The organism is Streptomyces vulcanius, assembly GCF_042653945.1.
In the GTDB taxonomy this organism is placed as follows: Bacteria; Actinomycetota; Actinomycetes; order Streptomycetales; family Streptomycetaceae; genus Streptomyces; species Streptomyces mangrovi.
In genome coordinates, this window is the sequence record NZ_JBHSFK010000005.1 from 1 (window position 1) to 112,303 (window position 112,303).

107 protein-coding genes, 2 pseudogenes and 1 riboswitch (1 of these 110 cut by a window edge) are annotated in these 112,303 nt (G+C 70.9%); of the genes and pseudogenes, 59 read left to right on the forward strand and 50 right to left on the reverse strand.

Going from position 1 to position 112,303, the window contains the following annotated elements; all coding sequences use genetic code 11:
• Positions 1-278, forward strand: a pseudogene (locus ACFPIH_RS08930) (hypothetical protein); the annotation flags it as partial.
• 73 nt (positions 279-351) lie between these two features.
• Here ACFPIH_RS08930 and ACFPIH_RS08935 read toward each other — a convergent pair.
• On the reverse strand, positions 352-1,167 hold the full coding sequence (locus ACFPIH_RS08935; protein ID WP_381165753.1) for a hypothetical protein: 816 nt from the start codon (positions 1,165-1,167) through the stop codon (positions 352-354).
• A gap of 524 nt (positions 1,168-1,691) precedes the next feature.
• Here ACFPIH_RS08935 and purN point away from each other — a divergent pair.
• Entirely contained in the window at positions 1,692-2,309 is a 618-nt protein-coding gene (gene purN / locus ACFPIH_RS08940) for a phosphoribosylglycinamide formyltransferase (RefSeq protein WP_381165751.1), read from the forward strand.
• The gene (gene purH / locus ACFPIH_RS08945; RefSeq protein WP_381165749.1) at positions 2,306-3,877 is read left to right on the forward strand and encodes a bifunctional phosphoribosylaminoimidazolecarboxamide formyltransferase/IMP cyclohydrolase; all 1,572 of its coding nucleotides are present in this window, start codon (positions 2,306-2,308) and stop codon (positions 3,875-3,877) included. Before purN ends, purH begins: the two co-directional genes overlap by 4 nt.
• 59 nt (positions 3,878-3,936) lie before the next feature.
• On the opposite strand, the gene ACFPIH_RS08950 is transcribed toward purH, so the two are convergent.
• The 5 genes from ACFPIH_RS08950 to ACFPIH_RS08970 all read right to left on the reverse strand — a co-directional run bounded on the left by ACFPIH_RS08950 (position 3,937) and on the right by ACFPIH_RS08970 (position 8,644).
• Positions 3,937-4,431, reverse strand: coding sequence for a hypothetical protein (locus tag ACFPIH_RS08950; protein WP_381165747.1), 495 nt, complete (start codon positions 4,429-4,431; stop codon positions 3,937-3,939).
• Between the two features lie 56 nt (positions 4,432-4,487).
• Complete coding sequence (locus ACFPIH_RS08955) at positions 4,488-5,396, reverse strand: hypothetical protein (RefSeq protein WP_381165745.1); 909 nt, start codon at positions 5,394-5,396, stop codon at positions 4,488-4,490.
• Between the two features lie 80 nt (positions 5,397-5,476).
• The gene (locus ACFPIH_RS08960) at positions 5,477-7,150 is read right to left on the reverse strand and encodes a serine/threonine protein kinase (protein ID WP_381165743.1); all 1,674 of its coding nucleotides are present in this window, start codon (positions 7,148-7,150) and stop codon (positions 5,477-5,479) included.
• Positions 7,147-7,920, reverse strand: a complete 774-nt coding sequence (locus tag ACFPIH_RS08965) for an FHA domain-containing protein (RefSeq protein ID WP_381165741.1) — start codon at positions 7,918-7,920, stop codon at positions 7,147-7,149. The genes ACFPIH_RS08960 and ACFPIH_RS08965 overlap by 4 nt, the downstream gene beginning before the upstream one ends.
• 127 nt (positions 7,921-8,047) lie before the next feature.
• Positions 8,048-8,644, reverse strand: a complete 597-nt coding sequence (locus tag ACFPIH_RS08970) for a hypothetical protein (RefSeq protein WP_381165739.1) — start codon at positions 8,642-8,644, stop codon at positions 8,048-8,050.
• A 210-nt stretch (positions 8,645-8,854) separates the two neighbouring features.
• Between ACFPIH_RS08970 and ACFPIH_RS08975 the strand changes: the two genes are divergently transcribed.
• The 11 genes from ACFPIH_RS08975 (at position 8,855) to ACFPIH_RS09025 (ending at position 21,713) form a co-directional block, all read left to right on the forward strand.
• A complete protein-coding gene (locus tag ACFPIH_RS08975) occupies positions 8,855-9,709 on the forward strand; it encodes a bifunctional methylenetetrahydrofolate dehydrogenase/methenyltetrahydrofolate cyclohydrolase (RefSeq protein WP_381165737.1) in 855 nt (284 codons plus the stop codon).
• Positions 9,699-10,982 (forward strand): DUF3017 domain-containing protein, encoded by a 1,284-nt coding sequence (locus ACFPIH_RS08980; RefSeq protein ID WP_381165735.1) that lies wholly within the window; start codon positions 9,699-9,701, stop codon positions 10,980-10,982. The genes ACFPIH_RS08975 and ACFPIH_RS08980 overlap by 11 nt, the downstream gene beginning before the upstream one ends.
• Positions 10,983-11,205: 223 nt before the next feature.
• Positions 11,206-11,658 (forward strand): helix-turn-helix domain-containing protein, encoded by a 453-nt coding sequence (locus ACFPIH_RS08985; protein ID WP_381165818.1) that lies wholly within the window; start codon positions 11,206-11,208, stop codon positions 11,656-11,658.
• A gap of 46 nt (positions 11,659-11,704) precedes the next feature.
• A complete protein-coding gene (locus tag ACFPIH_RS08990) occupies positions 11,705-12,523 on the forward strand; it encodes a helix-turn-helix domain-containing protein (RefSeq protein WP_381165733.1) in 819 nt (272 codons plus the stop codon).
• 335 nt (positions 12,524-12,858) lie between these two features.
• Entirely contained in the window at positions 12,859-13,848 is a 990-nt protein-coding gene (locus tag ACFPIH_RS08995) for a malate dehydrogenase (RefSeq protein ID WP_381165731.1), read from the forward strand.
• 255 nt (positions 13,849-14,103) lie between these two features.
• Entirely contained in the window at positions 14,104-15,624 is a 1,521-nt protein-coding gene (locus ACFPIH_RS09000; protein ID WP_381165729.1) for an aldehyde dehydrogenase family protein, read from the forward strand.
• Between the two features lie 56 nt (positions 15,625-15,680).
• The gene (locus ACFPIH_RS09005) at positions 15,681-17,204 is read left to right on the forward strand and encodes a GMC family oxidoreductase (RefSeq protein ID WP_381165727.1); all 1,524 of its coding nucleotides are present in this window, start codon (positions 15,681-15,683) and stop codon (positions 17,202-17,204) included.
• Complete coding sequence (locus ACFPIH_RS09010; RefSeq protein ID WP_381165725.1) at positions 17,201-18,328, forward strand: quaternary amine ABC transporter ATP-binding protein; 1,128 nt, start codon at positions 17,201-17,203, stop codon at positions 18,326-18,328. The genes ACFPIH_RS09005 and ACFPIH_RS09010 overlap by 4 nt, the downstream gene beginning before the upstream one ends.
• Positions 18,328-20,268, forward strand: coding sequence for an ABC transporter permease (locus tag ACFPIH_RS09015; RefSeq protein WP_381165723.1), 1,941 nt, complete (start codon positions 18,328-18,330; stop codon positions 20,266-20,268). Before ACFPIH_RS09010 ends, ACFPIH_RS09015 begins: the two co-directional genes overlap by 1 nt.
• A 1-nt stretch (position 20,269) precedes the next feature.
• Positions 20,270-21,220, forward strand: a complete 951-nt coding sequence (locus tag ACFPIH_RS09020) for an ABC transporter substrate-binding protein (protein ID WP_381165721.1) — start codon at positions 20,270-20,272, stop codon at positions 21,218-21,220.
• 7 nt (positions 21,221-21,227) lie between these two features.
• Positions 21,228-21,713: a carboxymuconolactone decarboxylase family protein gene (locus tag ACFPIH_RS09025; protein ID WP_381165719.1), complete on the forward strand. Its 486-nt coding sequence runs from the start codon at positions 21,228-21,230 to the stop codon at positions 21,711-21,713.
• A 76-nt stretch (positions 21,714-21,789) separates the two neighbouring features.
• On the opposite strand, the gene ACFPIH_RS09030 is transcribed toward ACFPIH_RS09025, so the two are convergent.
• The 6 genes from ACFPIH_RS09030 to ACFPIH_RS09055 are packed head-to-tail and all read right to left on the reverse strand — an operon-like array spanning position 21,790 to position 29,717.
• Positions 21,790-22,560 (reverse strand): aminotransferase class IV, encoded by a 771-nt coding sequence (locus ACFPIH_RS09030; RefSeq protein WP_381165717.1) that lies wholly within the window; start codon positions 22,558-22,560, stop codon positions 21,790-21,792.
• A gap of 43 nt (positions 22,561-22,603) precedes the next feature.
• Positions 22,604-23,782 (reverse strand): FAD-dependent monooxygenase, encoded by a 1,179-nt coding sequence (locus ACFPIH_RS09035; protein ID WP_381165715.1) that lies wholly within the window; start codon positions 23,780-23,782, stop codon positions 22,604-22,606.
• Positions 23,779-25,353: a class I adenylate-forming enzyme family protein gene (locus ACFPIH_RS09040; RefSeq protein ID WP_381165713.1), complete on the reverse strand. Its 1,575-nt coding sequence runs from the start codon at positions 25,351-25,353 to the stop codon at positions 23,779-23,781. Before ACFPIH_RS09040 ends, ACFPIH_RS09035 begins: the two co-directional genes overlap by 4 nt.
• 59 nt (positions 25,354-25,412) lie before the next feature.
• Positions 25,413-26,945 carry a benzoate-CoA ligase family protein gene (locus tag ACFPIH_RS09045; RefSeq protein WP_381165711.1) on the reverse strand — a complete coding sequence of 511 codons (1,533 nt, stop codon included), beginning with the start codon at positions 26,943-26,945 and terminating at the stop codon, positions 25,413-25,415.
• On the reverse strand, positions 26,942-29,101 hold the full coding sequence (gene pabB, locus ACFPIH_RS09050; RefSeq protein ID WP_381165708.1) for an aminodeoxychorismate synthase component I: 2,160 nt from the start codon (positions 29,099-29,101) through the stop codon (positions 26,942-26,944). Before pabB ends, ACFPIH_RS09045 begins: the two co-directional genes overlap by 4 nt.
• A gap of 19 nt (positions 29,102-29,120) precedes the next feature.
• The gene (locus tag ACFPIH_RS09055) at positions 29,121-29,717 is read right to left on the reverse strand and encodes a putative antibiotic biosynthesis monooxygenase (RefSeq protein WP_381165706.1); all 597 of its coding nucleotides are present in this window, start codon (positions 29,715-29,717) and stop codon (positions 29,121-29,123) included.
• 276 nt (positions 29,718-29,993) lie between these two features.
• On the opposite strand from ACFPIH_RS09055, the gene ACFPIH_RS09060 reads away from it, so the two are divergent.
• A complete protein-coding gene (locus ACFPIH_RS09060; protein ID WP_385876535.1) occupies positions 29,994-30,716 on the forward strand; it encodes a DUF3050 domain-containing protein in 723 nt (240 codons plus the stop codon).
• Positions 30,717-30,815: 99 nt separating this feature from the next.
• Here ACFPIH_RS09060 and ACFPIH_RS09065 read toward each other — a convergent pair whose 3' ends face one another.
• Positions 30,816-31,679: a hypothetical protein gene (locus tag ACFPIH_RS09065; protein WP_381165816.1), complete on the reverse strand. Its 864-nt coding sequence runs from the start codon at positions 31,677-31,679 to the stop codon at positions 30,816-30,818.
• 136 nt (positions 31,680-31,815) lie between these two features.
• On the opposite strand from ACFPIH_RS09065, the gene ACFPIH_RS09070 reads away from it, so the two are divergent.
• From ACFPIH_RS09070 to ACFPIH_RS09090, 5 genes are all read left to right on the forward strand, one after another.
• A complete protein-coding gene (locus ACFPIH_RS09070) occupies positions 31,816-32,169 on the forward strand; it encodes a hypothetical protein (protein ID WP_381165702.1) in 354 nt (117 codons plus the stop codon).
• Positions 32,170-32,174: 5 nt separating this feature from the next.
• Entirely contained in the window at positions 32,175-33,362 is a 1,188-nt protein-coding gene (locus ACFPIH_RS09075) for a glutathionylspermidine synthase family protein (protein WP_381165700.1), read from the forward strand.
• 20 nt (positions 33,363-33,382) lie between these two features.
• A riboswitch (ZMP/ZTP riboswitch) is annotated at positions 33,383-33,473 on the forward strand.
• A 44-nt stretch (positions 33,474-33,517) separates the two neighbouring features.
• Positions 33,518-34,969 (forward strand): glycine hydroxymethyltransferase, encoded by a 1,452-nt coding sequence (locus ACFPIH_RS09080; protein ID WP_381165814.1) that lies wholly within the window; start codon positions 33,518-33,520, stop codon positions 34,967-34,969.
• Between the two features lie 125 nt (positions 34,970-35,094).
• Positions 35,095-36,108, forward strand: coding sequence for a tryptophan--tRNA ligase (gene trpS, locus ACFPIH_RS09085; RefSeq protein ID WP_381165698.1), 1,014 nt, complete (start codon positions 35,095-35,097; stop codon positions 36,106-36,108).
• A gap of 157 nt (positions 36,109-36,265) precedes the next feature.
• Complete coding sequence (locus tag ACFPIH_RS09090) at positions 36,266-36,844, forward strand: 2'-5' RNA ligase family protein (protein WP_381165696.1); 579 nt, start codon at positions 36,266-36,268, stop codon at positions 36,842-36,844.
• Between the two features lie 19 nt (positions 36,845-36,863).
• On the opposite strand, the gene ACFPIH_RS09095 is transcribed toward ACFPIH_RS09090, so the two are convergent.
• Entirely contained in the window at positions 36,864-37,610 is a 747-nt protein-coding gene (locus ACFPIH_RS09095) for a decaprenylphospho-beta-D-erythro-pentofuranosid-2-ulose 2-reductase (protein WP_381165694.1), read from the reverse strand.
• 135 nt (positions 37,611-37,745) lie between these two features.
• Between ACFPIH_RS09095 and ACFPIH_RS09100 the strand changes: the two genes are divergently transcribed.
• The gene (locus ACFPIH_RS09100; protein ID WP_381165692.1) at positions 37,746-38,663 is read left to right on the forward strand and encodes a YihY/virulence factor BrkB family protein; all 918 of its coding nucleotides are present in this window, start codon (positions 37,746-37,748) and stop codon (positions 38,661-38,663) included.
• On the opposite strand, the gene ACFPIH_RS09105 is transcribed toward ACFPIH_RS09100, so the two are convergent.
• On the reverse strand, positions 38,617-39,900 hold the full coding sequence (locus ACFPIH_RS09105) for a D-alanyl-D-alanine carboxypeptidase family protein (protein ID WP_381165690.1): 1,284 nt from the start codon (positions 39,898-39,900) through the stop codon (positions 38,617-38,619). The two genes, ACFPIH_RS09100 and ACFPIH_RS09105, sit on opposite strands and share 47 nt — an antisense overlap.
• Positions 39,901-39,991: 91 nt before the next feature.
• Between ACFPIH_RS09105 and ACFPIH_RS09110 the strand changes: the two genes are divergently transcribed.
• The 3 genes from ACFPIH_RS09110 to ACFPIH_RS09120 all read left to right on the forward strand — a co-directional run bounded on the left by ACFPIH_RS09110 (position 39,992) and on the right by ACFPIH_RS09120 (position 43,239).
• Positions 39,992-40,231: an SCO4848 family membrane protein gene (locus tag ACFPIH_RS09110; RefSeq protein WP_381165688.1), complete on the forward strand. Its 240-nt coding sequence runs from the start codon at positions 39,992-39,994 to the stop codon at positions 40,229-40,231.
• Between the two features lie 2 nt (positions 40,232-40,233).
• Positions 40,234-41,490 carry a metallophosphoesterase gene (locus ACFPIH_RS09115; RefSeq protein WP_381165686.1) on the forward strand — a complete coding sequence of 419 codons (1,257 nt, stop codon included), beginning with the start codon at positions 40,234-40,236 and terminating at the stop codon, positions 41,488-41,490.
• Positions 41,491-41,685: 195 nt separating this feature from the next.
• Positions 41,686-43,239 (forward strand): ABC transporter substrate-binding protein, encoded by a 1,554-nt coding sequence (locus ACFPIH_RS09120; protein ID WP_381165684.1) that lies wholly within the window; start codon positions 41,686-41,688, stop codon positions 43,237-43,239.
• A gap of 14 nt (positions 43,240-43,253) precedes the next feature.
• Here the strand turns inward: ACFPIH_RS09120 and ACFPIH_RS09125 are convergent, their stop codons facing one another.
• Positions 43,254-44,714 carry a sensor histidine kinase gene (locus tag ACFPIH_RS09125; RefSeq protein ID WP_381165682.1) on the reverse strand — a complete coding sequence of 487 codons (1,461 nt, stop codon included), beginning with the start codon at positions 44,712-44,714 and terminating at the stop codon, positions 43,254-43,256.
• Complete coding sequence (locus ACFPIH_RS09130; protein ID WP_381165680.1) at positions 44,711-45,400, reverse strand: response regulator transcription factor; 690 nt, start codon at positions 45,398-45,400, stop codon at positions 44,711-44,713. The genes ACFPIH_RS09125 and ACFPIH_RS09130 overlap by 4 nt, the downstream gene beginning before the upstream one ends.
• 165 nt (positions 45,401-45,565) lie before the next feature.
• Between ACFPIH_RS09130 and ACFPIH_RS09135 the strand changes: the two genes are divergently transcribed.
• Complete coding sequence (locus tag ACFPIH_RS09135; RefSeq protein ID WP_381165812.1) at positions 45,566-47,965, forward strand: MMPL family transporter; 2,400 nt, start codon at positions 45,566-45,568, stop codon at positions 47,963-47,965.
• Positions 47,966-47,968: 3 nt separating this feature from the next.
• Here ACFPIH_RS09135 and ACFPIH_RS09140 read toward each other — a convergent pair whose 3' ends face one another.
• From ACFPIH_RS09140 to ACFPIH_RS09155, 4 genes are all read right to left on the reverse strand, one after another.
• A complete protein-coding gene (locus ACFPIH_RS09140; protein ID WP_381165678.1) occupies positions 47,969-48,712 on the reverse strand; it encodes a TetR/AcrR family transcriptional regulator in 744 nt (247 codons plus the stop codon).
• Between the two features lie 10 nt (positions 48,713-48,722).
• Entirely contained in the window at positions 48,723-49,190 is a 468-nt protein-coding gene (locus ACFPIH_RS09145; RefSeq protein WP_381165676.1) for a thiol-disulfide oxidoreductase DCC family protein, read from the reverse strand.
• Positions 49,191-49,194: 4 nt separating this feature from the next.
• On the reverse strand, positions 49,195-49,602 hold the full coding sequence (locus ACFPIH_RS09150) for a hypothetical protein (protein ID WP_381165674.1): 408 nt from the start codon (positions 49,600-49,602) through the stop codon (positions 49,195-49,197).
• Positions 49,603-49,704: 102 nt separating this feature from the next.
• Positions 49,705-50,115 (reverse strand): VOC family protein, encoded by a 411-nt coding sequence (locus tag ACFPIH_RS09155; protein ID WP_381165672.1) that lies wholly within the window; start codon positions 50,113-50,115, stop codon positions 49,705-49,707.
• 155 nt (positions 50,116-50,270) lie between these two features.
• Here ACFPIH_RS09155 and ACFPIH_RS09160 point away from each other — a divergent pair, with 155 nt between their 5' ends.
• From ACFPIH_RS09160 to ACFPIH_RS09175, 4 genes are all read left to right on the forward strand, one after another.
• The gene (locus ACFPIH_RS09160) at positions 50,271-50,732 is read left to right on the forward strand and encodes a TM2 domain-containing protein (protein ID WP_381165670.1); all 462 of its coding nucleotides are present in this window, start codon (positions 50,271-50,273) and stop codon (positions 50,730-50,732) included.
• The gene (locus ACFPIH_RS09165; RefSeq protein ID WP_381165668.1) at positions 50,725-51,126 is read left to right on the forward strand and encodes a DUF2752 domain-containing protein; all 402 of its coding nucleotides are present in this window, start codon (positions 50,725-50,727) and stop codon (positions 51,124-51,126) included. Before ACFPIH_RS09160 ends, ACFPIH_RS09165 begins: the two co-directional genes overlap by 8 nt.
• Before the next feature lie 299 nt (positions 51,127-51,425).
• The gene (locus ACFPIH_RS09170; RefSeq protein WP_381165666.1) at positions 51,426-51,689 is read left to right on the forward strand and encodes a TM2 domain-containing protein; all 264 of its coding nucleotides are present in this window, start codon (positions 51,426-51,428) and stop codon (positions 51,687-51,689) included.
• Between the two features lie 787 nt (positions 51,690-52,476).
• The gene (locus ACFPIH_RS09175; protein WP_381165664.1) at positions 52,477-52,746 is read left to right on the forward strand and encodes a hypothetical protein; all 270 of its coding nucleotides are present in this window, start codon (positions 52,477-52,479) and stop codon (positions 52,744-52,746) included.
• 28 nt (positions 52,747-52,774) lie between these two features.
• Here the strand turns inward: ACFPIH_RS09175 and ACFPIH_RS09180 are convergent, their stop codons facing one another.
• Positions 52,775-53,137 (reverse strand): hypothetical protein, encoded by a 363-nt coding sequence (locus ACFPIH_RS09180; protein WP_381165662.1) that lies wholly within the window; start codon positions 53,135-53,137, stop codon positions 52,775-52,777.
• Positions 53,138-53,323: 186 nt separating this feature from the next.
• Positions 53,324-54,175 (reverse strand): SDR family oxidoreductase, encoded by an 852-nt coding sequence (locus ACFPIH_RS09185; RefSeq protein WP_381165660.1) that lies wholly within the window; start codon positions 54,173-54,175, stop codon positions 53,324-53,326.
• A gap of 101 nt (positions 54,176-54,276) precedes the next feature.
• On the opposite strand from ACFPIH_RS09185, the gene ACFPIH_RS09190 reads away from it, so the two are divergent.
• Positions 54,277-54,852, forward strand: coding sequence for a TetR/AcrR family transcriptional regulator (locus ACFPIH_RS09190; protein WP_381165658.1), 576 nt, complete (start codon positions 54,277-54,279; stop codon positions 54,850-54,852).
• 142 nt (positions 54,853-54,994) lie between these two features.
• Here the strand turns inward: ACFPIH_RS09190 and ACFPIH_RS09195 are convergent, their stop codons facing one another.
• The 3 genes from ACFPIH_RS09195 to ACFPIH_RS09205 all read right to left on the reverse strand — a co-directional run bounded on the left by ACFPIH_RS09195 (position 54,995) and on the right by ACFPIH_RS09205 (position 57,680).
• On the reverse strand, positions 54,995-55,591 hold the full coding sequence (locus tag ACFPIH_RS09195) for a hypothetical protein (RefSeq protein WP_381165656.1): 597 nt from the start codon (positions 55,589-55,591) through the stop codon (positions 54,995-54,997).
• Between the two features lie 1,014 nt (positions 55,592-56,605).
• Entirely contained in the window at positions 56,606-56,818 is a 213-nt protein-coding gene (locus ACFPIH_RS09200) for a DUF397 domain-containing protein (RefSeq protein ID WP_381165654.1), read from the reverse strand.
• A gap of 10 nt (positions 56,819-56,828) precedes the next feature.
• Positions 56,829-57,680, reverse strand: coding sequence for a helix-turn-helix domain-containing protein (locus ACFPIH_RS09205; RefSeq protein ID WP_381165652.1), 852 nt, complete (start codon positions 57,678-57,680; stop codon positions 56,829-56,831).
• Positions 57,681-57,908: 228 nt separating this feature from the next.
• Between ACFPIH_RS09205 and ACFPIH_RS09210 the strand changes: the two genes are divergently transcribed.
• The 3 genes and pseudogenes from ACFPIH_RS09210 (at position 57,909) to ACFPIH_RS09220 (ending at position 59,467) form a co-directional block, all read left to right on the forward strand.
• Positions 57,909-58,370: an ATP-binding protein gene (locus tag ACFPIH_RS09210; RefSeq protein ID WP_381165650.1), complete on the forward strand. Its 462-nt coding sequence runs from the start codon at positions 57,909-57,911 to the stop codon at positions 58,368-58,370.
• A 54-nt stretch (positions 58,371-58,424) separates the two neighbouring features.
• Positions 58,425-59,012 (forward strand): annotated as a pseudogene (locus ACFPIH_RS09215) (Uma2 family endonuclease).
• 11 nt (positions 59,013-59,023) lie between these two features.
• A complete protein-coding gene (locus ACFPIH_RS09220) occupies positions 59,024-59,467 on the forward strand; it encodes an SMI1/KNR4 family protein (protein WP_381165648.1) in 444 nt (147 codons plus the stop codon).
• An 18-nt stretch (positions 59,468-59,485) separates the two neighbouring features.
• On the opposite strand, the gene ACFPIH_RS09225 is transcribed toward ACFPIH_RS09220, so the two are convergent.
• The 6 genes from ACFPIH_RS09225 to ACFPIH_RS09250 all read right to left on the reverse strand — a co-directional run bounded on the left by ACFPIH_RS09225 (position 59,486) and on the right by ACFPIH_RS09250 (position 64,443).
• Positions 59,486-60,085, reverse strand: coding sequence for a Uma2 family endonuclease (locus ACFPIH_RS09225; RefSeq protein ID WP_381165646.1), 600 nt, complete (start codon positions 60,083-60,085; stop codon positions 59,486-59,488).
• A 157-nt stretch (positions 60,086-60,242) separates the two neighbouring features.
• Positions 60,243-61,004 carry a succinate dehydrogenase iron-sulfur subunit gene (locus ACFPIH_RS09230; RefSeq protein WP_381165644.1) on the reverse strand — a complete coding sequence of 254 codons (762 nt, stop codon included), beginning with the start codon at positions 61,002-61,004 and terminating at the stop codon, positions 60,243-60,245.
• Positions 61,004-62,758 carry a succinate dehydrogenase flavoprotein subunit gene (gene sdhA, locus ACFPIH_RS09235; protein WP_381165642.1) on the reverse strand — a complete coding sequence of 585 codons (1,755 nt, stop codon included), beginning with the start codon at positions 62,756-62,758 and terminating at the stop codon, positions 61,004-61,006. Before sdhA ends, ACFPIH_RS09230 begins: the two co-directional genes overlap by 1 nt.
• A gap of 30 nt (positions 62,759-62,788) precedes the next feature.
• The gene (locus ACFPIH_RS09240; protein WP_381165640.1) at positions 62,789-63,271 is read right to left on the reverse strand and encodes a succinate dehydrogenase hydrophobic membrane anchor subunit; all 483 of its coding nucleotides are present in this window, start codon (positions 63,269-63,271) and stop codon (positions 62,789-62,791) included.
• Between the two features lie 5 nt (positions 63,272-63,276).
• Positions 63,277-63,657: a succinate dehydrogenase, cytochrome b556 subunit gene (gene sdhC / locus ACFPIH_RS09245; RefSeq protein ID WP_381165638.1), complete on the reverse strand. Its 381-nt coding sequence runs from the start codon at positions 63,655-63,657 to the stop codon at positions 63,277-63,279.
• Between the two features lie 249 nt (positions 63,658-63,906).
• Entirely contained in the window at positions 63,907-64,443 is a 537-nt protein-coding gene (locus ACFPIH_RS09250; protein WP_381165810.1) for a 2-oxo-4-hydroxy-4-carboxy-5-ureidoimidazoline decarboxylase, read from the reverse strand.
• Between the two features lie 278 nt (positions 64,444-64,721).
• Between ACFPIH_RS09250 and ACFPIH_RS09255 the strand changes: the two genes are divergently transcribed.
• From ACFPIH_RS09255 to ACFPIH_RS09275, 5 genes are all read left to right on the forward strand, one after another.
• The gene (locus ACFPIH_RS09255; protein WP_381165636.1) at positions 64,722-66,356 is read left to right on the forward strand and encodes a beta-N-acetylhexosaminidase; all 1,635 of its coding nucleotides are present in this window, start codon (positions 64,722-64,724) and stop codon (positions 66,354-66,356) included.
• 123 nt (positions 66,357-66,479) lie between these two features.
• Positions 66,480-67,034 carry a hypothetical protein gene (locus ACFPIH_RS09260; protein WP_381165634.1) on the forward strand — a complete coding sequence of 185 codons (555 nt, stop codon included), beginning with the start codon at positions 66,480-66,482 and terminating at the stop codon, positions 67,032-67,034.
• 54 nt (positions 67,035-67,088) lie between these two features.
• The gene (locus ACFPIH_RS09265) at positions 67,089-67,691 is read left to right on the forward strand and encodes a DinB family protein (RefSeq protein WP_381165632.1); all 603 of its coding nucleotides are present in this window, start codon (positions 67,089-67,091) and stop codon (positions 67,689-67,691) included.
• A 318-nt stretch (positions 67,692-68,009) separates the two neighbouring features.
• Positions 68,010-68,669: an RNA polymerase sigma factor gene (locus tag ACFPIH_RS09270; protein WP_381165630.1), complete on the forward strand. Its 660-nt coding sequence runs from the start codon at positions 68,010-68,012 to the stop codon at positions 68,667-68,669.
• On the forward strand, positions 68,669-70,090 hold the full coding sequence (locus ACFPIH_RS09275) for a hypothetical protein (protein ID WP_381165628.1): 1,422 nt from the start codon (positions 68,669-68,671) through the stop codon (positions 70,088-70,090). Before ACFPIH_RS09270 ends, ACFPIH_RS09275 begins: the two co-directional genes overlap by 1 nt.
• Positions 70,091-70,359: 269 nt before the next feature.
• Here ACFPIH_RS09275 and ACFPIH_RS09280 read toward each other — a convergent pair whose 3' ends face one another.
• Positions 70,360-71,226 (reverse strand): L,D-transpeptidase family protein, encoded by an 867-nt coding sequence (locus ACFPIH_RS09280; protein WP_381165626.1) that lies wholly within the window; start codon positions 71,224-71,226, stop codon positions 70,360-70,362.
• Between the two features lie 64 nt (positions 71,227-71,290).
• Between ACFPIH_RS09280 and ACFPIH_RS09285 the strand changes: the two genes are divergently transcribed.
• Positions 71,291-72,871: an acyl-CoA mutase large subunit family protein gene (locus ACFPIH_RS09285; RefSeq protein WP_381165808.1), complete on the forward strand. Its 1,581-nt coding sequence runs from the start codon at positions 71,291-71,293 to the stop codon at positions 72,869-72,871.
• Positions 72,872-72,914: 43 nt separating this feature from the next.
• On the opposite strand, the gene ACFPIH_RS09290 is transcribed toward ACFPIH_RS09285, so the two are convergent.
• On the reverse strand, positions 72,915-74,252 hold the full coding sequence (locus tag ACFPIH_RS09290) for an FAD-dependent monooxygenase (RefSeq protein ID WP_381165624.1): 1,338 nt from the start codon (positions 74,250-74,252) through the stop codon (positions 72,915-72,917).
• Positions 74,253-74,322: 70 nt separating this feature from the next.
• Here ACFPIH_RS09290 and ACFPIH_RS09295 point away from each other — a divergent pair, with 70 nt between their 5' ends.
• Positions 74,323-74,973 carry a TetR/AcrR family transcriptional regulator C-terminal domain-containing protein gene (locus tag ACFPIH_RS09295; RefSeq protein ID WP_381165622.1) on the forward strand — a complete coding sequence of 217 codons (651 nt, stop codon included), beginning with the start codon at positions 74,323-74,325 and terminating at the stop codon, positions 74,971-74,973.
• A gap of 26 nt (positions 74,974-74,999) precedes the next feature.
• Here the strand turns inward: ACFPIH_RS09295 and ACFPIH_RS09300 are convergent, their stop codons facing one another.
• A complete protein-coding gene (locus ACFPIH_RS09300; RefSeq protein WP_381165620.1) occupies positions 75,000-76,130 on the reverse strand; it encodes an acyltransferase family protein in 1,131 nt (376 codons plus the stop codon).
• Positions 76,131-76,330: 200 nt separating this feature from the next.
• Between ACFPIH_RS09300 and ACFPIH_RS09305 the strand changes: the two genes are divergently transcribed.
• Genes ACFPIH_RS09305 through ACFPIH_RS09315 form a run of 3 tightly spaced genes read left to right on the forward strand, consistent with a single transcriptional unit; the run spans position 76,331 to position 81,838 of the window.
• Entirely contained in the window at positions 76,331-77,827 is a 1,497-nt protein-coding gene (locus ACFPIH_RS09305) for a glycosyltransferase family 29 protein (RefSeq protein ID WP_381165618.1), read from the forward strand.
• Positions 77,824-80,157, forward strand: coding sequence for a glycosyltransferase (locus ACFPIH_RS09310; RefSeq protein WP_381165616.1), 2,334 nt, complete (start codon positions 77,824-77,826; stop codon positions 80,155-80,157). Before ACFPIH_RS09305 ends, ACFPIH_RS09310 begins: the two co-directional genes overlap by 4 nt.
• A gap of 4 nt (positions 80,158-80,161) precedes the next feature.
• Complete coding sequence (locus ACFPIH_RS09315) at positions 80,162-81,838, forward strand: hypothetical protein (RefSeq protein ID WP_381165614.1); 1,677 nt, start codon at positions 80,162-80,164, stop codon at positions 81,836-81,838.
• 66 nt (positions 81,839-81,904) lie between these two features.
• Here the strand turns inward: ACFPIH_RS09315 and ACFPIH_RS09320 are convergent, their stop codons facing one another.
• From ACFPIH_RS09320 to ACFPIH_RS09340, 5 genes are all read right to left on the reverse strand, one after another.
• A complete protein-coding gene (locus ACFPIH_RS09320) occupies positions 81,905-83,167 on the reverse strand; it encodes an NAD(P)/FAD-dependent oxidoreductase (RefSeq protein ID WP_381165612.1) in 1,263 nt (420 codons plus the stop codon).
• On the reverse strand, positions 83,164-83,577 hold the full coding sequence (locus ACFPIH_RS09325) for a GtrA family protein (RefSeq protein ID WP_381165610.1): 414 nt from the start codon (positions 83,575-83,577) through the stop codon (positions 83,164-83,166). The genes ACFPIH_RS09320 and ACFPIH_RS09325 overlap by 4 nt, the downstream gene beginning before the upstream one ends.
• A complete protein-coding gene (locus ACFPIH_RS09330) occupies positions 83,570-84,583 on the reverse strand; it encodes a glycosyltransferase family 2 protein (RefSeq protein ID WP_381165608.1) in 1,014 nt (337 codons plus the stop codon). The genes ACFPIH_RS09325 and ACFPIH_RS09330 overlap by 8 nt, the downstream gene beginning before the upstream one ends.
• Positions 84,584-84,747: 164 nt before the next feature.
• On the reverse strand, positions 84,748-86,112 hold the full coding sequence (locus ACFPIH_RS09335) for an alpha-2,8-polysialyltransferase family protein (protein ID WP_381165606.1): 1,365 nt from the start codon (positions 86,110-86,112) through the stop codon (positions 84,748-84,750).
• Positions 86,112-87,098, reverse strand: coding sequence for a glycosyltransferase family 2 protein (locus tag ACFPIH_RS09340; protein WP_381165604.1), 987 nt, complete (start codon positions 87,096-87,098; stop codon positions 86,112-86,114). The genes ACFPIH_RS09335 and ACFPIH_RS09340 overlap by 1 nt, the downstream gene beginning before the upstream one ends.
• A gap of 197 nt (positions 87,099-87,295) precedes the next feature.
• On the opposite strand from ACFPIH_RS09340, the gene ACFPIH_RS09345 reads away from it, so the two are divergent.
• The 4 genes from ACFPIH_RS09345 to ACFPIH_RS09360 are packed head-to-tail and all read left to right on the forward strand — an operon-like array spanning position 87,296 to position 91,984.
• Positions 87,296-88,642 (forward strand): DUF6716 putative glycosyltransferase, encoded by a 1,347-nt coding sequence (locus ACFPIH_RS09345; protein ID WP_381165602.1) that lies wholly within the window; start codon positions 87,296-87,298, stop codon positions 88,640-88,642.
• 26 nt (positions 88,643-88,668) lie between these two features.
• Positions 88,669-89,907 carry a cytidylyltransferase domain-containing protein gene (locus tag ACFPIH_RS09350; protein WP_381165600.1) on the forward strand — a complete coding sequence of 413 codons (1,239 nt, stop codon included), beginning with the start codon at positions 88,669-88,671 and terminating at the stop codon, positions 89,905-89,907.
• A 10-nt stretch (positions 89,908-89,917) separates the two neighbouring features.
• Positions 89,918-90,856 carry an N-acetylneuraminate synthase family protein gene (locus ACFPIH_RS09355; RefSeq protein ID WP_381165598.1) on the forward strand — a complete coding sequence of 313 codons (939 nt, stop codon included), beginning with the start codon at positions 89,918-89,920 and terminating at the stop codon, positions 90,854-90,856.
• Between the two features lie 42 nt (positions 90,857-90,898).
• Complete coding sequence (locus tag ACFPIH_RS09360) at positions 90,899-91,984, forward strand: hypothetical protein (RefSeq protein WP_381165596.1); 1,086 nt, start codon at positions 90,899-90,901, stop codon at positions 91,982-91,984.
• A 4-nt stretch (positions 91,985-91,988) separates the two neighbouring features.
• Here ACFPIH_RS09360 and ACFPIH_RS09365 read toward each other — a convergent pair whose 3' ends face one another.
• A complete protein-coding gene (locus ACFPIH_RS09365; protein WP_381165594.1) occupies positions 91,989-92,654 on the reverse strand; it encodes a class I SAM-dependent DNA methyltransferase in 666 nt (221 codons plus the stop codon).
• Between the two features lie 103 nt (positions 92,655-92,757).
• Positions 92,758-92,988, reverse strand: coding sequence for a hypothetical protein (locus ACFPIH_RS09370; protein WP_381165592.1), 231 nt, complete (start codon positions 92,986-92,988; stop codon positions 92,758-92,760).
• Positions 92,989-93,292: 304 nt separating this feature from the next.
• On the opposite strand from ACFPIH_RS09370, the gene ACFPIH_RS09375 reads away from it, so the two are divergent.
• The 8 genes from ACFPIH_RS09375 (at position 93,293) to ACFPIH_RS09410 (ending at position 102,186) form a co-directional block, all read left to right on the forward strand.
• Positions 93,293-94,543, forward strand: coding sequence for an amidohydrolase (locus ACFPIH_RS09375; protein WP_381165590.1), 1,251 nt, complete (start codon positions 93,293-93,295; stop codon positions 94,541-94,543).
• Positions 94,544-94,823: 280 nt separating this feature from the next.
• A complete protein-coding gene (locus tag ACFPIH_RS09380; RefSeq protein ID WP_381165588.1) occupies positions 94,824-95,888 on the forward strand; it encodes a BMP family lipoprotein in 1,065 nt (354 codons plus the stop codon).
• A 201-nt stretch (positions 95,889-96,089) separates the two neighbouring features.
• Complete coding sequence (locus ACFPIH_RS09385; protein WP_381165806.1) at positions 96,090-97,640, forward strand: ABC transporter ATP-binding protein; 1,551 nt, start codon at positions 96,090-96,092, stop codon at positions 97,638-97,640.
• Positions 97,637-98,761: an ABC transporter permease gene (locus ACFPIH_RS09390; RefSeq protein WP_381165586.1), complete on the forward strand. Its 1,125-nt coding sequence runs from the start codon at positions 97,637-97,639 to the stop codon at positions 98,759-98,761. Before ACFPIH_RS09385 ends, ACFPIH_RS09390 begins: the two co-directional genes overlap by 4 nt.
• On the forward strand, positions 98,761-100,047 hold the full coding sequence (locus ACFPIH_RS09395; protein WP_381165584.1) for an ABC transporter permease: 1,287 nt from the start codon (positions 98,761-98,763) through the stop codon (positions 100,045-100,047). The genes ACFPIH_RS09390 and ACFPIH_RS09395 overlap by 1 nt, the downstream gene beginning before the upstream one ends.
• Positions 100,044-100,457 (forward strand): cytidine deaminase, encoded by a 414-nt coding sequence (locus ACFPIH_RS09400; protein WP_381165583.1) that lies wholly within the window; start codon positions 100,044-100,046, stop codon positions 100,455-100,457. Before ACFPIH_RS09395 ends, ACFPIH_RS09400 begins: the two co-directional genes overlap by 4 nt.
• A gap of 39 nt (positions 100,458-100,496) precedes the next feature.
• Positions 100,497-101,780 (forward strand): thymidine phosphorylase, encoded by a 1,284-nt coding sequence (locus ACFPIH_RS09405; RefSeq protein WP_381165581.1) that lies wholly within the window; start codon positions 100,497-100,499, stop codon positions 101,778-101,780.
• A 19-nt stretch (positions 101,781-101,799) separates the two neighbouring features.
• Positions 101,800-102,186 carry an STAS domain-containing protein gene (locus ACFPIH_RS09410; protein WP_381165579.1) on the forward strand — a complete coding sequence of 129 codons (387 nt, stop codon included), beginning with the start codon at positions 101,800-101,802 and terminating at the stop codon, positions 102,184-102,186.
• Here ACFPIH_RS09410 and ACFPIH_RS09415 read toward each other — a convergent pair.
• The 3 genes from ACFPIH_RS09415 to ACFPIH_RS09425 all read right to left on the reverse strand — a co-directional run bounded on the left by ACFPIH_RS09415 (position 102,070) and on the right by ACFPIH_RS09425 (position 105,757).
• A complete protein-coding gene (locus tag ACFPIH_RS09415) occupies positions 102,070-103,095 on the reverse strand; it encodes a sigma-70 family RNA polymerase sigma factor (RefSeq protein WP_381165577.1) in 1,026 nt (341 codons plus the stop codon). The genes ACFPIH_RS09410 and ACFPIH_RS09415 overlap by 117 nt on opposite strands.
• A gap of 110 nt (positions 103,096-103,205) precedes the next feature.
• Positions 103,206-104,405, reverse strand: a complete 1,200-nt coding sequence (gene dnaN, locus ACFPIH_RS09420) for a DNA polymerase III subunit beta (RefSeq protein ID WP_381165575.1) — start codon at positions 104,403-104,405, stop codon at positions 103,206-103,208.
• A gap of 80 nt (positions 104,406-104,485) precedes the next feature.
• Positions 104,486-105,757 carry an MFS transporter gene (locus ACFPIH_RS09425; protein WP_381165573.1) on the reverse strand — a complete coding sequence of 424 codons (1,272 nt, stop codon included), beginning with the start codon at positions 105,755-105,757 and terminating at the stop codon, positions 104,486-104,488.
• Positions 105,758-105,820: 63 nt separating this feature from the next.
• Between ACFPIH_RS09425 and ACFPIH_RS09430 the strand changes: the two genes are divergently transcribed.
• Positions 105,821-106,774, forward strand: a complete 954-nt coding sequence (locus ACFPIH_RS09430; protein WP_381165571.1) for a LysR family transcriptional regulator — start codon at positions 105,821-105,823, stop codon at positions 106,772-106,774.
• On the opposite strand, the gene ACFPIH_RS09435 is transcribed toward ACFPIH_RS09430, so the two are convergent.
• Complete coding sequence (locus tag ACFPIH_RS09435) at positions 106,771-107,463, reverse strand: class I SAM-dependent methyltransferase (protein WP_381165569.1); 693 nt, start codon at positions 107,461-107,463, stop codon at positions 106,771-106,773. The genes ACFPIH_RS09430 and ACFPIH_RS09435 overlap by 4 nt on opposite strands.
• Before the next feature lie 88 nt (positions 107,464-107,551).
• Between ACFPIH_RS09435 and ACFPIH_RS09440 the strand changes: the two genes are divergently transcribed.
• Entirely contained in the window at positions 107,552-107,938 is a 387-nt protein-coding gene (locus ACFPIH_RS09440; RefSeq protein WP_381165567.1) for a DUF6234 family protein, read from the forward strand.
• A gap of 11 nt (positions 107,939-107,949) precedes the next feature.
• Here ACFPIH_RS09440 and ACFPIH_RS09445 read toward each other — a convergent pair whose 3' ends face one another.
• Complete coding sequence (locus ACFPIH_RS09445; RefSeq protein WP_381165566.1) at positions 107,950-108,711, reverse strand: alpha/beta hydrolase; 762 nt, start codon at positions 108,709-108,711, stop codon at positions 107,950-107,952.
• Between the two features lie 113 nt (positions 108,712-108,824).
• Here ACFPIH_RS09445 and ACFPIH_RS09450 point away from each other — a divergent pair, with 113 nt between their 5' ends.
• Together ACFPIH_RS09450 and ACFPIH_RS09455 are read left to right on the forward strand one after the other, a co-directional pair.
• A complete protein-coding gene (locus tag ACFPIH_RS09450; RefSeq protein ID WP_381165564.1) occupies positions 108,825-109,988 on the forward strand; it encodes an adenosine deaminase in 1,164 nt (387 codons plus the stop codon).
• A gap of 138 nt (positions 109,989-110,126) precedes the next feature.
• Complete coding sequence (locus tag ACFPIH_RS09455) at positions 110,127-110,480, forward strand: ATP-binding protein (protein WP_381165562.1); 354 nt, start codon at positions 110,127-110,129, stop codon at positions 110,478-110,480.
• A gap of 99 nt (positions 110,481-110,579) precedes the next feature.
• Here ACFPIH_RS09455 and ACFPIH_RS09460 read toward each other — a convergent pair whose 3' ends face one another.
• The 3 genes from ACFPIH_RS09460 to ACFPIH_RS09470 all read right to left on the reverse strand — a co-directional run.
• Entirely contained in the window at positions 110,580-110,834 is a 255-nt protein-coding gene (locus ACFPIH_RS09460) for a PspC domain-containing protein (protein WP_381165560.1), read from the reverse strand.
• A 98-nt stretch (positions 110,835-110,932) separates the two neighbouring features.
• A complete protein-coding gene (locus ACFPIH_RS09465) occupies positions 110,933-111,484 on the reverse strand; it encodes a VanZ family protein (RefSeq protein WP_381165558.1) in 552 nt (183 codons plus the stop codon).
• Between the two features lie 438 nt (positions 111,485-111,922).
• Positions 111,923-112,303, reverse strand: partial view of a hypothetical protein gene (locus ACFPIH_RS09470; RefSeq protein ID WP_381165556.1) — the 3' portion only. The gene runs 228 nt beyond the window's last position; the window shows 381 of its 609 coding nt (coding positions 229-609); its start codon lies off the right edge, out of view; it ends in the stop codon at positions 111,923-111,925.

Below are 112,303 nucleotides of genomic sequence, written 5' to 3' on the forward strand. Positions count from 1 at the left end.
TGGCCTCCGTCTTGGCGCGGAGGCGGGGGGGCGGTGGGGGGCGGGAGTTCTCCTGGAAGACGCGGGGGGCGGTGGTGCCCGCGCAGTCGGAGGCGGTGGGGGAGGCGCCGTATGACTTCGTGGCCGAGGGGGAGGAGGGGGCTGGCGGTGCGGAGGGCTCCGGTGACGGTGACGGTGACGGCGAGGGGGAAGGGGAGCCGGTGTGGCACGGGGATGCGGCTCGGGAGGCTCGGTGGGCGGCGTTGCGGGAGGTGGGGGAGGTCGGGGAAGGGGAGTGAGTTTTCGCCCCCGCCGCCCCTACCCGAACCCGTCCCCCGGGGGCTGCTGCCCCCGGACCCCCCCGAAGCTCGCTCAGGTGTTCGCGCCCAGGATGCTCTTCAGTTCCTTCGGCAGCAGGTCGTTGCACGACTGCTTCGCCTCGTTGGTCAGCGCGTCCTTCGTGCAGGTGTAGTAGTCGCGGTAGACCAGCTGCGCGGTGAAGGTGACCGCCACCAGGACCAGGGCCAGGGACGCCGTGACGATGCCGCTGATCGCCGCGGTCGTCTGGGGGCGGCCGGTGGGCTCGGCGGGGGGCGGGCTGTCGGGGTCGGGGGTGCGGGGCTTTGCGCGCAGGGCGCCGATACCCCAGTTCAGGGCGAGAGCGCCGAGGAGCAGGGCGACGTACGGCCAGCCGAAGAGGGCGAAGAAGAAGGCCCACATGCCGCACAGCAGGGCGTAGCGCGCCCGGCGCTGGGCCGGGTCGGTGGGGTCCCAGCGGGGGCTGCCGCCCTGACCCTGGCCCTGGCCGGGGCCCTCGGGGTGGTGACCGGGGCGCTCGCCGAAGCCGCCGCCGGAGGAACGGCCCGGCTGCTGGTCGCTCCACTGGTTGCCCCAAGCGGGACGACCCTCCTCGGGGGCGTCCCCACCGGCCGGCCGCCGAGGCTGCCAGGGCCGGTCCGGAGCCCCCTCGGGCGGCGGGGCGAAGGGATTGTCATCCGGGGCCGCGCTACCGCCACCGGTGCCATCGCTGCCGTTGCCGCTGCCGTTGCCGCTGCCGTTGCCGCTGCCGTTGCTACCGCTGCCGGCGCCACCGCCACCGCCACCGCTGCCGGCGCCACCGCCACCGCTGCCGGGGGCATCGCCACCGCGGCCACCTCCAGCAGGGCTACCGCCACCGGGGCCACCCACAGCAGGGCTACCGCCACCACGGCCACCCTCACCGGGGTGACCCTGAGCAGCGTCACCTCCCGCCGGGGCGCCTCCCGCCGGGGTGCCTCCCGCCGGGGTGCCTCCAGAGGTGCTCGAAGGGGTGTTCGAAGAATCGTCGGGATTCGTGCGGGCGTCCGTCGGTGATGTCGGGTGTTCGCGCCGCAGCAGGGTGTCGCGTACCCCTCCCGGCACCGGCTGTGCGGGGGGCAAGTGGAGTCGCAGGCTGCGGTCCGGCATCAAGTGAGCGTCTTCCCCTAGGCGAATCGGGCGTCTGGCATGAGCTGTCATTCCGGGAACGCACCGCACTACCACCGCGTTCCCGATCCCGCTCTCCGCAGACGCTACCTTCCGGCCACGCCCCCGTCCCGTGGGGGCCGTCCGGTGTGCCGGTATCGTTGCTGACGGTCGGCCGCTTCGTAGAGTTCCCCGTATCCAAGGGCGCGAAGCATTCGTACGACTGTACAAAAACTCTCCGAGAACTCCCCGAGAAAGGGCCCCCACCCGTGGCTGCCAAGCGCCTCGTCGTGCTGGTCTCCGGATCCGGCACCAATCTCCAGGCGCTCCTCGACGGGATCGCCGCCACCGGCACCGAGGAGTACGGCGCCGAGATCGTCGCCGTAGGAGCCGACCGCGGCGGCATCGAGGGGCTCGCGCGGGCCGAGCGGGCCGGGATCCCCACGTTCGTCCGGAAGGTCAAGGACTACGGGACCCGGGAGGAGTGGGACGCCGCGCTCGCCGATGCCGTCGCCGTCCATGAGCCGGATCTCGTCGTGTCCGCCGGCTTCATGAAGATCGTGGGCAAGGAGTTCCTCGCGCGGTTCGGCGGGCGGTTCGTGAACACCCACCCCGCGCTGCTGCCCAGTTTCCCCGGCGCCCACGGCGTCCGCGACGCGCTCGCGTACGGCGCCCGGGTCACCGGCTGCACCGTCCACTTCGTCGACGACGGTGTCGACACCGGACCGATCATCGCCCAGGGCGTGGTCGAGGTCCGTGACGAGGACGACGAGAGCGCGCTGCACGAGCGCATCAAGGAAGTCGAGCGAAGGCTGCTCGTCGAGGTCGTGGGGCGGCTCGCCCGCAACGGCTATCGCATTGAGGGACGAAAGGTAGTAATCCAGTGACCGCCACCGCCGAGAGCACCAAGCGGCCGATCCGACGGGCGCTCGTCAGCGTCTACGACAAGACCGGGCTGGAGGAGCTCGCGCGCGGGCTCCACGAAAGCGGCGTCGAGCTGGTGTCGACCGGCTCCACGGCCTCCCGGATCGCCGCCGCCGGCGTCCCCGTCACCAAGGTCGAGGAGCTGACCGGCTTCCCCGAGTGCCTGGACGGCCGGGTCAAGACCCTGCACCCCAAGGTGCACGCCGGCATCCTCGCCGACCTGCGTCTCGACAGCCACCGCGAGCAGCTGGCCGAGCTGGGCGTCGAGCCGTTCGACCTCGTGGTCGTCAACCTCTACCCGTTCCGGGAGACCGTCGCCTCCGGGGCCTCGCCCGACGAGTGCGTCGAGCAGATCGACATCGGCGGTCCTTCCATGGTGCGGGCCGCCGCCAAGAACCACCCGTCGGTCGCCGTGGTCACCAGCCCCGCGCGGTACGCCGACGTCCTCGCCGCCGCGCAGCACGGCGGGTTCGACCTCGGCACCCGGGGGCGGCTCGCCGCCGAGGCCTTCCAGCACACGGCCGCCTACGACGTCGCCGTCGCCTCCTGGTTCGCGTCCTCGTACGCGCCCGTGGACGAGTCGCGGTTCCCCGACTTCCTCGGCGCCACCTGGGAGCGCGAGAACACCCTGCGCTACGGCGAGAACCCGCACCAGCCCGCCGCGCTCTACGTCGACGGCAGCGGCGCCGGTCTGGCCCGTGCCGAGCAGCTGCACGGCAAGGAGATGTCGTACAACAACTACACGGACACGGACGCCGCCCGCCGTGCCGCGTACGACCACACCGAGCCCTGTGTCGCGATCATCAAGCACGCCAACCCGTGCGGTATCGCCGTCGGCGCGGACGTGGCCGAGGCGCACCGCAAGGCGCACGCCTGCGACCCGCTGTCGGCCTTCGGCGGGGTCATCGCCGTCAACCGGCCGGTCAGCAAGGAGATGGCCGAGCAGGTCGCGGAGATCTTCACCGAGGTCATCGTCGCGCCCGACTACGAGGAGGGGGCTCTCGAGGCCCTCGCCAAGAAGAAGAACATCCGGGTGCTGAAGGCACCGGGCGCCCCCGCCAACCCGGTCGAGGTCAAGCCCGTCGACGGCGGTGTCCTGCTCCAGGTCACCGACCGTCTCCAGGCCGACGGCGACGACCCGGCCAACTGGACCCTCGCCACCGGCGAGGCGCTGTCCCAGAGCGAGCTGGCCGAGCTCGCCTTCGCCTGGAAGGCCTGCCGGGCCGTCAAGTCCAACGCCATCCTGCTCGCCAAGGACGGCGCCTCGGTCGGCGTCGGCATGGGGCAGGTCAACCGGGTCGACTCCGCGAAGCTCGCCGTCGAGCGGGCGGGCGAGGAGCGGGCGCGCGGCGCCTACGCGGCCTCCGACGCGTTCTTCCCGTTCCCCGACGGGCTGGAGATCCTGACCGCCGCCGGCGTCAAGGCCGTCGTCCAGCCGGGCGGTTCGGTCCGCGACGAACTGGTCGTCGAGGCCGCGCAGAAGGCGGGCGTGACGATGTACTTCACGGGGACGCGGCACTTCTTCCACTGACCGGACGTCCGTATCCGGCGGGGTGGGCGGTGGCACCGCCCACCCCGCCGTGCGGTGTGTCAGGTGAGCCAGGAGCCGGCGGCACAGGAGCCGGCTGTCACCCAGCGGTGCGCCCGGATGTTGTTGTCCGCGCTCGCGCCGTTGGTGAGGTGGTTGTCGGACAGGCTGTCCGCGAAGTACTCGTTCGGGGACAGGCAGCCGTAGCCGTTGCCGTTCTCGGCGGTGACGTCGTACGAGGCGAAGAAGAAGAACTGGACGACGTCCCGGCCACCGGTGTAGCCGGCGTTCATGACGGACGACGCCCTGTCCCAGGCGCCCGCGAAACCGCCGCCCGCGGCGTTCCAGTCGACGTCGTTGCCCGGGGTGGAGCCCAGCAGCGACCCCTGGCAGTCGTAGCCGTCCCAGGCGTAGACGTTGCCGTTACGGCCCGGCCAGGCGTTGTTGCAGCCGATGACCTGCACGCTCGTGTCGGCCGCCTGGGCGGTCGTGGCCGGTACCCCCAGCCCGAGCGCGGTGAGGCCGATGACGGCCGCCGTGATGGCGAACTTGCGCATGATGGTTCCCCTCGTTCGGTGGTGATGTGCGGTGGTGATGTGTGGTGCGGTGTTGGTCAGGCGCGCTGCGGCACGGTCCGTACCGCGCGGTCGTACGCCTGCCGTTGGAGGCGCCGACAGGTGTCGAGCGCCTCGCCGTACCGGTCGGTCAGCCGGTCGACGTAGTGGGCCTCGCGGGCCGTGGCCACGGACTTCAGGGAGGTCGCGCGGGCGCACCCGGCGTCGGCGACGGCGGTCTTCCGCTCGGTCGCGAACGCCTTGTCGGCGCGGGCCGGGCCCAGCCGGGCGGTGTTCTCCCGCACCGCGTCCCGGGCCGCCTGCGGGTCCGCGTAGGACAGGCCGGCCTTCTTCATGCACCGCGACCACGCGGCCACGGCAGTGGTCAGCTGCCGGTCGCGCATCAGGTCGTCGGCGTACAGGGCGTTCAGGCCGCCTGCGGTCTTGGACGCGCGGAACCACTCGGCGGGGTCGCCGTAGAGGGCCCGCTCCGCCTCCGCCGTGCAGCCGCCGAGGCGTTTGCGGACCTCACGGGTGCTGCCGGGCAGCCGGGCCGAGAGCACCTGGAAGCTGCCGCCGTCGAGTGCCTTGTCGAAGGCGGCGCGGCGCGCGGCGGACAGCGTTTCCCGGTACACGCGGACGGGGTGGTGCAGGCGCAGCCGCTCCTGCTCGGCCTCGATCCGTCCGCCGTACCCGTACGTCCGTGCCCAGGCGACGTCGTCCTGTACGTACCGCACCGGCATGCTCTCGCGCAGGGTCAGGGTGCGGTCCTCCCCGTACGTGAAGCCGTGGCGCTTCATGCACCGGCTGGTCAGCCGCTGCTGGGCGTCGCTGACGCGGAGCTCCTGCTGCCAGGTCAGCGGCTCGGGCAGGCCCTGCCGGGCGGTTTCCGAGCCGTGGCCGCATCCGGTCGCGACGACCCCCGTAACCGCCGCGACCGCACACAGCGAAGCGAGTGCTCGCTTCATGGGAAGCCCCCCGTTTCCCCCGTGCCGCCCGTTCCCGGTGCGGCACTCTCACCTTGGGGCACGCGGGCAGCGACGGGTACCTAGGACTTCTCAGGGTCACCGGCGGCCGGGGGCGTGGACTGGGGCGTGTACTCCTTCAGGTAGTGGGCGACCTGCGCGGCGTACGCGCGGTACTCCTCGGGGACCCCGCCGGCCTTGTTCACCACGTCCCAGGACGTCCGGTAGGCCGCCGCGACCAGGACACCCCGGTCGCCGGTGAGGTCGGTGTCCAGCCGCGGGGCGATCCAGCAGAGGTAGCGGCCCATCGCCGGGATGGACTCGGCGGGCGGGAACGGCGGAGACGGGACGGCCTCCCCGGGCGTGCCGTCGGGGTTCATCCACCAGCGCAGCACCCGGGGCGTCCAGCGGGCGATGCCGTACTCGTCCTTGCCGGGGTCGGAGAGGGCCGGGTCGAAGTCGCTCTCCACCTTCAGCATGGCCGCGATCAGGGCGGGGGTGACGGGCCGCTGGTCGCAGTCGTGCGCGGTCTCGACGATCAGCAGCCGGTAGGCGGCCGGCACACCCTTGTCGGTACGGAGGTGCTCGGCGCCGTACAGGGAGGCCGTGTTCGCCGACACCCCGCCGCCCTTGGCGCCGCCGACGGGGCCGTCGCCCGCCCGGCTGGCGATCCCGTAGCCGAGGGCCGCGACGAGGACCGCGCCGAGCGCCGCGCCCACCACAGTCGTACGACGTCCAGGACGGCGTCGGGAGAACAGCCGGAGCCCCCCGCCGGAGACGCCCGCCGCCCCCGTTGCCCCCGCCGTCTCCACCCGGCGCAGCAGGGCCCGGGTGGAGACGCGCTCGGCGTGGGTGCGGGTCAGACAGGCCCGCACGATGTCTTCCCAGGCGTCCGGGAGTCCGGGGGACAGCCGTAGTTCGGCGGTGCCGCGGGCGTAGGCGACGGCCGCGTCGCGGCGGGTCGCCGGTGTGCCCCCGGGCAGCGGGAAGGAGCCCGTGAGGACGAGGTGGGAGAGGACGCCGAAGGCCCAGACGTCGGCGGACGGGCGGATCCGGCGCCCGCGTTCGCCGATCTCGGCCCACAGCAGTTCGGGCGGGGTGTAGTCGGGGGTGGAGAAGGCGGGCGTGTAGGCGTGTGTGCCCTCCAGCTCGGCGGCCATGTTGAAGTCGGCGAGGCGGACCGAACCGTCCGCCATCAGCAGCACGTTGGCTGGTTTCAGATCGCCGTGCACCCAGCCCGCGCGGTGCAGCTGGGCCAGGCCCGCGCAGATCTGGGCGAGCAGGACCGGGCCGCCCTCGGGAGCGGGCGTACGGCCCAGCAGCGACGCCAGCGAGCCCTCGGCCCGCTCCAGCACCAGCACGGTCGCGCCGTCCAGGTCGGGGTGGGCGGGGTCGTCCACGGTGAGGGTCTCGTACAGGCGGATCAGCCGCGGGCTCCTGAGCCGGCGCAGCAACTCCGTCTCGCGCTCGGCCAGTTCCCGCAGATGGGTGAGGTGGCGGGGGGTGTGGGTGCCGGTCGGCAGGAACTTGAGGGCGACGCTCTCCGGGAGGGCGACGCTTTCCGGGAGGGCGGTGGTATCGGGGAGGGCGGTGGTGCCGTGGCGGGGCGAGTTGTCGTGGTGGGGCGAGTTGCCGTCGTCCGGGCGGCGCCGGGCCGCGTACACGCTGCCGAAGGCGCCCGTCGCGATCGGCTCCCGCACCTCCCACCGCCCGACCCGGTAGCCACTGGGGACCCGGACGGCGTACGGCTCGGTCACCGCACCGCCGCCCGGCCGGCCGGCGGGGTCCCGGGCCCGGCCAGGACGGCCAGGTCGTCCTCGCGCACCAGGTCGAAGCGGAGCGCCAGGGAGACCAGGGTCTCCTTCTTGCCGTTGAGGCGCGGGCCCGGCTCCGCGGTGTCCGGGCCGGGCTTGATGCGCAGCTTCACGGCCAGGTAGTCGATGTTCCACTGCACCGAGGTGCGCGAGGAGGCCGGCCAGCCGGGCCGCAGCCGGGTGACGACCTGCTCGACGGTGGGCAGCGGGGCATGCGGCTCTCCGCGCAGCCGGGGCTCGCACAGGGCGGCGAGCACCGCGAAGTAGCGCTTGCTGCGGTCCAGGGAGAACGCGGGCGCGGTGGTCGCGCCGTCGAGCCCGGACGACGGGCACAGATAGTCGTGGCGCGGCGCCCACACCTCGACCGGCAGCAGATCGCCCGCCGCGGGCAGCACGAGACGCCCGAACTCGAAGGGGACCGGCGCGTCCAGCCGCCCCGGCGCCACCTTTATGTGCTCGCCCGCCCCTTCCGGGTTCTCCACGACGTACGTCTGTTCGCGGCTGAAGTTGCTCAGCGTCCAGAACGTGCCCTGCGCGGTGATCTCGCCCGCCCGGCGCGAGACCCCCTCGTGCGGGAGTTCCAGCCCGTTCTCGCCCGCCGACCGCCCGAAGGCCAGCCGCTCACCGGGGGCCAGCCGGAACCGGGGCCGGGGCTCGTGGCCCGCGCACCCCTCCTCCGGGTCCACCGGAGGTACCACGATGATGCTGTACACGGTGTGTCTCCTGGTCCCACCCGCGCCTACCGCCCCAGGGTGGGCGACGGGACGGCGCCGTGTCACGACGTGACACGGCCGCACGGAGGAATGGCGAGAAGACGCCGCTGCGTTCGCTTGCGTTTGTTCAGTACCGGGGCCGGTTGAACCAGGCCCCGCCGTTGATCATCGCGGCGAGGATGATGCCGCCGATCGCGAGGGAGAGCACCCCGCCGAAGGTGCCCGCCCCGCCGCCCTGCACGATGTTGCCGATGCTGCCCAGGAGCATGAACGCGGCGTAGACCATCGTGGTGATGCGGATTCCGGCCCGGCCGGTTCTGAACTTGAGGCCCAGGAAGAGCGACAGGCTGCCCAGCGCCAGCATCACCAGCGCGATCAGGACGACCACACCGGTCGCCAGGTTGATGTCGTCGCTGGAACTCCGCGAGCCGGAGGTCTGTACGAACGCGGCGATGACGCCGAAGATCACGCCGAACAGGAGTTGCAGGCCCGCGAGGATGAACAGCAGCACGCGGGCGGTGACGACCAGGCCGGGCATCTGCTCGGGGACGCCGTAGCCGTACGGCTGGGAGACGGGCGGGGCCTGCGGATAGCCGTAACCCGGCTGGCCGTACCCGGGCTGGCCGTAGCCGTATCCCGGCTGGGGCGGTGGCTGCTGCTGCGGGTAGCCCGGAGGGGGGTTCTGGGGCGGGCCGTAGGGGTTGTTCGGGTCGCCGAAACTCATGGCGGTCCTTCCTCCGTCTGCTGTCGAGTGCGGGGAACGAGGGCGGCCTGCTGCGGAGGAAGGTCACAGATGCGGTTGCGTCCCCCCGGTGCTGCCCGCGGCACTGTGGCGTCAATCGTTCTGCAATGGCCTGTTTCTTGTCCAGCCGCATTCCGTCCCGGTTCCGTCCCTGATTGGAACCGGGAGCCGGTCATCCGGGAGGATGGGCTCATGACCGCCCAGATTCTCGATGGCAAGGCCACCGCAGCCGAGATCAAGTCGGATCTGACCGCCCGTGTGGCGGCGCTGAAGGAGAAGGGCGTGACGCCCGGCCTCGGCACGATCCTCGTCGGGGAAGACCCCGGCAGCCAGAAGTACGTCGCGGGCAAGCACCGCGACTGCGCCGAGGTCGGTATCGCCTCCATCCAGCGCGAACTGCCCGCCACGGCCACGCAGGAGGAGATCGAGGCGGTCGTACGGGAACTCAACGACGACCCCGGTTGCACCGGCTACATCGTCCAGCTGCCGCTGCCCAAGGGCATCGACGAGAACCGGGTCCTGGAGCTGATGGACCCGGCCAAGGACGCCGACGGGCTGCACCCGATGAACCTGGGCCGGCTCGTCCTCAACGAGCCCGCGCCGCTGCCCTGCACCCCCAACGGCGTGCTCACCCTGCTCCGTCGCCACGGCGTCGAGATCAAGGGTGCCGAGGTCGTGGTCGTCGGGCGCGGGGTCACCATCGGCCGTTCGATGCCGCTGCTGCTGACCCGCCGCAGCGAGAACGCGACCGTGACGCAGTGCCACACCGGCACCCGTGACCTCTCCGCGCATCTGAAGCGTGCGGACATCATCGTCGCCGCCGCGGGCTCCGCCCATCTGGTCCGCGCCGAGGACGTCAAGCCGGGCGCCGCCGTGCTCGACGTGGGCGTCTCGCGCAACGCCGAGGGGAAGATCGTCGGCGATGTCCACCCGGACGTCCGTGAGGTGGCCGGCTGGATCTCCCCGAACCCGGGTGGCGTCGGCCCGATGACCCGTGCCCAGCTGCTCGTCAACGTGGTCGAGGCGGCGGAGCGCAGTGCGCGCTGACGACACCCGCGGCAACGCCCGCGGCGGCACCCCCGGCGAGACCGGGACCGAGACCGAGACCGAGCGCCGGACGGAGACGGGGACGGGGATCGAGCCCGGAGCCAAGGCCCGGCCCGAGCCCGAGACCAAGGCCCGAGCCGGGGCCGGGGCCGGGGCCGAGAACGGGGCCCGAGCCGACACCGGCGGCGGGGCCCGAGCCGGGGCCGCAGCCGATACCGGGGCCGGGGCTGAGACCCAGGCCGGGGCTGAGGCCGACACCGGCGCCAAGACCCGCGCCGACGGCGGGGCCCGAGCCGAGACCCGAGCCGGGGCCCCAGCCGATACCGGGGCCGAGACCCAGGCCGGGACTGAGGCCGACACCGGCGCCAAGACCCGCGCTGGCGCCGGAGCCCGAGCCGAGACCGGCGCCGGAGCCCGAGCCGAGACCGGCGCCGGAGCCCGAGCCGAGACCGGCGCCGGAGCCCGAGCCGAGACCGGCGCCGGGGCCCCAGCCGATACCGGGGCCGAGACCCAGGCCGGGGCTGAGGCCGACACCGGCGCCAAGACCCGCGCTGGCGCCGGAGCCCGAGCCGAGACCGGCGCCGGAGCCCGAGCCGAGACCGGCGCCGGGGCCCGAGCCGAGACCGGCGCCGGGGCCCGAGCCGAGACCGGCGCCGGGGCCCGAGCCGAGACCGGCGCCCCAGCCGATACCGGGGCCGGGGCCCAGGCCGACACCGGCGCTAAGACCCGAGTCGGGGCCGGGAGCGGCATCGGAGCCGAGGCCGGGAGTGGCGCCGAGGCCGGGACCGGGAGTGGCGCCGAGGCCGGGGCCGGGAGTGGCGGTGAGGGGGAGGAGATCGAGGTGCGGGATGCCATCAGTGCGCCGGATGCCGAGGGCGTGCCGCGTCGCGCCACTCGGCGCTTCCCCAAGTTCACCCGGGACACCGCGCGGCCCGAGGGCGGCGGGAGGGCCGCAGCCGGCGACGCGCTGGCCGCCCGGCAGTGGCCGATCATCGCCGTGCTCGGGCTGATCGCGCTCGGTCTGCTCGTGACCGCGCTCGACCAGTTCCGGATCGGCTCGATACTGATCGGTGTCGGCCTGCTGACCGGCGCCGCGCTGCGCTGGATACTGCCCGGCGTCGGCATGCTCGCCGTCCGTTCCCGCTTCACGGACATCGCGACGTACGCCGTGCTGGGCACCGCGATCGTGCTGCTGGCGCTGATGGCCCAGCCCGACCCGTGGCTGCAGATCCCGTTCCTCAAGGACACCCTGCACTTCACGGTCAGCAGCTGACGCACGCCTGTTGCCGACGGCCCGTCCCCTCCCCCGAGTAGGACGGGCCGTCCGCGTTCCACGCTGCCCCAGGCACACCTCGTCTTCAACAGCCGGCCGTGCGCTGTGGCACGGAGGTGACGGTTCCGTGCCCCACTCGCGCCCGGCGCCGCCCGCCGCCGCGGGAACCGTCCGGCCGTCGCACGTCGTCCCGTCCCACGGAAACGACGAGGAGGTGGGCGGGATGGGTGCCTGGCAGTCGCTGCCGGACGGGCTGCCGCCGGAGGTACGGCACTTCGTGGAACGACTGCGGCAGCTCAAGGACGGCACGGGCCTCAGCCTCGCCGCACTCGGCGCCCGCACCGCGTACAGCAAGTCCTCCTGGCAGCGTTACCTCAACGCCGTCCAGCCGCCGCCCCGGCAGGCCGTCGCCGCGCTCTGCCGGGTCGCGGGGCTGACCGGCGCCGACGCCGAACGGCACGTCGTGCGCTGGGAGGTGGCCGTCGAGGCGTGGCCGAAGCCGGTCACGGCGACGGAGACGGGCGGCGGGGAGTACGAGGACGACCCCACGGTCCCCTGGTGGGACCGCCCGGAGGAGCCCGCGCCCGCGCCGCACGGACGACTCCTCCTCTACGCCGTCCTGCTGCTGCTCACGTTGCTGCTCGCGGCGGTCGGAGGTGCGGTCGCCCTGGGGTGATACCGGTGGCTTGTACCGGTACGTTGTCAGAGAGGGTGGTGGTCCGATGGCGCGCCGACGGGAACTGCCGGACGAACTCGATCCGCGGGTGCGGGAGTTCGTCGTGCAGCTGCGTGAGGTCGTGGACCGCGACGGGCTGGGCGTCACGGAGCTGGCCGAACGGACCGGCTACGGCAGGACGTCCTGGGAGCGCTATCTCGACGGCCGGATGCTCGCCCCCAAGGGCGCGGTGGTCGCCCTCGCCGAGATCACCGGGACGCCCGTCCTCCAGCTGACCACGATGTGGGAGCTGGCCGAGCGGGCCTGGAGCCGCTCGACGGGGGTCACGCCGACACCGCCCCGCCCGGACTCCGCCGCCGGTCGCGGCTCCCGCCGCTGGGCGCTGTTCCTCGGCGGGGTCATGGCCGTCGTGATGGTCGTCGTAGGGGCGTTCCTGCTGACGGACGGCGGGGACGCCGGGCAGGCCGGGCGGGCGGCGACCGCCGTGACGCCGTCGTCGCCGTCGGCCGGCCCGAGGAGCGCGCCGCCCTCCGGGGTCGGGTGCGAGGGCGTCACCTGCACCGGCAAGGACGCGGAGGCGATGGGGTGCAGCGGCGATCTCGTCACCACCACGGACAGCGCGACGGTCGGCACGGTCTTGGTCGAGGTCCGCTACAGCCGGACCTGCGGCGCGGCCTGGGGCCGCATCACGCGGGCCGCGTCCGGCGACGAGGTCCGGGTGACCGTCGGCCGGGCGCAGCGCACCGGCACGGTCACGGTTCCCGGCGACACGATCGCGTACACCCCGATGATCGCGGTGACCGACGCCCGCCGGGCGACGGCGTGCGTGGTGCTGGCGTCGGGGGAGCGGGGCTGCACGGGCTGAGGGAGGCCGAGGAAAGCCGAGGAAATCGGCGAAGGGCAGGAATACCTCCCTCCGCCCCGGGAACGCGGAACAGTGACCCCCACGGGAGTCCGGCACGACCCGGCCCCCACTGGCGGCGGTCGCCCGCTTTCACCTCTCCCGAACGGGCGACCGCCGCCCTTGCGCGCGCGTGGTGTCCACTCTGTGGGACGGGCCACACAACCCCGGCCGTCCGCGATCCCGGATGCGCGATAGCCTGACCGCTGGATGGATCTCTTGATGCCGAGAGATCGATCATTTGTACGTCCCACCAGGGGCAGGGACGCCCCACCGACAGCTGTCATACGGAGAACGCCATGACCCGCACTCCCGTGAACGTCACCGTCACCGGCGCGGCCGGCCAGATCGGTTACGCCCTGCTCTTCCGCATCGCCTCCGGCCAGCTGCTCGGCGCGGACGTGCCGGTCAAGCTGCGCCTGCTGGAGATCACCCCCGCGCTGAAGGCCGCCGAGGGCACCGCCATGGAGCTCGACGACTGCGCGTTCCCGCTCCTCCAGGGCATCGACATCAGCGACGACCCGAACGTCGCCTTCGACGGCGCGAACGTCGCCCTTCTCGTCGGCGCCCGCCCCCGCACCAAGGGCATGGAGCGCGGCGACCTGCTCTCCGCCAACGGCGGCATCTTCAAGCCGCAGGGCAAGGCCATCAACGACAACGCCGCGGACGACATCAAGGTCCTGGTCGTCGGCAACCCGGCCAACACCAACGCGCTCATCGCGCAGGCCGCGGCGCCGGACGTACCGGCCGAGCGCTTCACCGCGATGACCCGCCTCGACCACAACCGCGCGCTGACGCAGCTCGCGAAGAAGACGGGCTCGACGGTCGCCGACATCAAGCGCCTGACCATCTGGGGCAACCACTCCGCCACCCAGTACCCCGACATCTTCCACGCGACGGTCTCCGGCAAGAACGCGGCCGAGGTCGTGGGCGACGAGAAGTGGCTGGCCGAGGACTTCATCCCGACCGTCGCCAAGCGCGGCGCGGCCATCATCGAGGCCCGTGGCGCGTCCTCGGCCGCCTCCGCCGCGAACGCCGCCATCGACCACGTCCACACCTGGGTCAACGGCACGGCGGACGGCGACTGGACCTCCATGGGCATCCCGTCGGACGGCTCCTACGGCGTCCCGGAGGGCCTGATCTCGTCCTTCCCGGTCACCGCGAAGGACGGCGTGTACGAGATCGTCCAGGGCTTGGACATCAACGAGTTCTCCCGCGCCCGCATCGACGCGTCGGTGAAGGAGCTGGAGGAGGAGCGCGAGGCGGTCCGCGCCCTCGGCCTCATCTGAGTCCCGCACATACGACGATCCCCGGACGGCATCGGCCGCCCGGGGATCGTCGTATGTTGAGCTGCGTTACAGGGTGAGGATGAACTCCGTCCAGGGACGTTTGTCCAGAAATGCCCTCCCGTTCAGTGACTCGGCGCACTTTCCGCCCTCGATTGCGCATGCAATCCGGAAGGGGAGGGCAGGCGACGGCGGTCCCCGAGGAAGGTTCTTCGGTGGCGCAGGGGGACCGCACAGGAACGGAAGGCAACACCGACCATGGCCGACAGAACGACAGCGCAGGCACCCGAGACCGTCCACGCGGGAGGCGAGTGGAGCGCGGCCGGCTCCGGAGCGACCCGCGAGATCATCGACCCCGCCGACGGACGCCCCTTCGCCGTGGTCGCCGAGGGCGACGACAAGGACACCGACCTGGCGGTCGCCGCCGCCCGGCACGCCTTCGACACGGGCGACTGGCCGCGCACCCCGGCCGCCGAACGCGCCGCCCTGCTGCGCCGCGTCGCTGATCTTCTCGTACGCGACCGCGAACGGCTCGGCCTGCTGGAGAGCCGTGACGCCGGCAAGACCCTCGAAGAGGGCCGGGTCGACATCGACTGCGTCGCTGACGCCTTCCGCTACTTCGCCGACCTGGTGGCGGGGGAGGCCCCGGGGCGGGTCGTCGACGCGGGCACGGCCGACGTGCACAGCGTCGTCGTACACGAGCCGGTCGGTGTGTGCGCGCTGATCACGCCGTGGAACTACCCCCTCCTCCAGGCCAGTTGGAAGATCGCCCCGGCCCTCGCGGCCGGCAACACCTTCGTCGTCAAGCCGAGCGAGATCACGCCGCTGACGACGGTCGCGCTGATCGCGCTGCTGGCCGAGGCCGGGCTGCCCGCAGGGGTCGCCAACATCGTCACCGGACCCGGGCACACCGTCGGCGCCCGCCTCGCCGAACACCCCGACGTCGACCTCGTCTCCTTCACCGGCGGCCTGGTCAGCGGCGTCAAGGTCGCCCAGGCCGCCGCCCCCACGGTGAAGAAGGTCGCCCTCGAACTCGGCGGCAAGAACCCCAACGTCGTCTTCGCCGACGCCTGCGCCACCGCGGACGGCTTCGACACCGCCGTCGACCAGGCCCTCAACGCGGCCTTCATCCACAGCGGCCAGGTCTGCTCGGCGGGCTCCCGCCTCATCGTCGAGGAGTCGGTCCGGGACCGCTTCGTCGCCGAACTCGCCCGCCGGGCCGAGAGGATCCGCCTCGGACGCGGCACGGAGGACGGCGTCGAGTGCGGACCGCTCGTCTCCGAGCAGCAGCGCGCCAAGGTCGAGGTGTACGTCGAGTCCGCGCTCGCGGAGGGCGCGGTGCTGCGCAGTGGCGGCAAGCGGCCCCAGCCGACCGACACCCGCCCCGCCACCGGCTACTTCTACGAGCCGACGGTCCTCGACTGCTGCCACCGCGAGATGAAGGTCGTACGGGAGGAGGTCTTCGGGCCGGTCCTCACCGTCGAGACCTTCCGCACCGAGGACGAGGCGGTCGCGCTCGCCAACGACACCGAGTACGGCCTGGCCGGCGCCGTCTGGACCGCCGACGCGGGCCGGGCGCGGCGCGTCGCCGGCCGGCTGCGGCACGGCACCGTCTGGATCAACGACTTCCACCCCTATCTCCCGCAGGCGGAGTGGGGCGGCTTCGGCAAGAGCGGCGTGGGCCGCGAACTCGGGCCCGCCGGGCTCGCCGAGTACCGCGAGACCAAGCACGTCTACCAGAACCTCGCGCCGAAGCCGGTGCGCTGGTTCGCCGGCTGAGCCACCCCAGCCCCCCCGCACCCCCTGCACCCCTCAGACTTCTCTGGAGCACCCTTATGCCCCCGCATGAGTACGACTATGTGGTGATCGGAGGCGGAACCGCCGGTTCCGTCATCGCCTCCCGTCTCACCGAGAACCCGGACGTCACCGTCGCCGTCATCGAGGGCGGCCCCACTGACGTGGACCGGGACGACGTCCTGACCCTGCGCCGCTGGACGGGCCTGCTCGGCGGCGAACTCGACTACGACTACCCCACCACCGAGCAGCCCCGCGGCAACTCCCACATCCGGCACAGCCGCGCCCGCGTCCTCGGCGGCTGCTCCTCCCACAACACCCTCATCGCCTTCAAGCCGCTGCCGTCCGACTGGGACGAGTGGGAGGCGGCCGGTGCCAAGGGCTGGGGCGCGGTGCCGATGGAGGCGTACTACGCGCGTCTGCTCAACAACATCGTCCCGGTCGACGAGAAGGACCGGAACGCCGTCGCCCGCGACTTCGTCGACTCGGCGGGCGCGGCCCTCGGCGTGCCACATGTCGACGGCTTCAACCGCAAGCCCTTCACCGAGGGCGTCGGCTTCTTCGACCTCGCCTACCACCCCGAGAACAACAAGCGGTCGAGCGCGTCCGTCGCCTACCTCCACCCCGTGATGGACGAGCGCCCCAACCTGAGGATCTTCCTGGAGACCTGGGCGTACCGCCTGGAGCTGAACGGCACCCGGGCCGAGGGCGTCCACGTCCGCACGAAGGACGGCGAGGAGATCCTCGTACGGGCCCGCCACGAGGTCGTGCTGTGCGCCGGCGCCGTGGACTCGCCCCGCCTGCTGCTCCATTCCGGCATCGGCCCGCGCGCGGACCTGGACGCCCTCGGCATCCCGGTCGCCCACGACCTGCCGGGCGTCGGCGAGAACCTCCTCGACCACCCCGAGTCGGTGATCGTCTGGGAGACCCACGGCCCGATCCCGGAGAACTCCGCGATGGACTCCGACGCCGGCCTGTTCGTCCGCCGCGACCCCGCGTCCCCCGGACCCGACCTGATGTTCCACTTCTACCAGGTCCCCTTCACCGACAACCCCGAGCGACTGGGCTACGAGCGCCCCGAGTTCGGCGTGTCGATGACCCCCAACATCCCCAAGCCCCGCAGCCGGGGCCGCCTTTACCTGACGAGCGCCGACCCGTCCGTCAAACCCGCCCTGGACTTCCGGTACTTCACCGACGAGGACGACTACGACGGCCGCACCCTCGTCGACGGCATCCGCCTCGCCCGGCAGATAGCCCGCACCGAACCGCTCGCCGGCTGGCTCAAGCGCGAGGTCTGCCCCGGCCCGCAGGTGACCGGCGACGAGGAACTGAGCGCGTACGCCCGCAAGGCCGCCCACACCGTGTACCACCCCGCCGGCACCTGCCGCATGGGAGCCGACGAGGACGAACTCGCCGTCGTGGATCCCCAGTTGAAGGTGCGGGGCCTCGACGGACTGCGCGTCGCCGACGCCTCCGTCTTCCCGACCATCCCCGCCGTCAACCCGATGCTCGGCGTCCTCATGGTCGGGGAACGAGCCGCCGACCTGATCGGAGGTGCCGCATGAGCACGCCCGTCTTCTCCGTCAACGGCCTGTGGAAGGTCTTCGGCCCCAGGGCCGACCGCGTCCCCGCCGACCCCGAGCTGACCGCCCTGCCGCCCGCCGAACTGCGCTCCCGCACCGGCTGCACGGCCGCCGTCCGGGATGTCTCCTTCGACGTCCGCAAGGGCGAGGTCTTCGTCGTCATGGGCCTCTCCGGCTCCGGCAAGTCCACCCTCGTCCGCTGTCTCACCCGGCTGATCGAGCCGACGGCCGGCTCCATCGCCATCGACGGCGAGGACGTCGGCGCCATGGACCGCACCCGGCTGCGCGCACTGCGCCGCCACCGAGCCGCGATGGTCTTCCAGCACTTCGGCCTCCTCCCGCACCGCACGGTCCTCGACAACGTGGCCTACGGCCTGGAGATCCAGGGCATGGGCCGCTCCGAGCGCAGGGCGCGGGCCGCCGACGTCGTCGCCAAGGTCGGCCTGGACGGCATGGAGCGGCGCAGGCCCGGCCAGCTCTCCGGTGGCCAGCGCCAACGCGTCGGCCTGGCGCGGGCGTTGGCCGTCGACCCCGAGGTCCTCCTCTTCGACGAGCCCTTCAGCGCCCTCGACCCCCTCATCCGGCGGGACATGCAGGAGGAGGTCATCCGGCTGCACCGCGAGGAGGGCCGCACGATGGTCTTCATCACCCATGACCTCAGCGAGGCCCTGAGGCTGGGTGACCGCATCGCCCTCATGCGCGACGGCCGCGTCGTCCAGCTCGGCACCCCGGAGGAGATCGTCGGCTCCCCGGCCGACGACTACGTCCGCGAGTTCGTCAGGGACGTACCGCGCGAACAGGTCCTGACGGTCCGCACGGCGATGCGCCCGCAGGCCGCAGGCGAGACATCGGGCCCGGCCGTCCCCCCGACGGCAACGGTGTCGGAGGCGATAGAGGCAGTGGCCCGAGCGGGCGAACCGGCGCGGGTGATGGAAGGTGGCCGGTGCGTAGGAGTCGTGGACCACGAGGTACTCCTAGACGTCGTAGCGGGCGTAGCCCCCACTGCGGGCAATCGTGCCGCTGGGGCGGCACGGGTGGGCGCAGCGGCACCCCGCAAACGCGGGCCAGTGTCCCCGCCCCCCGCCCCCACCCCGGAGGCGATCTGATGGCAACGATCACGACACCGGTCGCCCGCCTAGCCATCCCTCCTACCGCCCGCAAACTAATCCTCCTCGCCCTGGCCGCAGCGATCCTCGTGCCCTTGGCCAACGCCCACTGGGACAGCGGCAGTTGGCCTGAAAAACTGACCATCGACCTCACCAAACCCCTCACCACGGCCAGCGACTGGATCATCGACAACCGCGACACCCACCCCCTGTTCCTCTACTTCCTCGGCTACCTCAGCAACGGCGTGGTGATCGCCGTACGCGCCGTCTACCTGATCCTCCTGGCCGCAGGCTGGGCAGGCGTCACGGCCATCGCGGCCCTCGCCGCCTGGCGGGCCGCCGGCACCCGCCTGGCCCTGGGCACGGCCGCCGCGTTTCTCGCCTGCGGCGCACTGGGCATGTGGGTCCCGACGATGCAGACGCTCGCCCTGATGGTCGTAGCCGTCCTCGCATCGGTCGTCGTCGGCGCGGTCCTCGGCCTCGCCGCCGGTCTCTCCCCCCGCCTGGACCGCGCCCTGCGCCCGGTCCTGGACACCATGCAGGTGCTCCCCGCCTTCGCCTACCTCCTCCCCGTCGTCCTGATCTTCGGCATCGGCGTCCCGGCGGCCGTCCTGGCCACCGTCGTCTACGCGGCCCCGCCCATGGCCCGGCTCACCGCGCTCGGGCTGCACAACGCGGACAAGGAGGTCCTGGAGGCGGTGGACTCCCTCGGCGCGACCGCCCGCCAGCGGCTGCTGACCGCCCGCATCCCCCTCGCCCGCAAGGAACTCCTCCTCGGCCTCAACCAGACGATCATGATGGCGCTGTCCATGGCCGTCATCGCGTCCGTCATCGGCGCGGGCGGCCTCGGTGACCGCGTCTACCAGGCGCTGGCCTCGGTCGACGTGGGCGCGGCCCTGGCCGCCGGTATCCCGATCGTGCTGCTCGCGGTCGTCCTGGACCGTGTGACAGCCGCGGCCGGCACGGCAGACGACGAGGGGCCCCGCTTCTCGACCCGCGCCTACCTCGGCGCCGCCGCAGCCGCCGTACTCGTCGCCCTCGTCGGCCGGGCCGCCGGACGGCTCGACTGGCCCGAGTCCTGGACGGTGGCCATCGCCGCCCCCGTCAACGACGCCGTCGGCTGGATGACCGACCACCTCTACACCGGCGTACCGGTCGTCGGCGGCACCGCCGACTGGGCCGGGCGCTTCACCACCTGGGTCCTCGACCCGCTCCGGGACGGTCTGCAGGGCCTGCCCTGGTGGGCCGTACTGCTGCTGATCGCCGCCGTGGCCTGGCCGATCGGCACCTGGCGCACCGCGCTGACCGCCGTCCTGGCGATGTCCGCGATCGGCGTCCTCGGCGTGTGGGCGCCGGCCCTGGACACCCTCTCCCAGGTGCTCGCCGCCGTCGCCGTCACCCTCGTCCTCGGCTTCGCGACCGGTATCGCCGCCGCCCGCAGCGAACGCTTCGAACGCCTGCTGCGGCCCGTCCTCGACGTCTTCCAGACGATGCCGCAGTTCGTGTATCTCATCCCCGTCGTCGCGCTGTTCGGCGTAGGGCGCGCGCCCGCCGTGGCCGCCGCCGTCGTCTACGCGCTGCCGGCCGTCGTACGGATCACCGCGCAGGGCCTGCGCCAGGTCGACCCGGCCGCCCTGGAGTCCGCGCGGTCCCTCGGCGCGACCCCCGCGCAGCAGCTGCGCCAGATCCAGCTCCCGCTCGCCCGGCCCGCGTTGCTGCTCGCCGTCAACCAGGGCGTGGTGCTCGTCCTCGCCGTCGTCGTCATCGGCGGCCTGGTCGGCGGTGGCGCGCTCGGCTACGACGCCGTCTTCGGCCTCGCCCAGGGCGATCTGGCCACCGGTCTGGTCGCGGGCGCGGCCATCGTCTGCCTCGGCCTGATGCTCGACCGGGTCACCCAGCCCACGGAACGCCGCGCGCACGACTCGCGGAAGGGAGCCTGACATGCGTATCCGCACAAGTGCGACAGCCCTCGCGGGCACGCTGGTGCTGCTCACCGGCTGCGGTGCCGCCGACATGACCAAGCAGGCGTCCCCGTTCGCCGACGCCCAGGGCTCCAACACGGTGACCCTCTCCGTGCAGTCCTGGGTCGGCGCCCAGTCGAACGTGGCCGTCGCCCAGTACATCCTGGAGCACAAGCTGCACTACCGCGTCGACACCGTCCAGGTCGACGAGGTCCCCGCCTGGGACGCCCTCAGCCAGGGCCGGGTCGACGCCCTCCTGGAGGACTGGGGCCACCCCGACCAGGAGAAGCGGTATGTCGACGACAAGAAGACGATCACGCGCGGCGGTGGCCTCGGCGTCACCGGGCACATCGGCTGGTACGTGCCGACCTACTTCGCCAAGCAGCACCCGGACATCACGAACTGGAAGAACCTGGACAAGTACGCCTCCCTCTTCCGAACCGCCGAGAGCGGCGCCAAGGGCCAGTTGCTGGACGGCTCCCCGTCCTACGTCACCAACGACAAGGCCCTGGTGAAGAACCTGAACCTGGACTACCAGGTGGTGTTCGCCGGTTCGGAGGCCGCCCAGATCACCCAGATCAGGCAGTTCGCCAAGGAGAAGAAGCCCTTCCTCACCTACTGGTACGCCCCGCAGTGGCTGTTCGAGAAGGTCCCCATGACGGAGGTGAAGCTCCCGGCCTACAAGGAGGGCTGCGACACCGACCCCGCGAAGGTCGCCTGCGGCTACCCGCACACCCCGCTCCAGAAGTACCTCAACACGGACTTCGCGAAGGACGGCGGCAAGGCGGCGGCCTTCCTGAAGAAGTTCCAGTGGACCACCGCCGACCAGAACGCGGTCTCCCTGATGATCGCCGACCAGAAACTGACGCCGGAGGAGGCGGCGGAAAAGTGGGTGGACTCGCACGCGTCCACATGGAAGAAGTGGCTATAGTCAGCTCATGAGCAACAGCGATCAGATATCCCGTGTGGCCCTGAAGAAAATCACCCCCGACGTTTCCAAGGCGATGGGTTCCCTGCATGCCGCCGCTGTTTCCGCCGCGGCCGATGCCAAGGTCGAGCCGGAGCTCCTCGAACTGGTCAGGATCCGTGCCTCGCAGCTCAACGGCTGCGCGTTCTGCCTCGACATGCACACCAAGGACGCCCGCGCCGAGGGCGAGACCGAGCAGCGCATCTACGCGCTGAACGCCTGGCGGGAGACCCCGTTCTTCACCGAACGGGAGCGCGCCGCACTGGCGTTGACCGAGGCCGTGACCTTCGTCGCCGACGGGCACGTCCCGGACGACGTCTACGCGGAGGCGGCCGAGGTGTTCGACGAGGCGCAGATCGCGGCACTCATCTGGGCGGTCACCGTCATCAACGCGTACAACCGGATCGCCATCGCGACCCGGATGGCGCCGGGGGCATATCAGCCCGCCAAGAAGTAATACCCGTAATACCCGTAGAAAGAAACGCGAAATTCGGGCATCGGCGTTGTTCGCCGATGCCCGCCTTTCATGCTTTTTATTTCTCCGGAAGCGGCTCGGACAATCCCTCCAGCCATTCCCGCCATTCCCCCGCCCGCGTCGCGGGACCGGCTGCCATCGATTCCCCGATCCAGCCCGTCACCGGCCGGAGTCCGTGCAGCGCATTCACCGTCCACACCTCCCGCCCGTCCAGCTCGGCCAGGGTCCGCTCGCGGTGGGCGATGGTGGTCCCGGACCGTACGGCCCGCTCCTGGACGAGTCCGGCCGTCACGCCGGGCAGCAGGGGCAGCCGGGGCGGGGGCAGGCACAGGGTGTCGTCCTCCCACCACAGCACACTCGCCGTCGGCGACTCCAGCACCACCCCGGACGGCGTCACCAGCACCGCCTCCTGGGCGCCCGCGCCGGACGCCCGTCCGCGCACCCGGGCCAGCGCGTCCAGGTCCGGCCCCTTGCGGCGGGGTACGGTCCGCAGGTCCGGCTGGCCGACGGCCCACAGGCGTATCTCCGTGCCGAGCGGCGGGGCGTGCCGCAGCCGCAGTCTCAACTCCAGGGAACCGGCGGCGAGCTCCACCCGGGGAAACCACTCGCCGGTGCGGGGCAGCGCGTCGGTCACGTCCTGCCAGAACTCGACCAGCCGGCGCGGCCCCGGCCCGCCGCACTCCGCGCAGGCCCGCAGAAACCGCTCCCGGTGCCTGGTGTACCCGCGCACCCGGCCCTCGCGCACCAGCCACGAGTCCGCGACCAGCAGCCGTCCGTCGGGCACGGGGTCCGTCTCCGAGGTCAGTCCGCGGCTGGGGGACCAGCTCAACAAGCCTTCCCCGAGCGTCAGTTGTGCACCCAATCGGTCCTCCTCAGTACTTGCCGCCCGCGACCGCCGGCGCCCCGCCCCGGGGTCCGTACGGCGCGTGCTCCAGCCACGACCCGCACGACGGCAGCACCGGCGAGAGTGCCGCCGCCGCGCGCTGCCGCAGCCGTACGATCCGGCGGTGCGGACGCAGATGGTCCAGGGCGATCCCGGCGGCGTCGCTGTTGAACAGCCCCGCCGCACGCCGTACGTCGGCGAAACCGTCCACCGCCTCCGCCGTCCCGGCCGCGACGGCCTCCGCGGCCGCAGCCGCGTCGGCGATCCCGCTGTTCATGCCCCGCGCGCCGAACGGCGGGAAGAGATGCGCCGCCTCCCCGACCAGCAGCACCCTGCGGTGCGGGTCGGTGAAGGAGGCCGCGACCTTGCGCAGGAAGCGGTACGTCGACACCCACAGGATCCGGTCGGCGTACCCGTCGCCCACGACCCCGGGCAGCCATCGGCGTACGGCGTCCTCGGTGCCGTACGCCTCCTCCGCGTCGTCGTCGCGGCACTGCAGGTCGACCTGGAAGCCCCCGGTGAACGGCACCCGCATCACACTGCGGCCCCCGACGCCCGGATGCTCGTAGTGGAACACCCGCTCCAGCGGGAGTTCGGCGCCCGGCACGTCCGCGATGTCGACGACGACGTGGAAGCCCTCGCCGCGGGTGCCCTCCATGGCGATGCCCAGCTCGTGCCGGACCGCCGAACGGGCGCCGTCCGCCGCGACGACGTACCCGGCGCGCCACTCCCGCCCGTCCTCGCCGGTCAGCGTGACGCCGTCCGCGTTCGTGCGCACCCCCGCGATCCGGGCGTCCCAGACGAACTCCACCCCGGCCCGCTCGCACGCGGCGCGCAGGAAGCGCTCGGTGTCCACCTGGCGCAGGCTGGTGAACGGCGGCAGCCCGGACGGGGGCGGGAAGGTACGGGAGTACACCTCGCGGCCCCGGTAGAGGGTGCGCCGGGTGTGCCAGGTCCGGCCGTACGCGGTGATCTCGGCGGCCAGGCCCGGGGACATCCCGTCCAGCAGCCGCAGGGTCTCCCGGTGGACGAACAGGGCCCGGCTGCCCGGCCGTTGACGGTCCTCGGGGTCCGCCTCCAGGAGCGTGACCGCCAGCCCGTGCGAGCGCAGGCCCAGCGCGGCCGACAGACCGACCGGGCCCGCACCCACCACGATCACAGGGTTCACGCGCGCACCGGCTCTCGCGCCTCCGCCAGCATGCGGGTGATCTCCAGACGCTTCACCTTCCAGGTGGCCGTCATCGGCAGCTCCTCGAACCTCCACTGCCTCGGCTCGGCCATCGCCGGCAGATCTGCCGTGGCCTCCCGCCAGCGGTCCGGGTCCAGGGGCCGTTCGCCGCGCACGCACACCACCGGCACCGGCTCGCGGTCCGCGCCGGGCACGATGACCACCTCGCGCAGCTCCTCCAGGCGGTCCATCAGGGTGTCCTCGACCTCGAGGTTGCTGTGCACGGAGTCGATCTGGTCGACCTCACGGTCCATCAGGTACAGCCCGCCCAGCCGGCTGCGGTACCCCATGTCGCCCATCTGCCACCAGCCGCCGGTGAGCTGACGGTCGTACTGGTCCTGCGCGCCCAGGTAGGTGAGGATGCGGCCCCGGGTGCGGGCCTCGATCCGGCCGGGCGTGCCGGGTGCGACCCGCCGCCCGTCCTCTCCGGTCACCCGGACCCGGGTGAAGCCGGGGATGCCGGTGCCGACCCGGCGGCCGTCCGCCCGGGACACGGAACGCCGGGTGAACCACTGGAACGCCACCGGTCCGCTCTCGCTCTGCCCGTACAGCTGGATGAGCCAGGGCGTACGGCGCTTCGAGGCGTCCAGCAACCGCCGTACGGTACGCGGGTGGATCGCGTCGAACGTCGAGCCGTACGACTTCACGCGCGACAGCGGCGCGCCCGGCGCGTCGGCCAACTCCTCCCACAGCACGAAGGTGTTGGGGTGGGTCTCGACGATGCCCGGCCGGTGCCGGACCAGAAGCGGGCCGACGGACGCCGGGTCCGGGTCGGTGATCAGCAGCAGCGGGCTGCCGAAGTGCAGGAGCACGCCGAGCAGATGGTAGAAGCGCGAGTGCACGAACGACATGTGCAGCGCCGCGACCTCGCCGCGGGTGGGCCAGCCCATCGCCTTCTGCGGCACGAGCCGGTTCCACATGGTGTTCGCGCAGTGCACGGCGAGCTTGGGCACCCCGGTGGTGCCCGAGCTGTGGGTGATCAGGGCGGGTTCGCGGGGGTGGAGGCGTACGGGACGCGGGGTCTCGGCTCCGGCGTGCTTCTGCAGCGACTCGGCGCCCGGCGCGTCGGCCACGGTGAGGGTGCGCCGTACGAGACCGTCCAGGTCCTCCGTCTTGAGGGGCCCGGCCAGCTTCGCGGCGTCCGTGACCAGCCACGGCTGCTGGAGCCGGGCGAGCAGCTTGCCCACCACCGGTCCGGCCAGCGCGGGCGACAGCAGTACCGGCACCGCGCCGATCCGGGAGATCGCGCAGGTCAGCAGCACGATGTCGACGTTGTCCGTCTTGTGGACGACGACCTGCTCCGAGGGCCGCACCCCGGCCGCCCACAGGCGTCCCGACAGGTCGTCCACCACATCGGCCAGGACCGTGTAGCTGAGCGCCGTCCCGAGATCGGGGTGGGTGTCCAGCGGACGGTCCAGGGTGACGAACACGGCTCCGTGCCGGTCGGCTGCCTGGCGGAACATCGGGCCCAGGTAGAACCCGCGGTCGGCGAGGAGGGGCTGCTGGGACATGAGACTGTTCCTCTCGGACGTGACTCTGGGCATGGCTCTGGGCATGGCTCTGGGTGTGGTCACCAGGCCCCCTGGCGGACCAGATGGCGGCGAAGCTTTCCGGTGGGGGTCCGGGGCAGGGACGCGACGACGCTGACGCTGCGGGGGACCTTGAACGCGGCGAGGCGCTCCCGGGCCAGCCGCAGAAGGTCCTCCTGGAGACCGTCCGGCGCGTGGGTGACGGGGATGACGAAGGCGCGCAGCCGGCCGGCGCCGCTCGTGTCGGTGACGGCGGCGACCGCGACCTCCCGTACCGCCGGGTGGGTGCGCAGGACCGCCTCCACCTCCAGCGGGGAGACGGTGATGCCGCCGACCATCTCCATGTCGTCGGCGCGGCCCAGGTGCCGGAACGCGCCGTCGGGTTCGCGGCGCGCCCGGTCGTGGGTGGCGAGCCAGCCGCCGACCAGGGTGCGGGCGGTCTCCTCGGGGCGGTTGAGATAGCCGGGCGTCACCGTCGGCCCGCGCACCCACAGTTCGCCCTCGGTGCCGTCCGGCACCGGGCGTCCCGCGCGGTCGCGCAGTTCCACCTCGAAGCCGGGCACGGGACGGCCGACGGTGCCCGGGTGGTTGTGGCCGAAGCTGTTGGCGCAGAAGGCGTGACCGGCCTCCGTGGAGCCGATCTGCTCCAGGACGGGCGCGCCCAGCAGCTCGGTGACCCGCTCCCCGAGCCCGTCCGGCATGCCCTCGCCGGCCGAGACGGCGGCCCGTACGGAGGCGAAGCAGGCCTCGTGGCCGCTGCCCCGGTCGGCCACCAGCGCGGCGTACGCGGACGGCACGGAGTAGAGCAGCGTGACCCGGTGCCGGGCGACGAGCTCGTCCACGGCGGCGGGCGCGGGCCTGCGGTCCACCAGCACGGCGGACGACCCGGAGAAGAGCGGGAACACGAAGGCGTTGCCGAAGCCGTAGGCGAAGTACAGCTTGGACACCGACAGGGTGACGTCGTCCGGGGTGATCCCGAGCAGCGGCCGTCCGATGAGTTCGTGGTACGCCGCCGGGTCGGAGTGCGTGTGCACGACACCCTTGGGCGGGCCGGTCGTCCCGGAGGTGTACTGGATGTAGAGCGGGCTGTCCGCGTCCACGGGGTGCGGTTCGGCCGCGCCGGACGTCGCGGCGAGCGCGAGCAGCTGGTCGGCGCCGATCCGGGCCGCGCCGCCGAACCGGTCGTCCTCGAGGCCGGGCCCGGTCACACACAGCACGGCGGCCGTGTCGGCGGCGACGAACGCGTGGTCGGTGGCGGGCAGTTCGGGGTTCACCAGCACGGCCACGGCGCCCAGCCGCGCGACCCCCAGAAACGCCGCCACCCAGGCGATCGAGTCCGGCAGCGCGAGCACCACCCGGTCCCCGGCCCGTACTCCCTCGTCGGCCAGCACTCCGGAGACCCGCGCCGCGAGGTCGTGCACCTCGCCGTGTGTCCAGGTCCGATGCCCCTGATGAAACGCGGCCCGAGCCTCCCAGCCCCGCTGCCCGGAGAGCCGGGCGAGGTGGGCGGCGAGGTTGGCCCCGGTCGTGGCGGGGACGGTGGCTGACAGGGGAGGGGGCTGGTGGATCGTCATCGGGCCGCCTCCTCGGGGGCCGTGCCCGCGGGGGCCGTGGTGTGCTCCCGCAGGGCCCGCATCTGGGCCGCCGTCTTCAGGAGCATCTCGTCGTACTCGGCGACCGGGTCGGAGTCGAGGACGATCGCGCCGCCCGCGCCCAGATGCAGCCGGCCGTCGGCCAGTACGGCCGTACGGATCACGATGTTGAGGTCGGCGCCGCCGCTGCACCCCAGGTAGCCCAGGGCGCCGGAGTACACGCCCCGCGCCTCGGTCTCCAGCTCGTCGATGATCTCCATCGTGCGCAGCTTCGGCGCGCCGGTCATCGAGCCGCCGGGGAAGCAGGCGCGGACGCAGTCCACCGCGTCCGTGTCGGCGCGTAACCGGCCCTCGACGGTGGAGACCAGCTGATGCACGGTCGCGTACGTCTCGGTCGCCATCAGCCGGGACACCCGCACGGTGCCGGTCCGGCAGACCCGGCCGAGGTCGTTGCGGAGCAGGTCGACGATCATCAGGTTCTCGGCGCGGGTCTTGGCGTCCGCCGCGAGCGCGTCCCGCAGCCGGGCGTCCTCCACCGGGTCCGCGCCGCGCGGCGCGGTGCCCTTGATGGGCTTGGCCTCGGCGACGCCGTCCCGGGTGATCCGCAGGAAACGCTCGGGCGAGGCGCCCGCCACATCGAGGTCGCCGAACCGCAGGAAGGCCGCGTACGGCGCCGGGTTGACGCGGCGCAGCTCCCGGTAGAAGGCGTACGAGTCCGCAGGCGCCGGCATCCGGACGGCGTCGGTGAGACAGATCTCGTAGCTGGTGCCGGCGCGCAGTTCCCGTTTGCAGGCCTCGATGTCGGCGAGGTAGGTGTCCCGGTCGCGCACGAGCCACGGTTCGGCGGCGCCGAGGTCGGGCTCCGGTGCGGGCGGCGGGGGCGCCTGCCGCCCGTCCGGGGCGACGACGCACGTCAGCTCGGCCAGCGTGCTCTCCAGCCAGTCGGTGGCCTCCCGCGCGGCCTGCGGGGTGTCCTCCGCGAGGCAGACGGCGTAGGTGAGGTCCTCCTGGTGGTCCACCGCGATCAGCCGGTCGGCGAACAGCCAGGAGGCGTCCGGGGTTTCGGCGCGGTGCCGGTTCGGGGAGCCGCAGTCGGCCTTGGTCTCGTAGCCGAAGTAGCCGACGTAGCCGCAGGTGAAGTCGAAGGGCAGCCCGGTGGCGTCCACCTGACGGTTGGTCAACTGCCGCTTGAGGTAGTCGAAGACGGACGCCGTGACCTTCCGCGGGGGCTTCCCCGCCCGCTCGATCTCACAGCGGCCGGCCTGGACGTCGTACCGGACGAACTCGGCGAGCGGCCCGCTGTCGTCCCCCAGGAAGGAGAAGCGCGACTGTCCCTGTTCGACCCGGGAGCTGTCCAGCCAGAACGAGCGCGGCGAGGCCGCGAACAGCCGCCCGAAGGCGGCCTCGGTGTCGACCGCGCCGGCGATCCGGCGGGTGTGCAGCCGGTAGGCGGTCCGGTTGGCCTGCCGCTGGTGCGGGATGGACACCCCGCGGATCGAGACGGGTGCCGGGGCCGCCGGCGGCACGGAGGTGTTCTTGCTCCGCGGTCTGCGTGCCAGATCGGCCGTGAGGTTGCGGAAGTTCATGAGCATGCGGTGGCCGTACTCGGTGAGCACCGACTCCGGGTGGAACTGCACGCCCCACAGGGGCCGTTCGCGGTGCCGGATGCCCATCAGGACGCCGTCCTCGGCCCATGCCGTGGCCTCCAGGGTCGACGGGAGCGGCTCGTGCACGGCCAGGGAGTGGTAGCGGACCGCGGTGAACTGCTGCGGCAGCCCCTGGAACAGATCCCGCCCGTCGTGCCGGACCGACGTCAGATGCCCGTGCCGGGGCTCGGGGGCCGGCACCACCCGGCCGCCCCGCTCCCCGAGGGCGATGCCCTGGTGGCCGAGGCACACGCCGAGCACCGGCACGGTGGCCTCGGCGATCGCGCGGGCGCTGATGCCGAAGTCACGGGCGTTGCCCGGATGCCCGGGTCCCGGGGACACCACCACATTGTCGAACCCGGCCAGATCCGGCAGCCGATCTGCGGAAACGTCGTTCGTGATCACTACCGGTTCCTCGCCGTTGACCTCGGCGATCAACTGGAACAGGTTGTACGTGTACGAGTCATAATTGTCGATGAGCAGGGTCTTCACCCGCCCACCTCCTTTGTCGTTAACGAACCTGAGCGGTCCGCCGTTTGTGCCGCCCGCGCAGCGCCTGGAGCGGGGGATACAGCCATTTCTTGAAGAAACGCTGAAGGCGCGGCATGAGAATCCAGGTGACGATGGCCGTCACGCACAGGCAGAGGAACAGCGTGCGAAGCAACGGATTGAGGCCGCCGAGATAGGGCAGCACGATCAGATTGAACAGGAGCACCGGTGGGAAAACGGCGCTCATATTCACGAACCAAAGTTTCCATTTCGCCGGCGGGGAAGGTGGGGGCGGCGGCGGGGGTACGGGGGCCTGGGAGTCGAACCACTCCTTGGAGCCGTGCACGCTCTGACGCCCGGTCCGCTGGGCGACCCCCTCCGTCCGGGCCTCCCACTGCACCCGGTCGATGGAGTTCTCCCAGGCAGTAGCCGCGCTGTCGCTGGCGAAGCGATAGACGACATGCCACTCCGCCTCTCGGTCTACTAGGACGCCACCCCCGAGGAAGCCCTGCTGCCTGGAGCTCGCGCCCAGCATCGCCCACCCCCAGGTATGGAAGTCGGCCTCACGGCCCGGCACCACGTGATAGGCCACGGTGACGGTGACGGGATTACTGGTCACAGGGTGCAGTACGCGAAGAAGCGCGGCCCCGTTCAAAGATTCAACGAGTTTTTTCGGCTGTCCGTATCGTGACTCTTTGTTCGCCTATCGGCACCCTTGCCGCCTTCTGTCTTTACATACTGTGGGTAACTTTCCCGGAATTCGGAGAAGCGGTTGCGGTGGTGTTCTGATTCGTTGCACGATCGAAATTCGAGAGCGAAGGAGTTCTTCATGTCCAGGTACGTATGGAATCTGACCCAAGAGGGACACGAAGGAATCGCCCGGGCTCGTTCCGTGATGGAATCAGCACGGAAAGAAGTGACCGCGCACCCGATTTACCAGCGCATTTCAGAGCGGGAACACCTGGCGACGTTCATGGCGCACCACGCGTTCGCGGTGTGGGACTTCATGTCCCTGCTCAAGTCGCTCCAGCGGGAGCTGACATGCGTGGACGTCCCCTGGGTCCCGCGCGGCTCCACGGTCGCCCGGCGCCTCATCAACGACATCGTCCTGGTCGAGGAGAGCGACGAGCTGAACGGCGGCTTCACCAGCCACTTCGAGCTGTACCGCGCCGCCATGACCGAGGCCGGCGCCGACACCACCCGGCTCGACGCCTTCATCGGACTCATCAGCGAGGGCCACGACCTCCCGGCCGCCCTGAAGGTCGCCCAAGTCCCGGACCCGGCAGCCGAGTTCGTCACCACGACCTTCGAGATCATCGCCGACAGCCCGCTGCACTCCCGGGCCGCCGTCTTCGCCTTCTCCCGCGAGGACCTCATCCCCGACATGTTCGACCAGGTCATCAAGGAGGAGGGCACCGACAGCTTCCCCCTCTTCCGCGACTACCTCGCCCGCCACATCGAGGTCGACGGCGAGGAACACACCCCCATGGCCCTCCAGATGGTCGCCGACCTCTGCGCCAACAACGAAACCCGCTGGCAGGAGGCGGTGGACACGGTCCTCCTCGCCCTGGAGGCAAGGTCCCGCCTGTGGGACGGCATCACAGAGGCGATGTCCTGACGGAGGGCTGAGGCGGTGGAGATGACGGCGACGCGTACGCCCCGTGTGCGCAGCGGCGCGGCGCTCAGGGGGTAGGCCGGAGGGGGGAGACGCGGGGCTTCAGGTGCGTCGCACGGGCTGGTCCGGTGCCGCCACGTCGGCGCTGCTGCCCTCCTCCGGGGCCTCGCCGAAGCGGGCCAGGGTCAGCGCGCCCGCCACCGCGAGGGCGAAGCCGCACACCGCCAGCCAGGTCAGGCCCTCGCGGGTGCGGTCGCCGAGCCAGACGACGCCCACCGTCGCCGGGCCGATGGTCTCGCCGATCACCATCCCGGCCGTCGCCGCCGTCACCGACCCCCGCTGCAAGGCGGACGTCAGCAGCAGAAAGGCGGCCCCGCCGCCGACCAGCAGCGCGTACGTTGCCGGGTTGGTGAGGAGCGCGCCGGGGGAGAGGCCGTCGATCAGCCGTACCGCCACCTCCACCACCCCGAACCCGAAGCCCGCGCCCAGGCCCAGCAGCAGGGGCCGCCCGCGCTCGGGCAGCCGTCCGCCCGCGAGGCCGAGCAGCAGCACCGCCACCCCGGCCGCGAGCACCGCGTACCGCAGCGCGTCCGAGCCCGCCCGGTCACCCTCCGGCCCCGAAGCCAGCCCCAGCAGGGCCAGCCCCGCGCACACCACCCCCACCGCACCCCACTCCGGCCGGCTCAGCCGCACCCGCAGCAGCCGCGCCGCGACCACCGCCGTCACCGCGAGGCTGGCGGCGAGGGCCGCCGACACGGCGTAGATCGGGATCGAGCGCAGGGCGAGCACCTGTCCGACGAACCCCAGCCCGTCCAGGCCGAGCCCCGCCAGATACCGCCACTGCCGCAGCGCCCGCAGCAACAGCGCCGCGTCCCCGCCAGCCCCGCCGGACGCGGCCCGCGCGGCCATCGCCTGCAACACCGTCGCCGTACCGAAGCACACCGCCGCACCCAACGCGCACACCATTCCGAACAGCACAGACGGACTGTAGGGGAGCGGGCGGGACGGGGGGCCGGTGCACGTGCCTTCTCACCCATCTCTAGGCTGATGGCCGAAAACCAACGCTAGGCCACCACAGCAAGCCACCAGGGGGACGGACAGCATGGCGGACGCACGCAGGCAACTTCGCTCGGGCACGGTCGTACTCGGCGGCATGGGGCTGCTCGCCGTGGCCCTCACCTCCTGCTCCTCCGACCCCGACAAGCGCTGCGTCGACCGCGACAGCTACCAGCTCGCCAAGGGCTACAAGGTCGTCGCCGACAAGAACTGCAAGTCCACCAAGACCTCGTCGGCCGGCGCCTGGTACTACGGCGGCAACAAGAAGGGCTCCTGGGTCGCGGGCGGCTCCTTCACCAAGCCCGCCAAGAGTTCCGGCTCCGGCTCCGGCGGCTCGAAGGTGGACCGCGGCGGCTTCGGGGGCGACGGCGGCGACGGCCACGGCAGCTCCGGCAGCTGACCGCGGTGCGACGCCACACCCTCACCCCCCGCCCCGACTGGCAGCGGACCGTCGAGGAACAGGGCCTCATCTACCCGCTCACCCGCCACCCCGACGGCACCCTGCGCCCCTACTGGGACGAGAGCGCCTACTACTCCTTCACGCTCGACGAGGTCGAGGCCCTGGAGGAGACCGTCGAGGAACTCCACCGCATGTGCCTCGCCGCGGCCGCGCACATCGTCGACACCGACCGCCTCGCCGACCTCGGCATCACCGACCCCCGCGTCGCCGCCGCCGTCACCGAGGCCTGGCACCGCCGTGCCGAACTCCCCTCCCTCTACGGCCGTTTCGACCTGCGTTACGACGGCACGGGCCCGGCGAAACTGCTGGAGTACAACGCCGACACCCCCACCTCCCTGGTGGAGGCGGCCTCCCCGCAGTGGTTCTGGATGGAGGACCGTTTCCCCGGCGCCGACCAGTGGAACTCCCTCCACGAACGCCTGGTCGCCGCCTGGCGGAAACAGGCCCCCCTCCTCCCGCCCGGCGGCCCGCTGTACTTCGCGCACTCCTCCGCCGACGAGCTCGGCGAGGACCTGATGACGGTCGCCTATCTGAAGGAGACCGCCGAGCAGGCCGGCCTCGACACCGACTGGATCTCCATGGAGGAGATCGGCTGGGACCCGCTGTCCGGCCGCTTCGTCGACAACCGGCTCCGCTTCATCCGCGGCTGCTTCAAGCTCTACCCGTGGGAGTGGCTCACCACCGACCGCTTCGCCGACCACGTCCTCGGCACCCTCGACAACGGCGGCGGCACGGGCAGCACGATGTGGATCGAGCCCGCCTGGAAGATGCTGCTCAGCAACAAGGCCCTCCTGGCCGTCCTCTGGGAGCTGTACCCCGGCCACCCCCACCTCCTCCCCGCCCACCTCGACGGCCCCCGTGACCTCGCCACCACCACGGGTTACGTCGCCAAGCCCCTCCTCGGCCGCGAGGGCGCCGGCGTCACGATCCACGAGAAGGGCGCGGAACCCGTCGTACGGGACGACGAACCCTGCTGCTACCAGCAGCTCGCCCCCCTCCCCGCCTTCGACGGCAACCACGTCGTCCTCGGCGCATGGGTGGTGGGCGACGAGTCCGCGGGGCTCGGCATCCGCGAGTCCTCGGGCCTGATCACGGACGAGTACGCCCGCTTCGTACCGCATGTGATCCTCTGACGCGGCAGCCGGTAGGCTGCTGAGCGGGTCGTGACTGGCGCGCTGGGATGGGACGGACCATCGGGGAGCGGCCCGTGAGCAGCAAGAGTGCCGTGCGCCTGGGCCAGACCGAGAACCGTGACCGCTCGTACGCCACGCCACCGGAGGCCGAAGACATGCCAGAGCAGCAGCCCCTCTCCACCGAGTCCACCGCCTTCCGCGCCGCCCTCGACGTGATCCGCGCCGTCGAGCCGCGGGTCGCCGACGCCATCGGGCAGGAGGTCGCCGACCAGCGCGAGATGCTCAAGCTGATCGCCTCCGAGAACTACGCCTCCCCGGCCACCCTCCTCGCGATGGGCAACTGGTTCAGCGACAAGTACGCCGAGGGCACGGTCGGCCGCCGCTTCTACGCCGGCTGCCGCAACGTCGACACCGTCGAGTCCCTCGCCGCCGAGCACGCGCGCGAGCTCTTCGGCGCCCGGCACGCCTACGTCCAGCCGCACTCCGGCATCGACGCCAACCTGGTCGCCTTCTGGGCCGTCCTCGCCGACCGCGTCGAGGCGCCGTTCCTGGAGAAGACCGGCGTCCGCCAGGTCAACGACCTCTCCGAGGCCGACTGGGCCGAGCTGCGCCAGGCCTTCGGCAACCAGCGCATGCTCGGTATGTCCCTGGACGCCGGCGGTCACCTCACCCACGGCTTCCGCCCGAACATCTCCGGAAAGATGTTCGACCAGCGGTCGTACGGGACCGACCCCGCCACCGGCCTCATCGACTACGACGCCCTGCGCGCCTCCGCCCGCGACTTCAAGCCGCTGATCATCGTCGCCGGCTACTCCGCGTACCCCCGTCTGGTGAACTTCCGGATCATGCGCGAGATCGCCGACGAGGTCGGCGCGACGCTCATGGTCGACATGGCGCACTTCGCCGGTCTGGTCGCCGGCAAGGTCCTGACCGGCGACTTCGACCCGGTCCCGCACGCCCAGATCGTCACCACGACCACCCACAAGTCCCTGCGCGGCCCGCGCGGCGGCATGGTCCTGTGCGACGACTCCCTCAAGGACCAGGTCGACCGCGGCTGCCCGATGGTCCTCGGCGGTCCCCTCCCGCACGTCATGGCCGCAAAGGCCGTCGCCCTGGCCGAGGCCCGGCAGCCCGCCTTCCAGGACTACGCCCAGCGCATCGTCGACAACTCCCGCGCCCTGGCCGAGGGCCTGACCAGCCGCGGCGCGACCCTCGTCACCGGCGGCACCGACAACCACCTCAACCTCATCGACGTCGCCGGCTCCTACGGCCTCACCGGTCGCCAGGCCGAGGCCGCGCTCCTCGACTCCGGCATCGTCACCAACCGCAACGCCATCCCCGCCGACCCGAACGGCGCCTGGTACACCTCGGGCATCCGCATCGGCACCCCCGCCCTGACCACCCGCGGCCTCGGCACGGCGGAGATGGACGAGGTGGCGTCCCTGATCGACCGAGTCCTGACCACCACCGAGCCCGGCACGACGAAGTCGGGCGCCCCGAGCAAGGCCGCCCACGTCCTGGACGCGAAGATCGCCGACGAGATCGCGACCAGGGCGACCGACCTGGTGGCGGGCTTCCCCCTGTACCCGGAAATCGACCTCGGCTGAGCCTTCTTTCAGGGGCGCGGGGCCGCATCCATGTGCGGCTCCGCCGCGGGGCGCGAACGCCCCCACCCATCCGCCGGTTCCCCACGCACCGAAACCACCCCCACACCTCTGAGACAATAAGACGCATGGCCTCAGATCGACCCCGCGTGCTCTCCGGAATCCAGCCCACCGCAGGCTCGTTCCACCTCGGCAACTACCTCGGCGCCGTGCGCCAGTGGGTCGCCCTGCAGGAGTCCCACGACGCGTTCTACATGGTCGTCGACCTGCACGCGATCACGATCCCGCAGGACCCGAAGGAGCTCACGGCCAACACCCGGCTGGCCGCAGCCCAGCTCCTCGCGGCCGGCCTGGACCCGGAGCGCTGCACGCTCTTCGTACAGAGCCACGTCCCCGAGCACGCCCAGCTCGCCTGGGTCATGAACTGCCTCACCGGCTTCGGCGAAGCCAGCCGCATGACGCAGTTCAAGGACAAGTCCGCCAAGCAGGGCGCGGACCGCGCGTCCGTCGGCCTGTTCACGTACCCGATCCTCCAGGTCGCCGACATCCTGCTCTACCAGGCAGACGAGGTCCCGGTCGGCGAGGACCAGCGCCAGCACATCGAGCTGACCCGCGACCTCGCCGAGCGCTTCAATGGCCGTTTCGGCGAGACCTTCACGATCCCGAAGCCCCACATCCTCAGGGAGACGGGCAAGATCTACGACCTCCAGGACCCGTCGATCAAGATGAGCAAGTCGGCGTCCACGCCGAAGGGCCTCATCAACCTGCTCGACGACCCGAAGGCCACCGCGAAGAAGGTCAGAAGCGCGGTCACCGACACCGACACCGTCGTCCGCTACGACCCTCAGGAGAAGCCGGGCGTCAGCAACCTGCTCGGCATCTACTCCACGCTGACCGGCAAGAGCGTCCCCGAGCTGGAGCAGGCCTACGAGGGCAAGCTCTACGGCGCGCTCAAGACGGACCTCGCGGAGGTCGTCGTCGACTTCGTCACGCCGTTCCGGGACCGCACCCAGCAGTACCTGGACGACCCGGAGACGCTGGACTCGATCCTGGCCAAGGGCGCCGAGAAGGCACGCGCCGTCGCCGCGGAGACCCTGTCGCAGGCGTACCAGCAGGTCGGCTTCCTGCCCGCGAAGCACTGACAGCGCTCAGGAGCACCGAGGGCGCACCGCACACCTGTTCCACCGGGCAGAGCGCTGCACATCACTTCCCCTGCGCCTGCCCAGAGCACAGCCGTGCCCGTACAGTCGATAGCCGCACGACTGAGTACGAACCCGGCATGACAACAGAGGAGAAGACGTGGGGACCGTAACGATCGGCGTGTCGATCGCGGTCCCGGAGCCTCACGGCAGCCTGCTCCAGGAGCGGCGCGCGGGCTTCGGCGACGCCGCGGCTCACGGCATCCCCAGCCATGTCACCCTGCTGCCGCCGACCGAGGTCGAGGCGAGCGCGCTGCCCGCCGTCGAGGCGCATCTCACCGAGGTCGCCGCGGCCGGCAGACCCTTCCCGATGCGGCTGTCCGGCACGGGCACCTTCCGGCCGCTGTCCCCGGTCGTCTACGTCAGGGTCGTCGAGGGCGTCGAGGCCTGCGGCCGGCTCCAGCAGCGGGTCCGCGACGCCTCCGGGCCGCTCGCGCGGGAGCTGCAGTTCCCGTACCACCCACATGTCACCGTCGCGCACGGCATCGACGACGAGGCGATGGACCGCGCCTTCGAGGAACTCGCCGGCTATGAGGCCGAGTGGTCCTGCACCGGCTTCGCCCTCGCCGAGCAGGGCCCCGACGGCGTGTGGCGCAAACTGCGCGGCTACGCCTTCGGCAGCCCGGTGGTCCCCTCGCAGGCGGCCCGCATAGACCGCGGCTCGCTGCCCGCCCGCTAGGACGGGTCCTGGAGCAGTCCTAGAGCGGCAGTCTCCGGAACACCCCCCGGGGAAGGTGCCGCAGCGCCGCCATCACCACCCGCAGCAGGCCCGGCACCCACACGATCTCCGAGCGCCGTCGCAGACCAAGCTCGATCGCCGTCGCGACCGCCTCCGGAGTGGTCGTCAAAGGCTCCCCACGTCCGGCCGTGCCGATGTCTCCGGGGCGTACGACCATGACGTGCACGCCGGTGCCGTGCAGCGCGTCGCCCAGGCCCTGTGTGAACGTGTCGAGGCCGGCCTTGCTGGAGCCGTAGATGAAGTCCGCGCGGCGGGCGCGCTCCCCGGCGACCGAGGAGAGCACGACCAGCGAGCCGTGGCCCTGGGTCTGGAGCGCGCGGGCGCTCACCAGGCCCGCCGACACCGCGCCCGTGTAGTTGGTCTGCGCGACGCGCACCGCGGCGGCCGGGTCGCGCTCGTCGTGCGCCTGGTCGCCGAGGACACCGAAGGCGAGCAGCACGAGATCGATGTCGCCCTCGGTGAAGACCTTGCCGAGGACCGTCTCGTGGGAGTCGGGGTCGAGCGCGTCGAAGGCGACCGTGCGGACGTCGGCGCCGAGGGCGCGCAGCTCCTCGGCGGCCGTCTCCAGGGCGGGGGAGGGGCGGCCGGCCAGCCACACCACGCGCGTGCGGCGGGCGATCAGCCGACGGACGGTGGCCAGCGCGATCTCGGACGTACCGCCGAGGACGAGCAGGGACTGCGGGAGACGTTCAGAGGATCGGGGCATGAAGACGACCGTATCGCCCGGATAAATCCCCTTGGTTCTCCTGGTTCACCAACATTCGTCCGCTACCCGAAATGGGTGATTGGTTTTCGGGGTACTCGCACATCGGTTGCGGACACCTGGGGCAGAGTTCGGATCATGGACTGGCTGAAAAAGCTTCCCGGAATCGGGCCGTGGGTCGCGCGGCTCATGGCCACGCACGCGTGGCGGTCGTACGAACGCCTGGACCGGGTCAAGTGGACGCGGCTCGCGGCGGCGATGACGTTCGTCAGTTTCGTCGCGCTGTTCCCGCTGCTCACGCTGGCCGCAGCGATCGCCGCCGCCACCCTCAGCGACTCCCAGCAGAACAAGCTCCAGGACAAGATCGCCGACCAGGTCCCCGGTATCTCCGACCAGTTGGACATCCACGGCCTGGTCCAGAACGCCGGCACCGTCGGGCTCATCGCCGGCGCCGTCCTGCTGTTCACCGGCATCGGCTGGGTCGGCCAGATGCGGGAATGCCTGCGCGCGGTGTGGGAACTGCCCGACAAGGACGACAACCCGGTGCTGGCCAAGGCCAAGGACACCGGCATCCTGGTCGGCTTCGGCGGCGCCGTGCTGACCACGATCGCCATCTCCACCGTCGCCTCCGCCCTGATCGACCGGATCACCGACGAACTCGGCATCGACAAGGCGGGCTTGGGCGGCTTCCTGCTGCGCGCCGCCGCCTTCGCGATCGCCGTGCTCGCCGACTTCCTGCTCCTGCTGTACGTCCTCACCCTGCTGCCCGGCGTCGAACCGGCCCGCCGCCGGCTGGTCGTCGCCGCGCTGATCGGCGCGATCGGCTTCGAACTGCTGAAGCTGCTGCTGAGCGGCTATATGCAGGGCGTGGCCGCGAAGAACATGTACGGCGCGTTCGGGGTGCCCATCGCCCTGCTGCTGTGGATCAACTTCACCGCGAAACTGGTCCTTTACAGCGCCTCGTGGACGGCGACGGGCAGCGCTTCCGACAGCGAGTTCGACGAGGACGTCACCGACGACGTCGTACCAGGTCCGGCAGCGGCCAGCGACGGTTGACCAGGAACACGCCCACGGCCAGCAGCACCACCACCCCGCCCGTGACGCCCAGCGCGGTCCACATGCCGCGCGAGCCCTCGTCGGTCACCGCGCTCGCCACCGGCCGTCCGGAGGCGTCCTCGGCGCCGCCCGCCTGACCCGACGCCGGGGCCGCCGAGGGGCTCGCGGACCGCTCGGCGGACTTCGGCGGGACCAGCTCGCCCACCGGGGTCACCTTGCCGGCCGCCGCGAAGCCCCAGTCGAACAGCTTCGCCGTCTCCTTGTAGACCTCGTTGTGGTCGCTCTTCGCCGGGTTCATCACCGTGACCAGCAGCACCCGGCCGCCCCGCTCGGCGACTCCGGTGAACGTCGCGCCCGCGTTGGTGGTGTTGCCGTTCTTGACGCCCGCGATGCCCGGGTACTGCGAGATGTCGTAGTCCCCGCTCAGCAGCCGGTTGGTGTTCTGGATCTCGAAGGTGCCGCGGACCTTCTTGCCCTTCTTGTTCTTCTTCGTCTCGCCGGGGAACTTCGCCGTCACCGTCGAGCAGTACTCCCGGAAGTCCTTCTTCTGCAGCCCCGAGCGCGCGAACAGCGTCAGGTCGTACGCGGAGGACACCTGGCCGGGGGCGTCGTAGCCGTCGGGGGAGACCGCGTGCGTGTCGAGGGCCTGGAGCTCCTCGGCGTGCTCGTTCATCTCCTTCACGGTCTCCGCGACACCGCCGTTCATCGCCGACAGCACGTGCACGGCGTCGTTGCCGGAGCGCAGGAACACACCGAGCCACAGATCGTGGACGGTGTACGTCTCGTTCTCCTTTATCCCGACGAGGCTGGAACCCGACCCCATGCCCGCCAGGTCCTTCGCCGCCACCTTGTGCGTGGTGGTCTTCGGGAACTTCGGCAGCACGGTGTCGGCGAACAGCATCTTCATCGTGCTCGCCGGGGGCAGCCGCCAGTGCGCGTTGTGCGCGGCGAGCACCTCGCCCGACTCCGCGTCCGCGACGATCCACGACCGCGCGGTCAGATCCTTCGGCACCACCGGCGCGCCCCCGGCGAGCGCCACCTGAGTCCCGGCCTGCCCCAGGCGGGTACCGCCGACGGAGGACATGTTCGCCGGCGGAGTGGCCGACGGGCTCGCGGACGGACTCGTGGACGGTTTCGGCGCCGCGAGGGACACCGGCGCGGTCAGCGCGAGAGACACGGACGTGGCTGCGGTGACCAGCAGGGATCGCCTGACGGTCTGCTTCATGGGTGCGGGCACGACGGAGAACGTACCTGGCGGCCGACGGGAAGTCCCGCCCCCCTCCCCACCCCGTTCATCGAACCGGACACCCGGCGGCGATACTGAAGTCATGAAGCTCAGCCGCCCGCTCTCCTGGTTCCTGCTCGCCTTCGGGGTGTGGAGCTGGATCATCTGGGTCACTTTCGTCAAAAACCTGGTCAAGGACAGCAGCGGGCAGGCGTTCGACGACGGCCATCCGACCGCGTTCTTCTGGGTCCACCTGACGCTGGCCGTCGTCTCCTTCGTATGGGGGACGGCCGTCGGGGCCATCGGGTTGCGCGGACTGCGCGCACTGCGGGGGACGTCATAGCGATGGCGTTCCTCCTCGTCCCGCTGGTGCTCGCCGTCCTGGTCACGGCCAACTGGTACCTGTGGCGCCGCCTGTTCCGCGACACCACCGCCGGGCCCGGACTGCCGCGCCGCGCGGGCGCCGTACTGATCGCGGGCGGCTGGATCCTCGCCGTCGCCGCCCTGGTCACCGAGCGCGCCGGCGCCCCCTTCTGGCTCCAGCGCACCCTGGCCTGGCCCGGCTTCCTGTGGCTGGCCCTGTCGATCTACCTCCTCCTGGGCGTTCTCGTGGGCGAGGCCGTACGGCCCCTGCTGCGCCGCTTCCTGGAGCGACGCGCGCGGAACGGTGCCGCGGCCGAGGAACCGGTCGCGCACCCCGTACAGGTGGGCGCACCGGCCGTACCGCCCTCGTCGGAACGGCCGGAATCCACCACGGAGCCCGAACCCCCGGCCGCCCCCTCGCGGCGGGTCTTCGTCTCACGGGTCGTCGGCGGGACCGCCGCCGCGGTGGCCGTGGGGACCGTCGGTTATGGCACCTACGGGGTGCTGCGGGGGCCGAAGGTGAAGCGGGTGACTGTCCCGCTGGCCAAGCTTCCGGGCAGAGCCCACGGTTACCGGATCGCGGTCGTCAGCGACATCCACCTCGGGCCCGTGCTCGGGCGGGGCTTCGCGCAGAAGGTCGTCGACACCATCAACTCCACCCAGCCCGACCTGATCGCCGTCGTCGGCGACCTCGTCGACGGCAGTGTGAAGGACCTCGGCCCGGCCGCCGCGCCCCTCGCCCAGCTGAAGGCCCGGCACGGCAGCTTCTACGTCACCGGCAACCACGAGTACTTCTCCGGCGCCGAGCAGTGGGTCGAGGAGGTACGGCGGCTCGGCCTGCGCCCGCTGGAGAACGCCCGCACCGAACTCCCCTGGTTCGACCTCGCCGGCGTCAACGACCTCGCAGGTGAGAGCGAGGGCCAGGGCCCCGACTTCGGCAAGGCGCTCGACGACCGCGACACCACGCGCGCGTGCGTGCTCATGGCCCACCAGCCCGTCCAGATCGACGACGCCGTACGCCACGGCGTCGACCTCCAGCTCTCCGGCCACACCCACGGCGGCCAGCTGTGGCCCGGCAACCTGATCGCGGGGGCGGCCAACCCCACCCTCGCGGGTCTGGATCGCTACGGCGACACCCAGCTGTACGTCTCCCGGGGCGCCGGCGCCTGGGGCCCGCCCACCCGCGTGGGCGCCCCCTCCGACATCACGGTGATCGAGCTGGCGTCCCTGCGGATGTGAACCGCACAGGAAACCATGTTGTAACAACTGGTCGGTAAGTCTTTTCTCATCTGGCGTCTTACCTCCCTGGACCCCCTTTCCTCAGTTGAAACACGTGTGGTTAGGTGATCCGCGCCACCAAGGGGAGTGGCATCCTGTGTCGCTTTCTGTGTACTGCTGGGCCCTTTCGTGGCCCGGGGAGGGCAGGGCATCACCATGCGATCGGTTCGCATGCGGATCCTCGTGACAGTGCTGGTTCTCGCGGTCGTCGGCGTCGGTGGCTGGCAGCTGCTGCCGTCCGACGGGGACAGCGGGGCCACCATCACGGTCGGCACGACGGACACCGTCACCTCACTCGACCCGGCCGGCGCCTACGACGCCGGTTCCTGGGCGTTGTTCAGCAACGTCTTCCAGTCGCTGCTGACGTACGAGCCGGGCGGCGTCTCGCCCGTCCCGGACGCGGCCAAGAGCTGCTCCTTCGAGAAGGGCGGCCTGACCACCTACCAGTGCGAACTGCGGGACGACCTCACCTTCCCCAGCGGTCGCAAGGTGACCGCCACGGACGTGAAGTACTCCTTCGACCGGGTCAAGAAGATCAACGCCGACGTCGGGCCCGCCTCGCTGCTGTCCACCCTGAAGTCCGTGGACGCCGACGGTCTGAAGGTCACCTTCCATCTATCCGCCGCGGACGCCACCTTCCCGTTCAAGGTGGCCACCGGAGCCGGCTCGATCGTCGACCCCACCAAGTACCCGGCCGACGGCCTGCGCGTCGGCAGCTCCGTCGACGGCACCGGCCCGTACACCCTGACGTCGTACACGAAGGGCAAGCAGGTCCACCTCGAGCCCAACTCGCGCTACAAGGGCGCCGTCGACACCGGCTCGCCCATCGAACTGCGCTACTACGCCGACCCGGACGCCCTCGAGAAGGCGTGGCAGGCCAAGCAGGTCGACGCGGCGACCCGCCAGCTGCCGCCCAACGTCCTCGCCTCCCTCAACGCCAGCGACCCCGACATGCGCGTCACCGAGGCCGACAGCTCCGAGACCCGCAACCTCTACTTCAACACCCGTGACTCCTCACCGCTGCACAGTGTCGACGTCCGCAAGGCGATGGCCTGGCTGATCGACCGCGAGCAGCTGGCGGCCGGTGTGTACGAGGGCACCGTCGAGCCGCTGTACTCCCTCATCCCGGCCGGTCTCACCGGCCACACCACGTCCTTCTTCGACGACTACCCGGACCAGAACTCCGAGAAGGCCCGCAAGCTCCTGGAGGAGGCCGGCGTCAGCATCCCGGTCAGCTTCACCTACGGCTACGGCCTGGGCAGCGGCGCCGCCGAGGCCGAGGCGAAGGAGCTCAAGCGGCAGCTGGAGGCCAGCGGTCTGTTCAAGGTGAACGTCAAGGGTTACGAGTGGACCGACTTCCAGAAGCGCTGGGCGGGCGGCAAGCTCGACGCGTACGCCGTCGGCTGGGTCGCCGACTACCCCGACCCGGACACCTACGCCGGCCCGCTCGTCGGCACCGGCTCCACCATGAACACCGGCTACAGCAACAAGACCGTCGACCAGTACATCGCCAACAGCCAGCAGTACGCCGACCGCACCCGGGTCTCCGACGACTTCAAGGACATCCAGCAGGTCATCGCCCAGGAGGTGCCGGTGATCCCGCTGTGGCAGCGCAAGGAGTACGTCGTGACCACCTCGGACGTCGGCGGCGGCCAGTACCTCGCGGACGGCAACGGCGTGTTCCGGCTCTGGAAACTCGACTGGATCTGAGCCCGCGGACGGACCTAGGCGCAGGCCTTCGGTTGTGCCGGGAGGACCACCGTCACCTCCAGGCCCTCGCCCGGGGCCGTCCGCACGTCGACCTCTCCTCCGTGTGCCCGGACCACCCCCTGCACGATCGCCAGGCCCAAGCCGCTGCCCGCGAAGCCTCCCGTGCGGAAGAAGCGGTCGAAGACGCGGGCCGAGTCCTCCGCCTCAAGGCCCGGGCCCTTGTCCTCGACCGTCAGCCGTACGACGCCGTCCGCGCGCTCCACGGCGAGCCGCACCGGGACATCCGCGGGCGTGTGCGTCCGCACGTTGGCCACCAGGTTGCCCAGCACCTGGCGCAGCCCTGACTCGTCGGCCCGGATCAGCAGCGCGCCGTCCGCCGCCACGGTCACCGGGCGGTCGGGCTGCTGCGCCCGCAGGTCCTCCGCCGCGTCCCGCACCAGGCGGCTCAGGTCCACGTTCCGCAGCCGCAGTTCGGGGCGCTGGTCCAGGCGGGCCAGGGTGAGCAGTTCGTCGACCAGCCGGCCCATGCGGTCCACCTCGCCGTTCATCCGGTCCCAGGCGCGCCGGCGCTCGTCGGGCTCGGTCAGCATGCCCTGGTCGTACAGCTGGAGGTAGCCGCGGATCGCCGACAGCGGGGTGCGCAGCTCGTGCGAGGCGTCGGCGACGAAGTGGCGCAGCTGGGCCGCGCTGCGCTCGCGTGTGCGGTACGCCGTCTCCACCTGGTGCAGCATCGAGTTCAGCGCGAGCCGCAGCTGCTCCACCTCCTGGGTGGCCTCCCGGCTGGAGGGCACCCGTCTGGTCAGGTCGCCCTCGGCTATCGCCGACGACGTCTCCACCATGTCCTCCAGCGGCAGCATCCGCCGCCGCACGCTGAACAGGGTCAGACAGGCGAGCAGCGCCAGCAGGAGGGTGCCGACGGCGAGGTCGAGCTTCAGGGCCTTGGCTATGCCCTGGTGCAGGGCCTGGGTGGAGGTCGCCATCAGGACGTAGGTGCCGTCCACGAGCCGGGTCCCGGTCGCACGGTAGGACGCTCCGTGCAGGGTGACGTCGCGCGGGCCGCTGTCGCCGACGAGCGCGCGCGGGTCGTCGACCGCGTCCGCGAGGCCGCGCTGGGCCGGGGTCGGCGCGACGCCGAAGAGCGGCACGGCCTCCCCCGTCGTCCCGTCCATCGCGGCGAACACCGTGTCCGGCGTGGAGTGTTCGCCGGACTTCCCGGGGATCAGCCGGTCCTTGACGAAACTCAGCACGGACAGGGAGTCGATCTCCCGCAGGGTGAGCTGCGTACCGGCCAGCGAGTCACGGGTCTTGACCAGTTCGGAGTCGATCTGGTCCAGCAGGTAGTGCCGCATCCCCATCAGGCTGACGGCGGTCGCCGCCACCACGCCGACCGCGAGCAGCGCCACGTTCGCCAGGGTCAGCTGCACCCGCAGGGAGCGCATCCCGCGTTTGCACCGCAGCGCCACCGGTTGCCTCATGCCAGCCCGTATCCCACGCCCCGCCGGGTGGTGATCACCGGCGGTCCCAGGGTGTCCAGCTTGCGCCGCAGATAGCTGATGTAGGTCTCCACGACCGTGGACTCCGGCGGGGTGTGCTCGTACTGCCAGACATGGCGCAGGAGTTGCTCCTTGGGCACGATCCGGCCGCCGTTGCGCACCAGGAAGCGCAGCAGCGCGTACTCGGTGGGGGTCAGCTCGACCGAGCGGCCCGCGCGGCGCACGCTGTACGTCGTCTCGTCCAGCTCCAGATCGCCGTAGCGCAGGGGCGGGCGCTGCGGGAGGACGTCCGCCGGGCGGGTGCGCCGCAGCACGGCCGTGATCCGGGCGACCACGACGTCGATGTCGAACGGTTTGGTGATGTAGTCGTCGCCGAAGCCGAGCGCGCCGACGATCTCGGCCGGCGCGTCCCGCGCGGTGAGGAACACCAGCGCCAGGTCGGGCCGCCGCTCGCGCAGCTCACGCCCCAGCGCCCGGCCGTCGCCGTCCGGGAGCATGACGTCGAGCAGGGCCACGTCAGGGCGGGTGCGGCCGGCCAGGCCGAGGGCCTCGCGGACCGAGCCCGCGGTCATGACCTCGAAGCGGTGGTAGCGCAGCGCGATGGTGAGGACGTCCGCGATGCTCGGTTCGTCCTCCACGACCAGCACGGTGCCGGGAGCCGTCGACATGCCCCCAGTATCGGCGGGCCCACTGACAATCGGCTCCGGTTCGCGCTTTGGAGTTCCTTGAGAGTCATGGGCACTTCGTGTCCACGCACGCGCGGCGCCGCCAAGGTATTGCCAGGACCTGGGGGGACCGACCGACTCGGCGTGAGGAGTTTGATCGTGGCGGCATTGGCACGCTGGTGCTATCGGCATCGGCTGGTGGTCCTGTTGCTGTGGGTGGGGGCGCTGTTCGGACTGGGGTTCTCGGCCTCGTCGGCCGGGACGGACTACGCGAACGTGTTCTCCCTCCCCGACACGGACTCCAAGAAGGCGTACGACCTGATGGAGAAGGCGTTCCCGGCGAGCGCCGGCGACTCCGACACGGTCGTCTGGAAGGTCGACGGGGGATCGGTCCGGGACGAGGCGGTACGGTCCCGGATCCAGCCCGCGCTCGACGAGATAGCCGGCATGAAGGGCGTCGGCGGGGTCACCAGCCCCTACGCGGGCGGCCGGGGTGCGGCGCAGGTCAGCGACGACGGGCGGATCGCGTACGCCCAGATCACCTTCGCGGACCAGGCGAACGCCGTGCCCAAGGAGCTCGTCCAGGACGTCGTGGACACCGCGCGGGGCGCCGAACGGGACGGCCTGGAGGTCGAGCTGGGCGGCCAGGCCATCATGCGGGTGCAGGAGCCGCCCACGGGCCTCGCCGAGATGGTCGGTCTCGCCGCAGCCGCGATCGTCCTGTTCCTCGCCTTCGGCTCGCTCTTCGCGATGCTGCTGCCGATCGCCATCGCCGTCTTCGGCGTCGGCATGGGCCTGTTCGGCACCCAGCTGCTGAGCCATGTCACGGACATCCCCGACCTGGCCCCGCTGCTGTCCTCGCTGATCGGTCTGGGCGTCGGCATCGACTACGCCCTGTTCATCGTCACCCGGCACCGCAAGGGCGTCCTGCGCGGCGTCGACCCCGAGGAGTCCGCGGTCACCGCCCTCAACACCTCGGGCCGCGCGGTGCTGTTCGCGGGCGGCACGGTGTGCATCGCGCTGGCCGGCATGCTGGTGACGAACCTGCGCTTCCTGGACGGCGTCGTCATCGGCACCTCCCTGACGGTCGTCCTGAGCGTCCTCGCCGCTTCCACCCTGCTGCCCGCCCTGCTGGGCTTCCTCGGCCCGCGCGTGGTCAGCCGCAAGCAGCGCAGGCGGCTCGCGGCCGGAGAGCTGGAGCCCGAGAAGGCGAGCGGTCCCGCGGCCCGCTGGTCGGCGGGCGTGCAGCGGCGCCCGCGCCGGATCGCCGCGCTCGCCCTGGCCGTCATGGCCGTCCTCGCGATCCCCGTGCTGTCGCTGCACCTGGGCGCCACCGACCAGGGCAACGACGACGCCTCCACGACCACCCGCAAGGCCTACGACCTGCTCGCCGAGGGCTTCGGACCGGGCTTCAACGGCCCCCTCCAGGTCGTCGTCTCCAGCGGTGACGCGAACACCCTGGTGAAGGGCATCGAGGCGGCCCCAGGCGTCGCCCAGGCCGCCGCGCTGCCGCCCTCCCAGGGTGTCACCGTCATCCAGGTGGTCCCCACGACCTCGCCGCAGTCCACGGAGACGGACGACCTGATCGACCGGCTGCGCGGCGAGATCATCCCCGAGGCGGGCGCCCAGGCGCACGTCGGCGGAGTCACCGCCGTCTCCAAGGACTTCGCGACGGTGACCGGGGACCGGCTGCCCCTCTTCGTCGCGACGATCATCGGCCTGGGCTTCCTGCTCCTGCTGATCGCGTTCCGCTCCCTGGTGGTGCCGCTGACCGCCGCCGTGATGAACCTGGTCGCGGCGGCCGCCTCCTTCGGCGTTCTCGTCGCCGTCTTCCAGTGGGGCTGGGGCCTGGAGCTGCTCGGCCTCGGCAAGGAGGGCCCGATCAACGCCTTCCTGCCCGTCATCATGCTCTCCCTCCTCTTCGGCCTCTCCATGGACTACCAGGTGTTCCTGGTGAGCCGGATGCACGAGGAGTGGGTCCACACGCGCGACAACGCCCGCGCGGTGCGCGTCGGCCTCGCCGAGACCAGCCGGGTCATCAACTCCGCCGCCCTGATCATGGTCTGTGTGTTCCTGGCGTTCGTGCTGAGCGGCGACGCGGGCGCGGCGATGGCGGGCGTCGGGCTCGCGGCGGCGGTCGCCCTGGACGCCTTCATCCTGCGGACGGCTCTGGTACCGGCCGCGATGCACCTGCTGGGCGACTCCAACTGGTGGCTGCCGGCCTGGCTGGAGAAGCGGCTGCCGCATCTCGCGGTCGAGCCCAAGGAGGAGGAGACCGCCCCCTCTCCTGCCCACGGCCCCTCGACCGTCGTGCACGGCTTCGTACGGGACGCGTCCGGCGACCCCGTCGAGGGCGCGTCGGTCACCCTCATGTCCAAGGGCGGCCGGCAGCTGGACCGCGTCACGTCCCTGGCCGACGGTTCCTACATCCTCTCCGTCCCGGAACCGGGCACCTATCTGCTGTCGACGACGGCACCGTCGTACGCCGCACAGGCCCGCCAGGTGACGGTGGCCGGCGAGCCGCTGGTCCACGACGTCGAGCTGCCGGAGGTCTCGGAGGTGAACTGACGACTAGTCGCGCTTCTTCTTCGGGTCCGGCAGGGCGTTCGTCATGCCGGGCAGGAAGTCCGTGAACAGTTCGTGGACCTCCAGGACGAGGGGCCGCAGCACCCGGAAGCGGGCCAGGGACACGCCCCGCGCGGTGAGGCGTGCCCCTCGGTCCGCGAGCCGGTAGCTCCGCTCGCGGCCCTCCGTGCGGTCGTAGATCCAGTACATGACGAGGCCCATCTGGGAGAGCCACATCAACTCCGGCAGCACCTCCCGCAGTTCCTCCGGCACCTTCGCCTTCGAGCCCGCGAGCACCTCCTTGTGGACGGCGATCGCCTCCACGCGCGCGTGCTCCGACTCGGCGGAGAACGGGCTGAGCGGGCTGTCCGGGTCGGCGGCGTTCTTGAAGAACTGCACCGCGAACTCGTGGTACGGCTTCGCCACGTCCAGCCAGGTCCGCAGCACGCCCGACAGCCGGGCCTCCAGGCTCGTCTCCCGCGCCAGCACGCCACGGACCGCCTCGCGGTGTTCGGCGGCGAGGCGGTCGTAGAAGCCCTGGATCAGCCACTCCTTGCCCGCGAAGTAGTAGTACGCGTTCCCCACGGAGACCCCGGCCTCCTTGGCGATGGCCCGCATCGTCGTCTTGTCGTAGCCGCGCTCCTGGAACAGCCGCATCGCCGTCTCCAGGATCAGGGCGCGGGTCTGCTCCGACTTGCTGGCCGGTGAGGTGCTGTGGTCTTCGTCGGGGTTATCGATGTTCGCGGGCACGGGAGCGAGCCTAGCCAGTGGCGCAGGCGCCGTCGGCACAGCCCGGGGGGCTGTACGTCCACCCATGGGAGGGGTGGTACCTCCAGCCGTCCCCGCGCGCGTACGCCCGCCCGCCCCACCGGGCCCCGCGCCACTTGGCGGCGGTGAGCACCGCGCCCCTGGCGAGCGTCGTCCCGGCCGGGGTGCTCAGCCGGTGGGCGAGCGGCCGGTACTCCCGCAGCGCCCACAGGGTGACGATCCAGGCGGCGGCGCCCCGGTAGACCTGGCCCGAGTCCCCGACGACGGTGATCTCGTCGAGGGTGGCGCGGTGGTCGAGGTCGGGGAAGCGGGCCCGTGCCCGGGCGGACCCGGCCGGGATCGGCTCCAGCCGCACCAGCTGGGGCTGACGGTCCAGCCACGCGCGCACGAAGGTGCAGAGCTCGCAGTCGGCGTCGTAGAGGACGGTGAGCCGGCGGACCGGCGCGGGGCTCGTGTTCACGTGGTCACGCCCCGGCCGAGGGCGCCGTCCAGCCCTGCGGGGCGACCGGCGGGAGCTGTTCCCGCTCCATGATCCCCCGGCGCCGGAACCGGTTGAGGACGTACACGTTGCCCAGGTGCATCGCGCCGAGCACCAGCAGCACCACGCCCAGCTTGGTCGACAGGGCCTCGAAGACACCCCTGGTGTCCTCTATCGTCTCGTCGCCGCTGAGGTAGAGGGCGACGAAGCCGAGGTTGACGAGGTAGAAGCCGACCACCAGGAGGTGGTTGACGGCGTCGGCGAGCTTCTCGTCGCCCTTCAGCACGTCGGCCAGGAAGATCCGCCCGTTGCGACTGAGCGTCCGGGCGACCCAGACGGTCAGCGCGATGCTGACGACCAGGTAGATGACGTAGGCGACGACTGTGCGGTCCATACCCACCCCTTGTTGAACGTGTTCAAAAAGCTGACGTGAAAGACTCTAGCCACGCTTTTGAACATGTTCAACTCATGGGCCGGGGGCGCCGTGCGACCTGCGTCACGCCCTCCGTGCCAGCTCCGGCCGCTTCGTGTAGTCGGTGAGCCCGAACACGTTCCCCCAGGGGTCCGCGACCTCGACGGTCCATCCGGTCGAGACGGAGAACGGCGGGTCCAGCGGTGCGATCCCGGCGTCCGCCAGCCGCCGGGCCGCCACGCGCGCGTCCGGCACCTCCAGCCAGACACGCGGCGACGCCCACGGCGGCGGCCGGTGCCCCAGGGCCTCCTCCTGCCGCAGCAGGATCCCCGGTGTCTCGCCCCCGACCTTCAGCAACGCGATCCCGGCCTCGTCGAACCGGAACGCCACCCCGAACCCGGCCCGCTCGTAGAAACCCACGGCCTCGCCGAGATCCCCGACGGGCAGCAGGACGTTGTCGAACCCGAGGAGCTCGTACGACTGGTCATCTGACATGCAGTCAGATTAGGTGGCCGACGCGACGGGGCGAGGACAACGCGCTGCCCCGGCTTCACCGGGACGGGTTTCCTGCTGCAATATGACCTGCATCTACCGTGCACGCAGATCGTCCGATCATCTGAATGATCGTCTGACTAGGGGGAGAACTCACCGTGACCGAACAGCCGCAACAGCCCCAGCAGCCGCCCCAGCCCGGGTACGGCTACCCCAACGCCGGCGCTCCCGGCCAGTACGGCGCCCCAGGCCAGCCCGGGCCCGGGTACGGCCAGCAGCCCGGTTACGGCCAGCAGCCGGGATACGGCCAGCAGCCGGGATACGGCTACCCGCAGGGCGGTTACGTACCGCCGGGCACCTTCACCGGTGACCCCAACGCCCCCTACGGCTACGACCCCTACGGGCGTCCCTACTCCGACAAGTCCAAGATCGTCGCGGGTGTCCTCCAGCTCGCCCTGGGCACCCTGGGCGTCGGCCGGTTCTACATCGGCCACGTCGGTCTCGGTCTCGCCCAGCTCTTCACCTGCGGCGGCCTGGGCATCTGGGCGCTGATCGACGGGATCATGATCCTCACGGGCAGCAACACGACCGACTCCAACGGGCGGCCCCTGCGTGGCTGAGGCGGCGCGCCCGTCAGGGCTGCGGCACCCGGCGGCGGCACCCCTCGCGGTGCTCGCCGCCGGCGTGACCGGCTCCGCCTACCTGTACGGCACCAACCCGCACGACCCCGGCCACCTCCTGCCCCAGTGCCCGTTCCGCCTCGTCACCGGCCTGCTCTGCCCCGCCTGCGGCGGCACCCGGATGACATACGACCTGATGCACGGCAACTTCACCCAGGCCTGGCTGGACAACCGCGTCCTGCTCCTCGCCGCCCCCTTCGCCCTCGCGCTGCTGGCCCGCTGGATGTGGGAGGGCCTGCACGGCCGAAGCTGGCATCCGCGGCTCGGCGGCCGTGGCGTGGCCGTCGTCCTGGGCACCGCCGTGACCTGGGCGATCGTCAGAAACGTCTTCTAGGACCTGATCCACAGGGGTTGATCCCGAACCTCCGGACGTCTTGAAAGATGGTGGAGTTGGCGGGTTTTGATCACGGAACAGGAACGATCGATCCCTCCTACTCCCCTTTGCCCCGCTGGTCTCTTTAGGCTCTCGTGACACAGGGGGGACGTCCGGTGCGTGGTCGACGCCATGCGCGGACGTGGTCGTCGACATGCGTCGACGCACGTGAACATTTCGTCGCATCCCTCCTGGACTCCCCGTCCGGAGCAAGTCGGCTCCGGTCTTTCGCAGTAGCAGTCATCCCAGGAGCAGTTCACATGACCGTCCCCACTCCCGAGGCCCCCTACGGCGTCGACCCGCTGGGCCGCCCGTACTCCGACAAGTCCAAGATCGTCGCCGGTATCCTCCAGCTCTTCCTGGGCACGCTCGGCATCGGACGCTTCTACGTCGGTTCCGTCGGCGTCGGCATCGCCCAGCTCCTGACCTGCGGCGGCCTCGGCTTCTGGGCCCTGATCGACGGCATCCTGTTCCTCACGAGCAACGACCGCACCGACAAGCAGGGCCGCATCCTGCGCGGCTGACGCGTTCTCGCCGCCCCGCCGGGCCACTTCGGCCCGGCGGGACGGATGCCGCGAAGTGCAGCGGACGCAACGGGGTTCAGGCTCCGCAGAACGACACGGTCCGCACGAATCCACCGAGATTCTCGTCATCGGTGCCCAGCAGGGCCTCTCCGCCCACAGGGCGGCGAGTTTCCCGCCCCGCTCGACGGGCGCGAAGCTCTCGAATCCGTCGCCCTCGCCGATGGCCGGCAGCGGCGTGTGGCCGACGACCCTCGCCGTGGTGCCGGTGACCTTCAGCCGGTAGACGATGCCGCCGCCGGTCAGCGCCAGATACTCCCCGGGCATCCCGGGAATGCCCTCGACGACCTCCAGGCCGACGGGCTCCGCCCCCTCCCGGCCGATCGGGGCGATGCCGCCGGCGCCCTCCCGGTGGGTGATCCGGGACAGCCGCCGCAGCCCGGACCGCTTGTTGTTGTGCACGACCAGCGCGTGCACCCCTTCTCCGTCCGCGGTACGACCCTCGTACGCCGGCCCGCTGACCCCGCCGCGGGCATCGCCGCCGCCCCCTTCTGCCATACGCCGTCGGCGCCGGCCGGGGTGGTATCGAGCACCGCCAGCAGCACGGTCGCCGCGGTGAGCCGGGCCATGCGCCGAACCATCGGGAGTCTCACCGGGGTTCCATCCCGAGGGAGCGCAAAAGCCGTACCCACCGTGCGCGCTCCTGGCCGCCCCTCTCTACCCTCCGATAGAGAACGGTTCCTGCTTCGGCCTGACGACACCACCCGCCCCCGCGGCCGATGCTGACGGCATGGACCTGAACGACCTCAAGATCACCCTGCTCGTCCTGGTCGCCGCCGTGGCAGTGATCCGGCACGACGGCCGCCACCCGATGCCGCTGTGGCTGATCCTCACCGCGTCCGCCGCGTCGTATCCCCTCGGCACCCTCCTCGCCGCCGCCCTCCACGTCACCGCCGACCCCGTCGACCTCGGCACCACCCACGTCAGCGTCGCAGCGCTCACCTGCGTCGCGGCATCCACCGCCCTGGCAACGGCCCGCCGCCGCGTCGGCACGGGCTGAAGCGGCGGACGGACCACGGCAGGAGACCTCAGCCGATGGCGAGGCGAGTCTGCCAGTACGACTTCGGCGTCACGATCTCGGTCCCGGAACCCGACAACGCCGTCTTGCTGCCCGCGTAGAACCGCACCTGCCCGTTGGAGTGAACCGTCCAGATGTCGGGGATGCCGTCTTTGTCGGCGTCGGGTGTCCCCATCAGCTTCGGGATTCCGGTACGACCCCAGCCGGAGCCGCCGTACACCGAGTCCGCCCCATCGGCGGAGTTCGCGGCGGAAGCCAGGCTCTGCAGGTCGACTCCGCCGCCGCTCGCGGCGATGCCCTTGCGGAGCAGCAGCCGCCCGGAGACCTCGGACCGGTAGATCAGGTCGGCCACGTTGTCACCGCTGACGTCCATGACGGTCACCAGGTCCCGTTCGAGCCACGGGGAGGACGACAGCTCTTACTGCTGGCGACGCCTGATGCGATCACGCAGGAGTGCCGGGTGAGACGACGCGCCGGACTTCCGGACGTCGCAGTCGCGGAAATGTGCAGGGCCGTGGTTGCGGCGAGGTTTTCAGACGTGCCGTGCGGGTGGGGAGGCTCAGCGGGTGAAGGCGACAGATGCAGCGAGATCCTTCTGGATTTCGAGCGCGGTGAGACGTTCGGTGAGTGCCGCGTGGATTGCGCTGTAGGTGTCGGAGCCGAGAGTCAGGCGCAGTGGCGGGCTCGGGTGGCGGGTGGTGTCGTAGATGACGGCGGCGAGCTTGGCCGGGTCGCCGGTGAAAACGCTGTCGTCGGCGGTCTCCAGGTAGCGGCGGGTCTGGCCAACGGCATTGTCGCGGTAAACGGCCGTTTCGGTGGTGTATTGCAGGGCCGAGGCGAAGCCGGTGCGGGTGGCGCCGGGCTCGACCAGAGTGAGGCGGATATTGAAGTCGGAGACCTCGCGGCTGACGCTTTCGGTGAAGCCCTCCAGTCCCCACTTGCCCGCGTGATAGGAGCTGTGTGTGGGGATGCCGACCTGGCCGCCCACGCTGGAGATCTGGATGATCCGGCCTCCGCCCTGCTCGCGCATCGGCTGCAGGAAGGCACGGGTGATCAGCATCGGCGCGAGCAGGAGGACCTCGATCTGGTCGCGGATATGCTCGACGGTCATCTCTTCGGCGGCACCCACGACTGCGTATCCGGCGTTGTTGACCACGATGTCCACCGGCCCGGACGCGAGTGTCGCGGCGACCACCCTGTCGATGTCGGCCGGAAGGGTGAGGTCGAGGATCGCGACGTTCAGCCGGTCGCCGTACGTCTCGCGCAGGTCTTCCAGAGTTGCCGGGCGGCGGACCGTCGCTGTGACGCGGTCGCCGTTACGGAGGGCGTGCTCGGTGAGGTGGCGGCCCAGGCCGCCGGAGGCTCCGGTGACGAACCAGTGACGTACGGCCTTGTCGGAGGGAGCGGGCATGGGAGTCTCCTGGAGTAGAGTGCTACCGGAACAGATTCCGCTTAGGAGTTAAGCGGAATGTATTCCGGAAGGCAACCGGAACCGACCCCGAAGGAATCTGCATGCCCGCCACGCCCCGCCGCACCAGGAGTGACGCGCTGCAGAACCGGGAGCGCCTGCTGGAGGTCGCCGCGCAGGTTTTCGCTGAACAGGGGCTGGACACCGCGCCTGCCGCCATCGCCAAGCAGGCAGGCGTCGGTGTCGGCACGCTCTACCGGCACTTCCCGACTCGGGAAGTCCTCATCGACGCCGCCTACCGGCGCCAACTCACCCAGGTGTGCGAGAAGGTGAACGAACTCCTCACCCGGCACCCGGCCGCCGAGGCCACCCGGATGTGGATGGAACACTTCATCCACTACGCCACGGCAAAGAGCGGTATGTCCGAAGCCCTCAACGCGGTCATCGCCTCCGGAATCGATCCGTACTCCGACAGCCGCACACTCCTCACCGACGCCGTCGCCACCCTCCTCGCAGCCGGCGCCCGAGACGGCAGCCTGCGCGCCGACGTCACCCCCGACAATGTCCTACTCCTCATGGGTGGCATCGCCTATTCCGTGCAGCACGGCACCAAAGAACAGGCCCGCACACTCGTCGACCTCTTCATGGACGCGCTGACCCACGACGCGACCGCGAGCTGAGCCCAAGTTCCCGAACCGGCGCGCCAACGAGAACGCAGGTGTGGTCAATTCGCCAGGTTCTGTCGACACTCACGAGGTTCCGGACACATGACACGCACCGAGTTCCGAGTGCGTTCCGTCAGGATTTCTTAGACGTCGCTTCTTATGACTCAAGTGAGGGCTGAGTGGCCTGGGGGAAGCCCAACTGGTCGAGCAGAGTGCTGAAGAGGTCTTCTGCGAAGGTCTCGTGTGAGCGAAGCAGCTCTTCGATCCTGACCGTCTGTGGCGTGACCGGGACGCTGGCGGCTGTGGCCCAGGCTACGGCGCCCTCTGCGTCGGTGGGAATCTCCGCGCCGAGCTCCGCGCGCTTGTGTCTGACGGCGTCGTGGAACTCTGGCGTATCCAGCCACAGGAGCTGATCCTCGAGGTCCTCGGGCTCTTTGACCAGGAGTCCGGCGGCGATGTCCAGGTTGAGCCATGCCTGCCAACGCTGTCCGGTGGTGTCCAGCCCGGTCACGAGAGCGAGGGAACTGTCGGAGACGTCGGCGACGCAGGCCGGTGCCCTGCTCCACTCAACCAGGGCGGGCAGGTCCGCGTCGTCCCATGTCCCGGAAACGAACTGAAGCGTCTGCCAGCCGCCCGGCCGTGACTCCCATGTGTGCACGGTGGCCTTGAGCACTTCATCGATGCTGTCGAACACGGGAGCTTCCAGCAGCGGGCGGTTGCTGCGAGCAAAGACCAGGTGACCCGAGAATCCCACGGCAGTTCCTCCTTCGAGATGTTGGGCGCACCCTAGGGGCTGCCGCTGACAACGCAGGCATGGCCGGCATCTACTCGCGGTCGATCCGCCAGTGGAGTTCGGGTACGGACGGCTCCTTCAGAGGTCTTGGGAGAGTTGATGGATGAACTCGCGGGACTTGGCGGGGTGAGAGCTGCCTGGGCCGTGCGGTCCAGGATCAGGCGGTAGCGCTCCAACTGGGCGGGGGAGGCGATGGGTTACGCGCCGTGGTCCGTGTCGAGCTGGACCGTGTCCAGTTGCCGTACCGGGCCGTGGAGGTATTCGATGCCCTGGCCCGACGTATGGAAAGGGCCGCTGGCGACAGGGGGTAGCGGTGAGCTTCGATCTGACGTTTTGGTATCAGAGTTCGGTTCCTTCTCGTGAGGAGGTCGCCCAGATCTATGATCAATTGCCCGACGGGCTCACGGGTTTCTCTTTTTCCGGAAGTTGTTTACGGAATCACTGGAGATGTGGACCGTTGATTTGCTGATCGGATTGTTGAGGGTGGTGCAGGCGGTGACGTGCCATCTCGGGCGGATCGCGCATGCAGATCAGAGCCAGGGGCTACAGGCGGGCGGCGCTGGGTGTCCGGGTCCCCTTTCCGCACTTTAGCGACCATCGTGATAGCGTGTGTTCCCCATTCCGTTAAAGCGTCGACTGTGAGGTGAAGGAGTTATTAATTCCCCCTATTGCGTGTTGGAGACGGAGAGCGGTGATCGGTACGAAGACCCTTCCGAGGACCACATCTTTGACAAGGCTGTAGAGCTTACTTGGCCTGAAAATACATTCTTCACCATCGAGGGTGTGGCGGGGGGATGGTATGTGGTTGTCTCTCTCCTCGACGATGGAAACTTCGAGGTGGAGTACAGGAATCCACCGTTGCGTGAGCATCGAATCGAGAGCGCCGGAGCGGCATCCGATATCGCTCACGACGTGATCGTTTGGATTGCGGGGCATTGTAAGGGGCTGAACGGGAAATTCGCTGCTACTCAGGTATCACGAACTCGCTCTGCTGACGCTTGGGGTGCAGGAGCGTCCATCGGTCAGGGTGGATATCAACGCACGTATTTGAGTTGCACCGGTGGCGAGGATGGTTCCTGGTTCGTCGCTCTCGTGGAGGAGGATTGTTCCGTTGGGGGTGGCGGCGAGGTAGACGCAGGAGGATCCTTCTTCGCTGTACGAAGACTTCTGCCAGTTCAGTTCGCTCATGTCTCGTCTCTCAGATGTCCCGGGTGATGAGGTGAATGAGGTCGCGGGAGGCGGCGGGTTTCAGGGCGACCGACTCCATACGGTCCAAGACGAGACGGTACTTCTCCAACTGTCCTGACGCATCGACGAGTTCACTGCCGTGTGCAGTGTCGACCTCCACGGTGTCGAGGGTCGGCACCGGACCGTGGAAGTAGTCGACGGCGTGGCCCGTGGTGGGGAACGAGGTGCCGTTGAACGGAATCACCCGGACGCTGACGTTGGGCTGTTCGCCGGCCTCGGCCAGGTAGGCCAGTTGGGCCCTGGCCACCTCGCGCCCACCGAACTGCATCCGCAAGGCGGCCTCGTGAACGATCGCGGTGTACGGCGGCGGCTGCTCGCGGTGGAGGACGGTCTGGCGCTTGATGCGATGGGAGACGCGGAACTCGATCTCGTGCGGGCGCAGGGCCGGGACGGCCTCCCGGAACAATGCGCGGGCGTGTTCCGGGGTCTGGAGCAGGCCGGGGATGTTGATGACCTGGGTGACGCGCAGGGCGGTGGCGTGGTGTTCCAGCTCGGCGAGGTCCAGCAGGCGGGGCGGCAGGGTGTCCCGGTACTCCTCCCACCAGCCACGTGTCCGGTTCGCTGCCATGGCGGCGAGGGCGTCGACGAGGGGCTCGTCCGTACAGCTGTAGATGTGGGCGAGGGTGTGTACGCGTTCCGCGCTGATGCCGAAGCGGTTGGCCTCGATGTTGCTGATCTGCGCCTGGGTGGTGCCCAGGGAACGGGCGGCCTCGGCGGCGGTCATGCCTGCCCTTTCCCGCAGACGGCGCAGCTCGATGCCGATGCGAAGGCGGCGTGCGGTGGGGGTGCTTCGGGGGGCCATGTCCTCGTTCCGTTCCGTACACCTGGCGTGGTGGTCACTCACACGAGTTAAAACCCTGAAGGTTTTGCTGATATCAGCAAAACCTTCAGGGTCTGCAGTTTACGGTGAGTCCCGAACCGCTCAACCGGCCCCGCCGATACCCCGGAAGCGCACCGCATCGCGGCACTGCCACCGCCCGGCCGGGCTGTCGAGCGAGCCAACACCCCCCACCGCAGGAGGCGTTCATCCATGGTCACCGTATCGCCGTCGGAGTGCGAAGGGTCATCAACTTGGGCGTACGCGCTCCAACTGCCTCGCGACCCACGGGCCGCCCGCATCGCCAGGGTCACCCTTCGGGCCGTCCTTGCCGGTCATGGCATGGCCCAACTCCAGGACACGGCCGAGCTGGTGGCGACGGAGCTGGTCACCAATGCCTACCGGTACTCCACCGGGTCCTCGACACTCCGGTTGTCCGGAGTCACCCGCAGCAGACTCCGGGTGAGCGTCTGGGACGCCAATCCGTATGTTCCGCCGCCCTTCGACAAGTGGTCCGGGGTCGTCGGACCGGTGTCTGCGGAAGCGGACGGTGGGCGAGGGCTGTTTCTCGTGTGTCAGTACGCGGAGGCATGGGGTGGTCTCTCGGGGCGGGGCGGGAAGCTTCTGTGGTGCGAGGTCGTCTCCAGCGGGCGGGTGGATCACTCGTTGAGGTGAGGCCGGCTGGGGTTGGCCCCGGGTGCGCCGAATCGACGGGTGAGACTCCCTCCCATGGGAGCACCGACGAGCGCCGCATCCGATGACCGGCCGGACGACGAGCCCGCGTACCGCTGGCCGACTCCGCCCGCCGGAGGCTGGACCGCGGACGACCTCGACCGGATTCCGGGCCTCCCGCCGCACACGGAGTTGATCGACGGGAGCCTGGTCCCAAGGAGCCCGCAGACGCGGCTCTTGGAGTAGGCGCCTGAACACCTGGATGTCCTGCGGGAGACGACGATCTGGCTGGATGCCGAGAACCGGCCTCAGCCGGATATCATCGTCTTCCCTCTTGAGGCGAACACAGGTCCCCATCAGACCTGGTACGAACCCGAAGACGTCCTCCTCGCCGTCGAGGTCGTCTCCGCCGACTCGCGTGAGCGGGACCGCGAGGTCAAACCCCGTAAGTACACGGCAGCAGGCGTGCCGCACTTCTGGCGGGTCGAGTTACCCGGTCGTCTACGTCTACGTCTACGAGCTCGACCCGCCACGAATTCCTACGGCCTCACCGGCATCTTCCACGACCGCCTCAAGGTCCCCGTACCTTTCGACATCGAGATCGATCTGACAGCCATCAATGGACGCGGGACCGGGGCCTCGTGAAGGATGAGCGCATGTGGATCGAGCTCATCTCCTCGCTGTCGGCGGACGTGGACCTCAAGGGCGGACCCGGCTGCGAGGAGGAAATGCGGGTCGCGGAAGTGGTGTTGGGGCATCCGCTGCCTGCCGTGCTGAAGGACTTCTGGAGTGTGACGGACGGCGCTCGTGACAAGTACGGGGCCGGCATCGTGTGTTCGGTGGGTGAGGTCGTCGACCGGAATCTGGAGTTCCGGAGTTCGGCCGAGTTCCGGGGGCTCTATATGCCGTTCGATCCGCTGTTGTTCTTCGGGGAGAGCGGCGGCGGTGACCTGTTCGCCTTTGTCGTCAAGCCCGGGCGGCCGGACGTTTTCGTCTGGGACCACGAGAGCGACAGCCGGCGCTGGGTGGCCAACAACCTGGAGGACTACCTCCGGCGCCGCCTCGGCGGCGGTGACCCGGAGTGGTACGCCGCGTGGTGACGGCTCAGTCGCTTGTCTTCAGCCGGCCCGGCCGAGGATCTCCGTGACGTCGAGCTTCACCTGGGCCCCGATGGAGTCGGGCAGGGTGACCAACTCGCCTGGGGAGTGCACGCGGTGCGTGGCGTACTCGTCCTGCGTGGGGTTGGTGAGGACGTGAAGTCGCTGGTGTTTGCGGTCGACGATCACGTAGACCGGGACGTCGGCGTTGGCGTAGGCGGTGACCTTGGTGTGCAGATCCGTCTTCCAGTTGCTGGAGGTCACCTCCAGGACCAGGCGGAAAGCGACGGCGTCGTAGCAGTTGCGCTCGATGTGGTGGTCGTAGATGTCGGCGTCGACTACGCAGAGGTCGGGAGTGGCGAAGTCCTCGGGACCGTCGGGGAGCCAGATGCTGACGTTCTGGAGGACAGCCGTCTCGCCACCGTGGAGCCCCGCCATGGCGAAGGGGAGCAGAAGATCGGTCAAGGCCCAGGCATGGGCAGCGTCCGGGGACGGGGTCACGAGGATCTGGCCTCCGATGATCTCGACGCGATACCCCGGATGGCGTTCCATGATCTCTTCGGCCAGGGCCGTCAGCGAGATGTCGTCGTGCGGCTGCTGCTCGACGGCTGCTGCGGACATCGGTGCCTCCTGTGGGTGGTGCCGAGAGCATCATCGTAGGCCGGACACCACCCCGGCGTCCTTCTTGATCACGTTCGCCCGATCGTGGCGCGACGCGCCCGAGGGCCCCGCCTCCAGTGGAGACGGGGCCCTCGTGGACGTACCGAAGCCGACGGAGTCAGAAGCGGCGCGTGATCAGTGCCTTCTTCACCTCGGCGATCGCCTTGGTGACCTCGATGCCGCGCGGGCAGGCGTCCGTGCAGTTGAACGTGGTGCGGCAGCGCCAGACGCCGTCGCGGTCGTTCAGGATCTCGAGGCGCTGCTCGCCCGCTTCGTCACGGCTGTCGAAGATGAAGCGGTGCGCGTTGACGATGGCCGCCGGGCCGAAGTACTGGCCGTCGTTCCAGAAGACCGGGCAGGAGGACGTGCAGGCCGCGCAGAGGATGCACTTCGTGGTGTCGTCGAAGCGCTCGCGGTCCTCGGCCGTCTGGAGGCGTTCCCGCGTCGGCTCGTTCGTGTCCTTCGTGATGAGGAAGGGCATCACGTCGCGGTACGCCTGGAAGAACGGGTCCATGTCGACGACCAGGTCCTTCAGGACCGTCAGGCCCTTTATGGGCTCGACCGTGATCGGCTTCTCGGGGTTGAGGTCCTTGATCAGCGTCTTGCAGGCGAGGCGGTTCTTGCCGTTGATCCGCATCGCGTCCGAGCCGCAGATGCCGTGGGCGCAGGAGCGACGGAACGTCAGGGTGCCGTCGACATCCCACTTGATCTTGTGGAGGCCGTCGAGGACGCGCTCCTTGGGGTCGATCTCCAGCTGGAAGTCTTCCCACGTCGCCTCGGCCGAGACCTCCGGGTTGAAGCGGCGGACCCGGAAGGTGACCGTGATGTAGGGGGAAGCCGCGGACTCCGCCTCGACCTTGTCCAGAACAGGGGTTGCCATCAGTACTTACGCTCCATCGGCTGGTAGCGGGTCTGGACGACCGGCTTGTAGTCGAGACGAATGGACTCCGTCCCGTCGGCGCCGACCTCGCGGTACGCCATGGTGTGGCGCATGAAGTTGACGTCGTCGCGGTTGGGGTAGTCCTCGCGGTAGTGACCGCCGCGGGACTCCTTGCGGGCGAGCGCGGAGACCGCCATGACCTCGGCCAGGTCGAGCAGGTTGCCCAGCTCGACGGCCTCCAGGAGGTCGGTGTTGAAACGCCGGCCCTTGTCCTGGATCGAGACGTTCCGGTAGCGCTCGCGCAGCTCGGCGATCTTCTCCACGGCCGTCTTGATCGTCTGCTCGGTGCGGAACACCATGACGTTCGCGTCCATGGTCTCCTGCAGCTCACGGCGCAGGACGGAGACGCGCTCCGTGCCCGTCGAGGTGCGCAGGTGCTCGATCTGGGAGACGACCAGCTCCGCCGGGTTCTCCGGAAGCTCGACGTACTCCGCCTTCTGGCTGTACTCGGCGGCGGCGATGCCCGCGCGGCGGCCGAAGACGTTGATGTCCAGGAGGCTGTTCGTGCCGAGGCGGTTCGCGCCGTGGACGGACACACAGGCGACCTCACCGGCCGCGTACAGGCCGGGGACGACCGTCGTGTTGTCGATCAGCACCTCACCCTCGACGTTCGTCGGGATGCCGCCCATCGCGTAGTGCGCGGTGGGCTGGATCGGGATCGGGTCCGTGTACGGCTCGATGCCCAGGTAGGTGCGCGCGAACTCCGTGATGTCCGGGAGCTTGGCGTCCAGCTGCTCCGGCGGGAGGTGCGTGAGGTCCAGGTAGACGTGGTCGCCCTCGGGGCCGCAGCCCCGGCCCTCGCGGATCTCCGTGTAGATGGAGCGGGACACCACGTCCCGGGACGCGAGGTCCTTCATGACCGGCGCGTACTTCTCCATGAAGCGCTCGCCGTCCTTGTTGCGGAGGATGCCGCCCTCACCGCGGGCGCCCTCCGTCAGCAGGATGCCCATGCGCCAGATGCCGGTCGGGTGGAACTGGAAGAACTCCATGTCCTCCAGGGGCAGCCCGCGGCGGTAGACCGCCGCCTGGCCGTCGCCGGTCAGCGTGTGCGCGTTCGACGTCACCTTGAAGAACTTGCCGCAGCCACCGGACGCGTAGATCACGGCCTTCGCCTGGAAGACGTGCAGCTCGCCGGTCGCCAGTTCGTAGGCGACCACGCCCGCCGACCGCTTGACGCCGTCGACCTCGGTGATCAGCTGGTCGAGGACGTAGAACTCGTTGAAGAACTCCACGCCCTCCTTCACACAGTTCTGGTACAGCGTCTGGAGGATCATGTGACCGGTGCGGTCGGCCGCGTAGCAGGAGCGGCGGACCGGGGCCTCGCCGTGGTTGCGGCTGTGACCGCCGAAGCGGCGCTGGTCGATGGTGCCGTTCGGGGTCCGGTTGAACGGCAGGCCCATCTTCTCCAGGTCGAGGACGGAGTCGATGGCCTCCTTCGCCAGGATCTCGGCGGCGTCCTGGTCGACCAGGTAGTCACCGCCCTTGATCGTGTCGAAGGTGTGCCACTCCCAGTTGTCCTCCTCCACGTTGGCCAGCGCGGCGGCCATGCCGCCCTGCGCGGCGCCCGTGTGGGAGCGGGTCGGGTAGAGCTTGGTGAGCACGGCGGTGCGGCTGCGCTTCGTCGACTCGATGGCGGCGCGCATGCCGGCACCACCCGCGCCGACGATGACGGTGTCGTACTTGTGGATCTTCATCAGAATTCCTCAGTCCCTCAGTCCCGTGGCCTAGCGGATGTTCGGGTCGAAGGTGAAGATCACCAGCGTGCCCAGCAGGATGGTGAACACCGTGGCGGTGTAGAGCAGGCCCTTCAGCCACAGCCGGGTGTTCGCGCGCTCCGCGTAGTCGTTGATGACCGTCCGCAGCCCGTTGGCTCCGTGCAGCATCGCGAGCCACAGCATCAGGAGATCCCAGACCTGCCAGAACGGCGACGCCCAGCGGCCCGCCACGAAGGCGAAGCCGATCTTCGACACGCCGCCGTCCAGCACCAGCTGGATCAGCAGGTGGCCGATGACCAGGACGACCAGGACGACACCGGACAGCCGCATGAACAGCCACGCGGCCATCTCGAAGTTGCCGCGGGTCGAGCGCGGGGTCTTCCTGGTGCGCTGGCGCGGGGCCTCGATGAGGGGCGCGGGGTTGTCGACGTCGTAGAGGGGCGGGCCCTCTACGGGGCCGATCCCGGACGCGGTGGTTTCAGTGGTGGCCATCGGTGTCAGCTCCCGAACACTTCACGAGCGGCGTGGCCGAGGACGGGGTAGATCGCCCCGAGCATCAGCACGACCCAGATGCCTACGACGCTCCAGAGCATCTGCTTCTGGTAGCGCGGGCCCTTCGACCAGAAGTCGACGGCGATGACCCGCAGGCCGTTGAGCGCGTGGAAGAGGATGGCGGCGACGAGGCCGTACTCCAACACGGCCACGATCGGCGTCTTGTACGTGGCTACGACCTTGTCGTAGTCCTCGGGGGAGACACGCACGAGAGCGGTGTCCAGGACGTGGACGAACAGGAAGAAGAAGATGAGGACGCCGGTGACTCGATGAGCCACCCATGACCACATTCCTTCCCGGCCGCGGTACAGCGTTCCAGCCGGCACGGAAGAACCCTCCGGGAGCGGGGATTGGGGCCTGCCGGCTTGTGCTGTCGGACGGGCCCGGCCGGGTACGGTCCTCCGGCCCCCAGCATCGTAGCGACGTGTGCCTGTGGCGCTTACGCCGGGACTACCGGTGTGATCAAACTGGCACGCGTATGGGTGAGCGGTGCGGCATCTGGGTGGGGTTGTGCTGTTATCTGCCGTCTGCGGGTGCGTCGTGGCTGGTCGCGCCCCGCGGCGGAGCCGCACATGTCACAGCCCCGCGCCCCTGAGGAAGTGGCCCAGACGTTGCCTTGCGAGGCGGCGGAGTTCGTCCGCTGTGACAACCCGCTCCTCCTCCGGATCGTTTGTCAATCGTGACCGGATGCCTTCCAGGACGTGGTCCAGGACCTCGTGCCGGGGGATGCCGTCCAGGCAGATGACGAACGCGTGTCCGAATCGGGCCTCGTAGGCCGCGTGGGCCGCGTCCAGGGCCAGGTGGGCGGCTTCGTATGTGTCCGCCGGGAGTGCGGGCAGGGACTCCGCCGCCAGCGCCTCCGCCAGATCCGCCGCCGTCAGGTCGTACGCCGCCTCGTCCGATGCGGCCAGGAGGGCCTCGGGCGTCGGGTACGGGCGGTGGTCCGCGACCCTGCGGGCCCAGCGCAGGCTGTGCAGGCAGGCGAGGAGGGTGCGGTGGGCCTCTTCGGTGGGCGCGGTGTTGAAGGCGTCCAGGAGAGGGGCCGACGGGGTCCGGGTCTGCGCCGGTATGGGAAGGCGGCCGGTGAGCTGGGGGAGATGGTGCGCAGACAGCGTGGATCCTCGCGTCGCGTGTGGTGTGACAGGGGATGCGGTGAAGGGTGTGGCGTCACGTTATCGGGAGTGGTCATGACGTGTCCGACGCTTGCCCGAATTTCACTCGAACGGGAGAGTTTCGGAACCGGTTGTGGACTCCTTGGGGTTCCGCGCACCCCTCCGCGCCCCTCACTCACTCTTTCGGCGCGCTTCGATCGCGCAGGAGCCGTACGGTTGGCTGAGTGAGTAGGCACAGGCACAGGCGGCGGGCGCCGCAGAGGGAGACGCGGCAGCGGGTGGCGCTGCGTGCGGTGACAGCAGGTGCGCTGGTCGTCGCGCTCGGGGTCGGCGTGGGGGTGTGGGCCTCCGCGGACGGCGAGAGCGCGCCCGCGGGATCGGCGGCGGCGCAGCCGACCGAACAGGGCGCCTCGGCCGGCGGCGACGCGGCCACGCCCCCCAAGCCTTCCGCCGCCTCCACCCCCAGCCCCAGTCCGACCCGCACCTACCCCCTCTCCACCGCCCCCCGCACCATCCCCGCCGTCAGCTCCCACACCGCCGCGCGGGGGCCGGGGTGGCGGCCCGCCGCCGGGCACCGGGTGGTCGTGAACGACCCGGGCCTCGCCGACGAGGGCCGGCTGATCGCGGGCGAGCTGGGCATGGCGTACGCGGGGCAGAAGGGCGACGCGAAGGCCGGGGACCTGCGGCTGGCGGTCAACCGCGGCTCGGGCGCGAACCCGGAGTCGTACACCATGACCGTGCGCGGCGGGGGCGTCACGATCAGTGGCCCCTCGGACACCGGCGTGTTCTACGGGACCCGCACGCTCAAGCAGGAGGTGCACCAGGGCCGCACCGCCCCCGAGGGCGTCGTGAAGGACGCGCCGGCCAAGCCGCAGCGCGGGTTCTCGCTGGACATCGCCCGCAAGTACTTCAGCCCGGGCTGGATCGAGGACCGGGTACGGGAGCTGGGCGACCTGAAGTACAACGAGATCGGGCTGCACTTCTCCGACGACCAGGCGTTCCGGATCGAGTCCGACACCCACCCGGAGATCGTGTCCGCGCAGCACCTCACCAAGGCGCAGGTGAAGAGGATCGTCGACCTGGCGGCCTCGCGGCACATCACCGTCGTGCCCGAGATCGACTCGCCGGGGCACCTCGGGGCCGTCCTCGCCGCCCACCCCGAACTGCAGCTGCGCAACGTGAACGGGGTGGCCACGCGCGGGGCGATCGACATCTCGAAGACCGCCTCCGCCCAGCTTCTCGACGACCTGCTCAACGAGTACGCCGGCCTGTTCCCGGGCGCGCAGTGGCATCTCGGCGGCGACGAGTACCAGGCCCTGACCGTGTCCAGCCCGGCTGCCTCCTATCCGCAGCTCGCCACCGCCGCCCAGCAGCGGTACGGCTCCGGCGCGGGCGTCGCCGACCTCGCGACCGGCTGGCTCAACGACCGCGCCGACACCGTCCGCGCCCACGACCGGACCATGCGGGTATGGAACGACGGCTTCTTCCGCGGTACGACCGTGAAGCCGGCCTCGGACCTCGTGGTGGCCTACTGGACCGGCAAGGAGATCGGGGCGCGGGCCCCGACGGAGTATCTGAGCACCGGACGCAAGCTGCTCAACTACAACGACGAGTACCTGTACTACGTCCTCGGCGAGCCGAACGCCTTCGTCTACCCCACCGGACAGCGGATCTACGAGCAGTGGACCCCGCGCGTGGTGCGCGGTACGACCCCGGTGCCGGCGAGGTACGACGCCCAGATCCTCGGCGGGACCTTCTCGGTCTGGAGCGACCTGGCCGACTCCCAGACCCAGGACCAGGTCGCCGCGGGGATCCGGATGCCGCTGACGGCGACCGCGCAGAAGCTGTGGGACGCGCGGACGCCGTCCCTGTCCTGGGCGCAGTTCCGGACACTGGCCGGGCAACTGCGCTGAGCCCGCGCCCGTTCACCCGCCCCCCTTGGCCGAAAATTCACGGTGTGACAGTCTGGCTCCGTCGCCCGCAGTAAGGGCAAGTGCGGGCTCCGTGAGGTAGGTGCCCTGGCGAGGGAGACGTGGATGAGCCTGGTGGAACTGATCGCTCAGGCCGACGAACGCGGACTGGCCGCCAGTGGGTTGGCTTGTTTGGATCGCTGTGTGCCGCTGCTCGGCGGCGACGACGAGGTCCTGCGCCCGCTGTGGGCGAGCCTCGCCGAGACCGGCTCCGGCGGCTGGGGCACGGCACTGGAACAGGCGCGCGGCAAGCTGGAGCCGGGGCCGGTGGAGGAGGGCAGCGAGGGCGCGCTGCTCGTCCGGCGGATGCTGGACGGCGCCCCGGCCGAGACGTCCGCCGCCGGGCTGCGGGAGTGGGCCCACGCCTGCTCCGTCGCATCGCTGCGGATCCACCAACTGCTCGACGCCGCCGAGGACGACACACCGGTCGACGCCCGCCGCCAGGGCCGTACGGAGGGCATGCCGCCCCTCGCCGCCGCCGAACTGCGCCGCCAGGCCACCGTTCTGGAACTCCTCGCCGCCCACGGCCCGTCCGGTCTGCGCCGCGCCCTGGACGTCTGCACGGAGGGGCGCCGGGTGCTCCGGGCGGTCGTCTCGCGCAGAGCGCGCGGAAGGGCCTGACGGCCGGGCCGATGGCCGGGCCCGTTGTCAGTGGTGGGTGCGACAGTGGGCGGCATGAGTGAAGAGAAGGCGAAGGCGGATCTGCTGCGGTACCTCCAGGACGCCCGTGAGTCCCTGCTGTGGAAGCTCGACGGGCTGTCGGAGTACGACATACGGCGCCCTCTGACGCCCACCGGCACCAACCTGCTGGGGCTGGTCAAGCACTGCGCCGGGGTGGAACTGGGCTACTTCGGCGACACGTTCGGACGGCCGTTGTTCACCGCCGAGGAGCCGGCGCCTGCGTGGTACGGGGCGGACGCAGAGCCCAACGCCGACATGTGGGCCACCGCGGACGAGTCGCGGGAGGACATCGTCGGGCTGTACCGCAGAGCCTGGGAGCACTCGAACCGCACCTTCGAGGCGCTGCCGCTCGACGCGGTCGGTCATGTCCCCTGGTGGCCGGAGGAGCGGCGCGAGACGACCCTGCACCACCTCCTCGTGCGCGTGATCGCCGACGCCGCCCGGCACGCCGGCCACGCCGACATCCTGCGGGAGGGCCTCGACGGGGCGGTCGGGTGGGTGCCGGGCAACGAATCCCTGGCGGAGGGGGGCCAGGAGTGGTGGGAGGAGTACCGGGACCGGCTGGAGCGCACGGCGCGGGAGGCGGCGAAGGCCTGACCGGCGTGGATCGCCGAGACAACGGCCGGGGCCGCCACCCCCCACAGGAGAGGCCCCGGCCGTCGCATGGCACGGGTCGCGCGGCGGCCCGTACTCCCTTCAGCGCCGTGAACGCGTTTTCTGTCACACCCTCATACAGTCCTCCGCCGTACCTTCACGCGGTCACGAGTCAGTTGCATGTTCTGCGAGCGTGGACGTACGGCGGTTTCAGGTCGTAACGTGCCTTTCGCGCCGGACGGCCAAGCGGCAGACCACCGCACCGACCTGCGGTCCAGAACTTGTCTGGCACCGCGCATCATCGACCGAGGAAACCACGACGTGGGGGACGACGCGGAGCTGACAGCCGCGGTGCTCGCGGCACAGGACGGAGACGAGACCGCGTTCCGGACTGTGTACCGCACAGTGCACCCGCGGCTGCTCGGTTACGTCCGCACACTCGTCGGCGATCTCGACGCCGAGGACGTGACGTCCGAGGCCTGGCTGCAGATCGCCCGGGACCTGGAGCGGTTCACCGGCGACGCGGACCGCTTCCGCGGCTGGGCCGCCCGTATCGCCCGCAACCGCGCGCTGGACCACATCCGTATGCGCGGCCGGCGCCCGGTGATAGGCGGCGACGAGACGGAGCTGACCGGCCACGCCGCCGACTCCGACACGGCAGGCGAGGCCATCGAGGCGCTGGCCACCGGCCGCACCCTCGACCTCATCGCCCGGCTGCCCCAGGACCAGGCCGAGGCCGTCGTCCTGCGGGTGGTGATGGGCCTGGACGCCAAGACCGCCGCCGAGACCCTCGGCAAACGGCCCGGTGCGGTGCGCACGGCGGCGCACCGCGGTCTGAAGAAGCTCGCCGAGCTGCTCGGAGACGACCCCGAGGCGGCCGGAGTGCTCGATGCCCTGCCGCCCCAGCGAGATCCGCGTTCGCACGCGGTAACGTCCACCACTGTGACGCATGCGTGCCCGAGGACGCAGAAGGACATGTGATGGCCGACAAGCAGAACAGGTGGCTCGACCGCGAGACGACGGAGAGACTGCTGCGCGGCGAGTCACCGGACAACGCTGTCGCCCCCGACGTCCGTGACCAGGCCGAACGCCTTGTTCGAACGCTCTCAGCCCTGTCCGGCCTGTCCGGCCTGTCCGGCCTGTCCGCCCCCGGGGGGACACCGCCTTCCGACGCCACCGGTGAACTCGCCGGAGAGCTCGCCGGGGAACTTCCGGGCGAGGCCGCGGCGCTGACCGCGTTCCGGGAGGCGCGCGCGGAGCGCGACGCACGGGCCGTGCGGGAAGCGTGGGCGACGGATGCGTCGGTTCCCCAGGTGCCGCGCGTGGTGCGCACGGCGGGGGGCGCGATTCCGGAGGCACGGGTCGCGCCCGAGGGGCAGCGGGTCGCCCGTGAGGAGAAGATCACCGCGGAGGCGGTCGCCGCGCTGGGGCGCCCCGGCGGCTCCGTCAGCCCCGGCGGCTCCAGCACTCAGGGAGGCTCAGGTGCCGTCGGTGAGGTCGCCGCGTTGGCCGCGTTTCGGCAGGCCCGTGCCGTCGGTGGGGCGGAGGCCGGTGCTGTCCGGGTCGCACACACCGCCGACGCCGGGCTGGTCCGGATCGGCGGCCGAGGGAGCGAGAGCGACCTCGACGACGAGGCGACGACCGGCCGGGACCTAGGACGCCGGCCCCGCCGGAGTCGCCCCCTGCGGCTCGGCCTGGCCGCCGCGCTCGCCATCGGCATGGTCGGCGGAGTCGCGGCCGCGGCCGGTACCGGGCTGCTGAAGGGCCCGTTCGGCGGGACCGAACCGGGATCAAGGTCCTCCGTCTCGGCCGCCGCGAGCGAGCGCCCGCCGGCCTCACCCGCGCCGGACGCCTCGGGCGGCACCCCGGACACCGTGATGCCCGACGGCGGTGCCGAGGAGACCGACGGCGCGGACCGCGGCGCGACCGGTGATCCGAAGGGCGACGACTCCGCCGCCGACCCGGGCGCCGGCCGTACCTGGCCGAACGGCGTGACCTCGTCCTGCCGCGACCTGCGGGACGGCCGGCAGCTGGACTCCGGGCCCCGCCGCACCCTGGAGGGCCTGGCGGGCGGACCGTCGCACGTGCCGGCGTACTGCGCGGACGTCCTCGGCGGCACCTCCGGCAAGTCTCCCGACACGGGCGGCGACCGGGACGGCGACGGCAAGGGCGGCGAGGACGGCAAAGGCGGCACCGGGAAATCGGGGCGGGGCGGCCAGGACGACCATGGGTCCACCTCGGGCGGCCAGAACGACGTCTCGGTCGGCACAGGCCCCAGCCGTGTCGGTGAATCCGGCAAGTCCCGCAAATCCGGCAGATCGGGGAAGTCGGGGAAGTCGGGGAAGGGCGGGAGCGGTGGTGGTCGTGGAGGCCACGGCTCCGGCTCGGGCGGTCACCGGTAGACATCGGTAGCCGCCGGCGGACGCCGGCGGACACTGGCGGACATCGATATATCGCGGCTGACCTGCGGTTTTGTTGGCTCGCGGAAAATAGTTCGCGGTGGGTGTGACGTTTTCGGGGCGAGGGGCGCAGTAGAGAGTGAGCCGACTGGTCATCGGCCCTTGCACTGAGCCGGGGGTTCCCCCCGTACCTACGGCTCGTGCGCTCGGCGCGGGCGGGACACGTTCCCCCGGTCCCGCTCGCGCCTCAAACTCCCCTCCGGCAACGGAACTCACCAGGACACGACGACCTTGTCGCCGTTGCGGACCTGCGCGAAGAGTGCCGAGATCGCCGTCTCGTCCCGTACGTTCACACAGCCGTGCGAGGCGCCGACGTAACCGCGGGCCGCGAAGTCGGCCGAGTAGTGCACCGCCTGCCCGCCGCTGAAGAACATCGCGTACGGCATCGGCGTGTGGAACAGCGTGGACACATGGTCGCGGGACTTCCAGAAGACGTGGAAGACGCCCTCCCGGGTGGGTGTGTACTGCGAGCCGAACCGGACCGACATCGTCGACACGGTCCGTCCGTCGATCATCCAGCGCAGGGTGCGGCTCGTCTTGTCGATGCACAGCACCCGTCCGGTCAGACACCGCGGGTCGGGCGCGGCGGCTGGCTGACCACCCATCAGATACAGCTCCCACTGCCCCGGTTCGTGGGTCATCCCCACCAGCCGCTGCCAGGTGACCGTGTCCGTCCGCCCGGTCGGCGGCAGCCCGCGTTTGTCCTGGAACCCCTTCACCGCCTTCTCGGTCTGCTCGCCGTACGTGCCCGTCGGCCCCTCGAAGAGCCAGGCGAGCTGCCGCAGCCGGGCCTGGAGTTCGCGCACCTCCCGCCCGGAGTCGCCGCGGGACCACAGCACGGCGGGGGCGGGCGTGGGTGTGGGGGTCGCGCTCGGTCTGTCGTCCCGGACGGTGTGCCTCGGGACCGGTGCCGGTGTCGCTGCCGGCCCCGACGCCGGCGCCGTACGCGTCACGTCGATGTGGACGGGCGGGCGGGCCCTGCCGTCGTCGTCCGGGCCGGGGGTCTGCACGGTACAGCCGCACACCGTCACCAGGGCCGCCGTGCCGGCCAGGGCGATCATCGATCTCCGCATCCGCATGCCTCAGATGGTGCCCCCGGATGACGCCGGGGGAACGGAGCGGCATGGTGGATCCATGGCACGTATGCGGCGCGAGTCGGAGTCAGGACTGCCCGTGGAGCCGGTGTACGGCCCGCGGGCCCTGGCTGGCTGGGACCCGGCGGAGCGGCTGGGCGAGCCGGGCGCGTACCCCTTCACCAGGGGAGTCCACCCGACCATGTACACCGGACGGCCCTGGACGATGCGCCAGTACGCCGGTTTCGGCACGGCGGCCGAGTCCAACGCCCGCTACCGGCAGCTGATCGCGCACGGCACGGCCGGCCTGTCCGTGGCCTTCGACCTCCCCACCCAGATGGGCCACGACTCCGACGCGCCGATCGCCCACGGCGAGGTCGGCAAGGTGGGTGTCGCGATCGACTCGGTGGACGACATGCGGGTGCTGCTCGCCGGGATCCCGCTGGACCGGGTGTCGACGTCGATGACGATCAACGCCCCGGCGGCGCTGCTGCTCCTCCTCTACCAACTGGTGGCCGAGGAGGAGGGGGTGAGCGCGTCCCTGCTCACGGGGACGATCCAGAACGACATCCTGAAGGAGTACATCGCGCGCGGGACGTACATCTTCCCGCCGAAGCCCTCCCTCCGGCTGACCGCCGACATCTTCCGGTACTGCCGGGCCGAGATCCCGCGCTGGAACACGATCTCGGTCTCCGGCTACCACATGGCGGAGGCGGGTGCCTCGCCCGTGCAGGAGATCGCGTTCACGCTCGCGGACGGCGTCGAGTACGTGCGTACGGCGGTCGCGGCCGGCATGGACGTCGACGACTTCGCGCCCCGCGTGTCCTTCTTCTTCGTCGCCCGTACGACGCTCCTGGAGGAGGTCGCCAAGTTCCGTGCCGCCCGCCGGATCTGGGCGCGGGTGATGCGGGAGGAGTTCGGGGCGCGCGACCCGAAGTCGATGATGCTGCGGTTCCACACCCAGACGGCGGGCGTGCAGCTGACGGCCCAGCAGCCGGAGGTGAATCTGGTGCGGGTGGCGGTGCAGGGGCTGGCGGCGGTGCTGGGCGGCACCCAGTCCCTGCACACCAACTCCTTCGACGAGGCGATCGCGCTGCCGACGGAACGGAGCGCGCGGCTGGCGTTGCGCACGCAACAGGTCCTTGCCCATGAGACGGACGTGACCGCGACGGTGGACCCCTTCGCGGGCTCCTACGCGGTCGAGCGGATGACGGACGACGTGGAGGCGGCGGCGGTCGAGCTGATGCGGAGGGTCGGGGAACTGGGTGGGGCCGTCGCGGCGATCGAACAGGGTTTCCAGAAGGGCGAGATAGAGCGGAACGCGTACCGGATCGCGCAGGAGACGGATGCGGGTGAGCGGGTCGTCGTGGGCGTCAACCGGTTCCGTCTCGACGAGGAGGAGCCGTATGAGCCGCTGCGCGTGGATCCTGGGATCGAGGTCGGCCAGACGGAACGGCTCGCGCGGTTGCGGGCGGAGCGGGACGGGACCGCGGTGGACTCCGCCCTCGGGGCCCTGGAGGAGGCGGCGGAGGGGGAGGGGAACGTTCTGTATCCGATGAGGGACGCGCTGCGGGCTCGGGCGACGGTGGGGGAGGTGTGCGGGGTCCTTCGGGAGGTTTGGGGAGAGTATGTGCCGCCGGATGTGTTCTGAGTGCGGGTGCGTTGTGGTTGCTCGCGCAGTTCCCCGCGCCCCTTCAGGTACCTATGCGCACCCGGTACTCCTCCATCCCCCTCTCCGTCTCGCCCGCCCAGCCCACGTATCCGTCCGGGCGGACCAGGAACACGCCCTCCTCCAGGCTCAGTACCGCCCAGTCCGGGCCCCGGAGGCGGTCGAAGAGGCGTACGCCGTTCACCGTCAGGTCGGGCACGCGGTCGCCCGCGCGTACCGCACCCGGGGTCGGCCTGGTCTCCTCCGTCAGTGACGAGTCCCGGTAGTTCAGGCCCAGCTGGCGGGTTCCCGCGCCGCGCCGCGCCTCCTGGTGGTGGATCGCGGTCGACAGGCCGAGGACGTGCGCGGCCACCGGGCGGCGTTCCTCCTCGTAGGTGTCCAGGAGCGATTCCGGTGCCCGGCCGCCGAGCACCGCCCCCAGCTTCCAGCCCAGGTTGTACGCGTCCTGGACGCTGGTGTTGAGGCCCTGGCCGCCGGCGGGGGAGTGGACGTGGGCCGCGTCCCCGGCGAGGAAGATCCGGCCCTCGCGGAAGCGGTCGGCCAGGGCCGCGCGGGGGCGGAAGTTCGAGGACCAGCGGACCTCGGTCAGGTCCTCGGGCGCGAGGTGGGTGCGTTCGGCCAGCACCTCGCGGATGCCGGCGAGGGAGAGGTCGATCTCCGTGCCCTCGGGGAACTGCGCCACCAGCTGGAAGTCCTCCGTGCCGGCGAGCGGGCAGATCGCCATGAAGCCCTTGCCCTCCCCGGCCGGCGGGAAGACGTGCCACCAGACGCGGTCGAGGCCGGTGATCCGTACGTCCGCCACCAGGAGCGGGTCCGGGTCGACCGTCTCGCCCTTCATCCCGATGCCCAGCGCCCGGCGCACCGCCGAGCGTCCCCCGTCGGCGGCCACGGCGTACCGCGCGCGCACGGGCTCGCCGGAGGCGAAGCGCGCCGTCACGCCCTGCGGGTCCTGGTCGAGCCGTACGACCTCCCGGCCGAAGGCGACCTCCCCGCCCAGTTCCTCCAGCCGCGCCCGCAGGATCTCCTGGTTGCGCCACTGCGGGACCATCCAGGGGCCGGTGAAGCGTGAGCCCTCCTCGCCGTCCTCCGCGGGGTCGAACATCCGGTGCTCGCCCGCCTGCCTGCCGTCCTGCCAGACCATGCCCACCGGGTACGGGCCGCCGACGGCGAGGATCCGGTCCAGGACGCCGAGATCCTCGTAGACCTCCATCGTGCGCGGCTGGAGGCCCTTGCCGCGGGAGCCGGGGGTGAGGGTCCCGCCCCGTTCCACCACCAGCGCGGCCACCCCGCGCCGGGCCAGGTCGACACCGAGGGTGAGGCCGGTCGGGCCGGCGCCCACGATCAGTACGTCGGTGTGTCGCATCACCATCTCCTTAACGCTGTTAAGTGCTGTTGGCCACGAGCGTGCCCTTAACGGCGTTAAGCTGTCAAGCGTGACCACGGAACGACGAGCCCCCCTCGACCGCAAGCGCGTCGCGGACACCGCCCTCGCCCTGCTGAACGAGACGGGCCTGGACGGGCTGACCCTGCGCGCCATCGCCAGGGAGCTCGATGTGAAAGCGCCCGCCCTGTACTGGCACTTCAAGGACAAGCAGGCGCTGCTGGACGAGATGGCGACCGAGATGTACCGGCGGATGGTCGCCGGGACGGCGCTCGATCCGGCGGACACCTGGCAGGAGCGGCTGCGCAAGGCGAACCTGGGGCTGCGCGCGGCGCTGCTCGCCTACCGTGACGGCGCGAGGGTGTTCAGCGGCTCACGGTTCACCGGTACCGACCACGCCCACCAGATGGAGGACACCCTGCGGCTGCTCACCGGCGCCGGGTTCGGCCTCGGGCAGGCCGTGCGCGCGGCGTCGACCGCGTACTCGTACACCATCGGGTACGTCATCGAGGAGCAGGGCGTGCAGCCGCTGCCGGACGAGCGGCGCGCGGGCTACGACATCGACGAACGCGCGCGGTTGCTCGCCGAGTTCCCGCTGTCCGCGCGGGCCGGCGCGGAGATCTTCACCGACTACGGCGACCATTTCGAGCAGGGGCTGGAGATCGTCATCGCGGGGATCGCCGCAACATACGGGGTTTTCTGAAAATCGCTCTTCAGTTCACCGGGAGTTCACTGGCGCGGTGCTGCCAGCGCCTTCCGCAGTTTCGGCGTCAGCCGTTCCTCCACGACCTTGTTCATCACCCAGGCCAGCGTCAGCATCGACGCGATCGTGAGGAGGAAGGTGGCGTAGGAGGGGACGCCGAGGTGCCGGTGCAGGGTCTGCACGACCACCCAGCCCAGGTGCTCGTGCACCAGGTAGAAGGGGTACGTCAGCGCGCCCGCCACGGTCAGCCAGCGCCAGTTCACCCGGTCCAGCCAGCCCAGCGCGATGGCCCCGACGGCGATGAATCCGAAGGCCACGACGGCGATGATGCCCCAGGACGTGCGGTGGGCGAAGGCGTTCGGGTCGGCCGCGTTCCACAGGCTGCGGACCGCGTAGTGCTGGCCGATCAGGAAGCTCACGCCGACGATGCCCCAGGCGTAGGGGTCGCGGCGGTCGCGGTGCACGAGGTAGAGGCCGACGCCGCCGATGAAGAACGGGGCGTACTCCGGCATGAACACGATGTCGAGCAGCGGCTGGTGCGCGCCCTGGGTGATCGCTGCCGCCAGGATCCAGCCCACGCAGAACAGGACCACCCGGCGCCGGTTCGCGCCCGGCAGGACCACGAACAGCGCGAACAGGGCGTAGAAGCGGACCTCCGCCCACAGTGTCCAGTCGACGCCGAGCACCCGGTGGACGCCCAGCGGCTGCTGAAGCAGGGTCAGGTTCACCAGGATGTCGCTGGGTGAGACCGCGTCGTAGACCACGACGGGGAGTGCGAAGACCGCCGAGACCAGCAGCACCGCCACCCAGTACGCGGGCATGAGGCGGGCGGTGCGCGAGGCGAAGAAGGAGCGCAGCGAACGGCCCCAGCCGCTCATGCAGATGACGAATCCGCTGATCACGAAGAAGACCTGGACGCCGAGGCAGCCGTAGGCGAACGGGGTGTGCAGGGTGGGGAAGACGTCCGCCGCCGAGGTGCCCCAGGCGCGGGTGATGTCGCCGCCCCGGCCGCCGTAGTGGTAGCAGGCCACCATCAGCGCCGCGATCAGCCGCAGGCCGTCCAGGGCGCGGAGCCGGCCGCCGCCGGAGCGGGCCGGCTGCCTGGGGGGAGTGACAACAGGGGTCTCCTGTGTCGTGTTCACGACCGTCTGCGTCACGCCTATGGTCCTCTTTGATGAAAAGCCGATGCCGTCTGTGCGGAGCCTATGCCCTCACCCCCTAAACCTCTGTTCGACGACATCAGCATTCGCTCGTAGGTAGCGGTGGGTTCACCTGGACGTCGCTTTTCTTTCTTATGGTCTTCCAACCTCACCAGGTTTTGATACGTCAATACGCTTTTCATACGCCCAGGAGAACCATGACGAGGGTCCGCAGCAGATGGTCACGCTCCCGGCCGGAGGGGCCCTCGTCGGCACCGCCGTCCGCGCAGCCCGCCCCGGTCGAGCTGGACGACTGCCTGCGGGCCTGCTCGGTGCACAGCGGCAAGCTCGTCGGCAGTCTCGACACCAAGCGGATCGCCCTCGCCGAGGCGCTGCGCCAGCTCCTCGCCGTGTGGGCCACCCAGGACCAGCAGGCCGCTCCGGTCACGGCCGGCAGCCTGCTCCGCCGCACCACCAAGGCGGCGACCGGCACCGGCGGCAGCATCAGCAACGAGGTGCTCGACGCCCTTCTCAACGTCGGCAACAAGGCGGTCGTCTGCGGCTACGACGACGAGCTGAACCTGACCCTGCTCATCACCGACACCATCCTCGGCCAGCGCCGCAACTCCCGCGCCGGCTGGCGGCTGCGCGGCCGGCTCCTGGAGGCCATGGGCCTGCCGGTCGCCGCCGCCGAGGCCTACGAGCGCTACCTCGAGCTGACCAAGGAGGACGGCTTCGGCGTCCGCGCCCGGGTCGACGGCATCCACGCCGCGACCAAGGCCCGCGGCGAGATGCTCGCCCTCCTGGAGCGCACGGTCCCCGACTCCGCCCGCTACACCGACGAACCCGCCACCGACGTGTGGGCCGAGGGCCTCGCCGCGCACGCCGTCGGCGACACCGCCGGCGCCCAGGCCCGGCTGGTCGGCGCGCTGCTGGCGATGGACCGCCAGGCCACCCCGGAGCAGGAGCTCCAGGAAGCCGTCTCGCACTACCTCGACCTGGCCACCGACGGACAGTCCCGGCCCAGCGCCGAACTGACCCAGGCCCTCGCCCTGTACGCCGACAGCCGCCGCAACCGTATGCGCGGCCCGGTGCCCGACCCGCTGTTCGGCGGCGTGCAGTGGCTCAGCCTCGGCGAGTTCCGCAACCGGATCGCCGGCAAGTCGGTCTGCCTCATCGCCAACTCCGGCAAGGTCGGCGAGAGCGGCATGGGCTCCCGGATCGACGGCTACGACCTGGTCGTCCGCTTCAACTCGTACCGCATCGACCCGGTGCACACGGGCAAGAAGACCGACATCCACGTCACCATCCACAAGCACGCCTACAACTGGGACCAGCCGGTCGACATCCGGCTCGTCTTCAGCGGCAACTCGCCCGACTGGAAGTACTCCGTCCGCAACAAGCTCGTCCCGGGCGCGCAGACCTACATCAACGACGAGTCGCTGCGCTGGCCGGTGCGCACCCTCGGCGGCTCGACGGTCGAGCAGCTCACGGGCATCCCGACCTCCGGCTTCAACATGCTGTGGCTGCTCGACTACCTCGACGTCAGCCCCACCCTCGACCTGATCGGCTTCGACTTCTACGAGAGCGGCGCCTACCGCCTCCCCGAGGCGATGAAGCTGGCCATCACCAACGTGCACGAATACGGCAGCGAGAAGGCGTGGGTCATGGAACGGGCCCAGAGCGTCTCCGGCATGAGGATTTCCCTGCGATGACGACCACCACACCCGCGATATCCACCCCCGCGGCGCCCGCCACCGACGCGAGCGCGCTGACCGGCAAGCGCCGCATCGCCTTCGCGAGCTTCGTCGACGAGAACTACCTCCCCGGCTTCCTCGTCCTGCTGCGCTCCCTCGCGCTGTCCAACCCGGACGTCTGCGAGGACTTCCTCGTCCTCCACGACGACCTGCGGCCCGCCTCCGTCGCCGCCATCCGCGCCCTGCACCCGCGCGTGCAGTTCCGCCGGGTGAACGCCGACCACTACGACTCCTACGTCAAGGGCGACCAGGACAACTACCTGGTCCGCAAGGCGTACTTCATCCTCGACGTCTTCCGGATCCGCGACTACGACACCGTGATCACCCTGGACACCGACATGGTGGTCCTCGGCCCGGTCGACGAGCTGCTCGCGCTGCGCCACGGCCTCGCCGCCGTCCCGCAGTTCTTCTACGGCGACAAGACCCGCATGCTCAACAGCGGTCTCCTCGTCATCCAGAAGGAGTACCTGACCGACGAGTTCTGCGCGAAGGTCGACGCGATCGGCCGCAGCGGCAAGTACGAGCTGGACAAGCACGACCAGGGCATCCTCAACGCCCTCCTCGACGGCGACTTCGTCGACCTCGACCCCAAGTACAACTTCGTCAAGCGCCGTCTCTCCGGCGACCTCCCGGTTCCCGAGGACACCGCGGTCCTGCACTTCACCGGCCGCCACAAGCCCTGGCAGGGCGGCGAGGCCGGCTACGGACAGGCGCAGGAGCGCTGGGCCGAGTTCGAGATGACCGACGCCGAGCTGCACGCCGCGTTCCTGGAGGCCGGCGAGGCCCACCACGACCTGCTCGTGCACTTCGGCACCCCGCACGTCGAGCGCACCGGCGACATCGGCACCGCCCGCAAGGTCGCCCTCGCCCACATCGGCGCCGGGGACTACCAGTCCGCCGTCGAGATCCTGGAGCGCGTGCACCTGCCGGTCGACGAGGCCTGGCCGCACGAGGTGTACGGACACGCCCTGATGAGCGTCTCCCGCTACGAGGAGGCCCGCGCCCAGCTCCACCTCGCGTCCGCCGCCCCCAACCGGGCCGCCACCGCCTTCTCCCGCCTCGCCCAGATCGCCTGGGTGCACGGCGACGACGACCAGGCCCGCGACTACGCCATGTCCGGCCTCACCGTCGACCCGACCCACCGCGCCAGCCGCATCTGGCACCAGCGCACCACCGGCATCCCCGCCCAGCCCGCCGGCCGCGCCGAGGACCAGCTCGCGCACGTCGCGTTCTACATGGACCGCCAGGGCAACGCCGGCGACAAGCTGCTCCCGGAGAGCGTCCGCCTCGCCTTCGGCAAGGACACGTCGTCCCGCCGCTGGCACTCCGTGCACGCCCACCGGCTCTTCGACGAGGCCGCCCTGGAGCGCGTCAACGCCCGCAAGGGCCTGGTCATCGGCGGCGGCGGACTGTTCATCCCGGACACCATGCCCAACGGCAACAGCGCCTGGCAGTGGAACGTCCCGGACGAGCTGATGAGCCGGATCGACGTACCCGTGGCGATCTACGCCGTCGGCTTCAACGCCTTCGACGGCCAGTCCTACCGGGCCAACCGCTTCCGGGAGTCGCTGCGCCTCCTCGTCGAGCGCTCCTCGTTCTTCGGACTGCGCAACCACGGCTCCATCGAGAAGGTGCGGGCCATGCTCCCCTCGCACCTGCACGACAAGGTCCGCTTCCAGCCCTGCCCCACCACGGTCACCCGCCAGCTCGTCGAAGGCTGGCAGGACCCGGCGACCCGCGAGGACACCATCCTCCTCAACGCCGCCTACGACCGCGCGGGCCTGCGCTTCGGCCACGACTACGGCTACTTCCTCGCCCAGATGGCGAAGGCGGTCAAGGATCTCGGCGCGCTCGCCGAGGTCAAGTGCGCCGCGCACTCCCTCGACGACGAGAAGCTCGCCTTCGACCTGCGCCGCGAGCACGGCGTGTCGCTGCCCGTCATCCCGATGTACGACTTCGACAACGACGAGATCCGCGACCTGTACGCGCGCACCAAGCTGGTCATCGGCATGCGCGGCCACGCGGGCATGATCCCGTTCGGCTGCGGCACGCCCATCATCAGCCTCATCTCGCACCCGAAGATGGCGTACTTCCTGCGCGACATCGACCGCCCCGAGTGGGGTGTCTCGGTGCACGACCGCAACCTCGCCGCCCTCCTCGTGGAGCGCTCCCGCGACCTGCTCGCCGACCACGACCGCACGGTCGCGGACGTGCACGGCCGGCAGCAGGAGCTCTGGAAGACCACCGAGGCCAACGCCGCCGACCTGCGCACCATCCTGGGCGGCTGATCCCATGGCGACGACGACCGCCCCGGTCGACGCGCCGCCCGCCCCCCGCGCCCGCCGGTCACCCCTGTGGTGGCCGGTGGTCGCGGCCCCGGCCGCGGCGGTGGTGGTGTACACGGTCCTCACTCGTCGGCTGACGGGTGACCTGCAGTACGTGCTGGCCGCCCTGCGCCTGGGCGGCGAGGCCGGTTACTCCCCGTCCGAGGTCTTCACCCACCGGCCGTTCTTCTACCGGTGGTTCGTGGCCCTGCTGGACCTGCCCACCTCCGGCGGCGTGGTCGTACGGGAGACGATCATCGAAGCCGAGGGTGCGGTCCTCGTGGCAGCGGCGGCCTTCGCCCTGTACACGGCGCTGCTGCGCCGGACCACCCCCCGCGAGGCGGCGCTCACGGCGGGTGCCACCGGCCTCGTCCTCGTCCTGGCGCCGCGCACCGACTTCCTCCAGCCGGAGTGGACGGCGGTGGTGCTGACGGTCTTCGGCATCGCCGCCGCCCTCGGCGTCCGCCGCCCCTGGCCGGCCGCCCTCATCGCCGCGCTCCCGCTGGGGCTCGCGGTGATGATGAAGTACTCCACCGCCTCCACGGCCGCCTTCGGCATCCTCATCGTGTGGGCCGTCGACCGGGGCCGGGCCGTACGCGCCGCCCTGGTCGCCGTGGTGGGCGCGATCGCGCTCTTCGGACTGAGCGTCCTCGCCGGCTCGCACGAGCTCCAGTGGACCGAGGACATGCCGCAGATCAACCAGTCGGCGCTCAGCCGCACCGGTATCCGCCCGGGGTTCATCCTGCACCGCTCCTACGAGTTCCTCGCGGACCGGTCGATCCTCACCCCGGTGCTGCTGCTCCTGCCCGGCGCGCTGCTGCTCCTCCTCACCCGGGTGAAGGGCCGCGCCCGCCGCCTCGAACTCCTGGCGATCGCCCTGCTCATCGGCTTCGGCTCGCTGGCCGTGGTGGTCGTACAGGGCAACTGGTTCCCGTACCACGCCGTCCAGTTGACCGTCGTGGCCGCCGCCGTGTGGGGCCTCGCGGTGGGCGGCTCGCCGAAACCCCCGTGGTGCTTCGGCGCGGTGTCCCTGCTGTACGGGACCCTGCCCGCGCTCTACACCCACCTGCCCAAGGCGCTCCAGCGGGATGCGACGCTCTGGGTGCTCGGGCTTCTCGCCCTGTTCGCCGCGGTGGCCGACACCCGGCTGCGCGGCCGGCCCCGCCGCTCCGTCGCCCTGGTCGCGCTTGCCGGAATCGTCCTGCTGGCCGGACCCGTCTGGCCCAGCTCCCCGCACCTGGCGCAGTACGGCAAGGTGTCGCTGAACAACGCGAAGTTCCACCGGAACTCGGAGATCAAGAAGGAGGACGCCGACCGGCTGCGCGCCCAGATCCCTGCGGGCGCCAAGGTGCTCTACCTGGCCTTCGGGGACACGGTGTACTACGTGGACCACCCGGCCCAGTGCCGCTACCCGATCGCCACGTTCCTCCAGCGCACCCGCTTCATCCCGGACGTGGCCGACCTGAAGTCGTTCAAGGAGAACGCGGACTGCGTCGACCACGACCCTGCGCCCTACGCGATCCTGGACCGCGCCTGGTTCCGCCTCGCGTACGTCGACGCCGGGCTGCGGCGGCGCGTGCAGGCGACGTACGACTGCCCGCCTCTGGAACCGAAGACACCCCTGGTGGTGTGCAAGCGGAAGTGACGCAGAAGAGGGGCCCCGGTCGACCGACCGGGGCCCCTCTTCTCATGTGTGGGTCAGCTGTGTGGGTCAGCGCAGTCCGAGGGACGCCGTCACCTTCCGGGACATCTCCACCGAGTAGCTCTGCCCGCGGTCCTGCGGATAGATCTGGGCCATCGTGGCCAGCGTGACCCGGCTCATCGGGGTCTCGTGGGGCGGGATCAGCGCACGGTACTCGGGCGTCACGACCGGCTGGGCGAAGCCGGCCTTCGAGAAGTGCCAGTTCTTGACCCAGGACATGTCGAAGTCCGGGTTGATCCGCTTCAGATACGGCACGAACGCGCTCAGCAGCTCACCGGGCTCGGTGGTGAACCGCCAGTCCTCGCGCTCCACGTAGTTGCCGACGTAGAGGACGTGCCGGCCGCCGTACACGGACGGGTCGATCATCTTGGTGTGCTCGACCACCGCGAGGAACGGGAAGTCCGGCTCGTTGATGTTGAGCCAGTAGTACGGGATCACGCTGCGGTCCAGTTCGAGGACGAAGCAGGTCGCGCCCAGGTACTGGTTCCTCCACACCGAGTCCTCGGCGGGCAGCCCGGCCGCCTTGGCGAAGGCGGGCTGCGGGGTGGTGACGATCAGCCGGTCGAAGCGGTACGTCGAGCCGTCCGCGCAGGTCACGACGGGCGTGTCGCCCTCCTGCCGGATGGTGTCTGCCGCCTTGCCGAACTCGACCTTCCCGCCGCGCTCCTCGATCCCGTCCCGCAGGGCGGCGTAGACCCGCTCGAAACCGCCGTCCACATAGCCGAGTTCGAAGGTCCGGCAGTGGATACGGGCCCACAGCCACGCCATCGACACCTGCTCGGCGCGGTCGCCGAACTTGCCCGTCAGCAGCGGCTCCCAGATCGCCTCGGTGGCCTTCTTGCCGGCGTTCTTGCGCAGCCAGGCGAGGGCCGTGAGGTCGCTGTAGCGCTCGCCGTTGCGGACGGCCTTCAGCACCGCCGAGGACCCCGCGAAGCGCACCGCGTCGACCGGCGAGAACTCCGGGAAGCGCAGCATGTCGAACGGGGAGGTGAAGTCGATCAGCTTGCCGCCCCGGTAGATACCGGTCGTCGGCTTGTGGAAGCGCAGCGCGTCCCCGAGGCCCAGCTCCTCGATGAGGGCGATCATCGCCTTGTCGCTGCGGAAGATGTGGTGGTAGTAGCGCTCCAGCGGGACCCCGCCCACCTCCAGCGAGGCGGCCAGACCGCCGAGTTCGGCGGCGGCCTCCAGGATGGTCACCTGGTGCCCGGCCCGTACGGCGTCCCAGGCGGCCGTGAGGCCGGTGGCGCCGGCGCCGATGATGCCGAGGTTCACGCGAAACTCCACTTTCTGTTGAGCACGAACTGCAGTGCCAGGACCAGGGGCATCGAGCCCGCCTTGACGATGTTGGCGTTGACGCCGAGTCCGTCGGTGAAGGCGAGGAACAGCAGGTTCGTCAGCGCGATACCGGTCAGGCCGACGGCGTAGAAACGCAGGAAGCGGACGACGATCCGGTCACGGCGCTCGAAGGTGAACCGTGCGTTGAGGACGAAGTTGTTGGTGATCGCGAGCGTGGTGCTGATCACGTTGGCGAACTGCTCGTTCATCCCCGCCACGTTGTGCAGCAGCAGGAAGACGACGAGGTCGAGCGCGACCCCGCTGCCGCCGATGAGGGTGTAGCGGACCAGCTGGCGCACGGTCTGGGAGGTTTCGGGAACGTCGATCCTGGCCGTGGTCTCAGTCATCGGCCTTCGAACCGCCGATCACCTCGCGCACCAGGTACAGCGGACGCCCCTGCGTCTCGCTGTAGATGCGCCCCACATACGTGCCGATCACACCGAGGGAGAGCATCTGGACGCCGCCGAGGAACAGCACGACGACCATCAGCATCGTCCAGCCGGAGACCGTGATCTCGGGCCGGAAGAACTTCATCGCCAGCGCGTAGACGATGCCGGCCAGTGACAGCGCCAGGACGAGGAAGCCGAGCCTCGTGATCATCTTCAGCGGCACGGTGGAGAAGCTGGTGACGCCGTCGATGGCGAGCTTGGCCATCTTGCGCAGCGGGTACTTGGTCTCGCCGGCGAAGCGTTCGTCGCGGTCGAAGGACACCTCGGTCTGCCGGTAGCCCATCGAGGCGACGATGCCGCGTACGAAGCGGCTCTTCTCGCGGTACTTGCCCAGCTCGTCGGCGACCCGCCGGTCCAGGAGCCGGAAGTCCCCGGTGTCCAGCGGGATGTCCACCTCGGTGGAGGAGCGCAGCACGCGGTAGTACAGGTGCGCGGTGGTCCGCTTGAAGAAGGTGTCCTGCCGGCTGCGGCGCCGCGCGTGGACGATCTCCGCGCCCTCGCGCCAGGCGTCCACCAGTTCCAGGCTGACCCGGGGCGGGTCCTGGAGGTCGGTGTCCATCACGATCACCGCGTCGCCCCGCGCGACGTCCAGACCGGCGGTGATGGCGATCTGGTGGCCGAAGTTGCGGGCGAAGTCGACGATCCGCACCCGGTCGTCCCGCTCGGCCAGGTCCTTGAGGATGGCGAGCGAGCCGTCGGCGGAGCCGTCGTTGACGTACACCATCTCGAAATCGAGGTCCGCCCGGCCGTCGAACGCGGCGGTGAGTTCCTGGTGGAAGGCGGCGATGCCGTCCTGCTCGTTGTAGACGGGCAGGACGTACGAGATCAGCGGCCGACGCTCCGCGGCCTGCTCGGCGAGTGCGAGCGGCGCGGATGCGGGCGGGCGTATGTCCTGCTGTGTCATCTCGACCCGCCCGCCAACCTGAACGGGACCATGGAGAACGCTATTTGCAGCATTCAGGGAAGCTATGGAGCCATGGTTAACCCCAGACAAACTCGATGCGTCCGGGAGGGAGCGGCCCCATTGCTCTTCATCTTTTCAGGTTTATGCCCCTGCTTTATGGCTCATCAACGCTTGATCGCCTTGCGCAGTGCTTTCGCCCGGCGTACGACCCTGCGGGCCGTGGAGTTCTGCGGCAGGAAGGACAGCCGTTCCGGAATGCCGCCGGGCAGGCCGAGCGCGGTGAGCCGCTTGCGCTTGAAATAGCGCTGGGTGCGGGCGTCGAGATGCGTGCGCAGATAGTTCTCGGCCGCCGGACGCAGCTCGGGCAGCAGCTGCGGCTGCATGACGAAGCCGACGGCGGTGACCAGCCCGTTCAGCGTGTCGGCCGCGACCGAGGTGTCCTTCTCCTCCAGGTCCGGCAGCAGCGCGTCCGCGAGGACGACCGGCACCCGGTTGCTGTTCTGGTACGGCGTCAGCCGGTCCAGGAGCGGCTCGGTGCCGACCCGGGCGACCGGCAGCTCGTAGAACGCGGACGCGGTGAACAGACCGGTGGAGAAGCAGCCGACGACCAGCGCGGGCCGGGCCTTCTCGAACAGCACCTCGGCGAGGACCGGGGTGTCCAGAACGGTCAGTTCGACGCCGAGCTTCTCCGCCTCGGCCTCCAGGACCCGGCTGTAGCGGGCCGGCGCGCTCGGATGCGGCTTGAAGACCACCGAGCGGTGACCGCGGGCCACGGCGCCCCGCATCATCCGTACGTGCAGGTCCTCCTCCTCCTTCGCGGAGAGGATGTCCAGCGCGGACAGGTACTGGCCGAGCAGCAGCGCGGAGTCGTCCGGGAGCGCGGGCAGCGCGGGCACGGCTTCGGCGACCTGGCCGAGCACCTTCAGGAAGGCGCTCGCCGGCACCGTGCGCGCCGGCACCTCGAACTCGGTCAGCAGTATCGGGACGAGCCCGGGCACCAGGTCCAGGTGGAGCAGCCGGCGCACCCGGGTGCCGATCAGCGGGTCGATCTTGTTGCGGGTGGGGCCGTAGCTCATCAGGCCGTCGGCGTAGACCTCGACGGGCGCCCCGGTGAAGATTCCGGCGATGGCCTGGGCGGGGTTGACCTGGATGGACTCCAGGACGATCTCCACCCGGTCGTCGCCCAGGTCCCACAGCAGCCGCAGATAGCGCTCGAACAGCGGCACGTCGTCGGGGCGGGGCGACCAGGCGCTGGGGTGGAAGGGGCTGATCGCGTCGTTCCAGGACAGCACCTCGTCGAAGCGGTCCCGCAGCGGCTCGAAGCCCGGCATCTCGTCGACGGAGGGAGCGGTCTCCGGGTTCGTCGCGTTGTTGCACACCAGCAGCAGCCGTCGCCCGGCCGCCGGGAAGCAGCCGGAGTCGAGGGCGGCGGCGAGGGTGGCGACGCCGTAGAGGGTGGAGGCACAGAAGATCTGCGTGGTCTTGCGACCATTGATCCTTCCGGCGTTCGCGCCGGTGATCGGGGACATCAGGCAGCCGCCTTCGCGCTGGTGATCTGGCGCCGCAGCCGCCGCAGCTTGGCCGAGCGGCGCAGGTCCATGGTGTCGAGGACATCGGTGAGGAGTTCCTGCGGCATCCGCCTTATGGCCGCCGAGCTCATCGCCCGCAGCTGTTTGGCCACGGCCGGTTCCCACTTGTCGGTCTCGTTGAGGTGGTGGGCGATGATCGCGCAGTAGGTGCGTACCGCCTTCGGCAGCAGCCGGTCCGCCTCGCGGTCCTTCGCGGTCTCCTCGATCACCTGGTCGAAGGCGCGGATGAAGTCGAGCTGGCGGGCGTCACCGATCTGGGTCAGGGAGGAGGCGACCCCGCGGCGGTAGAAGACCCCGGTGAGGTTCAGCACCGCGAAGGACTCGGCCTCCCGGTGCAGCTTCCAGATCCACGGGCGGTCCTCGGCGGTGCGCAGCCCGTCGGTGAAGTGCAGCAGCCCTCGGTCGAGGAGCCGGCGGTGGTAGGCACCCGCCCAGGCGTAGGCGTAGTCGACGGAGGTGGTGCGGTGGGTGGGCAGGATCGCCTCGCGGGGGCTGAACACCTCCTCCCGCCGGCCGACCGGATGCCGTACGACGGTGCGGGCGCGCCCGGTGGCCTGGACGTGATCGGTACGGACGAAGTCGCAGCCCAGCGTCTCGATCGCGGTGACCAGTTCGGTCAGATACCCGCGGGCCAGCCAGTCGTCGCCGTCCAGGAAGGTCAGGTACTCGCCCGTGGCCACGTCGAGCCCGGTGTTGCGCGCGGTGGCGAGTCCTCCGTTCTCCTCATGGCGGACCAGCCGCACCTGGGCGACCTCCGAAAGCTCCTCGACCGCCCGCTCGAGAATGGCGGGGGTTTCGTCCTTCGACCTGTCGTCCACCAGCACGAACTCGAAGTCCGGCCGGGCGTTCAGGCGAAGGCTTCTGAGCGTGTCCGGGGCGTATTGCTGGACGTTGTAGAACGGCACGATCACGGAGAGCTTTGGCACAGCGAAATCCTAGAAGGGCCGCCGACAGCAGAACTTTCCGGTGGGGAGACGGGGGGTGAACTCAATGTGTCGGATTGGTGCACCCCGTGTGCGTGACAGCTGAATGAGGGTCAGTTCGGCCTTCGGTGGCCTGCTGTTAACTTTTCGTTGAGTCGGGGTTGGGTAAAAGCTGGGTTTTGCTTTCTAGCGTCTGAGTCGTGCCTGCAAGTACTGCCAACCCCCCACGGATCGCCGTCCTCGCGGACTCCGACACCCGCTGGAAGTGGGGTGCGCTGACCGCGAGCCGGATCGCGCCCATCGAAGCCGGATCCGGGGACGGCGCGCAAGTCGCCCCGGTCCTCGACGGATTCCTTCTGCGCGGCCGCGCCACGCCCACCCCCCGCCAGCTCGCCGAGGTGGGCGTGCACGCCGACTCGATGCGCGAGGTCACCGCCGTCGAGTTCCTGCGCGCCATGACGCAGACGTCGTACGACGTCCTCGTCCTCGCGCTGGTCGGCGGGGGCGTCCAGGCGGTCCTGCACGGCCTCAAGCGGGTCTGGGAGGAGAACTCCGACCGGCGCGTCCGGCCCGTCGTCGTCACCGGCTACGTCGGCGTCGTCTACGAGAAGCTCGCCGACGGCCTGCTGCTGCGGCACGGCGCCGACCTCGTCCTCGCCAACTCCCGCCAGGACGCCGAGCGCTTCAGCGCGGTGTACGACGGGGTGGGCGCCGACTCCTCCTCGGTGACCGAGGTCGCCCTGCCGTTCCTCGGCGGCGCCCCCTACGAGGGCGAGCACGACCCGTACACCGTCGTCTTCGCCGCGCAGCCCTCCGTGCCCGAGAGCCGCAAGGACCGTACCTACCTGCTCAACCGGCTGGTCCAGCACGCCCGGCTGCACCCCGAGCGCGAGGTGCTGCTGAAGCTGCGCTCCAGGCCCGGCGAGCACACCACCCACATCGAGGAACTGCCCTACCAGAAGCTGGCCCAGCGGCTCGACCTGCCGGCCAACTTCCGCCTGGTGTACGGCAACATGGGCGAGGTCCTGGACCGCACCGACCTGATGGTCACCATCAGCTCCACCGCCGCCCTGGAGTCCCTGCACCGCCGTATCCCCACCGTCGTCCTCAGCGACCTCGGGGTGCGCGAGGCGCTCGGCAACCACCACTTCGTCGGCTCCGGCTGCCTCGCCTCCTGGGACCAGCTCGACGAAGGCCACCGGCCCACGCCCGACGAGGAGTGGGTGTCCCGGCAGGGTGTGGCGGCCGACGGGTCCTACGCCACCGCCTTCGACCCGGCCCGCGAGCGCATCGCCAAGCTGCTCGACCGGCCCGGCGGACTGCCGCCCCTCACGCCCTACTACACGCCCGCCACCGCGCCCGGCTATCTGCCCGGCATCCTCGCCCGCCACCACCTCGGCCCCGACGGCAGCCCGCTGCCCGGCGCGCCCGCCCACGACAAGGACCCCGGCCCGGTCCGGCAGATCGTCCGCCGGGCGGCCCGCGGCGCCTACCGGCACGGCGTACAGCGGGTGGCGCCCGTCATCCGGCGGATGGGCGAGCTGTGAGCCGGCCGATTCAAGGAGTTCAGCCCATGTCCGACGCATCAGTGAGCACGCCCCGCGTTCTCGCCGTGATCCCCGCGCGCGGCGGCTCCAAGGGAGTGCCCGCCAAGAACCTGGCCCCCATCGGCGGCGTCCCGCTGGTCGCCCGGGCCGTCCGCGAGTGCCTGGCCACCCGGCTCGTCACGGATGTCGTCGTCTCCACCGACGACCAGGCCATCGCCGCCGCGGCACGCGAGGCGGGCGCCGAGGTCGTGCTGCGCCCGGCCGCCATCGCCGGTGACACCGCCACCTCCGAGGCGGCCGTCCTGCATGCCATGGACGCCCACGAGGCCCTGCACGGCACCTCCGTCGACGTCGTCCTGCTCGTGCAGTGCACCAGCCCCTTCCTGGTCCGCGAGGACGTCGACGGCGTCGCCGGAGCGGTCGCCGAACAGGGCGCCGACACCGCCGTCACCGTCGCCCCCTTCCACGGCTTCGTCTGGCGCCACTCGGAGGAGACGGGCGAGGGCGGCCACGGCGTCAACCACGACAAGTCCTTCCGCCCGCGCCGCCAGGACCGCCCCCAGGACTTCCTGGAGACCGGCGCCGCGTACGCGATGGCCGCGGCCGGCTTCCGCGAGCACAAGCACCGCTTCTTCGGCCGTACGGAACTCGTCCGCACCGACCCCGCCCGGGTCCTGGAGATCGACGACCCGCACGACCTCTCGCGCGCCCGCGCGCTGGCCCCGATCTTCGACGCGGACCGCCCGGGCTTCCTCCCCACCTTCGAGGACATCGACGCGGTCGTCCTCGACTTCGACGGCACCCAGACCGACGACCGGGTGCTGATCGACTCCGACGGACGGGAGGTCGTCGCCGTGCACCGCGGGGACGGCCTCGGCATCGCCGCCCTGCGCAGGAGCGGCCTGAAGATGCTGATCCTGTCCACGGAACAGAACCCGGTCGTCGCCGCGCGGGCCCGGAAGCTCAAGCTCCCGGTCCTGCACGGCATCGACCGCAAGGACCTCGCGCTCAAGCAGTGGTGCGAGGAGCAGGGCATCGCGCCGGAGCGCGTGCTCTACGTCGGCAACGACGTCAACGACCTCCCCTGCTTCGCCCTCGTGGGCTGGCCGGTGGCGGTCGCGAGCGCCCACGACGTCGTGCGCGGCGCCGCACGCGCGGTCACCACCATCTCCGGCGGTGACGGCGCGATCCGGGAGATCGCCGGCTGGATCCTCGGCCCCTCTCTCGAAGTCCCCTCCGAAGTACCTGCCAAGTCCAACAAGTAAGGACACCCGCATGAGCACCAACACCCGTCTGCGCACGTTCGGTTCCCGCGAGGTCGGCCCCGGCAGGCCCGTCTACATCTGCGGCGAGATCGGCATCAACCACAACGGCGAGCTCGACAACGCCTTCAAGCTGATCGACGTGGCCGCCGAGGCCGGCTGTGACGCGGTGAAGTTCCAGAAGCGCACCCCGGAGATCTGCACCCCGCGCGACCAGTGGGACATCGAGCGCGACACCCCCTGGGGCCGGATGACGTACATCGACTACCGCCACCGCGTGGAGTTCGGCGAGGACGACTACGCCAAGATCGACGAGTACTGCAAGAAGAAGGGGATCGACTGGTTCGCCTCCCCGTGGGACACCGAGGCCGTCGCCTTCCTGGAGAAGTTCGACGTCCCCGCCCACAAGGTCGCCTCCGCGTCCCTCACCGACGACGAGCTGCTGCGCGCCCTGCGCACCACCGGCCGTGCGGTCATCCTCTCCACGGGCATGTCGAGCCCGCGCCAGATCCGTCACGCCGTCGAGGTCCTGGGCAGCGACAACATCCTCATGTGCCACGCCACCTCGACGTACCCGGCGAAGGCCGAGGAGCTCAACCTCCGCGTGATCAACACGCTGGAGAAGGAGTTCCCGAACGTCCCGATCGGCTACTCCGGCCACGAGACCGGTCTGCAGACCACGCTCGCCGCGGTCGCCCTCGGCGCCACCTTCGTCGAGCGTCACATCACCCTCGACCGCGCGATGTGGGGCTCCGACCAGGCCGCCTCCGTCGAGCCGCAGGGCCTCGTCCGCCTCGTGCGCGACATCCGCACCATCGAGGCCAGCCTCGGTGACGGCGTCAAGAAGGTCTACGACTCCGAGCTCGGCCCCATGAAGAAGCTGCGCCGTGTCTCCGGCGTCGTCGCCGAGGCGGAGATCGCCGCTGCGGCCGGCGAGCCGGTCTCGGTCTGAGTCACCTCTGAGTCACCACCACTACGGGACGGTCTAACGAGGATGAGCCCCCGCGCCGGCAGCCACACCGGCACCACCCCCCGCACTCTCGCGTTCGTCGAGAGCCCGGTGCAGCTCCTGAACGTGCTCGAATGGGCGCACGCCCAGCATGCGCAGGACGAGTCCGGCGCGGAGCTCACCCTCGTCGTCCTGTCCCCGACCGACCCGATGACCCGCGGCCAGCTGCGGCGCATGGCCGAGCTGGCCCGCGAGGAGGGCCACACGGTCCGCTGGGAGGAGGCCCGCGGCGGCACCGCGGCCCCCTTCCGCACCATCGGCGGTCTGACCCGGCTGCTGCGCCGGGCGGACCGGGTGGTGATGGGCGACCCGTTCTCCCGCTACGTCCAGCTGCTGCTGACCATCACCAGGGCCACGGACCTCGTCGTGGTCGACGACGGCACCGCGACCATGGAGTTCGTCGGGCAGCTGGCCCGCGGCGAACGCCTTGTGCGCTGGCACCGCAAGGGCGGCCGGCCCGGCCCCCGCGACCTGGTCTTCGCCCCGGTGTCGTCCGCGGCGAGACGCCGGCTGACCCCGTCCGAGGACACCCGGGTGGAGGTCTTCTCGGCCATGCCGGTGGAGGAGACCCCCGAGGGCGTCACCGTCACCGCCAACACCTTCGTCTGGACCCGTGCCCGCTTCGGTCCGCCGCGCGTCACCAAGGGCGCCGACATGGTCGGCACGTCCCTGGTCGAGACGGGCGTGGTCGACGCGGACCGCTATCTGGAGGCGGTCCGCGCCCTCGCCAAGACCCACGGCGCCGCCCGCTACTTCGCCCACCGCCGCGAGAGCGCGGACAAACTCCACCGGCTGCACGTGGAGACCGGCCTGGAGGTCGTCCGCCCGGACCTCCCGCTGGAACTGATCGCCCGCCGCGGCCCCATCGGCCGCACGGTGCTGAGCTTCCCCTCCACGGTCGTCCACACGCTCCCGCTCGCGCTGTCCGGTACGGACGTCCGAGTGGCGGTCTGCGACATCGACCCGGCCTGGCTCACGGAACACGCCTCGCCCCGGGCCCAGGGCTTCCTGTCCGGAGTGACCGGCACGGCCCGGGACGTACACCGCCTGGCGGCGGTGAGCACGGCCTGAGGGGTCAGTCGTGGGCGGGCCGCCGGGCGAGCAGGAACGCCCGGGGCCGCTTGGCACCCTCGTCGGGTTCGAGCACGACCTGTGCCCGTACGTCGAGACCGGCCTCGCCGAGGAGATCGGCGACGGCGTCCGGGTCCCGCCAGTAGTAGTCCAGCGCGATGCCGTGCCCGAACCGCTCCGCGAGGTGCTCCTGCTCGCCGTCGCCGGTCTGGAAGGCGAGCAGCAGATACCCGCCGGGGACGAGGACGCGCCGGAACTCCCTTACGACGCCGGGCAGTCGGGCGTCCGGCACATGGATGACGGAGTACAGCGCGAGCAGCCCGCCGAGCGAACGGTCCGGCAGGTCGAGGGCGGTCATCGTCCCGACGTGGAACCGCAGCTCCGGGTGCGCCTGCCGGGCCAGAGCCACCATGCGCGGCGACACGTCCACCCCGAACACCGGCACCCCGAGGGCGTCAAGGCGCGCGGTCACATACCCGGGGCCGCTGCCGACGTCGGCGACGGGTTCACTGCCGCCCCGCTCCTTCACCAGCTCCGCGAACCCGGTGATCAGGGCTCTGTCCATCGTGCGGTGCCCGAGCCCGTCGGGGAACTCGGCGGTGTAGGCGTCGGCGATGGTGTCGTACGAGACACGGGTGGCCCGGATGAAGTCGACGTCGAGGTCGGTCATGCCGGCGCACACTACCGGGGCGCGGGGCGGCCCGTACGAACGTCGGCCGAGGAGCCGAGGGCCGAGAGGTGAACGCCGGGCCCTTCGTCCCAGGCCCTTCGTCCTATTCGTCGTTCTCGTCATTCCATCGGCCGAACCCGTCGAAGAAGCTTTCCTCGTGCCCGTCGTCCCCCGACCCCCGCCGTACCGCCCACACCACCCCGGCCAGCGCCCATCCCGCGAGCAGCATCACCACCAGCACGCCCAGCACCAGGACCGTCGTCCCCACGATGCCGAACCGGGCCAGCATGCCGGGGATGTGGTCCTCGCCGCATCCGCAGGTCATCGTCTCCATGCCGGGCAGCGTGCCCGCCCCGGCCCTGTTCCTCCCCCCACGTGGCGGAAACGCCATGCGGCGGTGATGATTCCGGGACCGGATCCGGGGTCCCGGTAGGTGGACGGCTACAGCGAGCCACCAGCGGGACGTGGTATGCGTGAGGGAAAGCAGGGAACGACATCCGTATGGCCGGGAAACCGGCAAAGCTTACCCATCTCCCACACCAGCCATGCGCCGTGCGGCCAACTTTTCTTCCCCTTCCGGGTTGAATTTTTGTTGATCGTGGGTCTGTCGACCGCCTCGGCGTCCTACCCTTCAGAGGGTGAAGCAATTGACGTCCCGAGAGTCCGAGGCCGAATCCGCCGGGGAAGCCACGCTCCCCGGCACGCTGCCGGAAGCCCTGCGTGCCGAGCTCGTCGCCTTCCGCCGCGACATGCACATGCACCCCGAGCTGGGCAACCAGGAGTTCCGTACGACGGCAGCGATCAAGGCCCGTCTGGAGAAGGCAGGCCTGAAGCCGCGCGTCCTCACCATGGGAACCGGCCTCATCTGTGACATCGGGATCGAGGAGGGGGCGGCGGCCGTTCCCGGCGTCCCGGTGCTGGCTCTGCGTGCCGACATCGACGCGCTGCCCATCCCGGACACGAAGACGGAGTGCGCCTACCGCTCGACCGTCCCGGACCGGGCGCACGCCTGCGGCCACGACGTGCACACCACCGTCGTCCTCGGCGCCGGCCTGGTCCTGGCCGAGCTGCACCGGCAGGGCCGCCTCCCGCGTCCCGTGCGGCTGATCTTCCAGCCCGCCGAGGAGGTGCTGCCCGGCGGCGCCGCCGACGCCATCGAGTGCGGCGCGCTGGACGGAGTGGGGCGGATCATCGCCGTGCACTGCGACCCGCGGGTCGACGCCGGGCGGATCGGGCTGCGCGCGGGCGCCATCACGTCGGCCTGCGACCGGCTGGAGATCAGCCTCGACGGCCCCGGCGGCCACACCGCCCGCCCGCACCTCACCACCGACCTCGTCACCGCCGCCGCCCGGGTGGTCACCGACGTCCCCGCCCTGGTCGGACGTCGGGTCGACACCCGTGCCGGTCTCGCCGTCACCTGGGGCCGCATCGAGAGCGGCCACGCGCCCAACGTGATCCCGCAGCACGCCGAGCTCTCCGGCACCGTCCGCTGCCTGGACCTCGAGGCCTGGCGGCAGGCCCCGGACATCGTCGTCGCGGCGATCGACGAGGTCGCCAACCTGCACCGCGCCAAGTCCGAGATCAACTACGTGCGCGGGGTGCCCCCGGTCGTCAACGACGCCGAGGTCACCGGTCTGCTGCGGGACGCCATGGCGGTCCGGCGCGGCGAGGACGCCGTGGAGAACACCGATCAGAGCCTCGGCGGCGAGGACTTCTCCTGGTACCTGGAGCGGGTCCCCGGCGCCATGGCCCGCCTCGGCGTCCGGCCCCCCGGCGAGCGGACCGTCCGCGATCTCCACCAGGGCGACTTCGACGCCGACGAGTACGCGATCACCGTCGGCGTGGAGCTGTTCACGGCCGCCGCGCTGCTCGACGCGGCGACCCGCTGAAACATGCGGCCCCTCCGGGGGCCGCTCCGCCGACCGGCGCAACACTGTTGTAAGCCAATCGTGCGCTGATGGAAATCAACGCTTTGGAAGCAGCAAGAGTACGAGTTCAGACGTCGTTTGCCTCGAATCGATAACGGCTTACCTACGGGTTATTTTCTGACATCTACGCGCGTTACGATGCCGCGAAGCCGACGCCGCAGGGGCGTCCAGGCCGAGCACTGGCATTGGTGCTCACATGAAGCGCCGAGACCGGCGCTCAGGTCAGGTGAAGGAGCCTCCCGTGCGCCGGGTAGCCAAGCTTTCCGCTGCGTGTATCGCCACCGCAGCTCTCGCAATGACTGCCACCGCCTGTGGCAGCACCTCGTCCGAGCAGGACAGCTCGTCCTCCGCTTCCTCCGACAGCGGCAAGGACGGCGGCATCAAGATCGGTCTTGCCTACGACGTCGGCGGGCGTGGTGACCGCTCCTTCAACGACTCCGCCGCCCGCGGTGCCGACAAGGCCGAGAAAGAGTTCAGCGGTTCCATCAAGGAGCTGACCGCCAAGAGCTCCGACACCGAGGCCGACCGCGAGCAGCGCCTGACCGACCTGGCCGACGCCGGCTACAACCCGATCGTCGCCGTGGGCTTCTCCTACGCCACCTCGGTCGACAAGGTCGCCGCCAAGTACCCGAAGGTCAGCTTCGGCCTCATCGACTCGGTCGCGACCGCCAAGAACGTCGACAGCATCACCTTCACCGAGGAGCAGGGCTCCTACCTGGCCGGTGTCGCCGCGGCGCTCAAGACCAAGAAGGACCACGTCGGCTTCGTCGGCGGCGTGGACACCCCGCTGATCAAGAAGTTCGCGGCGGGCTACGTGCAGGGCGTCAAGGACACCAACTCCAAGGTCAAGGTCGACGTCCAGTACCTGACCCACGGCTCCGACCTGTCCGGCTTCGCCAGCCCCGACAAGGGCAAGGAGGCCGCGTCCGGCATGCTCGACAACGGCGCCGACGTGATCTACGCCGCGGCCGGCTCCTCCGGCAACGGCTCGATCGAGGCCGTCTCCGGCGTCAAGGGCGCCTGGGCCATCGGCGTGGACTCGGACCAGTACAACATCCCGGGTCTGGCCAAGTACAAGAACTCGATCCTGACCTCGATGGTCAAGAACGTCGACGTCGGCGTCTACGACTTCGTCAAGTCCGTGCAGGACGGCAAGCCGCTGACCGGCAACCAGATCTACTCGCTCGCCAAGGGTGGTGTCGGCCTGGCCACCAGCGGTGGCTTCATCGACGACATCAAGACCCAGCTGGACGAGGCCAAGACGAAGATCGTCGACGGCACCATCACGGTCAAGACCACCACGTGACCTGACGGTTCCCGCGGGAACCACGGCTCGGCGAGGGGGCGTACGACCACCCCCTCGCCGGGCCATAACAATGTGTCAACTCTACGCGTGTAGCACGGAGTTGCCGCGCTAGCGTCGCCGACGCCTGCCCTCCCCTACGCAGCCCCTTTTCCCCGAGGAGAGTGCGCCATCAACGCGTCCAGCCCTCCCGCTGCCGTCGAACTGCGCGGCATCACCAAGCGATTCCCCGGCGTCGTCGCCAACCGTGACATCGACATCACGGTCCGTACGGGTACCGTCCACGCTCTCTGTGGTGAGAACGGCGCCGGCAAGTCCACCCTGATGAAGATCCTCTACGGCATGCAGCAGCCGGACGAGGGCACCATCACGGTGAACGGTGAGCGGGTCACCTTCCACAACCCCGCCGACGCCATCGCCCGCGGCATCGGCATGGTGCACCAGCACTTCATGCTCGCCGACAACCTCACCGTCCTCGAGAACGTGGTCCTCGGCGCGGAGAAGCTGTACGGCATCGGCGCCAAGGCCCGTACGAAGATCAAGGAGATCTCCGACGCGTACGGGCTGAACATCCGGCCCGACGTCCTCCTGGAGGAGCTCGGCGTCGCCGACCGGCAGCGGGTGGAGATCCTCAAGGTCCTCTACCGAGGCGCCAAGACCCTCATCCTCGACGAGCCCACCGCCGTCCTCGTGCCCCAGGAGGTCGACGCCCTCTTCGACAACCTGCGCGAGCTGAAGGCCGAGGGGCTCACCGTCATCTTCATCTCCCACAAGCTGGGCGAGGTCCTCTCCGTCGCCGACGAGATCACCGTCATCCGGCGCGGCACCACCGTCGGCACGGTCGAGCCCGCGGGCACCACCCCCAAGCAGCTCGCCGAGCTGATGGTCGGCAGCGAACTGCCCACGCCGGAGACCGAGGAGTCCACGGTCACCGACGTGCCGCTGCTCCAGGTGGACAAGCTGCACCTGACCCAGACCGACCTCGACGGCGTCGAGCGGATCATCCTCGACGCGATCTCCCTCACCATCCACAAGGGCGAGGTCCTCGGCATCGCCGGCGTGGAGGGCAACGGCCAGTCCGAGCTGGTCGAGGCGATCATGGGCATACGTCACCCCGACGCCGGCGCCATCACCCTCGACGGCACCGACATCTCGCACGCCCCCACCCGCCGCCGCCGCGAGGCCGGCGTTGGCTACATCCCCGAGGACCGCCACCGCCACGGCCTGCTCCTCGAGGCCCCGCTGTGGGAGAACCGCATCCTCGGCCACGTCACCGAGAGGCCCAACTCCCGCGGCCAGCTGCTCGACATCAAGGCCGCCCGCACCGACACCGAGCGCATCATCGGCGCCTACGACGTCCGTACGCCCGGCATCGACGTGACCGCCGCCTCGCTGTCCGGCGGCAACCAGCAGAAGCTGATCGTGGGCCGCGAGATGAGCCACGCGCCCAAGCTGCTCATCGCCGCCCACCCCACCCGCGGTGTGGACGTCGGCGCGCAGGCCGCGATCTGGGACCACATCCGCGAGGCCCGCCGCGAGGGCCTGGCCGTGCTGCTGATCTCCGCCGACCTGGACGAGCTCATCGGGCTCTCCGACACCCTGCGGGTGATGTACCGCGGCCGCCTGGTCGCCGACGCCGACCCCGCCACGATCACCCCCGAGGAGCTGGGCTCCGCCATGACGGGTGCGGCCACCGGCCACCTGGAGCACACAGAGGCCTCCGGCCCGGAGACCACAGAGGACGACGCCCGATGAAGAAGCTGACCCCACGCATCGACAAGGAGCGGCTGCTCCTCGGCATCGCCGCGCCGCTGCTGGCGATCGTCGCCGCGCTCGTCGTCACCGCCCTGGTCATCCTCGCCACCGGCAAGAACCCGGGCGCGGCCTTCAGCGACATGGTGACCTACGGCAGCGCCAGCGACAGCCAGGTCTACATCCTGAACAAGGCGACGACGTACTACCTGGCGGGCGTCTCGGTGGCCATCGGCTTCCGGATGAACCTGTTCAACATCGGCGTCGACGGCCAGTACCGGATCGCCGCGTTCTTCGCCGCCGTCCTCGGCGGCGCGCTGACCGTGCCCGGCTGGATCGCCATCCCGCTGATCATCCTGTGCGCCATGGCGACCGGTGCCCTGTGGGCGGCCATCGCGGGCGTCCTCAAGGTGACCCGCGGCGTCAGCGAGGTCATCTCGACGATCATGCTGAACTCGATCGCGACCGCGGTCATCGCCTACCTGCTGCAGCCGGGCAAGCTCGCCGAGTTGCAGGCCGGCGGCACCGTCATCTCCACCACACCGCTGCCGAAGTCCTCGTACTTCTTCCAGATCGACACCGGCGCGGCCGGCGTGCTGTGGGGCTTCATCGTCATCGCCGTGCTCGTCGGCGTCGCGTACTGGTTCGTGCTCGGCCGCACCAGGTTCGGCTTCGACCTGCGCACCGTCGGCCAGTCCGAGAGCGCCGCAGCCGCGAGCGGTGTCTCCGTCAAGAAGATGATCGCCACCAGCATGGTCATCTCGGGTGCGGTGGCCGGTCTGATCGGCATGCCGACCCTGCTCAACGACAGCCACCAGTTCAGCAACGACTTCCCGTCGGGCATCGGCTTCACCGGCATCGCCATCGCCCTGCTCGGCCGCAACAACCCGGTCGGGATCGCGCTCGGCGCACTGCTCTGGGGCTTCCTGGAGCGCACCACCAACCACCTCGAGTTCGAGGGGTACGACAAGGAGATCCTCGGCGTCATCCAGGGCGTCATCGTCCTGTGCGTCGTCATCGCCTACGAGCTCGTCCGCCGCTACGGCCTCAAGCGCCAGCAGCAGCGGGTCGGCGCCGAGCTCGCCGCCCAGGCCGCCGCGACCCAGAAGCAGGAGGTGGCGTGATGACTGCCACGATGACCGACACGCCGCCCCCCGCGGCTCCCAAGGCGGACACCGAAGGCACGCGGTCGGGCCGCCCGCTCGGCCAGATCCTCATGATCGTCGCGGGCGCGCTGCTGCTCGTCGCCGCGGTCCGTGTCATCACGGGCTCCGACCAGCTCACCTCCGAGGGCCAGGTCTCCGCCGCCCTCGGCCTGGCCGTGCCCATCGGCCTCGCGGGTCTGGCCGGCCTGTGGTCCGAGCGGTCCGGTGTGGTCAACATCGGCCTCGAGGGCATGATGATCCTCGGCACCTTCGGCGCCGGCTGGATCGGCTGGCAGTCCAACCCCTGGCTCGGCCTGCTGTGCGGTATCGGCTTCGGTGTCCTCGGCGGTCTGGTGCACGCCGTCGCGACCATCACCTTCGGCGTCGACCACATCGTCTCCGGTGTCGCCGTCAACCTGCTCGCGCTCGGCATCACCCAGTACCTCGCCAAGATCTTCTTCTCGGAGGGCGACGCGGCGGACGCGGGCGGCAACCCCAAGCAGTCCCCGCCCGTGGACTCGCTGCCCAACATCGACGTGCCCGGTCTCTCCGACGCCCTCAAGTCCCTCGAGAACCACCACTGGTTCCTGATCTCCGACCTCGCCGGCATCCTCGGCGGCCTGGTCACCGACCTGTCCGTGGTGACGCTCTTCGCCGTCCTGCTCTTCGTCGGCAGCTGGTGGCTGCTGTGGCGCACCCCGTTCGGTCTGCGGCTGCGCTCCTGCGGTGAGAACCCGGTCGCCGCGGAGTCGCTCGGCGTCAACGTCTACAAGTACAAGTACGCGGCCGTGGCCGTCTCCGGCGGTCTGGCCGGCCTCGCCGGCGCCTTCCTCGCGCTGGTCACCTCGCACACCTACCTGGAGAACCAGACCGGCGGGCGCGGCTACATCGGCCTCGCGGCCATGATCTTCGGCAACTGGCGGCCCGGCGGACTGGCGATGGGCGCCGGCCTGTTCGGCTACTCCGACGCGCTGCAACTGCGCAACGGCGGCGAGACCGTGCACGCGCTGCTGCTCGTGCTGGTCGTCCTGCTCGCGCTGCTCGGCGGGTGGAAGCTGTACCGCAAGGCGCACTGGCAGGGCGGCATCAGCCTCTTCGTCGGCGCGCTCGTCCTGCTCTGGTACCTGTTCACCGACGAGGTGCCCAACGACTTCGTGGGCGCCACCCCGTACGTCGTCACGCTGCTCGTGCTGTCGCTGTCCGCGCAGCGCCTGCGGATGCCGAAGGCCGACGGCATGCGGTACCGGAAGGGCCAGGGCAAATGACCCCCGCCGCCGCGCCGGCCGGCCCGGTCGACTGGGAGAAGCTGCGTGCGGTCGCCCGGGACGCCATGTCCCGGGCGTACGCCCCGTACTCCGGCTACCCGGTCGGCGTGGCGGCCCTCGTCGACGACGGCCGGATCGTCTCGGGCTGCAACGTCGAGAACGCCTCCTACGGGCTCGGCCTGTGCGCCGAGTGCGGACTGGTCTCCGAACTCCAGAACACCGGCGGCGGCCGGCTCACGCACTTCACCTGCGTGGACGGCCGCGGCGAGATCCTCGTCCCGTGCGGCCGCTGCCGCCAGCTGCTCTACGAGTTCGGCGGCCCGGCCCTCCTGCTGGAGACGCCGGCGGGCATCCTCCCGTTGTCGGAGATGCTCCCGCAGGCCTTCGGTCCGGACCACCTCACCAAGTAAGTCACGTAGTTCAAGCAGGTCGAGTAGGTAAGGAACCCCATGGCCATGGACGCGATCTCCGTCATCCGCACCAAGCGGGACCGCGGTGAGCTCAGCGACGAGCAGATCGACTGGGTCATCGACGCGTACACCCGCGGAGAGGTGGCCGACTACCAGATGGCCGCCCTCAACATGGCGATCCTGCTCAACGGCATGAACCGCCGCGAGATCGCCCGCTGGACGGCGGCGATGATCGCCTCCGGCGAGCGCATGGACTTCTCGTCACTGTCCCGCCCGACCGCCGACAAGCACTCCACGGGCGGCGTCGGCGACAAGATCACCCTTCCGCTGGCCCCGCTGGTCGCGGCCTGCGGCGCCGCCGTCCCGCAGCTCTCCGGCCGCGGCCTCGGCCACACCGGCGGCACCCTGGACAAGCTGGAGTCGATCCCCGGCTGGCGCGCGCTGCTGTCGAACGAGGAGATGCTCGCCGTACTGGACGGGACGGGCGCGGTGATCTGCGCGGCGGGCGACGGCCTGGCCCCCGCCGACAAGAAGCTGTACGCCCTGCGTGACGTCACGGGCACGGTCGAGGCGATCCCGCTCATCGCCTCCTCGATCATGTCGAAGAAGATCGCCGAGGGCACGGGCTCGCTGGTCCTGGATGTGAAGGTCGGCACCGGCGCCTTCATGAAGACGATCGAGGACGCCCGCGAACTGGCCTCCACGATGGTGGGCCTCGGCTCGGACCACGGAGTGAACACGGTCGCGCTGCTGACGGACATGAGCACCCCGCTCGGTCTCACCGCCGGCAACGCGCTGGAGGTCCGCGAATCGGTGGAGGTCCTGGCGGGCGGCGGCCCGAAGGACGTCGTCGAGCTCACCATCGCCCTGGCCCGCGAGATGCTCGACGCGGCCGGTGTGAAGGACGCCGACCCGGCGAAGGCCCTGGCCGACGGCTCCGCGATGGACGTCTGGCGCCGCATGATCGCGGCTCAGGGCGGCGACCCGGACGCGTCCCTGCCCACGGCTCGTGAACAGCACGTGGTGACGGCCCCGGCCTCCGGCGTCCTGACCCGCCTCGACGCCTACGACATCGGCATCGCCGCCTGGCGCCTGGGTGCGGGCCGCGCCCGCAAGGAGGACCCGGTGCAGGCGGGCGCGGGCGTGGAGATGCACGCCAAGCCGGGGGACACCCTCACGGCCGGGCAGCCCCTGCTGACCCTGCACACGGACACCCCCGAGCGCTTCGCGTACGCGCTCGAAGCAGTGACGGGCTCCTACGACATCGACGCTCCCGGTACGACCTTCACGGCGTCCCCGGTGGTGCTGGAACGTATCGCCTGACCGGGGAAGCCCGGCGCCGATGAGTTGCGCTCTGTGCCGGGGTCTACCGCACGTGGACCCGAAAACACTGCCTGTGCTCACTCTGACCGGCCCCGTCACGCATGACCGGGTGGCGGGGCTCGCCGACGAGGTGCGGGGCTTGCTGGAGGCCAGAGGCGGTGGGGTGGTCGTGTGCGATGTGGGTGGGGTCGGGCCGCCGGGGCTGGCTGTCGTGGAGCTGGTGGCCCGGCTCCAGCTCGCCGCACGGCGGGCCGGGGGACACGTCCGGCTGCGCGCCCCCGACCCCGCCCTACGCGCCCTGCTCCACCTCGTCGGGCTCCCCGTCGAGATGGAGGGGGACGCCGAAGAGGGGGAACCAGCGCTCGGTGTCGAGGTAGAAGTGGAATCCGGTGAGGCGGCCGTCTGAGATCTCCAGGACCTGGATCGCCCAGGGGCTGAAGCCGCCCCGCTCCGGGTCCGGCTTGTACTGCGCGAAGCCCGGCAGGCCGTTGACCTGGACCGGGAGCAGGCGGGAGCCCTCGCAGGCCGCGCCGATCGTCGTCATGAAGCCCGTGATGTCGTCATGGCCGGTGAGCCACAGGTCGAACGGCGGCATCGTCATGATGGCGTCCTCGTGGAGGAGGGCCGTCAGCGCCGTCATGTCGTAGCCCTCGAAGGCCGCCACATAGCGTTCGAGGAGCTTCTGCTGTTCCGCGTCCAAGGGGGCGGAGACCTCCGCGTCGGCGCCCGCCTGCGCCCTCTCGGCCAGCGTCGCCCGTGCCCGCTGCAGCGCGCTGTTGACCGAGGCGACCGAGGTGTCGAGCAGCTCGGCCACCTCGCTCGCCTTCCACGCCAGCACCTCCCGCAGGATCAGCACCGACCGCTGCTTCGGCGGGAGCTGCTGGAGCGCCGCCATGAACGCCAGCCGCACCGACTCCTTGGCGACCGCGGCCTCCGCCGGGTCCTGGACCGCCGGCAGTACGCGTGTGTCGGGCATCGGCTCCAGCCAGGTGTTCTCGGGGCGGGGGGAGAGAGCCGCCTGGGCGAGAGGCGTCGACTCGGAGAGGTCCATCGGCCTCGCCCGCTTGTTGCCCGCCGTCAGCATGTCCAGGCAGACGTTCGTCGCGATCCGGTACAGCCATGAGCGCAGGCTGGAACGGCCCTCGAACTTGTCGTAGCTGCGCCAGGCCCGGACGAGGGTGTCCTGTACCGCGTCCTCGGCCTCGAAGGAGGAGCCGAGCATCCGATAGCAGTAACCGGTCAGCTCGACCCGGTGTTTCTCCAGCCTGACGTCGAGGCCGTCGATCGTCGTCGTGCCTGCCGTACCGTCGCTCATCGTGGTCCACCCACCCCTGTGGCCGTCCTGTCACGCGCCTTTGCGCCCCAGCACTTCGGAAGCTACCGCAGCCCACTGACAATGGCCTGCCGAGTTGGCAAAGGCCCAGGTCAGACCAACTGCTTCACGGACATCAGCAGATGCCGGTGCGCGTCCGGACGGCCGTCCGCGTCGCTCAGCAGCGCCCGCTGGCCCGTCCCCAGCAGCTCCAGCCGCAGCCGTGCCGCCTCGAAGGAGGCCAGCGCGTCCAGCAGGTACGCCGGGTTGAAGGCGACCGTGACCTCCTCGGCGCCGGTCAGCGCGGCGGGCAGCCGCTGGGCCGCCACGTCGTCGCCGTATCCGGCCCGCAGCAGGACGGAGTCGGACGCGAATTCCAGCCGTACCGGACTGTTGGCCTCCGCCACCACCGCGACCCGCCGCACCGCCTCCGCCAGCGCCCCGCACTCCACCTCCGCGACCGCGGCCCCCGCCACGTCGAACAGCGAGCCGTACGCCGGCAGTCGTCCGTCCAGGCGGCGCAGGACCGTCCGCATCCGCCCGCCCTCGAAGCCGACCGGGCCGAGCCGCCCGCCCGCCGACGTCCCGTCCAGGCCGATGCGTACCGTCCCGCACCGCGCCAGCGACCGCGCGACCTCCAGCAGCCGCCGAGCCGGTAGGAGCGCCTCCACCGCGCCCGCGCCTGCCTGCCCGGCGCCGGTGCCTGTGGCCGCCTGACCGGTGCCTGTGGCCGCCTCCATCGCGTCCTCGGTCGCGTCCGGCGCCGGTTTCCACTCCAGCCGCCGTACCGCGTACCGGTAGCGGTCCGACGCCGACAGGGTCATCTCCTCGCCGTCCAGGCGGAGTTGGACGCCCGTCAGCACGGGCAGCGTGTCGTCCCGGCCCGCCGCCACCGCGACCTGGCCGACGGCGGACGCGAACACCGCCGCGTCCACGGTGCCGTACGCCGACGGCGGAACGGGCGGGCTCGGGTACTCCTCGCGGGGCAGGGTCGACAGGCCGAAGCTCGTGCCGCCCGCCTCGACCGTGAACCGGGTACCGTCCAGCGCGCAGCTCACCGGGCCGTCCGGCAGTACCTTGCAGATGTCGAGGAGCCGCCGCCCCGGGACGAGCACCCGCCCGTCGGCCGCGACCTCGGCGTCCGTCTCGACACGCGCGGCCGTCTCGAAGTCGAACCCGGACACGCTCAGCCGGTCCGTGGCCGCCTCCAGGAGCAGCCCGCCCAGTACCGGTACGGGCGTGCGGGCGGGCAGGGCTCGCGCCGCCCCGCCGACCGCCTCGACGAGATCGGACCGGTCGACCCGGAACTCCATGAACAAACCTCCCGCACAGGACCGTCAGTAGCCGTGGAGGCTATCCGCGACCACTGACAACGGCCCTGGGGGAGGACGGATCAGGCCGTGACCAGCGCCTCGCGGCGCGCCGCCCGCGTTCCGAGGAGGGTGATCGTCACGACGCCCAGCACCGCCAGCACCCCGACCCCGACCGTGCCGGCCCAGCCGCCCGCGTGGAAGGCGATCGCGCCGACCGTCGAACCCACGCTGGAGCCGACGTAGTACGCGGACTGGTAGAGCGCGGAGGCCTGGGCGCGGCCCGTGGTCGCCGTCCTGCTGACCGCCGAGGACGCCACCGCGTGCCCCGCGAAGAAGCCCGCCGTGATCAGGACCAGGCCCAGCAGGACCAGGACCAGGGAGCCGGCGAGGGACAGCAGCAGGCCCGCGGCCGTCGTACCGCCCGCCAGGTACAGGGCCCCGCGCCGGCCCAGACGGCCGACCAGGCGGCCCGCCGTCGACGCCGAGACCGTGCCGACCAGGTACACCAGGAACACCGAGCCGACGATGCCCTGCGGGAGCGAGAAGGGCGCCTCCGTCAGCCGGTAGCCGATCACCGTGTACACGCCGCCGAAGACGGTCATGAACAGCGCGCCGATCGCGTAGAGGCGGCGCAGCAGCGGGTTGCCGAGGTGGTCGCGGACCGTGCCGACCAGGACGCGGGGCCGCAGGGAGCCCGGCGTGAAGTGCTTCGGGGCGGGCAGCAGGGCCCGGAAGGCGACCGCGCAGGCCACCGCGAGGGCGCCGATCACACCGACCGCGACCCGCCAGCCCCACTCCTGCGCGACCCAGCCGGTGATGACCCGGCCGCTCATCCCGCCGACGCTGTTGCCCGCCACGAACAGACCGATCGCCGTGACGAGCGCCTTCGGCCGGACCTCCTCCGCGAGGTACGCGGTCGCCGAGGCCGGCAGGCCGGCCAGAGCCGCGCCCTGCACCGCCCGCAGCACCACCAGCGCGCCCAGCGACGGCGCGAAGGGGACCAGCATCCCGACGGACACCGCGACCGCCAGCGACGCCGTCATCACCGTACGGCGGCCGTAGCGCTCGGAGAGGGCGCTCATCGGCAGGACGAACAGGGCCAGTGCGCCGGTGGCCGCCGCGACGGTCCAGCTCGCCTCGCTCGCCGCGACGCCGAAGTCCCCGGAGATCAGTGGCAGCAGCGCCTGCGTGGAGTACAGCAGGGCGAAGGTCGCCACACCGGCCAGGAAGAGCGCGAAGCTCATCCGGCGGTAGCCGGGGCCGCCGGGGGCCATACGGGAGTCGGAGTCGGAGACGGGGACGGAGCGTGCGGCGCCCACGAGCGTGGACGCCCCGGTACTGGCGGGAGACATGCCTCGAAACTACGTACGCCCCCGATCATCCGTCCAATGCATGAACTGGCCATAATCGTTCCCATGGCGCATCAGCAGAGGTCAGGGGTTCAGCTGTCACCGTCCAGTGACACAGAAGACATGGTGCTGTCGCTGGCGCCCCGGCTCGCGTACTTCGCCGGGGTCGCCCGCACCGAGCACGTGACACGGGCCGCCCAGGAGATGAACGTCCCCCAGTCGACCCTCTCCCGGGCGATCGTCCGCCTGGAGCAGGACCTGGGCGTCGACCTGTTCGCCCGCCGCGGCCGTACGGTCTCCCTCACCCCCGCGGGACGCACCTTCCTCGCCTCGGTCGAACGCGCCCTCGCGGAGATCGGGAAGGCCGCCGACGCGGTCCGCGGGGACGCCGACGCGGGCACCGGCAAGGTCGCCTTCGGCTTTCTGCACACCATGGGCGCCGAGACCGTCCCCGGCCTGATCCACGCCTTCCGCGCCGACCACCCCCGGGTCCGCTTCAGCCTCGTCCAGAACTACGGCGAGGCGATGCTCGAAGGCCTGCGCGCCGGGGAGCTCGACTTCTGTCTGACCTCCCCGGTCCCGGACGCCCCCGACCTGGTCGCCCGCCGCCTCGACGAACAGAAGCTCCGCCTGGTCGTGCCCGCCGACCACCGTCTCGCCGCCCGCCGCCGGGTCCGTCTCGCCGAGGCCGCCGACGAGACCTTCGTGACCCTCGAAACCGGCTACGGCCTGCGCCGCATCACCGACGACCTGTGCAAGGAGGCCGGCTTCCGCCCCCGTGTCGCCTTCGAGGGGGAGGAGGCGGAGACCCTGCGGGGACTGGTGGCGGCGGGCCTGGGGGTCGCCCTGCTGCCACCGCCCGCCGTCCCCCGGCCGGGCGTCGTGGAACTGACGGTCACGGCTCCACGCGCGGTACGGGAGATCGGCGTCGCCTGGCTGGACGGCCACCCGGACACCCCACCGGTGGCGGCCTTCAAGAAGTTCCTGCTGTCGAAGCGGGGAAACCTGCTGCCCACCTAGACCCTGGGCGGCTCGGCGGTGCGGGCGGATTCCGCTGCCGTCGCGGCGGCCTCGCGCAGCACGTCGTAGCCGACGAACTCGAACAGGCGGGTGCCGCGGCGCAGGGGCCGAGGAGTGCCGGTGAACCGATGCACACCGACGCCGAAACCCGCGTCCGGCGCCGACAGCCACCGCGGTGCGAAGCCATGCGCCTCGAACCATTCGCAGATCAGCGGCACCCGGTCGGGCGCGGCGCGATGCCGGGTCCAGATGACGGTGCCGCCCGTCCCGCACAGCTGGTCACAGACGGCGATGGTGTGCTCGATGTCGGCGTCGGTGATGTTGCCGAAGACGCCGCAGACGAGGACGAGATCCGCGGGGACCAGGTCCGCGTAGTGGTCGACGAGGGAGGCGTCGCCGGTCACCACCTCGACCTGCGTCAGGCCTGCCCGGCCGGCACTCTCCGCGGCGGCCGCCGTGTTGCGCGGGTCCAGTTCGACCAGCCTCGCTCGCACATCGTCGCGGCGGGGGTGTCCGGCCAGCACCTCCAGGAGATCGCGGCCCTCCCCGGCACAGAGGCTGATCACCTTCAACCCTCCGGCCGGGGCCTCGGACAGGGCGGCGTGCACCTGCGCCTGAACCGTCCGCAGCCGTCGGGCCGGCCACGAGTCGGCCACGTCGTACTGATCGTGCCAGCTGCTCCAGTCCATGGGCGGACGCTACGGCCATCCATCGAGGGACCGCACCTGAGTATGCGTACTCAGGTGCGGTCGGTGGGACGCGCGGCAGGGTGAGGGCATGTCGTACGCGCTTACCGGGCGGATTCCGGTCGGGTCGGACCTCGCCTACGGGCTCGCGTTGTTCGTGGTCGAGGCCGGGGTGTTCCTCAGGGGGCTCTGGGGCAGGGCGGACCGGGATCCGGACGCGACGCGGCGGGAGCTCGACGCGGCGCTGCGCGCGGACCTCGGCTGGACCGAGGTCTCCCTCTGCGCCGTGGTCGTGCTCGCGGTGCTCGCGGTGCTGGCCCGTGCGCGGTGGACCGCGGCACTGCAACTGCTCGCCGCCGGGCTGATCCTCGTGGTGCTCGTCTCCTCGCAGCACGACTACGACCGCGCCCATCCGGATCCGGTGCGGCCGGGCCCCGGGTACTCGCCCTGCCTCAGCGGCAGCGGAGAGTGTCACTGAGCCCGGCGACCCTACCTCCGCAACGACTTGCCGAAGCCCGCAGCCAACGGCATCCGCAGGCCCAGCGGGGGCGGTGCCGCGAAGGCGTCCGTCACCGGGCGGGAGAAGCCGTGCCCGAACAGCGCGCCCGTCACGAAGTCCTCGGCCAGGGCGAGGACTTCGTCGCGGTACTGGTGCAACCCGTGGCCGTCGGCGTGCACTTCGAAGCGGCAGACATCCCGGTTGGCCTTCTTCGCGCGTACGGCGAGGCGGAAGGACAGGCCCGGGTCGCTGCGTTCGTCACGGGTGCCGTGGACCATCATCACGCGGCGGCCCGCCAGCTGCCTCACCGGTTCGGGGGGCGCCGCGACGTCCTCCTCCGGCAGCCAAGGCGCGATCGCCAGAACGGAGTTGACCGCCTCGTGGCCGCCGGCGCGCAGGGCCGCCCGGCCGCCCATGCCGAGGCCCGCGAGGCACACGGGGACGTCGCCGTAGCGCCGGACGACCTCGTCTGCGGCCCAGACGGCGTCGGCGGCGAGATGTGCCTCGCTGCCGTTCCAGCCGCGCCGGCGATAGTGCACCACATGGGCCGTCAGACCCTCCTCGCGACCGGCGCGCACGAGTCTTCGTCCGAGGCCGCGCACAGAGGCCGTCGCCCACATGGGAGAGGGTCTGCGGCCGGAGACCTCCTCGCCGTCGGGGAGCAGCAGCACCACTGCGCTCACCGCCGTCGGTTCGGGGCCCAGTGCCCGCCCCAGCCGGGCCGTCCGTACCGGCGTCGCTTGGTGTGCCATGGCAGAACAGTGTCAGAAGCGCTGGTGTACTCCACTCGTCGGTGCGGTCACCGTTGCGTATCGACGGAGTTGCGCGACCGGTGATCTACGCGCGTAGGAGTTAGAGTGCGGAAATGACGAGCCAGAGCAATCAGGCAGGGATCACCCCGAATCCGGACCAGATCCGACGGGCGCCCAAGGTGCTGCTGCACGACCACCTCGACGGCGGGCTGCGCCCCGGCACCATCGTCGACCTCGCCAGGGACACCGGGTACGCCCAACTCCCGGAGACGGACCCCGACAAGCTCGGCATCTGGTTCCGCGAGGCCGCCGACTCCGGTTCCCTGGAACGGTACTTGGAGACCTTCTCCCACACCGTCGGCGTGATGCAGACCCGCGACGCGCTCGTACGGGTCGCCCGCGAGTGCGCCGAGGACCTCGCCGAGGACGGGGTCGTATACGCCGAGGTGCGCTACGCCCCCGAGCAGCACCTCGACGGCGGACTCACCCTCGAGCAGGTCGTCGAGGCCGTCAACGAGGGCTTCCGGGAAGGCGAGCGGACGGCCCGTGAGAACGGCCGGCGCATCCGCGTCGGCGCCCTGCTCACCGCCATGCGGCACGCGGCCCGCTCCCTGGAGATCGCCGAACTCGCCAACCGCTACCGGGACCTGGGCGTCGTCGGCTTCGACATCGCCGGCGCCGAGGCCGGCTTCCCGCCCACCCGGCACCTCGACGCCTTCGAGTACCTCAAGCGCGAGAACAACCACTTCACCATCCACGCCGGCGAAGCCTTCGGGCTGCCGTCCATCTGGCAGGCGTTGCAGTGGTGCGGTGCCGACCGGCTCGGGCACGGGGTGCGCATCATCGACGACATCGAGGTCGCCGCCGACGGCTCCGTGAAGCTCGGCCGGCTCGCCTCCTACGTCCGCGACAAGCGCATCCCGCTGGAGCTGTGCCCCTCCTCCAACCTCCAGACCGGCGCCGCCGCCTCCTACGCCGAGCACCCGATCGGACTGCTGCGCCGCCTCCACTTCCGGGCCACGGTCAACACCGACAACCGGCTGATGTCCGGCACCGGTATGAGCCGGGAATTCGAGCACCTTGTCGACGCGTTCGGTTATACGCTCGACGATCTGCAATGGTTCTCGGTCAATGCTATGAAGTCAGCATTCATTCCTTTCGATGAACGACTTGCCATGATCAATGACGTCGTCAAGCCCGGTTATGCCGAGCTGAAGTCCGAATGGCTGTTCCAGCAGACCGCCTCCACCAGCGGTTCTGTGGTCGAGGAGGGTTGAGCGAGGCGATTTCCGGGGCGGGTAATGCGGGCGGGTGTTCACCATCCGTCCGTATTTCGATGTTTGCGGCGGGGCCCATTTCGTGTTTACGGTCGTGGACCGATCGGTTCCCGTACCCCATTCGAGGACGCATTCATCATGAAGCAGTCTGCTGCCAAGACCCTCGGCGTCGCCGCCCTCGGTGCCGCCATCGCCGCCGTCGGTGCGGGCGCCGCCAACGCCGCCCCGGCCGTCCCGGACGCCACGCAGGCCCTGGACGGGGTCACCAAGACGCTGCCGGCGGAGAACGTCGCCCAGGCGCTGCCCGGTGCCGCCGAGGCGGTGACGCAGGCGCAGCCGGCCCTCACCACCAGCCTGGCCGCCGTGCAGCCGATCGCCGAGAAGGCGCTCGCCGAGGGCCCGACCAAGCCGGTCGCCGGTCTGCTCGGCGGACTGCCGCTGCAGGGCCTGCCCACGCACGGTCTGCCGATCAACGGGATCCCGCTCGGCTGAGCCTCCCCCGGCCACAACGCCGTCGGGGCGCATCCGGAGTCTCCGGGCGCGCCCCGACGGCGTTCGCGTGAGCGGGACTCACCGAGTCGTGAGCGTGACTCACCAGGCCGTGCGCGCCTTGTCCTGCGACCCCTGTGAATTGTGCGATGTGTGCGATGTGTGCGATCCCTGCGACTCCTCGGAGGGGAACAGGATCCACAGGGCTATGTAGAGCAGGAACTGCGGGCCGGGCAGCAGACACGAGAGGACGAAGATCACGCGCATCGTGGTCGCGGAGGTGCCGAAGCGCCGGGCCAGCGCGGCGCACACTCCGCCGATCATGCGGCCGTGGGTGGGGCGGGCGAGGCGGGACATGTGCGGCTCCTTCGTGAGCGTCGGTTCGAAGGGCGGTCCCTGCGACCGCTCTCCATCTGCCGTCAACACTACGGAGACGAACGGGACGAAGCGTCGCTCTACGGGGCGATCCCGACCCTGGGAATCCTCGGGGTCCGACCCTGAGCGGCGTCCTCCTGGCGGGCCGCCGCCCGCCCGCTGCGCTCGTCCTTGCGGCGCAGCCACCAGCGGGCCGCCGGCACCACCGCGGTGTGCGCGAGGGCCACGCCCAGGGTGTTCAGCAGCAGGGAGTCGACGTCCACGACCTGGCCGGGCACCCCGGTCTGCAACAGCTCGATCGCCAGCGACAGCAGCGAGCCCGCCGCGACCGTGCGGATCAGGGAGGCCAGCGGCGAGACCCGGAGCCGGCCATGGGCGAGCGGCAGCAGGACGCCCAGCGGGGCGAGCAGGCCCAGGCCCGCACCGATCCGGCGGGCCGCCTCGGGCCAGCCCAGCTTCAGATCGGCGCGGATTCCGGCGAACGGATGGAGATTGGCGGGCATCACCCAGGGGACGTTCAGAGGGCGCAGCGTGAACCAGGCCACGAACACGAGATGCGCGACCAGGAACACGATCCCGGCCGCACGGATGCGGTACGCGGCGCTGCCGCCGATGGAGCCTTGACGCTGCACGACCCCCTAGACGCACCCCCCGGCACGATCGGTTCCGACTTCCCACCGAGCGCCCCCTCGAAACCCCCGCCCCACCCCCCGGCCGACACCTGAGGCCCAACGATGACCTGCGACGACGGCCCCCCAACCAACCCAGGTGAGTCCTCCGCCACACCACCCATGACCGGGTGCCCCTGGACACCGCGCCACGCCGTACCGCCACGGCGCAGCGCGCCGCCGGCGCGCGCCGCCCGCCGTACCCGCCCGCCGATGCCAGGGCGCCGCGCGGTCACCGGCCCACGACGGCGCCCGGAGCGGAGAGCAGCCGCCGGGGACCGGGGCTCCGCCGCCCGCAGCCCAGGTCACCCGCCCGGAGCCGAGGTGAGTCGGTGGCAGCTCAGGTCGGCTGCCCGTGGCTTGCGTCGGGCGGTCGGGGTGGGGGAGTCGGCTGGGGGCGGGTCAGTTGACGGGGGGTACTGCTGAGGAAGGGGGTTCTGTGCTGCCGGGGCGGGAGCGGACCTCGTCGGTGCACTCGTAGCGGCGCAGGGGGGTGGTGTCGGGGCCGCCGAGGACTACCGAGCCGTCGCCCTCGGCGGCGGCGGAGTCGGAGAAGGTGCACACCAGCTGGGCGAGGGCGTAGGACGTGAGGGTCCGCGGCGCGGTGCTCAGGCGCAGGGCGTCGTCGGGGTCCCTGGGGCCCGGCCCGCGGACCGTCATCCCGCCGCGCACGTCGGTCGTGTACCCGGCCTCCTTCTCGGCCGGCGACGGCGACGAGGCGAGCTGGTCGAGCAGGCCCTGCGCCACCAGCACGCGCCGCTCGGAGTCCGCCGCGCCGTCGGA

Bases quoted from the DNA above. Each gene is read 5' to 3' on its own strand.
- ACFPIH_RS08985 (WP_381165818.1), top strand. From the start codon at position 11,206: ATGGGTGCCTGGCAGTCGCTGCCGGACGGGCTGCCGCCGGAGGTACGG.
- ACFPIH_RS09005 (WP_381165727.1), top strand. From the start codon at position 15,681: ATGCCCCCGCATGAGTACGACTATGTGGTGATCGGAGGCGGAACCGCC.
- ACFPIH_RS09360 (WP_381165596.1), top strand. From the start codon at position 90,899: ATGAGCCCCCGCGCCGGCAGCCACACCGGCACCACCCCCCGCACTCTC.
- ACFPIH_RS09355 (WP_381165598.1), top strand. From the start codon at position 89,918: ATGAGCACCAACACCCGTCTGCGCACGTTCGGTTCCCGCGAGGTCGGC.
- ACFPIH_RS08955 (WP_381165745.1), bottom strand. From the start codon at position 5,396: ATGAAGCGAGCACTCGCTTCGCTGTGTGCGGTCGCGGCGGTTACGGGG.
- ACFPIH_RS09210 (WP_381165650.1), top strand. From the start codon at position 57,909: ATGGTCACCGTATCGCCGTCGGAGTGCGAAGGGTCATCAACTTGGGCG.
- ACFPIH_RS09450 (WP_381165564.1), top strand. From the start codon at position 108,825: ATGACGAGCCAGAGCAATCAGGCAGGGATCACCCCGAATCCGGACCAG.
- ACFPIH_RS09180 (WP_381165662.1), bottom strand. From the start codon at position 53,137: ATGGACGTCAGCGGTGACAACGTGGCCGACCTGATCTACCGGTCCGAG.
- ACFPIH_RS09285 (WP_381165808.1), top strand. From the start codon at position 71,291: ATGCGGCGCGAGTCGGAGTCAGGACTGCCCGTGGAGCCGGTGTACGGC.
- ACFPIH_RS09220 (WP_381165648.1), top strand. From the start codon at position 59,024: ATGTGGATCGAGCTCATCTCCTCGCTGTCGGCGGACGTGGACCTCAAG.
- ACFPIH_RS09390 (WP_381165586.1), top strand. From the start codon at position 97,637: ATGAAGAAGCTGACCCCACGCATCGACAAGGAGCGGCTGCTCCTCGGC.
- ACFPIH_RS09185 (WP_381165660.1), bottom strand. From the start codon at position 54,175: ATGCCCGCTCCCTCCGACAAGGCCGTACGTCACTGGTTCGTCACCGGA.
- ACFPIH_RS08990 (WP_381165733.1), top strand. From the start codon at position 11,705: ATGGCGCGCCGACGGGAACTGCCGGACGAACTCGATCCGCGGGTGCGG.
- ACFPIH_RS09350 (WP_381165600.1), top strand. From the start codon at position 88,669: ATGTCCGACGCATCAGTGAGCACGCCCCGCGTTCTCGCCGTGATCCCC.
- ACFPIH_RS09225 (WP_381165646.1), bottom strand. From the start codon at position 60,085: ATGTCCGCAGCAGCCGTCGAGCAGCAGCCGCACGACGACATCTCGCTG.
- ACFPIH_RS09265 (WP_381165632.1), top strand. From the start codon at position 67,089: ATGAGTGAAGAGAAGGCGAAGGCGGATCTGCTGCGGTACCTCCAGGAC.
- ACFPIH_RS09325 (WP_381165610.1), bottom strand. From the start codon at position 83,577: ATGACTGAGACCACGGCCAGGATCGACGTTCCCGAAACCTCCCAGACC.
- ACFPIH_RS09240 (WP_381165640.1), bottom strand. From the start codon at position 63,271: ATGGCCACCACTGAAACCACCGCGTCCGGGATCGGCCCCGTAGAGGGC.
- ACFPIH_RS09280 (WP_381165626.1), bottom strand. From the start codon at position 71,226: ATGCGGATGCGGAGATCGATGATCGCCCTGGCCGGCACGGCGGCCCTG.
- ACFPIH_RS09315 (WP_381165614.1), top strand. From the start codon at position 80,162: ATGGCGACGACGACCGCCCCGGTCGACGCGCCGCCCGCCCCCCGCGCC.
- ACFPIH_RS09155 (WP_381165672.1), bottom strand. From the start codon at position 50,115: ATGTCAGATGACCAGTCGTACGAGCTCCTCGGGTTCGACAACGTCCTG.
- ACFPIH_RS09365 (WP_381165594.1), bottom strand. From the start codon at position 92,654: ATGACCGACCTCGACGTCGACTTCATCCGGGCCACCCGTGTCTCGTAC.
- ACFPIH_RS09060 (WP_385876535.1), top strand. From the start codon at position 29,994: ATGGAATCAGCACGGAAAGAAGTGACCGCGCACCCGATTTACCAGCGC.
- ACFPIH_RS09310 (WP_381165616.1), top strand. From the start codon at position 77,824: ATGACGACCACCACACCCGCGATATCCACCCCCGCGGCGCCCGCCACC.
- ACFPIH_RS09260 (WP_381165634.1), top strand. From the start codon at position 66,480: ATGAGCCTGGTGGAACTGATCGCTCAGGCCGACGAACGCGGACTGGCC.
- ACFPIH_RS09110 (WP_381165688.1), top strand. From the start codon at position 39,992: ATGAAGCTCAGCCGCCCGCTCTCCTGGTTCCTGCTCGCCTTCGGGGTG.
- dnaN (WP_381165575.1), bottom strand. From the start codon at position 104,405: ATGGAGTTCCGGGTCGACCGGTCCGATCTCGTCGAGGCGGTCGGCGGG.
- ACFPIH_RS08970 (WP_381165739.1), bottom strand. From the start codon at position 8,644: ATGAGTTTCGGCGACCCGAACAACCCCTACGGCCCGCCCCAGAACCCC.
- ACFPIH_RS09460 (WP_381165560.1), bottom strand. From the start codon at position 110,834: ATGTCCCGCCTCGCCCGCCCCACCCACGGCCGCATGATCGGCGGAGTG.
- ACFPIH_RS09440 (WP_381165567.1), top strand. From the start codon at position 107,552: ATGTCGTACGCGCTTACCGGGCGGATTCCGGTCGGGTCGGACCTCGCC.
- ACFPIH_RS09400 (WP_381165583.1), top strand. From the start codon at position 100,044: ATGACCCCCGCCGCCGCGCCGGCCGGCCCGGTCGACTGGGAGAAGCTG.
- sdhA (WP_381165642.1), bottom strand. From the start codon at position 62,758: ATGAAGATCCACAAGTACGACACCGTCATCGTCGGCGCGGGTGGTGCC.
- ACFPIH_RS09200 (WP_381165654.1), bottom strand. From the start codon at position 56,818: ATGAGCGAACTGAACTGGCAGAAGTCTTCGTACAGCGAAGAAGGATCC.
- ACFPIH_RS09170 (WP_381165666.1), top strand. From the start codon at position 51,426: ATGACCGTCCCCACTCCCGAGGCCCCCTACGGCGTCGACCCGCTGGGC.
- ACFPIH_RS09115 (WP_381165686.1), top strand. From the start codon at position 40,234: ATGGCGTTCCTCCTCGTCCCGCTGGTGCTCGCCGTCCTGGTCACGGCC.
- ACFPIH_RS08995 (WP_381165731.1), top strand. From the start codon at position 12,859: ATGACCCGCACTCCCGTGAACGTCACCGTCACCGGCGCGGCCGGCCAG.
- ACFPIH_RS08950 (WP_381165747.1), bottom strand. From the start codon at position 4,431: ATGCGCAAGTTCGCCATCACGGCGGCCGTCATCGGCCTCACCGCGCTC.
- ACFPIH_RS09045 (WP_381165711.1), bottom strand. From the start codon at position 26,945: ATGACGATCCACCAGCCCCCTCCCCTGTCAGCCACCGTCCCCGCCACG.
- ACFPIH_RS09120 (WP_381165684.1), top strand. From the start codon at position 41,686: ATGCGATCGGTTCGCATGCGGATCCTCGTGACAGTGCTGGTTCTCGCG.
- ACFPIH_RS09425 (WP_381165573.1), bottom strand. From the start codon at position 105,757: ATGTCTCCCGCCAGTACCGGGGCGTCCACGCTCGTGGGCGCCGCACGC.
- ACFPIH_RS09125 (WP_381165682.1), bottom strand. From the start codon at position 44,714: ATGAGGCAACCGGTGGCGCTGCGGTGCAAACGCGGGATGCGCTCCCTG.
- ACFPIH_RS09040 (WP_381165713.1), bottom strand. From the start codon at position 25,353: ATGTCCCAGCAGCCCCTCCTCGCCGACCGCGGGTTCTACCTGGGCCCG.
- ACFPIH_RS09080 (WP_381165814.1), top strand. From the start codon at position 33,518: ATGCCAGAGCAGCAGCCCCTCTCCACCGAGTCCACCGCCTTCCGCGCC.
- ACFPIH_RS09370 (WP_381165592.1), bottom strand. From the start codon at position 92,988: ATGGAGACGATGACCTGCGGATGCGGCGAGGACCACATCCCCGGCATG.
- ACFPIH_RS09205 (WP_381165652.1), bottom strand. From the start codon at position 57,680: ATGGCCCCCCGAAGCACCCCCACCGCACGCCGCCTTCGCATCGGCATC.
- ACFPIH_RS09100 (WP_381165692.1), top strand. From the start codon at position 37,746: ATGGACTGGCTGAAAAAGCTTCCCGGAATCGGGCCGTGGGTCGCGCGG.
- ACFPIH_RS09445 (WP_381165566.1), bottom strand. From the start codon at position 108,711: ATGGCACACCAAGCGACGCCGGTACGGACGGCCCGGCTGGGGCGGGCA.
- ACFPIH_RS08975 (WP_381165737.1), top strand. From the start codon at position 8,855: ATGACCGCCCAGATTCTCGATGGCAAGGCCACCGCAGCCGAGATCAAG.
- ACFPIH_RS09455 (WP_381165562.1), top strand. From the start codon at position 110,127: ATGAAGCAGTCTGCTGCCAAGACCCTCGGCGTCGCCGCCCTCGGTGCC.
- ACFPIH_RS09290 (WP_381165624.1), bottom strand. From the start codon at position 74,252: ATGCGACACACCGACGTACTGATCGTGGGCGCCGGCCCGACCGGCCTC.
- ACFPIH_RS09430 (WP_381165571.1), top strand. From the start codon at position 105,821: ATGGCGCATCAGCAGAGGTCAGGGGTTCAGCTGTCACCGTCCAGTGAC.
- ACFPIH_RS09020 (WP_381165721.1), top strand. From the start codon at position 20,270: ATGCGTATCCGCACAAGTGCGACAGCCCTCGCGGGCACGCTGGTGCTG.
- ACFPIH_RS09130 (WP_381165680.1), bottom strand. From the start codon at position 45,400: ATGTCGACGGCTCCCGGCACCGTGCTGGTCGTGGAGGACGAACCGAGC.
- ACFPIH_RS09330 (WP_381165608.1), bottom strand. From the start codon at position 84,583: ATGACACAGCAGGACATACGCCCGCCCGCATCCGCGCCGCTCGCACTC.
- ACFPIH_RS09335 (WP_381165606.1), bottom strand. From the start codon at position 86,112: ATGTCCCCGATCACCGGCGCGAACGCCGGAAGGATCAATGGTCGCAAG.
- ACFPIH_RS09405 (WP_381165581.1), top strand. From the start codon at position 100,497: ATGGCCATGGACGCGATCTCCGTCATCCGCACCAAGCGGGACCGCGGT.
- ACFPIH_RS09025 (WP_381165719.1), top strand. From the start codon at position 21,228: ATGAGCAACAGCGATCAGATATCCCGTGTGGCCCTGAAGAAAATCACC.
- ACFPIH_RS09190 (WP_381165658.1), top strand. From the start codon at position 54,277: ATGCCCGCCACGCCCCGCCGCACCAGGAGTGACGCGCTGCAGAACCGG.
- ACFPIH_RS09175 (WP_381165664.1), top strand. From the start codon at position 52,477: ATGGACCTGAACGACCTCAAGATCACCCTGCTCGTCCTGGTCGCCGCC.
- ACFPIH_RS09275 (WP_381165628.1), top strand. From the start codon at position 68,669: ATGGCCGACAAGCAGAACAGGTGGCTCGACCGCGAGACGACGGAGAGA.
- ACFPIH_RS09410 (WP_381165579.1), top strand. From the start codon at position 101,800: ATGAGTTGCGCTCTGTGCCGGGGTCTACCGCACGTGGACCCGAAAACA.
- trpS (WP_381165698.1), top strand. From the start codon at position 35,095: ATGGCCTCAGATCGACCCCGCGTGCTCTCCGGAATCCAGCCCACCGCA.
- ACFPIH_RS09415 (WP_381165577.1), bottom strand. From the start codon at position 103,095: ATGAGCGACGGTACGGCAGGCACGACGACGATCGACGGCCTCGACGTC.
- ACFPIH_RS09065 (WP_381165816.1), bottom strand. From the start codon at position 31,679: ATGGTGTGCGCGTTGGGTGCGGCGGTGTGCTTCGGTACGGCGACGGTG.
- ACFPIH_RS09150 (WP_381165674.1), bottom strand. From the start codon at position 49,602: ATGGACCGCACAGTCGTCGCCTACGTCATCTACCTGGTCGTCAGCATC.
- ACFPIH_RS09070 (WP_381165702.1), top strand. From the start codon at position 31,816: ATGGCGGACGCACGCAGGCAACTTCGCTCGGGCACGGTCGTACTCGGC.
- ACFPIH_RS09015 (WP_381165723.1), top strand. From the start codon at position 18,328: ATGGCAACGATCACGACACCGGTCGCCCGCCTAGCCATCCCTCCTACC.
- ACFPIH_RS09000 (WP_381165729.1), top strand. From the start codon at position 14,104: ATGGCCGACAGAACGACAGCGCAGGCACCCGAGACCGTCCACGCGGGA.
- ACFPIH_RS09230 (WP_381165644.1), bottom strand. From the start codon at position 61,004: ATGGCAACCCCTGTTCTGGACAAGGTCGAGGCGGAGTCCGCGGCTTCC.
- ACFPIH_RS09095 (WP_381165694.1), bottom strand. From the start codon at position 37,610: ATGCCCCGATCCTCTGAACGTCTCCCGCAGTCCCTGCTCGTCCTCGGC.
- ACFPIH_RS09010 (WP_381165725.1), top strand. From the start codon at position 17,201: ATGAGCACGCCCGTCTTCTCCGTCAACGGCCTGTGGAAGGTCTTCGGC.
- ACFPIH_RS09435 (WP_381165569.1), bottom strand. From the start codon at position 107,463: ATGGACTGGAGCAGCTGGCACGATCAGTACGACGTGGCCGACTCGTGG.
- ACFPIH_RS09305 (WP_381165618.1), top strand. From the start codon at position 76,331: ATGACGAGGGTCCGCAGCAGATGGTCACGCTCCCGGCCGGAGGGGCCC.
- ACFPIH_RS09395 (WP_381165584.1), top strand. From the start codon at position 98,761: ATGACTGCCACGATGACCGACACGCCGCCCCCCGCGGCTCCCAAGGCG.